68 protein-coding genes are annotated in these 109,962 nt (G+C 51.3%); 42 read left to right on the top strand and 26 right to left on the bottom strand.

The window, feature by feature from the left end; genetic code table 11:
• Positions 1–173: 173 nt before the first annotated feature.
• Positions 174–980 (top strand): M48 family metalloprotease, encoded by an 807-nt coding sequence (locus tag HY774_05275; GenBank protein MBI4747876.1) that lies wholly within the window; start codon positions 174–176, stop codon positions 978–980.
• A 215-nt stretch (positions 981–1,195) separates the two neighbouring features.
• On the opposite strand, the gene HY774_05270 is transcribed toward HY774_05275, so the two are convergent.
• Both HY774_05270 and HY774_05265 read right to left on the bottom strand, forming a co-directional pair.
• Entirely contained in the window at positions 1,196–2,155 is a 960-nt protein-coding gene (locus HY774_05270; GenBank protein MBI4747875.1) for a hexose kinase, read from the bottom strand.
• A 120-nt stretch (positions 2,156–2,275) separates the two neighbouring features.
• Positions 2,276–2,431, bottom strand: a complete 156-nt coding sequence (locus HY774_05265; protein ID MBI4747874.1) for a hypothetical protein — start codon at positions 2,429–2,431, stop codon at positions 2,276–2,278.
• Between the two features lie 92 nt (positions 2,432–2,523).
• Between HY774_05265 and HY774_05260 the strand changes: the two genes are divergently transcribed.
• The 3 genes from HY774_05260 to efp all read left to right on the top strand — a co-directional run bounded on the left by HY774_05260 (position 2,524) and on the right by efp (position 5,356).
• Positions 2,524–3,024: an STAS domain-containing protein gene (locus tag HY774_05260; protein MBI4747873.1), complete on the top strand. Its 501-nt coding sequence runs from the start codon at positions 2,524–2,526 to the stop codon at positions 3,022–3,024.
• A 157-nt stretch (positions 3,025–3,181) separates the two neighbouring features.
• Positions 3,182–4,501, top strand: a complete 1,320-nt coding sequence (locus HY774_05255; GenBank protein ID MBI4747872.1) for an HD domain-containing protein — start codon at positions 3,182–3,184, stop codon at positions 4,499–4,501.
• Between the two features lie 282 nt (positions 4,502–4,783).
• On the top strand, positions 4,784–5,356 hold the full coding sequence (efp, locus tag HY774_05250; GenBank protein MBI4747871.1) for an elongation factor P: 573 nt from the start codon (positions 4,784–4,786) through the stop codon (positions 5,354–5,356).
• A gap of 79 nt (positions 5,357–5,435) precedes the next feature.
• Here efp and HY774_05245 read toward each other — a convergent pair whose 3' ends face one another.
• From HY774_05245 to HY774_05225, 5 genes are all read right to left on the bottom strand, one after another.
• Positions 5,436–5,900, bottom strand: a complete 465-nt coding sequence (locus HY774_05245) for a transcriptional repressor (GenBank protein ID MBI4747870.1) — start codon at positions 5,898–5,900, stop codon at positions 5,436–5,438.
• A 49-nt stretch (positions 5,901–5,949) separates the two neighbouring features.
• Positions 5,950–6,315 (bottom strand): hypothetical protein, encoded by a 366-nt coding sequence (locus HY774_05240; GenBank protein ID MBI4747869.1) that lies wholly within the window; start codon positions 6,313–6,315, stop codon positions 5,950–5,952.
• A gap of 172 nt (positions 6,316–6,487) precedes the next feature.
• Entirely contained in the window at positions 6,488–8,392 is a 1,905-nt protein-coding gene (locus HY774_05235) for a response regulator (protein MBI4747868.1), read from the bottom strand.
• A gap of 443 nt (positions 8,393–8,835) precedes the next feature.
• Complete coding sequence (locus tag HY774_05230; protein ID MBI4747867.1) at positions 8,836–11,223, bottom strand: response regulator; 2,388 nt, start codon at positions 11,221–11,223, stop codon at positions 8,836–8,838.
• Positions 11,224–11,759: 536 nt separating this feature from the next.
• Positions 11,760–12,446, bottom strand: coding sequence for a HEAT repeat domain-containing protein (locus HY774_05225; protein MBI4747866.1), 687 nt, complete (start codon positions 12,444–12,446; stop codon positions 11,760–11,762).
• A 440-nt stretch (positions 12,447–12,886) separates the two neighbouring features.
• On the opposite strand from HY774_05225, the gene HY774_05220 reads away from it, so the two are divergent.
• The 5 genes from HY774_05220 (at position 12,887) to HY774_05200 (ending at position 21,411) form a co-directional block, all read left to right on the top strand.
• Positions 12,887–16,219: a PEGA domain-containing protein gene (locus tag HY774_05220; GenBank protein ID MBI4747865.1), complete on the top strand. Its 3,333-nt coding sequence runs from the start codon at positions 12,887–12,889 to the stop codon at positions 16,217–16,219.
• A 139-nt stretch (positions 16,220–16,358) separates the two neighbouring features.
• On the top strand, positions 16,359–17,363 hold the full coding sequence (locus HY774_05215) for a phosphotransferase (protein ID MBI4747864.1): 1,005 nt from the start codon (positions 16,359–16,361) through the stop codon (positions 17,361–17,363).
• A 319-nt stretch (positions 17,364–17,682) separates the two neighbouring features.
• The gene (locus tag HY774_05210) at positions 17,683–18,816 is read left to right on the top strand and encodes a hypothetical protein (GenBank protein ID MBI4747863.1); all 1,134 of its coding nucleotides are present in this window, start codon (positions 17,683–17,685) and stop codon (positions 18,814–18,816) included.
• An 84-nt stretch (positions 18,817–18,900) separates the two neighbouring features.
• Positions 18,901–19,380, top strand: a complete 480-nt coding sequence (locus HY774_05205; protein MBI4747862.1) for a MaoC family dehydratase — start codon at positions 18,901–18,903, stop codon at positions 19,378–19,380.
• Positions 19,381–19,641: 261 nt separating this feature from the next.
• Positions 19,642–21,411, top strand: a complete 1,770-nt coding sequence (locus HY774_05200; GenBank protein MBI4747861.1) for an SUMF1/EgtB/PvdO family nonheme iron enzyme — start codon at positions 19,642–19,644, stop codon at positions 21,409–21,411.
• Positions 21,412–21,450: 39 nt separating this feature from the next.
• Here the strand turns inward: HY774_05200 and HY774_05195 are convergent, their stop codons facing one another.
• On the bottom strand, positions 21,451–22,317 hold the full coding sequence (locus HY774_05195; protein MBI4747860.1) for an MBL fold metallo-hydrolase: 867 nt from the start codon (positions 22,315–22,317) through the stop codon (positions 21,451–21,453).
• A 174-nt stretch (positions 22,318–22,491) separates the two neighbouring features.
• On the opposite strand from HY774_05195, the gene HY774_05190 reads away from it, so the two are divergent.
• Positions 22,492–23,376: a mechanosensitive ion channel gene (locus tag HY774_05190; GenBank protein MBI4747859.1), complete on the top strand. Its 885-nt coding sequence runs from the start codon at positions 22,492–22,494 to the stop codon at positions 23,374–23,376.
• A 319-nt stretch (positions 23,377–23,695) separates the two neighbouring features.
• Here the strand turns inward: HY774_05190 and HY774_05185 are convergent, their stop codons facing one another.
• The 3 genes from HY774_05185 to HY774_05175 form a co-directional block, all read right to left on the bottom strand.
• Positions 23,696–25,471: an SLC13 family permease gene (locus tag HY774_05185; protein MBI4747858.1), complete on the bottom strand. Its 1,776-nt coding sequence runs from the start codon at positions 25,469–25,471 to the stop codon at positions 23,696–23,698.
• Positions 25,472–25,831: 360 nt separating this feature from the next.
• Entirely contained in the window at positions 25,832–26,524 is a 693-nt protein-coding gene (locus HY774_05180; protein ID MBI4747857.1) for a DUF92 domain-containing protein, read from the bottom strand.
• 172 nt (positions 26,525–26,696) lie between these two features.
• Positions 26,697–29,243, bottom strand: a complete 2,547-nt coding sequence (locus HY774_05175; GenBank protein ID MBI4747856.1) for a PBP1A family penicillin-binding protein — start codon at positions 29,241–29,243, stop codon at positions 26,697–26,699.
• A 198-nt stretch (positions 29,244–29,441) separates the two neighbouring features.
• Here HY774_05175 and HY774_05170 point away from each other — a divergent pair, with 198 nt between their 5' ends.
• Together HY774_05170 and HY774_05165 are read left to right on the top strand one after the other, a co-directional pair.
• Positions 29,442–30,422 carry a zinc-dependent alcohol dehydrogenase family protein gene (locus tag HY774_05170; GenBank protein ID MBI4747855.1) on the top strand — a complete coding sequence of 327 codons (981 nt, stop codon included), beginning with the start codon at positions 29,442–29,444 and terminating at the stop codon, positions 30,420–30,422.
• 546 nt (positions 30,423–30,968) lie between these two features.
• A complete protein-coding gene (locus HY774_05165; protein MBI4747854.1) occupies positions 30,969–36,395 on the top strand; it encodes a filamentous hemagglutinin N-terminal domain-containing protein in 5,427 nt (1,808 codons plus the stop codon).
• A 189-nt stretch (positions 36,396–36,584) separates the two neighbouring features.
• Here HY774_05165 and HY774_05160 read toward each other — a convergent pair whose 3' ends face one another.
• From HY774_05160 to HY774_05135, 6 genes are all read right to left on the bottom strand, one after another.
• Positions 36,585–37,457: an SIMPL domain-containing protein gene (locus HY774_05160; protein MBI4747853.1), complete on the bottom strand. Its 873-nt coding sequence runs from the start codon at positions 37,455–37,457 to the stop codon at positions 36,585–36,587.
• Positions 37,458–37,653: 196 nt separating this feature from the next.
• Positions 37,654–38,466: a hypothetical protein gene (locus HY774_05155; protein ID MBI4747852.1), complete on the bottom strand. Its 813-nt coding sequence runs from the start codon at positions 38,464–38,466 to the stop codon at positions 37,654–37,656.
• 221 nt (positions 38,467–38,687) lie between these two features.
• On the bottom strand, positions 38,688–39,398 hold the full coding sequence (locus HY774_05150; protein MBI4747851.1) for a zf-HC2 domain-containing protein: 711 nt from the start codon (positions 39,396–39,398) through the stop codon (positions 38,688–38,690).
• Positions 39,395–40,030, bottom strand: coding sequence for a sigma-70 family RNA polymerase sigma factor (locus tag HY774_05145; protein ID MBI4747850.1), 636 nt, complete (start codon positions 40,028–40,030; stop codon positions 39,395–39,397). Before HY774_05145 ends, HY774_05150 begins: the two co-directional genes overlap by 4 nt.
• 357 nt (positions 40,031–40,387) lie before the next feature.
• Positions 40,388–41,746, bottom strand: coding sequence for a hypothetical protein (locus HY774_05140; protein MBI4747849.1), 1,359 nt, complete (start codon positions 41,744–41,746; stop codon positions 40,388–40,390).
• Between the two features lie 165 nt (positions 41,747–41,911).
• A complete protein-coding gene (locus HY774_05135; GenBank protein MBI4747848.1) occupies positions 41,912–42,643 on the bottom strand; it encodes an NAD-dependent deacylase in 732 nt (243 codons plus the stop codon).
• A gap of 285 nt (positions 42,644–42,928) precedes the next feature.
• Here HY774_05135 and HY774_05130 point away from each other — a divergent pair, with 285 nt between their 5' ends.
• A complete protein-coding gene (locus HY774_05130; protein MBI4747847.1) occupies positions 42,929–43,972 on the top strand; it encodes an aminotransferase class I/II-fold pyridoxal phosphate-dependent enzyme in 1,044 nt (347 codons plus the stop codon).
• 182 nt (positions 43,973–44,154) lie between these two features.
• On the opposite strand, the gene mazG is transcribed toward HY774_05130, so the two are convergent.
• Positions 44,155–44,976 carry a nucleoside triphosphate pyrophosphohydrolase gene (mazG, locus tag HY774_05125; protein MBI4747846.1) on the bottom strand — a complete coding sequence of 274 codons (822 nt, stop codon included), beginning with the start codon at positions 44,974–44,976 and terminating at the stop codon, positions 44,155–44,157.
• Positions 44,977–45,709: 733 nt separating this feature from the next.
• Here mazG and HY774_05120 point away from each other — a divergent pair.
• From HY774_05120 to HY774_05025, 20 genes are all read left to right on the top strand, one after another.
• Entirely contained in the window at positions 45,710–47,491 is a 1,782-nt protein-coding gene (locus tag HY774_05120) for a protein kinase (protein MBI4747845.1), read from the top strand.
• 6 nt (positions 47,492–47,497) lie between these two features.
• Positions 47,498–48,706 (top strand): serine/threonine protein kinase, encoded by a 1,209-nt coding sequence (locus tag HY774_05115; protein MBI4747844.1) that lies wholly within the window; start codon positions 47,498–47,500, stop codon positions 48,704–48,706.
• A 149-nt stretch (positions 48,707–48,855) separates the two neighbouring features.
• Positions 48,856–50,478: a tetratricopeptide repeat protein gene (locus HY774_05110; GenBank protein MBI4747843.1), complete on the top strand. Its 1,623-nt coding sequence runs from the start codon at positions 48,856–48,858 to the stop codon at positions 50,476–50,478.
• Between the two features lie 471 nt (positions 50,479–50,949).
• Positions 50,950–57,834 carry an SDR family NAD(P)-dependent oxidoreductase gene (locus HY774_05105; GenBank protein MBI4747842.1) on the top strand — a complete coding sequence of 2,295 codons (6,885 nt, stop codon included), beginning with the start codon at positions 50,950–50,952 and terminating at the stop codon, positions 57,832–57,834.
• Positions 57,824–67,150: an amino acid adenylation domain-containing protein gene (locus tag HY774_05100; GenBank protein MBI4747841.1), complete on the top strand. Its 9,327-nt coding sequence runs from the start codon at positions 57,824–57,826 to the stop codon at positions 67,148–67,150. The genes HY774_05105 and HY774_05100 overlap by 11 nt, the downstream gene beginning before the upstream one ends.
• Positions 67,151–67,206: 56 nt before the next feature.
• Complete coding sequence (locus tag HY774_05095) at positions 67,207–70,239, top strand: TonB-dependent receptor (GenBank protein MBI4747840.1); 3,033 nt, start codon at positions 67,207–67,209, stop codon at positions 70,237–70,239.
• Positions 70,240–70,484: 245 nt separating this feature from the next.
• Positions 70,485–71,990, top strand: coding sequence for an MFS transporter (locus tag HY774_05090; GenBank protein ID MBI4747839.1), 1,506 nt, complete (start codon positions 70,485–70,487; stop codon positions 71,988–71,990).
• Between the two features lie 170 nt (positions 71,991–72,160).
• Entirely contained in the window at positions 72,161–72,715 is a 555-nt protein-coding gene (locus HY774_05085) for a Uma2 family endonuclease (GenBank protein MBI4747838.1), read from the top strand.
• 238 nt (positions 72,716–72,953) lie between these two features.
• Positions 72,954–73,277, top strand: a complete 324-nt coding sequence (locus HY774_05080) for a nucleotidyltransferase domain-containing protein (GenBank protein ID MBI4747837.1) — start codon at positions 72,954–72,956, stop codon at positions 73,275–73,277.
• A gap of 223 nt (positions 73,278–73,500) precedes the next feature.
• The gene (locus HY774_05075; GenBank protein ID MBI4747836.1) at positions 73,501–75,195 is read left to right on the top strand and encodes an AarF/ABC1/UbiB kinase family protein; all 1,695 of its coding nucleotides are present in this window, start codon (positions 73,501–73,503) and stop codon (positions 75,193–75,195) included.
• 506 nt (positions 75,196–75,701) lie between these two features.
• Positions 75,702–76,625, top strand: a complete 924-nt coding sequence (locus HY774_05070; protein MBI4747835.1) for a serine acetyltransferase — start codon at positions 75,702–75,704, stop codon at positions 76,623–76,625.
• 137 nt (positions 76,626–76,762) lie between these two features.
• A complete protein-coding gene (locus HY774_05065) occupies positions 76,763–77,698 on the top strand; it encodes a M48 family metalloprotease (protein MBI4747834.1) in 936 nt (311 codons plus the stop codon).
• Between the two features lie 149 nt (positions 77,699–77,847).
• Positions 77,848–79,149: a phosphopyruvate hydratase gene (eno, locus tag HY774_05060; GenBank protein ID MBI4747833.1), complete on the top strand. Its 1,302-nt coding sequence runs from the start codon at positions 77,848–77,850 to the stop codon at positions 79,147–79,149.
• 258 nt (positions 79,150–79,407) lie between these two features.
• Positions 79,408–80,700, top strand: coding sequence for a signal recognition particle-docking protein FtsY (gene ftsY, locus HY774_05055; protein ID MBI4747832.1), 1,293 nt, complete (start codon positions 79,408–79,410; stop codon positions 80,698–80,700).
• Between the two features lie 403 nt (positions 80,701–81,103).
• Positions 81,104–81,589, top strand: coding sequence for a hypothetical protein (locus HY774_05050; GenBank protein ID MBI4747831.1), 486 nt, complete (start codon positions 81,104–81,106; stop codon positions 81,587–81,589).
• 114 nt (positions 81,590–81,703) lie between these two features.
• On the top strand, positions 81,704–83,644 hold the full coding sequence (locus HY774_05045) for a hypothetical protein (GenBank protein MBI4747830.1): 1,941 nt from the start codon (positions 81,704–81,706) through the stop codon (positions 83,642–83,644).
• 175 nt (positions 83,645–83,819) lie between these two features.
• Entirely contained in the window at positions 83,820–84,131 is a 312-nt protein-coding gene (locus tag HY774_05040; GenBank protein ID MBI4747829.1) for a hypothetical protein, read from the top strand.
• A 28-nt stretch (positions 84,132–84,159) separates the two neighbouring features.
• The gene (locus HY774_05035; GenBank protein ID MBI4747828.1) at positions 84,160–84,660 is read left to right on the top strand and encodes a hypothetical protein; all 501 of its coding nucleotides are present in this window, start codon (positions 84,160–84,162) and stop codon (positions 84,658–84,660) included.
• Between the two features lie 31 nt (positions 84,661–84,691).
• Positions 84,692–85,090: a hypothetical protein gene (locus HY774_05030; protein ID MBI4747827.1), complete on the top strand. Its 399-nt coding sequence runs from the start codon at positions 84,692–84,694 to the stop codon at positions 85,088–85,090.
• Between the two features lie 301 nt (positions 85,091–85,391).
• On the top strand, positions 85,392–86,336 hold the full coding sequence (locus HY774_05025) for an OmpA family protein (protein ID MBI4747826.1): 945 nt from the start codon (positions 85,392–85,394) through the stop codon (positions 86,334–86,336).
• 262 nt (positions 86,337–86,598) lie between these two features.
• On the opposite strand, the gene HY774_05020 is transcribed toward HY774_05025, so the two are convergent.
• Positions 86,599–87,135 carry a hypothetical protein gene (locus tag HY774_05020; GenBank protein ID MBI4747825.1) on the bottom strand — a complete coding sequence of 179 codons (537 nt, stop codon included), beginning with the start codon at positions 87,133–87,135 and terminating at the stop codon, positions 86,599–86,601.
• Positions 87,136–87,261: 126 nt separating this feature from the next.
• On the opposite strand from HY774_05020, the gene HY774_05015 reads away from it, so the two are divergent.
• The 4 genes from HY774_05015 to HY774_05000 all read left to right on the top strand — a co-directional run bounded on the left by HY774_05015 (position 87,262) and on the right by HY774_05000 (position 94,739).
• Positions 87,262–88,368 (top strand): VWA domain-containing protein, encoded by a 1,107-nt coding sequence (locus HY774_05015; GenBank protein MBI4747824.1) that lies wholly within the window; start codon positions 87,262–87,264, stop codon positions 88,366–88,368.
• Positions 88,369–88,724: 356 nt separating this feature from the next.
• A complete protein-coding gene (locus HY774_05010; protein ID MBI4747823.1) occupies positions 88,725–91,469 on the top strand; it encodes a VCBS repeat-containing protein in 2,745 nt (914 codons plus the stop codon).
• A complete protein-coding gene (locus tag HY774_05005; GenBank protein ID MBI4747822.1) occupies positions 91,358–93,985 on the top strand; it encodes a serine/threonine protein kinase in 2,628 nt (875 codons plus the stop codon). The genes HY774_05010 and HY774_05005 overlap by 112 nt, the downstream gene beginning before the upstream one ends.
• 151 nt (positions 93,986–94,136) lie before the next feature.
• Positions 94,137–94,739 carry a DUF479 domain-containing protein gene (locus HY774_05000; GenBank protein ID MBI4747821.1) on the top strand — a complete coding sequence of 201 codons (603 nt, stop codon included), beginning with the start codon at positions 94,137–94,139 and terminating at the stop codon, positions 94,737–94,739.
• 147 nt (positions 94,740–94,886) lie between these two features.
• On the opposite strand, the gene HY774_04995 is transcribed toward HY774_05000, so the two are convergent.
• Positions 94,887–95,828: a hypothetical protein gene (locus HY774_04995; protein MBI4747820.1), complete on the bottom strand. Its 942-nt coding sequence runs from the start codon at positions 95,826–95,828 to the stop codon at positions 94,887–94,889.
• A gap of 187 nt (positions 95,829–96,015) precedes the next feature.
• On the opposite strand from HY774_04995, the gene HY774_04990 reads away from it, so the two are divergent.
• Positions 96,016–97,683, top strand: coding sequence for a tetratricopeptide repeat protein (locus tag HY774_04990; protein ID MBI4747819.1), 1,668 nt, complete (start codon positions 96,016–96,018; stop codon positions 97,681–97,683).
• Positions 97,684–97,837: 154 nt separating this feature from the next.
• Complete coding sequence (locus HY774_04985) at positions 97,838–98,353, top strand: hypothetical protein (GenBank protein ID MBI4747818.1); 516 nt, start codon at positions 97,838–97,840, stop codon at positions 98,351–98,353.
• A gap of 108 nt (positions 98,354–98,461) precedes the next feature.
• Here the strand turns inward: HY774_04985 and HY774_04980 are convergent, their stop codons facing one another.
• The 5 genes from HY774_04980 to HY774_04960 form a co-directional block, all read right to left on the bottom strand.
• Complete coding sequence (locus HY774_04980) at positions 98,462–98,758, bottom strand: hypothetical protein (GenBank protein ID MBI4747817.1); 297 nt, start codon at positions 98,756–98,758, stop codon at positions 98,462–98,464.
• A gap of 112 nt (positions 98,759–98,870) precedes the next feature.
• Entirely contained in the window at positions 98,871–99,146 is a 276-nt protein-coding gene (locus tag HY774_04975; GenBank protein ID MBI4747816.1) for a twin-arginine translocation signal domain-containing protein, read from the bottom strand.
• A gap of 106 nt (positions 99,147–99,252) precedes the next feature.
• Positions 99,253–100,533, bottom strand: coding sequence for a DUF1501 domain-containing protein (locus tag HY774_04970; protein MBI4747815.1), 1,281 nt, complete (start codon positions 100,531–100,533; stop codon positions 99,253–99,255).
• A 77-nt stretch (positions 100,534–100,610) separates the two neighbouring features.
• A complete protein-coding gene (locus HY774_04965; protein ID MBI4747814.1) occupies positions 100,611–102,602 on the bottom strand; it encodes a DUF1800 domain-containing protein in 1,992 nt (663 codons plus the stop codon).
• Positions 102,603–102,930: 328 nt separating this feature from the next.
• Entirely contained in the window at positions 102,931–103,698 is a 768-nt protein-coding gene (locus HY774_04960) for an enoyl-CoA hydratase (GenBank protein ID MBI4747813.1), read from the bottom strand.
• 490 nt (positions 103,699–104,188) lie between these two features.
• On the opposite strand from HY774_04960, the gene HY774_04955 reads away from it, so the two are divergent.
• On the top strand, positions 104,189–106,837 hold the full coding sequence (locus HY774_04955; GenBank protein MBI4747812.1) for a protein kinase: 2,649 nt from the start codon (positions 104,189–104,191) through the stop codon (positions 106,835–106,837).
• 47 nt (positions 106,838–106,884) lie between these two features.
• A complete protein-coding gene (locus HY774_04950; protein ID MBI4747811.1) occupies positions 106,885–107,319 on the top strand; it encodes a hypothetical protein in 435 nt (144 codons plus the stop codon).
• A gap of 168 nt (positions 107,320–107,487) precedes the next feature.
• Here the strand turns inward: HY774_04950 and HY774_04945 are convergent, their stop codons facing one another.
• A complete protein-coding gene (locus HY774_04945; GenBank protein ID MBI4747810.1) occupies positions 107,488–108,276 on the bottom strand; it encodes an enoyl-CoA hydratase/isomerase family protein in 789 nt (262 codons plus the stop codon).
• A 481-nt stretch (positions 108,277–108,757) separates the two neighbouring features.
• On the opposite strand from HY774_04945, the gene HY774_04940 reads away from it, so the two are divergent.
• Positions 108,758–109,810, top strand: coding sequence for a rod shape-determining protein (locus tag HY774_04940; GenBank protein ID MBI4747809.1), 1,053 nt, complete (start codon positions 108,758–108,760; stop codon positions 109,808–109,810).
• Positions 109,811–109,962 lie beyond the last annotated feature (152 nt).

Below are 109,962 nucleotides of genomic sequence, written 5' to 3'. Positions count from 1 at the left end.
GTCCGAACTTTGAGGTTCTGGGCCGAGAGTTGCATTTGGCGGTGATGAGACTCCGGAGTAAGCCACAGTTGATCAAATCTTTTTTTCAAGGAGCTGGTTTAGACATCTAAAAAGTTAAGTAAATTATGCAACGGTCAATAAAACTTGTCACCACATGTTTTTGGAGCAAATTTATGGAAAACAGCCGGGGAAATTTGAAAGTTCGACTGGTCATTGCCGTGGTGGTGGCCCTCGGAGCGATCTTTGGGTACTTTCGGTCAACCCAAAAAAACCAGATTACAGGTGAAGTTCAACAAGTCGCACTGACTGAAGACCAGGAAGTCGCGCTTGGGCAGCAAGCGGCGCCGCAAATGCTCCAGCAATATGGTGGGGAGTCCTCTGATCCGAAGGAAAATGCCCGAGTTGACCAGATTGGAAACCGGCTGGTGCAGCAATCCACCGCCCGCAACAGCAAGTACCAGTTTGAGTTCCATGTTTTGAATGATTCAAAAACCATCAATGCCTTTGCCCTTCCTGGCGGGCAGGTCTTCATTACCCGGGCGCTCCTGACACAGTTGAAAACTGACGGCCAGTTGGCAGGCGTGCTCGGTCACGAAATCGGACACGTCATTGGTCGTCACGGCGCGGAACACATGGCGAAACAAAACCTCACTCAGGGCCTGGTTTCCGCCGTCGGAGTTGGGGCTGATAGTCAACAGGCCGCCCAGCTTGCCGCCGCCATCGGCAATCTGGTCAATATGAAGTATGGCCGCGAAGATGAACTCGAATCCGACACGCTTGGCGTTCGCTTTATGTCCGAAGCTGGCTATAACCCCCAGGGCATGATCGGAGTGATGGAAATCCTCGCTCAGGCGTCTAAAGGCAACCGAAATCCAGAGTTTTTCAGTACTCATCCCAACCCTGAAAACCGGATTGATAAAATTAAAGCGGCCATCCAGGAAAAATTTCCACAGGGTGTACCAGCAAATTTGGAAAAATAAATACGGGGCTGAAAAAAACAGGGCTTGGGTCAACTTCCCGTTTTCTTTTGGGAATCAGGCATTTGGATTGAGCATCCCGGAGGGCTGCCGTTCGGATAGCCGGTGGTTGCGAGGTTTTGGGAGCTACCACCGGGAACAGGTTCGTTCTCTCCAGTGCTCCCCCGCTTCGCGGTGCAAGACCAAAACCTGGACGTGGCAGAACGCGCCCCAGGAACTTATTTTTTAACGCTCCCTAAGCCCGTTTTCTTCAGCCCAATTTCATTCACCATTCGCTCAACCTCCGCCGGGTCAAGCGTTCGCCCATATCGGGTAAAAGTCGTTCCCGAGGCCAGACCAAACTGCACGGCTTCCAGAAGGGGCAACTGTTTTTGCTGGAGTCCACAGGCAATCCCAGCCAGCGTGGCGTCTCCGGCACCGGTGTGAAACAGCCGACCGAAGGTTGAGAGATCGGGTACGGTCAAGTGCCAGATTTCGCCAGCATTCGTCAACAGCACGGCGCCTTGTGCCCCAAGCGTGATCAAGGCATTTTGCGCTCCACGCAAACACAATTCACGACCGGCCTGGATGGCATCCAGTACCGTCGCTACCGACTGACCGAGTGCGTTCCCGGCTTCGTGGTGATTTGGTTTGACCAGCCAGGGGTTTGCCGGGAGCACTTTCAAGAGATCGGCTGGTGAAATATCAACCAGTACCCGACAGTCAGCCGTCTGGGCCTGACGGGTCAACGCCTGAAAAATGGACTCGGGGGACTGTGGCGGAGCACTTCCGGAAAGCAGAACCAGCGACCCAGGTTTGATCCGCTCGCCAAACCGTTGACGATAGGTGAGCCACTGGTCAGCGGTGGGTGATTCACCGGGCTCGTTCCAGACGGTATCTTCGCCCGTGGATTCATCATATCCAATTGAACAGCACCGGGTTTCGACGGTGGTTTCGATCACACAGGGGACGATTCCCTCTTGTGTGAGCAACCGCTGCAGCAGTCGCCCGGTGTCACCGCCGAGAAACAAACAGACCTCAGCCGGAGTCTGAAGACGGCTGAGAACTCGGGCAACATTGATCCCTTTTCCACCCGCCACAAGCTGGACAGACCGAGACCGATGAACCATTCCAGGCTGGATTTTCGAGAAGGTAAGCAGACGATCAACAGCAGGATTCAGGTTGACGATAACAATCATTGTGGTAGGCTTTGGCAGCAATTACAGTACAGTTCATTCCAGTTCGAAACAGATTCTGTGATCTCGACCACCTCGACCACCACAACTTCTGTTTCTCGCATGAAGCATTCACATTTGTTCTCAGCATAAAGTGTCATCAATTTTTATCTTGTCCAACCAGGCGGGAAACTTTTCAAGTTTGCCCAGTTGGTCGTGAAAACCATTGATTTCACTTCCTTTAGCAAATTCTGAGAGCTCATTCCATTTTATTTTATTCAGGCTTTCGACATCTGACATCCTGATATACCGCCCTGCAACCTCATCCCTTGCAGCCAGTGCGGACGAGATCAATCACCAGGGGGTTGATGAACGGACCAAAAGGATAATGTATGGCTGATCACGAGTACGACAATCCAAATCGCGGCGCAAAAAACGTGGGCGTTATGCCGCGCCGCCCAACACGCTATCGCCTGATCAAAAAAGCAGGAACGGTGAATATCCTCGAAGTCACGGGCCGCATGGCACCCAGTGAAGCCAATGACGATTTGTGCAAACGCATTGACTCGATGATTGCGGCTGGCGAAGTCAACTTCCTGCTTGACCTGAGTGGTGTCAGCTATATCAGCAGTACCGGTGTCGGCAGTCTTTTGCAATGTTACCAGCATATTGAACAGGCCAACGGTCAGTTAAAACTCCTGAAACCATCCCAGAGCGTGAGTCATATCATCAAGATTTCACGACTTGAAAGCGTCTTTCGAATGTATGATGACGAAGAGAAAGCGCTCAAGAGTTTTGAAGAGCAGCCAGCGGCGGCGGTTGTCGAAGATACCAGCGGAACGGATTCAAAAGAAAAGAAAACGCGTGTGCGCCGGGTAAAACCTGAAGCCTGACCCAGAGTCCAGCGTCTCTGATCTGGGCAGGGTGTTTGAGCCAAAACTGTACCTCTTTCAACCTGTGTTCTTGTCAAGCGACTCCTTTCAGCTCGGAATTTCCCTCCAGCCTGTTACTCAAGGCATCAACAACCTGATTTCGGCCAGATGGTGAGCTATGCACGAACTGACTCACAATGTTGATGCCCCTGCCAGCAGCGGTTATCGCAATTTTCGAGACCCAGTCCACAATATCATTTCCCTGGATACCGACACGGTTGAAGGTGCCCTGCTCAATCGCCTGATTGACAGCTCAGAAGTTCAGCGATTGCGTCGGATTCGCCAGGTTGGGTTGGCTTACTTTGCCTATCAGGGGGCCGAACACAGTCGCTTTGCCCATAGCATTGGGACAATGCACCTTTCCCAACGCATGCTGGCCCGAATTGAGCGGCGAGTTTCCTTGAGCCGATTTGAGAAAATGGCCACGATGGCGGCTGCCCTGCTCCACGATGTTGGGCACGGGCCGTTTTCGCACACAATTGAACCGATTGCCAAATTCCGGCATGAAACCTGGACGATTTCCCTTCTCACCGATCCAACCAGCTCGCTCAACCAAATCCTGATAAGTGTTGACGCGGACCTGCCGGCGGCGATTGTTCAGATCTTGCAGGGCACCTTTTCCAAACGGTTTCTGTGTCAGGTGGTCTCGTCGCAGTTTGATTGTGATCGGCTGGATTATTTGCTGCGGGATTCGCTGATGACCGGCGTCAGTTATGGCCACTATGACCTGGAATGGCTGTTGTCCTCATTGGAAGTTGATCCGGCGGCCAATACGCTCTTTATCCGGGCCAAGGGCTTGCACGCCATCGAAGAATTCATCCAGTCTCGCAACCGGATGTTTCGCCAACTGTACTTTCATCATTTAATTAAAGCTGCCGAAGCGGTCTTTTCAGGTGCGATTGAACGGGCGGTTGAACTCTTTCAAGCGCAAAAGCTGGTGACTGACGACACGACCAGCGGGTTGATGAATTTCCTGACCGGAAAACCCCTGACGGTTCAGCAATACCTGTCACTGGATGATGTTGATATTTTATGGCATCTCAAACGGTGGGCCTTGAGCGCCGACCCGGAACTGGTTGATCTGGCAAACCGATTTTCTGACCGGCGGATGTTTAAAACGCTGGACGTGCCGCCAGATATGACGGATGAAACCGTCGAACAAATCCTGCATCAAGGCCAGGCACTGGTAACCGGCAGCCCAATTTCGCCGCATCGGGCCGTCACTGTCCAACTGAGCCGGGACATTCCCTATTTTCGCCCTGGCAGCGGAAAACACCCGATTCTGGTCGAACGCGGCAGCGGAAAATCAGGACTGGCCGATCTGATTGACGTTTCGGAAATTGTCGCCAGCATCCAGCCAGTTCGCCTGCGCCGATTGTGCTGTGTCGGAGAATTGCGACCAGCGATTTCGGCATTGCTCAAAGAGCATCAACCTTAGTTCAGGGTTCAGGGTTCAGGGTTCAGGGTTCGGGGTTCAGGGTTCAGGGTTTTCGAAATTGATGTTGTTATGGTTTTCGCCGCGTAGCGATGGCTGAATTGAGGCAGGTTGTTCACGACCTGCTGGGGTTCCGGGTTCAGTAATTGAAAAACCAAAAGGATAAACAAAAACGAAAACCCTGAACCCCGAACCCCGAACCCGGAACCCGGAACCCGGAACCCCGAACCCCGAACCCCGAACCCTGATTTCTTATTCAACTGCATTCAAAGGAGTATTTCGTGCATGATCACAACCGCAGAATTTAAGCGCGGTGCGCAGATTTTAATTGACAACGAACCGTTCAGTATTGTGGATTACTCGGTCCAGAGCCCATCGGCTCGGGGCGCTTCGACCCTCTACAAGACGAAAGTCCGTCACCTCATTACCGGCAATATGTTTGACAAGACCTTCAAGGCCGGAGACCGCTTTGACGAACCAGATGTGGAGGAACGCGAAGCCCAGTATCTGTATGAAAGTGGCGGCGAGTATTTCTTCCTGGATCAAGAATCGTTTGAACAATTCGGTCTCCCAGCCGAGAAGATGGAAGATCTGATTCCGTTCCTGGCCGAAGAAGCCATTGTGAAATCAATTCTGTTCAATGGTGAAGTGGTGGGGGTGAAGCTGCCTCAGTTCCTGGAATTTGAAGTGACTGAAGCTGAACCCGGCGCTCGCGGAGACACCGCAACCGGGAAAGTGTTGAAAAATGCCAAAATTTCAACCGGCGCCAGTGTCAAAGTGCCGATTTATCTCGAAGTTGGCGAACGCATTCTGGTGGATACCACCACCGGCGAGTTTGTCAAACGCGCCAAATCCTAACCAAACTGTCAGTACCGCCTGCGTGAGCGGGTGGGTAGCAAATGGACAACCCCACCCGCTCCGCAGGTGGTACTGACCTTTATCTTTTCAGGCAATAGGGTGGAAGCTCGGCTTCCTGGTTGTGAAAAGCACGGCAGACGCCAAAAAGCCGGTGGCTGTGGCTTTGGATCAGAAAAGAGTGTTCTTTGGCAATTTCTTCCTGGAGACGTTCGATTTCCGGGCTGAAGAATTCGATTAAGGCACTGCACTCGGTACAAATCAGATGATCGTGATGGTCATGTTTATATTCGTGTTCATACCGTGTCCGACCATCGTTAAATTCCACGGCTCGCGCCAGTTTTGCTTCAACCAGAAGGTGCATGGTTCGATACACAGTGGTAAAGCCGACGGATGGATCCCGGTGCTTGACCAGATCATACAGTTCTTCGACGCTGAGGTGTTTTTCCGTCTCCAGAAATACTTCTAAAATCAAATCGCGCTGGGTGGTGCGTTTGAGCTTGGCTTTCTGGAGGTGACGATGAAACACTTCCATTTCTTCTTTCATGCACAAACCTCTATTCTGGGGGAGTCGCGGCGGCATCCAGTCAACCTCATCACGCACTCAACTCCAGCAATAATTCAGGAAGTCGGGCGGAAAATTCAGACCGGGGGATGACTTTTGAACAACCGGCTTGCATGGCTGCCTGGCGTAACTCCTTTTGAATGTGTGAAATAAAACCCAGGATTTGAATTGAATCGAGTTCAGCTTCGGCTCGTACTCCTGAAATTACGTCCAGAGCATTGACTCTTTGGCTATTGAGATCAATGAGCAACCAGGCGGGATGGAACGCTCTGACTTTGGTCAGAACATCTTCTGGACGACGGGCAAATTCGACCTTGATACCGGTTTGGGTACTGGCTTCGTTAATTTTGGACGAGAAAAATAGATCGGTTCCAACAGCAATGATTGGTTTTGACATAGACTCCAGACGCAGCATGAGGCTGGGATATAGCTTTTCAGATCAATATTGCCTGGGACGCCAGCATCCTGCCGGCAACTGATTGAAGATCAAGCGATTGATACCGGCAGAATGCCGGTGCTCCCAACCAGGTTTCTTTTTCTGGAAAGCTATAGCCACCAATCGGACTTCGTCAAATCACTTCACCGCACTTGAGACAAAAAACGTCACCATGATTGATTCCAGCGCCGCAATGACGACAGACCATCATTGAAACAGATTCCACTCTGATGGCTTCAAACGACCCGGTGGTGCCGGGTAAGGCCGTATTGCACACCCGGCAGAAAATGTCGCCTTCCGTGGCCGGAGACCCACATTCGATACACACCGCCAGATTGGATTCGATTGGGACTTCAAACAGAGAATTGGCAAACGGATCGGTATTGATGGTTTCCACCACTGGGGTTGGAACCATCACGTCCTCAAGTGCCAGCGGGGCGGCCTCACTGGCTACATCACCTGGGTTGTCTAAAAACTCGGTCAGGGTTGAAACTTCAACCACAGGCTCAGGAAAAGCTTTACCAGGATTCCCCGTCTCACTCATTTCCTCAACTGTGGGCGAGTCTTCGGCTTCAAATTCGGACATCAAGGCTTCAATGACTTCCTCGGGTGTGGAGGACACATCCACTTCATCAAAATCAAGTGACGACCCTGATTCAATACCTGAAGCTGGCAGCGTAGACGGGGCCAGAGTTGGGCGATTCAGTTCCCAGGCAGCCCGCCGATCATCAAAGTAGGTTGGAACCGATTCCATAAACTCCCCGGTCTGAGCATAGGGGATTTCAACCTCACTCACGGCCAGCGAACTCCCATCCTTTTGGACCAAACCATGAATTTGAACTGTTCCTTCGGCCTGATCAAACGAGATGGTGGCACCGCCGGTCGGGTCCATCGCAATCTCGGTGGTCTGATTGAGCGGAACGACAAAATTCTGGGTTGGAATTGAAACCGGAGGCAAGGGGGCAAATGGATTTGGGGTCGGATGCGGATCACTGATGCCTGAGACCCGCTGTCGCAGCCCTTCAACCGAAGTTCCCATCATGGCGGCAAACAGCGCGGCGTCTTCGTCTGAAAGCTCGGTCAATGCCTGTTCAATGAACGCTGGATCCGTCGGCAGCGACACGGCTTCGTTAGCGCCGGTGGTTCTCAAAAGATCCTTAAAAAAGGACTTGTACTCTCCGCGGGCAACCACCGTAAACGGATCTTCCAACTCAGCCGTCGGTGGACCAGGGCGGGTGGAGGGCGTTGGCACCACAGTCGAGGTCACGGTCATCACCGAGCTTGCAACCGCCGGAGTTTCTGAATATTGGGCCGGAGAAACAGCACTGGCCTCAGTCCAGGGAGAAACCGGAGCTGGTGACGTCCAGGCACTGGCCGCATAGTTCACATCAGCCGCTGGGGCAGTCTCCTCCCACGGTGCTTGCGGCGATGGGGGCGATACGGATGACGGCTGATCAGGGACAGTGGATTCCCAGCTTTCACGGGCCGGAACCGCAGTCGAGCTGACGCCTGAATCCATGACATCGGGTGACAAAAACCCATCCATGTCCTGATGAGTGGCCAGAAATTCAGATGGAAGCCCATCTTCCACTTCTGGAATGGCGGCGACATCCTCAGCGACATCCGACCAGGAGGCTTCCGGTGGCGGAGGTTCTTCTTCATCTGTAAAACCATAGGCAATCCAGGATTCCAGGATCGCTGACAAGAGCTGGTCCTGGTCAATTGGTTTCAATAAGACCTGATCCGCACCGGAACGAACCGATTCGCGGGTATCAAACGGCTCAAAATCACTGCGCAAGAGGATGACTGGAATGGGGAGGCCCAGGGTTTGCTTAATATGGCGACAGACTTCATAGCCGTTTTTCCCAGGCATTAAAATGTCAATCAACGCCAGTTCCGGCCTCATTTCCCCTGCCCGCCGGGTTGCCAGATCGCCATTCCCAACCGCCACGACTTCATGGCCCTGTTCTATTAAGAATGCCTGCAGACTTTTGCGAACCGTAATGCTGTCGTCTGCGACCAAAATTCTTCTTCCCATACCCACCTGTTCGGACTTCCCTAGAAAATATCCCTTCTTTCAACACTTCCAGACAAAGCCAGCCCCAAAGGTCAATCCAGGTTCGGCCAAAGCCCATGTTTCTCATCTGTTGGGAATCTTGAAAAAGAGATGCAGCCTTGTTTGTATCAAAAAAATGAGGGGAGATTCAATCTTTCAGAATTATGTGAAGGGTGAAATGACTCAATGACAATCTGACAAGGTGACAAGGTGACAAGGTGACAAGATGACAAGGTGAGGTATATCTCATTTGGCGATCTGTCACCTTGTCATTCAGTCACCTTGTTACCTGTCATTCGATCACCTTGTCATTCAGTCACCTTGTCACCTTGTCATTCAGTCACCTTGTCACCTGTCATTCGGTCATCTTGTCATTCAGTCACCTTGTCACCTTGTCATTCGGTCACCTTGTCACCTGTCAGGTATCAGGCGCCTTTCCCAATAAACTTGACCCGGCCTCCTTCGACCTGGACTGAAAATACCACTCGCGGGCAGTTTAACTGGCCTTTGATTTTGGAAGACTGCTCGACCAGGATGCGATGGAAACGCTGGAAGGTGAACTCATCCACGGCTTCCCCACACTGTCGCTTAGCGGTCACCACGGCTTCATACAATTTTTGAGCCAGTTGCACTTCGCTTTGCGGATCCTGAAAGACAATACTGACATCAACCGGACCGGTTGATTGCCCACCTGCCGGTTTTGACAGTGCCGCAACTGGGGGTTGTGGTGGCAATGAAGGCGTCAGTGGCATTTGTGGCGGTTGCCCAGGATAGCCCGGTTGTTGCGGCATATTGCCTGGCGGGTAGCCGCCACCTGGATACCCTGGCTGCTGGGGTGGTCCTGGATACCCGGCCCCAGGCGGGTAGGCCATCCCTGGGTACTGTGGCATCTGGCCTGGAGGATATTGCGGCGCTCCGTAGGGTGAACCATAGGGAGAGGGGTAGCCACCCGAATAGCCGGGATACGGCGACTGGGGGTAGCCAGGGGGATAGCCTGGATAGCCTTGTGGGGGATATGGCTGTTGATCTGGCGCCGCCGGATAGGTTCCAGATTGCCCCCAGTTTCCGGGTTGTTGCGGCGGCTGGGGAAACATCTCCGCCGAAGGAAACATTCCCGACTGGGCCCACCCGCCTTGCTGTGGCGGTCCAGGTTGCGGTGACATCGGCGGCCCAGGCATGGGAGGCATTCCTCCGTATCCAGGATTCATTGGAGGAACTTGTGGCGTCAACGGTTCAGTTCCTGGCTTGGGTCCCGACATCGGATACCCACCCGAAGGATTTGGCTGCAACGGCTGGGCAACCAGTGGCGGTGGTGGCGGTTGAGGCGCCACCTGTGCTTCGGGCGGCAACAGCGTTTTTCGAATTTCAGGCGACCAGAGCGCCGCCAGAATTCGCAACTGGTCCAAATCTCCATCACAGCGGGCCACACAGTCACCAATCGTCCGGGTACTATCAACCATACTCAGGACTTTGCGGACCAGATCCGGGTTGATATGCGCGTACCAGCCTGGGGAAAATCCAGGTGGGGGAGCGGCTTTGGTTTGTAAATCAGGCAGATGAGCCATCAACTCCTGCTCTTCATCAAACCGGCGGAGGGCTTCCAAAATCAGGTCAGACGCACGCATCTTGATGACGTCCTGATTTGCCACCGGCTGTGGCAGAAATCGAAACGAACCGTCGTTCCACCCAACCACCGTGAAGATCACCTGCAATCCGCGTTTGGTGCCGCACTCAGCATCCACGGCAGTGCCCTCGCGAAAGTAAATGGATGCTTTTTGCTGATTTGGATGCACCATTTGCAGGAGGCCGGTTTTACGTTCACGCTCAAACTGGTTGAGCAGGTCCACCACGCTGGTGGCCGCGAGCTGGCCAACTGCCGGTCGGATTGGCTTGGTTCGACGCAGCAGGCGTTTGACCCGAACCGGGATTTCCTTCACGCTAAAGGGCTTGCTCCAGTAATCCTCAACCCCCTTCTCAAACGCGGAGATCTTTTCGTCTTCCTGGTCGCGCGAGGTCAGGCACACAAACGGCACGGCACTCAACACATCGTCTCCCTGCAAGGTGGCAAAAAGTTGACTGCCATCCATCTTCGGCATCATGAGATCCGAAATGATAATTGATGGAGTTTGCTGGCGGGCTTTTTCGAGGGCTTCGACCCCATTGTTGGCCGTGATGATCTGGCATCCAAGGGGGCGAATGATTTTTTCAAGAATCATCAACACGTGCGGTTCATCATCAACAAGCAGAATCAATCGGTCAGAGAAATCCTCTTCTCCACCCGCACCGCCTCCGGCACCGGTGTCAACCCAGGTCGCTTTGGCCCCCTGCATCCACTTCTCATCGCGCTCCTGAATCATTTCCCGCAGTTCTTTGCGGTAATCAGCATCTTTTTCGCCGAATTCCGGCAACATTTTCATGAAACCAGTCGCGGCTTCGGGTTGTTGCGCGGCAATGTAGAGCGTGATGACATGACGGCAATGCTCATAGGCCCGGTCAAACTGCTTCAACTCAAAGTAGATGTTGATCATCTGCTTGAGGATTGTGGCCCGGTGGTCGCTATCAACCATCCGCTCTACTTTTCGGTAAAAGGCCAGCGCCAGTTCATGCTGTTTGGTTTGACGATACAGATCAGCCAGTTGGATAAAGTGGGAAATCGCCGCGTCTACGTTGTTGGCCGCTTGATAGGTCTCAGCGAGTCGGCGGAGGGCTTCTGCGTTCTGGGGATTTTCCTGAACGAGACGATTGAGTTGCTCAATCTCCCGGTTGAGTTTCAACTGATCTACCTGTTTGCGAACATTCTTGAGGATATCCATAGCAACGTGCGGCTACCTTCCATTGAAAGTCTCTAAGGCTTGCCAGGGGTGTATCAAGCCGAAAACGCTGAGCCAGATCTCAACTGCGGCTCAGCACCTAACAGAAACCGAAAGGAAACCTCCGGTTGCAACTGGCAAGAGGCAAGGCTGGTTGCATCCATCAGTTCGAATTTGACGTCCCTTGCACGACACAGTGTATTTCACCGTTTCCTGGCAAAATATAGCGTGCACCCTGTTCCTCACAACGCTGGCTGGGCACGTTTGAAGAAAGCTGATTGAAAGAAAACAAAGGGCTTTTGTTTTCAGGGAATGAGCGGCTCGTTTAGGGTTCCAATTTGTGAAGCGTAATGAGAGGGGCTTGCGGTGAAGCAGGCCAGGTGGTTGGAATTATAGATTGAAGAGAGCCAAATGCAAGGTGGACAAGACTTAAAAGGAGGTCGGGTTGGGTTGTCAAGCCAGATCACAGCGGATCAAGGCCGACACGATACTCAGGAGGAAAGTCAATTACCATCAAATTCAAGCAACGGAAAATCATTTTACCCCGTTCCCGTGGGGATAGACTCATCATCAGATCCTCCCCAAATTATCCGAAGCGACTCCAGACAATCAGCGCGTACCAGCTCATTCCGATCTTTGACCGCGCCGCGCCGGAGCGCCTTAATGGCCCGGCGGTCGCCAATTTTTCCCAGGGAACGTGCCGCACCGGCCCGGACTAAAAAATCCTCATCGTTGATCATCAACTCACACAGCGGATCAACCGACCTCTTTTCCATCATTTCACCAAGCGCAACGGCGGCGGCATACCTGACCCAATGGTGATCCGCCCGTAAAAACTCGATTAAGGTGCTGGCACATTCCAGCCACTGCAGTTTTCCCAGGGCAAGGGCCGATGAACTTCGCACCAGTGGATCTTTTGAAACCAGGTCGAGTACCAGCGATTTGGCCAGACTTTCATCTCCAAGCGTTCCCAGGGCTTCGGCGGCTGACACCCGGACCCACCAATCCGAGTCACGAAGCGCATTGACCAGCGCCTGAATTGCCCGTCGGTCGCCGATTTTGTGAAGTGCTTCAACCGATTGCAACCGCACCCGTGGGTCAGGGTCTTCCAGAACCTTGATCAGTGCTTCGACAGCCACAACATCTCCGATCAATCCAAGTTTTGCAGCAGCTTCTTCACGGATTTCTGGGTCATTGGAATTCAGGTTTTCAATCAGTGTTGACACAATGGACTCCGAATGGTCGGCGGAAGGGCTTACAGGTTGGCTCATTTTTTCAGCAGGAAGTAGATGGAAATTCGGAAAGTGGTCACATCATATGCAATCAGCATTTTGAATTCAACCATCTGTCTGATGCAGTGCAATCAAGGCCATCAGAATCCTGGGGAACACTTCGGCGAGGTCAACAACGTGCCCCACACATTGACGTACCGATAGCCGTGAAACTACACTCCGGAATAGTTTCGGAAAACAGCACAGCATTGCCGCCATCTCTTTGAATGATGAGTTATGAATGATGAATTATGGGAAAGACCTTCTCTTGAACAACGCGTCGCTCGTTTGGCATCATTCATCCAGCATCGCTCATAGTTTGTCCCCCAATGACAGATTTCTTCAATTTCTAACCAGCGCCACCCTGGTCGCGCACAAAACTCAGACTCACACCTATGCTGGTTTGTCCAAAGTGCAACGCGGTTTACAACGACAAACTCAAGTACTGCAGCGTGGATGGAAACCTGCTGGTCCCAGGATTTCCTGAAACCTACCTGGCGGTGGGGCAAGTGCTGAACGAAAGTTTACGGGTGGTGACGCGCTGGCGGGCTGATCGCCTGGGTGAAGTGTATCAGGCTGAAGAAACCTTTATGAGTGGGAGCTATGTTGCGCTCCGGTTGTTTCGTCCCGGCCTGATCACCAGCGAAATCCGAACGGCCCTCGAAGGTTTGGCTGATTCAATTCGGGGTATTTTGCCGGATCCGGATGTCATTACCGGATACTTCACCGTCGAATTTTCCGACAACCGATATGCCCTGGTTTCAGGGTACGTCCACGGACGATTGCTTGACGATATTGTGATTCAGGAAGCCCCCCTCCCCCCAACCCGGGTGGTTGCGCTCTTGCTGCGGTTGACTGAAATCTGCGCCAATCTGCACCAGGATGGATGGATTCACGGTGACTTGACCCCAGAAAGCATCATTATCACCGGGTTTGATGAAACTGAAGGCTATAGCCTGAAAATTCTTGACTATGGGCTGGCTCGGGTGATTGCCCAGTTTGGCAAACGTTCGCTGTGCGGTCCCACCGGGCATCTGGCCGTCCGCAACTATGAAACCTACCTGGCACCTGAAATTCTCGGGCCGGATCCATCGCTGATTACCCATCGAGCAGATATTTATTCGCTTGGGGCCATGTGCTATCACCTGTTAAGTGGTCATCTTCCTTTCTTTTTTGACCAGCTTGGTATCACGGGCCCCGTCTATATGACCGATGATCCACGCCCGTTGCCGGTGTTGCGACCAGAGCTGGAAGTTCCAACGCGGCTCGAACAGTTGATGCTCCGCATGTTGAACCGGGATCCAAATCTGCGCCCGGCATCAATGGAAGAAATCAATGCGACGCTCCAGGACCTGCAACTTGAAATGTCGCTTGAAATTTCAAAAGCCAAAACGGGCTATTCCGGAATGCGATCAACCGGGATGATTGCCTCCCCAGTACCGGTGGAAAAAGCCAACGCCCCAACCTTGCCGGAACTCACTCCGCCACCGCCAGGAGCACCAGTCGGGCTGAGTGGAACAGGTGCCGCACTTGCTTCAGCCAATCTGGCTTCTTCAGCACAACCGGCCCCCAGCGAAAGCAATTTCCCGATTCCAATTCCAGTTCCGGATCCATCAATTGCCCCCAGAAGCAAAAAATCCAATCCTCTGAACCTGCAAACTTCGCGCATAGATGCCCAGGAACTCAATCAGTTTCAAGCCTCTTTCAATGATCCGCCCACATCTGGAGGGCTGCCCCGCAAACAATCCGATCCTCTCAAAACAGTGGTCGTACCAGCACAATCACTGGCTTCTGAACCTCAAGTTCCGGTCGAAAACCCCAGCCAGCCGATTCCGCCGGCAGCGCCGCCAACCGTGGTAACCCCCATCCAGTCACCAGTTGCGATACCTGCGGCGCCAACGGTCGTGTCATCGCCAATTGCGTTCAAACCGTCGCCGGAAGTCAAAAAATCAATCAGCGGCGAAATGGACCGGTCATCTGATCCGGGGAGGGCAGGCCGATCTGGCAGCCCAGCCACCACCTCTGGCGAACATCGGCTGCCTCCACCTCCCGTGGTTCCAAATCGTTCATCGGCCAAAACCAAACCGGCGGGTCGAGCCCGCTGGATCAATCTGGCCATTGGCGCGGTTTTGCTCGTCGCCATCTCAATCGGAGTGGTTCTGACTTTCTTTAATCGCCCGCTACCAGTCGGAACGATTGTGATTGTCACAGATCCCAAGGGCACCCTGGTCTATCTGGACGACAAACTGCTCAATCCTTCGCCAACCACCCTGAAAAATGTGCCGGTGGGGCCGCATAAACTCAAGTTTGTCAAAGAGGGATTTCTTGAACTGGAAAAAGAAGTCGTGGTTGAAGCCGGTCAAACACTGGAGTTACCAGTTGTCCTCCAACCAATTCGCCCCATACCGCCCCCAGGAACGGGGACACCGGCTGAACGGGTTGATGAATTTTTACGGCTGGCGGAAGACGCTTTTAAACGGACTGATTTTGTCACTCCTGAAAGCGATAATGCGTTGTTTTATGCTGAGGCAGTTCTTGCCATCCAGCCCGACAACGCATCCGCCACCCAAATGCGGAAACGCATCAATGATGCCCTGGCCAAACAGGCTGAGACGGCATTGAATCGAAATGATTTTGCGACGTCCCAGATTGCCTATTCACAACTGGCTGAAAAATTCCCCGACGACCCGCGAGGGGCTGAAGGGGTCAAAAAAGTTTCGACCATGCTCGAACAACGGCGTGGGCAAATCAATGAGTTCCTTGCCAATGGTGAATCAGCCTTTACCAGCGGCAAGCTTTTGGAGCCAGCCGATTCGAGTGCCTATTTCTATTCAGCTCAGGTCATTGCCATTGATCGGCGGAACACACAGGCTATCGCCCTGCGCAACAAAGTGAAAGACACGGTCAAACAACAGGCCGAACAAGCGGCCCAGGGCAATAATTTCCAGCTTGCCCTGACCCAATACCAGAAATTGATCCGGTCCTTCCCGGAAGATAAAAAACTGGCGATTCGATTGCGTGAGATTGAAGGTGCGAAAACCAAAGCGGATGCGGCGCTGGCGGCTGCCAGTTCCCCGAAAAATCTTCAAGCTCAGGGCATGCAGAAATTCCGCGCCGGAAACTATGCCGAAGCGATTCCGGACCTTGAAGCCGCCGTCAATGGCGGTGTTTCCGACACGGAAACCTGTTATGCACTTGGGTATGCCTATCTCAAACGGGGCCAAAGCGGCACCGCCAAACGGTATTTTACCCAGGCATCGCAAACCAACCCGAACCACGGGCCAAGCCTGGCTCATCTGGCGGTATTGACCGAGCAATCCAAAGATATTGAACGCGCCATCACGCTCTATGATCGGGCGATCAAAGCCGGTGGCGGCGGGGATTATTCAGTTGGTGAATTACAACAACGGGTTGATTCGCTCCGAAGCGCTCTGTCCAAAGCCAAGGAACCAAGCCCCTATTCAACGGCAGTCACCAAAGAAGGCGGATTCTTTGGATCCGACACTCCCGGAACACTGTCCGTGAGCGTGTCAGGGGTGAGTTTCCGAGCTGATAAAGGCAAAGACAGCTTTTCTTCCCCATTGAAACAGGTCACCGAATTGCGCGCCGAAGGCGATAAGTTGACGATGAAAGTGGGCGGCAAAAAACACACATTTCGGTGTTCATCAGCCACGAACTTTATTCAAACCTTCAACGCCTGCATTAAATTTACGCAAACACCGAATTAGGGCTGAAGACAACGGGCTTGGGGCTTGGGGCTGAGGGCTGAAGACTTCGGGCTGAAAAATTGGTTTTATTTCATCCCTCATCCTTCATCCCGTATCCCTTCAATGGCTCCGAGCTTGCGAGTCTTCAGCCCCAAACTTTATGAATCCTCGTTTACAAACATTCCTTAACCATTTTTTTTCCGACAGATCACCACAGGTTGATTCCCTGCAGGGAGATGCCTCAACTCGCGCCTATTTCCGAGTCTCCCTTCCAGAGCAAAGCTATATTGCCGCCGTGTACCCGGACAGCTTTTCGCTCCAGGAGTTTCCCTATCTGGTTGTGACACAGTTATTTGAACAATTTGCCGTCCCGGTGCCGCGGATTCATTCCATGAGCGATGTGGAAGGCATTATTCTCCAGGAAGATTTAGGGGATCTGCGATTTCAGGATGTGCTGAATGAGTTAACCCCGGCCAGACTCAATGAACTGTACCGCGAGGCCATCACGCTTCTGGTTGAAATTCAGAAAACCACGGACCAGGCAGTCACTCAGAATTTACTTCCAGCCAGGCTCGCCTTTGATGAGGAAAAACTGTTTTGGGAACTCAATTTTTTCTTTGAGCACTATTTTGGAAGCTATCGCCGGCGCCGCCCACAAGCCGAGTATGAAGCGTTGATTTTAGGCGAACTTTTTGCCCTGGCCCGCCGACTCGCCAGTGTTCCGCGTGTCCTGTGCCATCGTGACTACCATTGCCGGAACCTGATGTACACCGCCAACCGGCTCGTGGTGATTGACCATCAGGATGCCCGAATGGGACCGGCCACCTATGATCTGGTTTCGCTGTTGGGCGATCCTTATGCTCGACTGGATCAAAATCTGCAAACTGAATTGAAGACTTTCTTCTGGGAACAACACACCGCCGCGTTTGGCAACCGAATCTACCCATCCCGCCAGGCATTCGAAGCTGAATACCGGCTGATGATGATTCAACGCATGCTCAAAGCTGTCGGCACCTTCAGTTTTCAGGCGGGTGTTCGGAAGAATCCAACCTACATTGAGTACATTGCACCGGCATTTCAGGCTTCATTCAGCGCACTGGAACTGGTGGCCGATCTGCCGTTTACCCAGGAAGCGGTTGAAACCGCGATCAAAAACGAAGAATGAGGAAAGTGGTGAGTGGTTAGTGGTTAGTACTACAGCGAGGTTTTAATAAAAAACCGAGTTTTGAGCCCAGGAACTGGGCGGCAGGCATGTAGCCCAAGGTGCAACCCTGGGCTACGAGCCAACACTCGCTTCGCAGGTTAAAACCGAAACCTCGCTGTAGTATTAGGAATCAATACTTTCGAAGAAAAGTCAGAAGCCAGGAGCGAATCATGAATCACTACAGCTCTTCAGACAAAGGGACAACACAGCGTCTTTAGACGAGAGAATTTCACGCGGCAACCCACCCGCTCACGCAGGTGGTACTGACCGGGGTTCAATTATGGTTGAGCAACATTCCCCCAATGATGACTCGATGAACCGGTTTTCAACCGTGATCTCCCCTCAGTCAGCCATTCCACCTGGCCCAACACCTCAGTCGCAACAACCTGAGCCAACCTCTGCCCCTGAAGGAATCTGCTTTCGCCATCCCCACCTGGAAGGACAATACTACTGCCCTTCTTGCCTGACCTGGCGGTGTAAGGAGTGTGTGGTCCGCTCACAAAATGTTGCCGTATGCCCTGATTGCGATGTATTTGCCGTCAAGGCCAGTGACTATTATGCGGCCTGGCAACAAGCGGCTGAACAACCCGTCGAACGGTCTTTTTCTGAAGAATTGATCCGGGCGTTTTCATACCCGCTTCGCCATCCGGTGGCAGCGAGCATCACCTGGATTGCCGTTCTGCTTGGAATGACCGCCGGGACATCAACCTATGATCCCGATAGCCCGGCGTTTCAGTACCTTTTGATCGGATCGCTTCAAAACTTTGGGATTCTTGGGTATTTGATCGGATTTTGTATCGCTGAATGTCTCAGCTATAACCTGATGTTGCACCGGTCAGACGGTCGTGAAACCAGGGATTACTCAAAAACAACTGATTCGAGTCAGTTTTTTCAAGGATTTACGCTCTGGCTCGTTGCTGCGGCACTTGGGGTGCTGCCACTCATCATTCACACGTCAATCCCACTTTTTCAGTCAATGGCGGCAGTGATTGTGGATGCAGATGCTCGAAAACTTCCGCCACCATCCATCTGGCATCACCTTGGAACCGGGTTCCTGGTGTTGTGGACCGCAACTATCTACCCACTACTCAAAGTCATTGGCGCCGCCAAACGTGATCCACTTGCAATGGTCAATCCCTTTGTCCTGATGGGCGCCTGGGCAAGTCTCAAGTCCTGGATTTTGCCTCCTTTTGGCCTGATGGTGCTTGAGTTTGTAGCCCTGGTTGTCATTGGCCTGATCATTCACAGCCTTCCGGGAGGTATCATTCTGATGTCGGCTTTACTGACCTATGCCTCACTGGTGGCGTCATGTGCCTTTGGAGTCGCCGTCCACAAAGGATGGGAAACGCTCGATCTTTACTACCAGGAGCCGGAACCAGACTTTTTTAAGCAGACCACCAATAAGAGCGAGTAGTGAGTCGCGAGTCGCGAGTCGTCAGAAAAACAGCCGCATTTCGAGCAAAATTTTACCCTGAAACAATCCCGCAACTTAATAACTATGGAAGAACCTCAATCAAATCAATTACTTGTCGTCGAAAACATCCACGAATTGAAAAAGTATATCGGCCAGGATATTGCCCTTGCCGACTCTTATCACATTGATCAAACCAGGGTTGACCAGTTTGCTACTATTACCGAAGATCGTCAGTGGATTCATACTGACGTGGAGCGTGCCCGCCGCGAATCACCCCACGGCGGAACCATTGCCCACGGTTTTTTGACCCTTTCGCTGCTCAACCATTTTCTTTTGCAGGCAGTAGAAGTCAAAAATGTTCGGCTTGGGCTCAATTATGGGCTCAATTCCGTCCGGTTTCCGGCCATTGTCCCAACCGGAAGCAACCTTCAGGCTCAGGTTCGGCTCCTGTCAGTCGAAGACGTCACGGGTGGCATTCAGGCGGTTTGGAAATTCACCATCACCTGTCAGGGAAATGAAAAACCGTCCTGCGTGGCCGAATGGGTGGTGAGGTACTATGAATGATAGGGTTCAGGGTTCGGGGTTCAGGGTTTTCGAAGCCGGTCACCAGATACGAAATACTACAAAGTGATAATTCCGGGTTGACAGAATTTATTTTTCAAGGTTGACTACAGGGTATGCTCCTTCAATAAATCCAGTGCTCAATCAGATGGATTGACGACTTGCTACTTCGCTACTTCACTATTTCGCTACTTCACTATTTCGCTACTTCACTATTTCGCTACCTCGCTATTTCGCTCAGTCAGCTACTTCGCTCAATACCTTATGCGGAAATGTCCTAAATGCCACCGTGAGTGGGGCGCTACGGAAGAAGTCATCTTCTGTCCCAGTGACGGTGCGCTGGTTACCAATCTCGTGCTCAATGGCAAATATCGCCTCGAAAACCTGCTCAACGAAGGCGGGATGGGGACGGTGTATCGGGCGACACACCTGGCACTGGACAAAACCGTTGCGATTAAGGTCCTTTCACCGCGCCTGCTGTTTAGCGATATTTCCCGAAAACGGTTTCTGCGCGAGGCACGCTACACGGCGGAACTCCAACACGACAACATCATTCAGGTCTTTGATTTAGACGAAGAAAACGGCATTACCTACTTTGTCATGGAACTGCTTGAAGGGCTCGACTTGCGACAAAAAATGCAGCAACAGGGCCGAATGACCTATAACGAGATCGCCCATATTCTGAATCAAACCTGTACCGCCGTTCATGCCGCCCACAGCCGGGGGATTTTGCATCGTGATTTGAAACCAGCCAATATTTTTCTAACGCCCACGGATGATGGACTGGAACGAATCAAAGTCCTTGATTTTGGAATTGCCAAACTGGTCGCTCACGAAACGCAATCATTGACGGCGGATGGCGCGGTGGTGGGGACTCCAGAGTATGTTTCACCCGAACAAGCCTGTGATGAAATCCTCGATGCCCGTTCGGATGTCTACAGTTTAGGGGTGATCTTGTATGAAATGCTGACCCGTCAGGTGCCATTTCGGGCTTCGATGCCGGCGCTCACCCTGCTCAAACACATCAATGAAAAGCCGACACCGTTGCGGAGCATCAATTCCGATATTCCTCAAGCCGTTGAAAATGTCGTGCTCCAGGCGCTCGAAAAAAAGCGCGAACACCGTCAGCAATCAGCCGCGCAACTGGCCCAGGAATTCTCTGAGGCCATCGAGAACTGCGGCACCGTGCTCTATGGTCAGGTGCTCAGCATCCACGAATTCGAAACCATGCTGATTGACCGTGGCCAGCCAACCAGTCAGCGGCGTGGGCGCGCACGGTACTTCACCGAGACCCTGCCGGGCGATATTGCCCTGGAAATGATCTATGTTCCGGGTGGAACGTTTCTGATGGGGTCTCCCAAAAATGAGCCTGGACGCAGTTCGGACGAAGGCCCGCAACATCAAGTTACCCTGTCACCTTTCTTTCTGGGCAAATTCCAGATTACCCAGGAACAATGGCGCGTGGTGGCCGGGCTTCCCAAACAGGTCCGGCATTTAAACCCAGACCCAGCCTACTTTAAAGACCCCAACCGCCCTGTCGAACAAGTTTCCTGGGATGACGCGGTTGAATTCTGTCAACGGCTATCGCACAGCACCGGTAAAGCCTACCGACTGCCAACCGAAGCCGAGTGGGAATATGCCTGCCGGGCTGGAACCACCACGCCGTTTAGCTGTGGCGAAAGCATCACCACCGAAGTCGCTAATTTCAACGGCAGTGGATCATCCGTTTTGATGAGTTCAAAAGGCAAAGCACGCGGAGAAACAGTTCCAGTCGGAAACCTGGGAATGGCCAACAACTTTGGACTCTATGACATGCACGGAAACGTCTGGGAATGGTGCTCTGACTGGTTTAGCCGGTACACGATTGACCCGGTGATTGATCCAAAAGGACCAGCCCGGGGATCAGGACGGGTCAATCGAGGTGGAAGCTGGTTTAGCCTGGCCGCCAATTGCCGGTCAGCCAATCGCGGCAGTCTTTCTCCTGGAAGCAAACTCGCGTATTTGGGTCTTCGCGTTGCCGCCTGCATCCAGTGACTGTCAGTACCACCTGCGTGAGCGGGTGGGCCCACCTACTTACGCAGGTGGTACTGACACTTCGGGATTGAGGGCTTTTGCACGGTATTTCCCTTTTTCCTCAACAATATACGCCATTGGCATATCCTGGTCGTGCTCAAACACATTGAGCCAGCCTTCACGAGCAGCCTGTGGAATGAGCCGCTTTTTGTGTTCGAGGAGTTCGACCGGGTACAGGTCATACCCCATTACCCAGGCAAAGGGAATGTGGGCCGTGGTTGGAATGGTATCGGCCCAGTAAAAAGCGATTTTTCCGGCGGATTCGATTCGCACACACTGAGTGAAATCATTATGGCCACGGATGGGGACCACCGTAATACCTGGGGAGATTTCTTGTTCGCCATCTGAAAATTCCAACTGTCCGGTTGCCACCAGCGGTTCCCAGTTTTCGGGCATATAGCTGGCCCGGTCGCGTTCGTGGGGAGAACAGGCGTGCAAATATTCCTGGCGTTGCACCACATAGCGCGCCTTTGGAAAGGTTGGTTTGAGCGTTCCATCCGCATCTACAAAGGTGTTGCCACCTGCGTGGTCAAAGTGAAGATGGGTATCAATCACCAGAGTGATGTCTTCGACTGAAAGTCCCAGGGTTGCCAGCGATTTCGGGACCGTGGTTTCATGGTGGATCCCATACATTTCCAGGTGTTTGGGCGACCATTTTTCACCAATTCCAGTGTCAATCAGGATCGTTTCATGGGGCGTTCGGACCAGCAAGGTATTTGTTCCCAGCCGAATGCGGTGTTTGTCATCAGGCGGCATCACCCGCTCCCAAACAACACGAGGCACGACGCCAAACATCGCACCACCGTCCAGATAGAAGGTTCCATCCGACACAATATCAAGTTGAAATTCACCAAGTTGAACAGTCATAAGAATAGGGTTTAGGGTTCAGGGTTCAGGGTTTGGCTGTAATCCAAAACGCTTAAATTTTCGTGGATTGGTTTTTCAATCATCTCATCCTGAAGGCTAACAGTCAAACTATTGTAGAATATGGATTTACTAACCACCGCAGGTGATTGACTCATCTCAACGAAAGGAGACACGATGGAAACGTTGATCAAACTGGCTGAGATAATCCGTGAAATATTAAATTTTCCGCTCATTCAGTTTGGAAAAACTCCGGTTACGCCGTGGACGCTCTTGTATTTGATCATGCTGGTTCTGGCGCTGGTTACCTTTTCAAACTGGCTAAAACGCTGGATTGTCAAACGTGCCCTGGCTCGACCATCCATTCACATCGGTGTCCGCGAAGCCTTCGGATCAATTATCCGCTATTTCACCCTCGTCATTGGCCTGATGATGATTATGCAAACCGCCGGAATTGACCTGACGTCAATTCTGACCCTTGCCGGCGCACTGGGAATCGGTATCGGTCTCGGGTTGCAAAACATCACCAATAACTTCGTCAGCGGCCTGATCATTTTGTTTGAACGGCCAATCAAGGTTGGAGACCGCATCGAAGTCGGCAATGTCACAGGCGACGTGGTGACCATTTCGCCCCGTGCCACGACGGTAATCACCAACGACAACATCGCCATGATCATTCCCAACTCGGAATTTATCTCCTCGCAGGTCATCAACTGGAGCTATCGGGATCAACGGGTCCGATTCAATTTTAAGCTGCCGGTGTCATATGAGGTAAAGCCTGAGGCGGTCCGCAAGGTGCTCCTGGAAGTGGCCGCCGAACATCCAGGCGTACTCAAAGATCGCCGGTCGGATGTGTTGATTCACGAATTTGGCGAGAATGGAATCATCTATATCCTTCGGGTCTGGTCGAGCGAATACATCGGCAATCCAGGTGTTCTGCGCAGTGAACTGTTTTATTCCGTGGTGCGAAAGTTTGAAGAGCAAGGCATCGTGATCCCCTTCCCTCAACGTGACATCCATATCCGAAGCGGCGCGGTCGAGTTGAAAGCCAGTGAAAAATGAAGAAAGTGGTTAGTGGTTAGTGGTTGGTTCTTAACCTACGAAGTAGGTGACGGCTCGTAGCCCAGGGCGAGTCTTCGAGCCCTGGGAACCCTGGTCATTCCCCACCTTTTCCCCGCCCGGCCAGCCAGCCGCCTACGGCGGCGGCTGGCCGGGCAGGGAAATTTGGATTGGAGATGACCCGCATCCGGTGGTGGCGCGTCCAAAGCGACGCTGACCACCGGCTCACCGTACTTCATCCCAACGGGGATGAAAACCAAAAAACACTTCAACCCTTCACTGGCATCACTAACCACTAACCACTATGTCTTTTCTTCATTCTTCAGTTGAGCGGCCAGAAAAAGGGCACCAGCCACATCACCACCACAAACATAATGACCGTCAACAATGATCCAATTTTGATGAAGTCAAAAAATCGGTATCGGCCAGGGGTATAAATCAGCACACAGGCTGGTTCAAGCGGGGTCAAAAATGAACACGAAGCTGCGTAAGTGATAGTAATCGCAAAGGTTCGTGGATCGAGCCCAAGGGTTTGAGCAGTTTTGATCGCGACGGGCAACACCACCAGGGCGGCGGCTTGATTCGACATCGGTTGCGTGAGAATCACGGTCAGCAGAAAAAAACCAGCCAGGACGGCTTTCCCGCCAAAGCCTCCGACGTGATGCACAATCCAATCGGCCAGATACTTATCAGTTCCGGTCTTTTCCATGGCTGTCCCAAAACTCATCATTCCAGCAATTAAGACCAGTAACCGCCATTCAATCATTTCATACATTTCCTGGGTCAGCACCGCTCGTGTGGCAACCAAAATCAACACACTCACTAAAACTGCCACTGAAAGCGGAACAATTTGGGTAACGGAACAAACCAGAAAAACGGCGAGTGCGGCAATGGCAAACCGACGTTTTCCGTGGCGGACGGAACGGTCAGTCACATCACTTAACAACAAGTTTCCCTCGGATACAAAGCGTTCAACATTGGCCCGGGTCCCCTGAACCAGCAGCACATCTCCAAACCGTAAGACCAGCCGGCTGATTTTGGACAAAACCATGGTGCTGTGACGGTTGATGGCCAGCACGGTCAACCCAAACCGGTCACGGAATTGCGAAGCTTTAAAGGTACTTCCCACCACGTCTGAGCTACCGAGCAACATCAGTTCAAACAACTCGATTTTTCCTGACTTCAGGTCCTTGTCGCTCAACTTGAAATCGGCTCTGATTTCAATCCCGACTTCATTTTTGATCCGCAGGATGTCCTCCACCCGCCCCTGAACCAGAAGCAAATCCCCACTGGCAATTCGAAAATCGGCTTCGGGAGAAATTTCCTTCGTGTGGTCGCGCACAACTCCAACCACATTGAGATCAAGCCGTTCCCGCAGGTTGGAATCCGCCAGGGTTTTTCCAACCAGACGCGAATTGGGCAACACAATCACTTCAGAAAGATATTCACGAATGTGATATTCCTCAGCTAAAGAAGCTGGTGATTTGTGGTCCGGTAGCAATTTGGAACCGAGTGAAACCATATACACCAGACCAGACCCCACCAGTGCAATTCCAACCGGTGTCAGTTCAAACATTGAAAACGGCTGCATCCCGTACCGCGGGAGTAACCCGCTGACAGCCAGGTTGGTTGAGGTTCCAATCAAAGTGCAAGTGCCGCCAAGAATCGCCCCGAAAGCAAGCGGCATCAACAGTTTAGATGCTTGAATCTGAGCTCGATCCGCCACACCAAGCACAACCGGCAACAGCATGGCCGTGGTGGTGGTGTTTTTTAGTACGGCGGCTGATGCTCCGGCCAGTACCATCACCCAGAGCGTTAATCGGTTGACATCATTTCCAGCCATCTGGTGCAGATGACGGCCCACAGCATCAACGACCCCGGTTTTGACCAGCCCGCCCGTGATAATAAAGAGCCCGGCAATGGTAATGACAATATTGTTCCCAAACCCGGCAAAGGCATCATCAACCGTCAGCGTTTTGGTCACAATCAACACCACCACGATGACAATCGCGACAATATCAATCGGAATCCGCTCGGTTGAAAATAAAACAACCGCCAGAACCAACAAAACCAGAACTATGGCAATCGCTGGAGTCATGGCGGGGCTCCTTCGTTCGTAAATTGGGTTAAGCGGCGAGAGGTGTGGACCTGATGAAATTAGATCTTTTCAATCAATAAGTCGTTCGCAAATGGGATTGAAAAATGACCGCTGCCGGGAGGTAATGCCTGCAGCGGCTCTTCAGAAAAGGAAACTGTCTTTTCACAACACTTATAAAATGCGAGATTATTCCAGTAAATTACAGAATAGCCCATGAAAGCGAAGTCGTGAAGGAGTGAAGGAGTGATTTCCAGTTTTGGCCTGTCAACTCCTAAAATCTTGTGGTTCTGGCTATTTCGCTATTCACGATTTCACTCGGCTTGCTATTTCGCTACTTCACTACTCACTATTTCACTCTGGTCAAATGAGCCAGTAACATTGAACCACAATCGCAGCCGAAGCGGTACAACAGAAATTGACACCTTCGTTATCGAGTAATCCCTGATGTTCAAGCGTTGCGCCGAGGAAACTATCAATCAGATTGCCTGCCATTCCGGCTGCGGCGACAAATCCCATCGCAACCAGTGACGGAAGCAGGCCCATTTTCCAGGCCAGGGCAGCCATTCCCACCGCACACACAACCCCAGTCAAAGTTCCAACCAGCGTAATGGCACCGTTTTCACCAGTCACGACGGGCTTCCAGGTGGTAATCAATCGTGGGTTGCGACCATACACCCGTCCGATTTCACCAGAAACCGTGTCAGAAGCGGCAGCGGCAAAGCTCGCCGCAATCCCCAATGCACACCCAAGATGGGCAGTTGTCAGGCATCCGACCAGCGCCAGAATGCCACCAACTCCAGCATTCGCGCCGGCGTTGCGCCAGGTTCGAGTTTGTTGGGCGACACCGATTTTGTGTTTTCGTTGATATCCAAGTCGTGAAGAGGCTGTCCCAACCGCGAAAAAAGCCATTAACTGAGCGACTCCGCCCCATCCGTAGGCAATAAACAAAGCCCAGGCGATGAGACCACCTGAGATGGCGCCTGACCAGTCCACTGTTCGGGTTGCACGAGCAGTCAGCGCCAGCGTCAATCCGATGAAGAATCCAATCAGCATGTGAATGAAGAGTGAAGAAAGTGGTTAGTGGTTAGTGGTTAGTGGTTAGTTCCTGATTCCTGGTGCTTGGTGACTGGTGTTTCTTCGAAAGTGTTGAGTCCTAAGGGCTAAGGACTAAGGGCCAGGCACCAGGGACTAACCACTAACCACTAACCACTTTCCTCATTCTTGATCAGCCCCTCCCCCGGCGCACGGCCTGACCAATCACTTCAGGAAGTTTGCGCCAGCCGGGGAATGGTTTTCGGTTCGTGGTTGGTTGGTTTGGTTCCTGGGGTCGAGGTGGCATGTTTTCTTCGTCGCCAGGGAAGATCCCTTCTGGGAGCAAAGACGGAAGACCATTGTGGTCGCAATATTCTTCCGGGATGGTGCCGGCAATAAAATAACCGTCAATCGCATTTGGACACTCTTCGGTGGCCAGTTTTCCTGAATCAAGGTCAATTTTGACCTTTTCAACTCCGCTGGGAGCGTCTGGAAACGCTTCGCCCCCCAGGTCGGGACGCAAGGCCAGGGCGCCTTTCATAAAATCAACCCAGATAGGGAGTGCCGCTTCACCACCGGTTATGCCTAATTGACTGTTATCGTCAAACCCGACATAGACCACACAGACCAGATTTGGAGTAAATCCGGCAAACCAGGCATCGCGGCTGGTTCCGGTTTTGCCGGCCAGTGCCTTGGCCCCGACCGCCTGGGCTTTCACGGCGGTCCCGCGGGCAATTGGACCTTCCAGCAAATGAGTCATTACCGATGCGACCGGTGCTGAAATTCCCCGTTCGCGTTTGGGTACGATTTTTTCCAACTGACCTTTGGTATCAATCAAGGCGGTGAAGGGCGCCGGCTCAACCCACATTCCCAAATTTGGAAAAGCAGTATAGGCCCGCGCCACTTCAAGCGGCGTCGCTTCAGTCACACCTAAGGCAACCGAAGGAAATGATTTCAGTTTGGTTGAGCCATCCGGTCGTTTCTCGCGCGGCATGGGTAGCCCGAGTTTTTCGGCGGTTCGGGCCACCTTGTCATAGCCAACGCACTCGGCAATGCGCACCGTGATGGTGTTTTTCGATTTGGTGAGGGCTTCGCGAACGGTAATTTCCTGATTGCTGTAACTGCCCCCAAAATTATCTGGTTCGTACACGCGATCTTCATAGAAAAACTGCTGTTTGGCATCCATAAACAGCGTTGATGGGGTAATCGCGTTTGCAATTTCAGAGCAGCAAGGCAAGCCTTCCCCAGTCATGATGGCCGTGGTGTAGACAATCGGCTTAAACACCGAACCTGGTTGACGATGGGCTTCCGTCGCGCGGTTTAACTGAGTCTTGCTGTAATCGCGCCCACCGACCATGGCCAGGACTTCCCCCGTTTTCGGGTTTAACGCCACCAGCGCCCCCTGGAGCAAATCAGCTTTCGGCCCAAACCCCTTGTTGGTTTTGAGCAACCGGTCAATGCCATCGCGAAATGCCTTGTCGGCCAGCCGCTGCAATTCCATGTCAATGCTGCTGTAAATCCGTAGGGATTGAGACTTTAAGACATCTGTTTTGCCATGTTCCGCTAATTTTTGTTGGAGAAACTCCAGGAAATACGGGGCGTCGGCGTTGCTGCTCACTGTGCGCGATTTGACCCCTAAATCAATATCTTTGACCGCATCAAACTGGGCCTGGGTAATATAGTTTTCTTCGAGCATATCGTTGAGCACCTTGAGTCGGCGGTCTTTGGCCCGGTCGCGGTGCTGAAACGGTGAGTAGTACCCCGGCCCGCGAATAATCCCAGCCATCAAGGCGCATTCCTGTAAGTTCAAGTCCGTCAAGTCTTTATTGAAATAAAATCGGGAGGCTTCCCCAACGCCGTTGATCGAATAGTTGCCGTCCTGCCCCAGATAAATCTGGTTGCAGTACATCTGCATGATTTGCTCTTTTGAGAGTTTGACTTCGAGCAGAATCGAAATAAACGCTTCTTCAATTTTGCGTTTGATGGTCCGCTCAGGTGTCAGGATATAGTTTTTGACCAGTTGTTGGGTGATGGTCGAAGCCCCCTGCACTGTCCCATCTTCGGTTGTGAAGTTGTGATAAATCGCCCGCGCCAGTCCGCGAAAATCAATCCCACGGTGCTTTTCAAAATTGCGATCTTCGACCGCGACAATGGCATTTTTCAGATTTTTGGGGATGTCTTTGTATTCAATGATGGTTCGCTTTTCCTTATTCTGGTTCAGCGATGTCAACAATTCCGGCTCCAGGAAACATTCGGTCAGGCTCTGTTTGGTGTCCAGGGCATAAATGTCTTTGATATTTTCACCAGCAAATCGGAGTCGAATTGGTGAAAAGGCCCAGGCGCCCTGTGCTGAATCCCTGCTCGGGGTTATTTCCAGGGTGTCTCCTTTGGCTATGTACTTGCCCCGATTGGCGTCACCTGTTTTTTCAGGGTTGAGGTACCCGGCCCGATCCAAATGAGCAATAATCTGTGATTTTTTGATATTCGAATCAGTCGAAACACGAAACGGTGCGGCATAAATACCGCTGGCCCGGACAAAGACTTTTCCTTTGAGCGTATCGTCAATGATCTTGGAATAAATCTGGTAGTAGTATCCAAACGCTCCCAATCCAACCAACACCAGCAAACTCAGCAAAAACACACGGCGCGGCGTAAACATCCGCCGCCAGAAACTTTTGCGTCGAAACCGTGCTTGTGATGGTGGCACGCCAGGTGCACCGGCCTGATAACTGCTGTTCATACTTCAAAAACACCTTGGAGAGTTATACAAATTATGAATTATGAATTATGAAAAAAAGGAATCATTTTGTCATTCACTGGGACCACCAGTTCATAATTCATAATTGCGCTGATTGGTTTTGCATTCTGTACCGCGCGCACGCGATACGAATGTTTCACTCTACAACCGACAACTCCCAACTGACAACCATCAAAAACTATGAAAGCAGCTTGTTTTTCTCAATTTGGTCTTCCGCAGGAAGTCCTCAAAATCGAAGAACTTCCAATTCCTCAGCCAGGGCCGGGTGAAGTCTTGATTCGTCTCCAGTCGCGCCCAATTAACCCAGCCGATCTCTTTCAGATAATGGGGATCTATGGCATTAAACCGCAGTTGCCAGCCGTCGGCGGAATGGAAGGTGCTGGCGTCATTGAACAGGTTGGGGATGGCGTTGAGCTAAAACCTGGCCAGAAAGTCGTGCCCTTGAAAACCGGTAGCGGCACCTGGCAGGAATATGTCGTCGCCAAAGCCGTTCAGGTGATTCCAGTTCCAGATGAACTGCCGGTTGAGACGGCTTCGACCGTGGTGGTCAATCCGTTATCGGCCTATCTGATGACTCGTGAAATAATGAAGGTGCCCGCAGGTGAGTGGCTGGTTCAAACCGCGGCTGGTTCGGCACTTGGGCAAATGGTCATCCAACTTTCAAAAGTGTACGGCTTTAAAACTATCAATCTGGTTCGCCGCCGCGAGCAGTTTGACGAACTGACCGCGCTTGGTGCAGATGCCTGTATCTGTACTGCTGATGAAATCATCTCGCCACGAATTCAGGAAATCACTGACGGTAAGGGCGTTCAATTCGCCATTGATGCCGTCGCCGGCAAAATTGGCAGCCAGGTGGCCAATGCCCTGACCGTTGGTGGCACGATGCTGGTGTATGGCGCCCTTGATCAGGAAGGTCTCTTGCTCAACCCCGGTTCAATGATCTTTAAACAGTTGACCATCAAAGGGTTCTGGCTCAGTCGCTGGATTGCCGAAGCCACCCCGGAACAACGGCTGGGGTTAATCCAATCAGTGCTTCCACTGGTGATGAGTGGGAAGATTCAGTCTCCGATTGCCGCCCGCTACAACCTGGATGACATAACCCAGGCCGTCACGCATGCTCAACACGCTGCCCGTGGCGGGAAAATCCTAATTATTGGGTAAAGACTTGCCGGTAAAAGACTTCATCAATTTCTCACCACGGCGGGATGCAAAGGAGCACAGAGTTTTAAGAAATGATTTTCCTCTGTGCTCCTCTGTGTCCTCTGTGGTGAAAGCCTATTTTTTTAGACGGTCCATTTTTTTAATCCCCACTTTCGTCACAGGAAGCTAGATTTTTCAAGCACTCAACTGATGAAGTTCTTGACGAATCCAGATTCCTTTGACTATGGTTAAAGCCCTCTACTTCACCTTATTTTCACCTCAAAGTTCAAATCTCTCGCTGGAATCTGCAGACATCTGTCAACCGTCCTCAGTTCTGACCGGTAAGATGTCGCACTGAGTCCCTGCCAGCCCAGATTGGAGAGTGGAACCAACCTCAGTTCCACGGCTGTCCGCATCGTTTTTTTGACTCGATGTTATTTCCCGCACCCGGACAGGTAGTCTCCTATGATCTCGTTGTTGCCTTCCCTTCGATCATTTACACCATCCATTTTTCAATTCCAGTTCACCCGGTTCCCATTATTACAAGTGTTTTTCAGTTTTCTTTTGATGACTCTGGCGGCTCTCGGCGCCTGGCAAAACCGCCCGGTCAAAGCCAATGAACATCACGCCGGACCTACGGCTCAACCCTTTATCTCCAAATCCCACGCCGTTCAACCAACCTCCCGACTCACAACACCTGGCATCCTGGCAGGAGAAAACCTGTTCTTTTGTGTGGATCAATTTGAAGTCAATCCCAATGGACGGGCACTCGAATTTGACCAGAAGCAGCCGGATGGTCACCCGATTCGTCGAGTGTGGATTGTGGTCACTGGAACACTGCCCAGTCAGATCAGTGGACGACTTGTCACCCGAGAGGCTTTCCCAAAGGCCGATATTTGGATTATCAACCCCAACGGAGTCACATTCGGCAAGGACTCCGGCGTTGAGATCGGTGGGTCTCTCTTCGTTTCAACTGCTGATGTGGTGGAATTTGCAAATGGGACACGGTTAAATCTTTCTCAACCTGTCCCAATATCAGATGAACCAGTGGCACTTCGGCTCAAGGCTGGAAACAACACCAAAATTCAAGTTCATGGGAACTTGAGCGTGTCGGCTCATCAAAGCCTAACGCTGATCGCCAACCAAATCGAACACTCTGGCACTATCGAAGCCCCGGCAGGAACGGTCAATCTAATTGCCCAGAGCCAGGGGTCAGGGGTCAGGGTTCAGGGGTCAGGGATTCAAATCGAAAACCAGCGAGCTCCACAGGTGAATAGTGAGTTGGGTGGAGCGCTGGAACTTCGTGGAACGGTTGATGTTTCAGCTACGGATGGCATTGGCGCTGGTGGCGAAGTCAATCTGATTTCACCAATAACCGATATGTTGGGAACGATTCAGGCCAATGGTTTTTCTGAAGGCGGGAAAGTCACACTGACTGGCTGCAAAATGCTTTGGGCCGGGCAAATCCACGCGGATGCCACTGAGGGCGATGGCGGCACGATTTCGATTCAACTCACTGAACGCGGCATCCAAACCGACCTGGCCAGAGGAACAACCCTTGGCGGCCAGCACGGCAACGGCGGCACCATCTTGATCCAAACCGGCTTTTCCCTGTCCCCTGTCCCTTGTCCCCTGTCCCCTGGTCTCTTTCTCTCCGGCTCACTCGTCGTTTCCGCCAGTCACCTTGGGCAAAAAGGCGGGCATATTTCCCTGCTCGGAAACCGGCTGGATCTGGTTGATGCCCATTTAGAAGCCAATGGCCCCGCTGGCGGCGGAATCATCGAACTCGGAAAACAGAATGAAGAATTGAGAATGAAGAATGAAGAATTCCAAGCCACTTCCAGTCTTCGAATTGAAATAAACCCATCGAGCCGATTACTGGCCGATGCCGTGACTAACGGAGATGGTGGAAACGTGCGGGTGTGGTCTGAAAAAGAAACCATCTGCACGGCACTGATCAGTGCCCGAGGTGGAAGCCACGGCGGAAATGGCGGCTCGGTTGAAGTTTCAAGCCGAAATGGAGTCTCCCTCAACGGCGAAGTCAACGTCAAAGCCCAGTCAGGCACAAATGGAAAGTTCCTGCTGGATCCAAAAAATATCGTGGTGGATAACGCAAGCGGGGTCTTTCCACAATTTACACTGGTTGATCCAAATCCGGGTGGCACAAGCGCAAGTCTTTTTGTTCAAGCCTTGAGCAATGGAAATCTTGTGGTCAGTAAACCAGATGATAATTTTGCGGCCAGCGGTTCAGGTGCAGTGTATCTCTACAATGGATTGACTGGCGCCTTGATCAGTGCGCTTCGAGGCAGTAGCGCCAATGATCAGGTTGGAAACGGGGTGGCTGAACTCCTCAGCAATGGAAACTTTGTCATTCGAAGTCCTTTCTGGGCCAATGGATCCGCCACTCAGGCTGGTGCTGCCACCTGGGGAAGCGCCAGCACGGGTGTCAGCGGTGCTGTTTCCGCCACCAACAGTCTCATCGGAAGTACCACTGGGGATCGGGTCGGCAATCTCACCACCAATCTGACGAATGAAAATTATGTGGTCGGCTCTCCATTGTGGGACAACGGCTCGGTGGTGGATGCCGGCGCCGCCACCTGGGGGAATGGCACCACCGGCACGACTGGCGTGGTCAGTGCGACCAACAGCCTGGTTGGGAGTTCCACCAGTGATCAGGTCAGTAGCCGGAGTATTTTTGCCCTCACCAATGGCAATTATGTGGTGGATAGCCACCTTTGGAACAATAGCCGGGGCGCCGCTACCTGGGGGAATGGCACGACTGGAATTACAGGAGTAGTCAGTGCTGCCAATAGTCTGGTTGGAAGCACTGCAAATGATCAGGTCGGCTCTTCGTTTGTTTTTGCGTTGTCGAATGGGAACTATGTCGTCGCCAGTCCAAATTGGGCGAATGGTGCGGCGACCCAGGCTGGTGCGGCGACCTGGGGCAATGGCACCACGGGTATCACCGGACTGGTTTCGGCTGCCAACAGCCTGGTTGGTGGTCAGACCGGCGACCAGGTTGGGCTCCTGACCCGAAGTTTAATGAATGGAAATTACACCGTGTCGAGTTCCCGCTGGGATAATGGATCAACCGTGGATGCCGGTGCGGTCACACTTGGCAATGGAACAACCGGCACCACGGGCCTCGTCACATCGTCAAACAGCCTGGTGGGCAGTTCGCCGGGTGACCTGGTTGGGTCAAGTTTTATCCTCGAATTAACCAACGGCAATTTTGTCACGAGAGCGCCCTTCTGGAGGAACGGCTCAGTCACCAATGCCGGGGCGGTTACGCTGGTCAATGGCGTGACTGGACTCACCGGCCCAGTGACGCCTGCGAATAGCCTCGTTGGGACAACGATGAATGACGCAGTTGGATTTTCTCCGGCGGTTGCCCTGACAAATGGAAATTATGTTGTCGCCAGCGTCTTGTGGAGCAATGGGTCAGCGGCTGATGCCGGGGCGATCACCTGGGGAAATGGTGTGACCGGCGTGACCGGGCCGGTGACGGCGACAAACAGTCTGGTCGGAATCACAACCAATGATCGAGTTGGCCTGGATGGGGTCTTTGCCCTGAGCAATGGCAATTATGTCGTGTGCAGTTCTAGTTGGGACAATGGCGGCACCGTTGATGCCGGTGCGGCCACCTGGGGAAATGGCACGACTGGAATTACTGGGCCCGTTTCTCCATCCAACAGCCTGGTTGGAACATCACCTGGCGACCAGGTGGCGAAGGGGGCACCGTTGCTCTTAACCAATGGCAATTATGTCGTACGCAGCAATTTATGGGACAACGCCTCGATTGTGGATGCGGGTGCCGCCACCTGGGTCAATGGACTGACTGGACTTTCCGGACCAGTCACAACATCAAATAGCCTCTTTGGAACCACAGCCAATGATCAGGTTGGCAGCAATTTTGTCCAGGCCCTGAGCAATGGAAATTTTACCGTGGTCAGTACGCTGTGGGACAACGGATCCGCGGTTGATGCGGGTGCCGTGACCTGGGGCAACGGCACAACTGGAATCACCGGCCCGGTCAGCCCAGCCAATAGTGTGGTTGGGTCAACCACGGATGACCAGATTGGGTTTGGTTCAATTATTGCTTTGAGCAATGGAAATTATGTCATTCAAGGGCCGAAATGGGATAACGGTTCAACCGTGGATGCCGGCGCCGCGATCTGGGTCAATGGATCAACCGGGCAAACCATCAACGGGATCAATACCATCAGCGCCCAAAACAGCATTATCGGCGCCGTTCCAGGTGCCGCCGGACTGGTCTTTGGGTTCTTTGAAGATGCGGTCAACGATAGCTTTTTAGTTTCCCTGAGCAATGATCCACCCAGCGGACGAATCACCGTCGGAGTACCCAATCCGAATCAATTGACCTATAACCGTGGACAGGCAGCCACCCTGACGATCACGGCGGATTTTCTCAAGCGAACTCTCGATGCTGGAACCGATGTTGCCCTGCAGGCCAACAATGACATCACCATCAACAGCCCGCTTTCCATCGCTGCCGCCGGTGGAGACCTGACCCTTCAGGCAGGTCGGAGTATCACGGTCAATTCCACACTTTCTGCGGTCAACAGCGACATCAACCTGCTGGCCAACCAGCCGGCCTCAACCGGAGTCGTGAATGCCCAACGTGACACGGGTGCGGCTATCATCACGGCTTCAGCACCGATCAATCTTGGAACCGGACGGTTTACCGCTCGCATTGACAATGGTTCTGGGCTCACGAATCAAACCAATGGCGCCATCACCCTGAGTACCGTTACCGCCAATCGAATCACGATCACCAACAATGGACCAACCGCTGGAGCCGGGCGTGTCAGGATTACAGGCACGATCACCGGAGGTGCCTGCAATGGTGCCAGCCTCTGCACCGCCGGTGGCGGAGGAGGTCAGGTCACGATCAATCATCCAAATAGCGGTGTGGACTTTCTCATCGGAGATTCAACCACCAATGGCACGGCAGGTACGATTGTGACGGGAACGGTCACCGTGGCGGCTCCATTTACCGTGATGAATGTTCCAGGAACATTTTCACAAGGAAATGTCAGTATCAGTCCTGGTCAAACGTTGATTCCACCGGGGTTGCAAGCCCTTTTAATGGTTGCAGATACCATCAATAACCGGGTGCAGCAGTTTGACGGCACGAACTGGTCAGTCATCGGAGTTGGAACGGTTGGCTCAGGTAACGGTCAGTTCCGTCAGCCTGAAGCGGTCACCTTTGATAGTGCTGGTCGGATTTTTGTGGCTGACACCGGCAATGATCGAATTCAGTTCTCAACCGATAGCGGTGTGACCTGGGCCAATTTCGCCACGGTTGGTTCGGGATTGAATCAGGTTCGTGCGCCGCAAGGACTGGCACTTGATTCAGATGGCAACCTGTATGTTTCCGATACTGGAAATGGACGGGTGATGCGCTTTAACGGAGGCATTCCCGGCAGCAGCATCGTGATTGCCACTAATGGCGCCGGAGGCGGACAGGTCAGCAGCCCGCGTGGCTTGATCGTTGACAACACCTTCCGGCTCTTCATCGCGGATGAATCCAACAGCCGGATCTTGCGCATTCTCAATGCCAGCACCACAACCAGCGGAACGAGCGGGGCAATCATTGCCTCGCAAGGCACAGCCTTAAACAAAGTTAAGAATCCACAAGGAGTTACAGTTGATCTGACAACGGGAACGCTCTTTATCGCAGACACTGGAAACTCGCGAATCTTGAGTTTTCCCAATGGAAACGCCAACAACGCGTCTGCCATTGCCCTGACAGGTTCGCAGTTGGGACAGGTCAATAAAGCTGAAGGAGTTACCGTCAGTTTCTTTACGGCTGGACCATTTGCCGGAAACGTCCTGCTCGTGGTGGGCGATACCTTCAACAATCGCATCCAGGGGAGATTCCTCCCCAACGGCGCCTGGTCGCTGGTTGGTACTCCAAACAACATCGGAAGTGGCATTGGCCAGTTCCGCAATCCGAGTAAGATTCGGTAAGTTTTTTTAGGGCTCAGGATTCAGGGTTGAAAAGACATAAAGGACATAAAGGACATAAATTCGAAAACCCTGAACCCTGAACCCTGAACCCTGAACCCTGAACCCTGAACCCTGAACCCTGAACCCTGAACCCTGAACCCTGAACCCTGAACCCTGAACCCTGAACCCTGAACCCTGAACCCTAGAAAATCAGTCCACCCGATATATCACTCTCAAAAACACGGTGAATTGAATCACCGGCTCTAACACCACCGGGTTGATCACCGTGTCAAAGCCATCAGCATTCAAAGGGTTAAAAAACACGGTCTGGCTTTTGCGCGCTTCCTGAGTGTCAGCCGAATAACTGACGGCACCTGATTCATAGGCTGTATAGGTGCTGTACAGTTCTGCCGGGTAATAGACACTGTATTTTTCCATATCAACCTGCATTCGCGAGCCAACTTTAATGCCAAACAACGTGCCATACCGGGCTTCTTTGTCCTTGATGACTTTTTGAGCGGCTTCGAGCAACGCGTTTTTAATTTTGCTGACATCCTTGACGATGTAATCCACCTTCACCAGATCGAAAACTCCTGCGGCACTCGCATTGGCCACAATCTGGTCAAACAGGTCGCTTTTGGTGTAGTGAACCGAAACCGTGCGTTTGGCTTCGAACCCGGCGGCTTTTTCTTTAGCGATACCTTTGGAAAGGTTGAAATCATAGATTCGGTTTTGTGTGGTGTAATCCACAAAAATATCAGCCTGATTGATTCCTAAACTCTTCATCCGGCTGGAGAAATCGGCAATTTTCGCATCCAGTTTCTGACTGCATTCGGCTGGAGTTGCCGCTTCTTGAGTCACACCAAACATCGCGACAAATTCTTCGGCTTTGACATTTATCAGGATATTGGCATCAACGAAGAGATGATCGCGGTCTACGGTTGGGCGTCCGTCTGACACCATCGGCTGAACATTGCGTTTCGATCCTTGATTTTGAGGTGAATAGGTTTGATTGCCCGAAACCTGGGCGGCAACAGGCAACATTCCGAACAAAATACACAGTGTGACAAATAGAATTTTCATAAGAGCCTCTTTGGAATGTGAGATTTGGCGCTGGAGACATCGGGTTGAAGGCATCGGGCTGAAGAAATTGGGCTGAAGAAATTGGTTTTATTTCATCCCTCATCCTTCATCCCTCATCCCTCATCCCTTCCTTTGCTCCGAGCTTGCGAATCTTTCTGCCCCAAGCCCTGAGCCCGATGTCTTCAAGCCCTGGTTTTCATTGAATTTGCTTGACGCTCACCACCACCACGATTGCCCCATCAAGTGAATTTGATGTACCAACGACGACCTTCTCGCCTTCATGCACTGTCAGCGCGGTATTGATACCTGCATCGGTATACTCCAAGCTATCAAATCGTGACATGTAGGGAACCCGTATCCCGAAGTTAAAGCGATCAATCTGAATCGTTTGCCGGTCTGAAGTACCTTTTACCAATCTGATATCCCTTAATTTGTATTGATAATAAGTCGGTCCTTTGGATTTTGGAGCGACTGGGAACAATGGGTCTCCTGATGCACTCGCTTCAATTTCCCCTCCGGCTCGAACCCGGTTCACAAACGAAGTGGCGTACCGATATCCGGGAAATTTGAGTGCCCCTTGTAATTGTTTCAACACCGGCTCCAATTCTGCCGGAAAAGTACTGGTATCAGTTGCTGAAGTTGAAGAAACCAGCACATGAATATGCACTTCCAGGCTGGCAGGCTGATCTTCCAGCACATCGAGTCGTTTGAGAGCCGCTTCCATTGTGGCGATATTTTCCGGGAAATCGCGCACGGTAATGGTTTTAAATTCAGAATTTTGTTGAACCTGGCTGTATGGCGCCCCGCTCGACAACCCGCGCAAAACATCGGCCAACATTCGGGGGTCTCTGAACTTCACATCCAGAATTTTGGTCTTCAAATCCTTCGGATAGGCTGGCGACGGAGGTTCGGGATTGCCGCCTCCCGCCGACTGGGCCGAGACTTGAAACGACATTCCGAACAACGCCGCCAGCAGACACACGACGAGCGTTAGATTTTTGATCTTCATAAACTTTTCTCCTGTAATGAAATGATGACAATTTCGTCAGTAGTCAGTAGTGGATAAGTCAGTAGTCAGTAGTCAGTAGATAAAACCCGGATATTTTCGTCTGTAGAGTTTTTGGAAGAATTGTCGCTAACTGACTTAACTAGAACCAAATACACTTGACATGGAATTCAAAATCCCAACACTCAACTACTGACTACTGACTACTGACTACTGACTACTGACTACTGACTACTACTTTCCTTATCCACAAACCAGATAATGCGGACGTTTGGGTCTTCGGTCTGGATTTCAACCCGCATTTTGTCTTCATCTGACGGACGGATTGAATCTTCGGTAAAACCGCTGTTGGCCGGAAGTGATCGAACTGGTCCGGCATTGGCAGCAACATTTATATCTTCTTGAGAAACAGCAGGTTGTGGTTGTGGGCGATGAACTCGCCGGATGGTCTTTGGCGCCGTGGTTTTGGCAACTGGTGTTGGGACGGAACTTGAATCGTCGGCCACCTGAGTTGATGCAGCGGTTGATGCTGTCTCCGGAGAGTGTCCAATCGGGCTATTCACTCTGACGGTCGTTGCAGGTTTGGGCTGAAACACCACCACTGCCAGCGGCAACATCACCAGCGCCACCAGCACCGACGCCAGTGCGAAGCGCCATCGCCAGCTCATCGCCAGCCGTTCCCAAAAGCCTGGTTTCACCGGCTCAAGCAAGCGAATCTGGGTCATCACTCGATGCCGAACCTGATCCAGCACGGCATCTTCAACGTCTCCACCAGCAAACGTTTTGAGCGCGAGTTGGCTTGTTTGCAGGTCACGGGCAAACGCCCGGCACGATTCACAAACTGCCAGATGTGATTCAATCTGCTGGGCTTGTGAAGCGGTGAGGTCACCTTCAACATAAAGTGCAATGTGGAATTCAAATTCCTGGCAATTCATCGTGACCTCCCTTCCGCTTGACCGAAGCCGGTCTTCCCGAGCCATTTCTCACGGAATTTCTTGATCTTGACCCGCGCCATACTGATCTGGCTGCGAATCGTTGTTTCGGTTGACCCAAGCAACCGGGCGACTTCGCTGGTGTCGAGTCCTTCTAAATCGCGCAACACCAGCGCGGCACGTTCCTTTTCCGGTAGCGAAGCAATCGCGTCAGCAATCATCCGGCGTTCCTGGGCGGCGCCAAATTCCTGTTCCTGGTTGTGCGCACTGGCCAGATGGTCGAGCGCGCCGCGTTCCTGTTCCTGGTCTAGCGACAGCATCTGGCTTCCAGGTCGTTTGGCAGCGATTTCCCGGCAAACATTCACTGTCACTTGATAGAGCCAGGGCGAAAATTCGCGTTCTTCGTCAAACCGATGAAGGTATTTGTGCAACCGGAGGAAGACTTCCTGGACGGCATCGCCAGCGTCTTCAACATTTCCGAGCAACCGACTGGCCGTACGCATCACCTGCCGCTGATAGCGAATAAATAACTCTTCAAACGCCTGGGTATCGCCTGACTTGACCCGTGCCACCAGTGATTGCGCCACGGGCTGGGCGTTTTTTTGCGCCTCATCTCGCGACCGCAGGGCAATCATGGCAAAAGAAGTAAGTTCCGAAAGCATGGCGTCACTCGTTTCCAAACTGTTTTGGGATTTTTTTGGTGTTCATTGAGGTATATCGAACAAAGCGCCAAAACGTTGAAAATTATTTTTCAGAAAAATGTCAGTAGTCAGTAGTTGATGAGTCAGTAGTCAGTAGTCAGTAGTTGATAAGTCAGTAGATAAAACCCGGATCGTTAAATCTGCGGAATTCTTGAAAAGAATTGTTCCTAAATGACTCAAATAGAACCGAGTACACTTGACAGAATTTCTCAATTCCCAACACTCGGCTACTGACTACTGACTACTGACTACTGACTACTGACTACTGACTACTGACTACTGACTTATCAACTACTGACTCCTATCTCTTCCCCATTCCCGCCAACCAATCACCATCAATGGCACATACTGAATGACGTAGGCCAGCCATGATTCGTGCCAGAGACCAGTTTCAAGTCGTGTCACCAGAACCAGATAGCTCACCGGACACGACACCAGCCACCACCAGCCCGATGTTGACCAGCACCAGCTCAACGTGATTGCCAGCCAGAGCAAATACCAGGGATAAACTGTCGGCGTGAGCAGGAAAAAACCAAACCACAAACCAGACATCGCAGCCTGGAAGTGCTCAACTCGGGTTGAAACCTTCCAAATCCAGTAGAGTAACCCAAGGGCGCACAATGTTCGTGAAATTGGCCCGCCAATCAATAATTTTCCCAATTCGTACAGTGGGCCGTTAAACGACCACGTTCCAAGATACACCAGAAGTGATTGAATGACTGCGACTTCGCGTGAAAATTCAATAAACGGCGCGTATCCGGCGACTATCAGCGTTCCAAAAATCAGCCCAAACCGCCAGCGGTCAGCTTTGGGCACGTGGAACCACACCCACGGAAGCAAAATCACCGGCACCAGTTTGATCAGCACGGCACCAGCCAGTGCCACTGCCGCCAGCGAACTTCGTTTGTGCTGGATTGAAAGATAAAAAAGCACCAGAAACAGGATTCCCAGTCCATCCACATGGGCAGCCATCCCACATTCCAAAATCGGCAAGGGACACCACGCATAGACCACAATCCAGAGCGGATTGGCTAAACCTGAATTCGCAGCAAGCAATTTGAAAAGCAACCAGAGCGTGACGCATTCAGCCAGAAACAAGAGACCTTTGATCCCCCAGAGGGCATTTCCGGCCAATCGGTAAGCAGCGGCAAAGCACACCTGAGCCAGTGGTGGGTAGATTGTGCGCAATTCCGGATGGTTGATTTTTGGGTAAACAACTGTGTCGCGAAGGGGTTCCAGTTCTCTGGCCTGCGGTGGGTAGCGATAAGGATTGATACCGGCGGCTGAAACTCGTCCATCCCACAGATAGCGATAGACGTCGTCAGATGTCACTGGCGGCAAGGCAATCACTGACAGCCGAAACACAATTCCACCAGCCACAATCAACCAGAGCACGGCGCGTGGAACCACGTGAGATGAGGTCGAGGATGAGAGGGTGAAAACGGTAAAAACGGCCATGCCATAGAGCATTCCAGCCAGAAAAGTAACGAGAATAAAGTTTATCAGACCGCCAGTTGTCGTAAAATCCAGCCACCATAGAACCAGAAGGAAGACTTCGATGGTAACGGCACACCCGACGAGTATTTTTCCTGAATGCTCACCTGCCAGGCTTTGAAGGTGCTGGTGAAAATCCCGCCAGTGATTGGTCATATTTTCTTTCAGGCTGAAGATTTCGCATGGCGAAGGATTTTAGCCCGGCAGGGACGTCGTGGAATATCCGTGGTGCGAAGCCCACGGACCTGGCCAGGTTGGGATTCAACCCAATCTCAAAACCCCGCCTAAAGGCGTAACCCTGAACTTCATCCTGTTTTCTGCTTATATATCCAGGAGTTGCGGCAAGATTTCGCCGGCTTTTCCCTGCAGGCTCAGGCTCACAGATGAGGAAAGTTCGGTTTCCTCCGGGTTGACTTCGATGACCTTGGCGCCGTAACTCAAGGCAATCATTGGTAGCTGCGCTGCCGGATACACGACGGCTGAGGTACCAACCACCAGAAACACATCACAGTTTGCGGCGGCTTGTTCGGCCTTTTCAAACGCACCTGGCGGAAGATATTCACCAAAGAGCACGACATCTGGTCGTAGCACCTGCCCTTGTGGTCCACGCGGGGGCAATTCCGGCAACGGCGTTTCAGGTAATTCAAACACGTCGCCGGTTTGGGCACATCGTCCGCGCCAGATATTGCCGTGCAGTTCGACCAGTTTGGTGCTGCCGGCTTTCTGGTGGAGACCGTCTACGTTTTGAGTAATCAGCAGAAATTCTGGAAAGTGCTTTTCCCAGGCCGCCAGTGCGTAATGCGCCGGGTTGGGCTGGAGCGGAGCAATCAATCCGCGTCGGTATTCAAACCATTCCCACACCAGCTTTGGGTTGTCTTCCAAAAGGTCTGAAGATGAAAGCGTCATTGCCGGCAGTCCCCGCCAGACAGCGGTGTTTCCTCCACCACGAAACGTCGGCACCCCGCTTTCGGCTGAAATTCCAGCTCCGGTAAGAATGGCAACTCGTTTGGCTGGTTGAAGATACGTGCGTGCTCTTGAAATATTGTCGGTCATTGTAACCTCGTGGGAAATCGGGGTTCGGGGTTCGGGGTTCGGGGTTCGGGGTTCGGGGTTCGGGGTTCGGGTTTCGGGGTTCGGGGTTCAGGATTCAGGGTTTTCGAATTTATTTTTTGCTTGTCTTTTAGTGGGTCGCTCTGGATTGCACAACTGGAGTCCACAAGATATTGTAGCCCCCCATTTGCGAATTTCGACACCAGAAATTTCAACGATACTTTCTAACCCCGAACCCCGAACCCCGAACCCTGAACCCCGAACCCCGAACCCCGAACCCTAATTCCTATGCCTTCCACCATTGACCTCCGCAGCGATACTGTCACCAAACCCTCACCTGCCATGCGCCAGGCCATGGCCGAAGCCGTTGTTGGTGACGACGTCTACTTTGAAGACCCAACCGTCAACCGGCTCCAGGAACAGGTAGCCGAACTCTTTGGCTTTGAAGCCTCATTGTTTGTTCCGTCGGGAACAATGGGCAATCAAATCGGCCTCAAGCTCCACAGTCAACCCGGACAGGAAATCATCGTCGAAGCCAGATCCCACATTTACAACTGGGAAGTCGGCATGGGTGCGGCCTTTGCCGGAGTCGTTCCCCGTCTGTTCAACGCCGAACAGGGTCAGCCAACCTGGGACGATATTGAACCGCTCATTCAGCCCAAAGTCTATTATCGTGCCCAAACGGCCATGGTTTGCCTGGAAAACACCCACAATATGGCGGGTGGCACGGTCATGCCAGTTGAAACCTTTCGCCACATTTGCGAGCAGACGCACGCAGCGGGACTCAAGGTGCATCTGGATGGGGCTCGAATCTTCAATGCCGCCACAGCGCTTGGTGTTTCAGTCGCTGAACTGACCCGTGGTGCTGATTCAGTCATGTTTTGCTTTTCAAAGGGACTTGGCACCCCGATTGGCTCAATGGTGGTGGGAAGCCGTGAAGTCATTGATCGGGCGATTGTGTACCGAAAGATGCTTGGCGGGAGTCTCCGGCAGGTCGGCGTTCTGGCAGCCGCCTGTCTGGTGGCACTTGAAGAAAGCCCGCAAAACCTGATTCACGACCATGAAAACGCCCGGTTTCTGGCCGAGGAAATCGCTGATTTGCCAGGAATTTCAGTTGATCCCACGCAGGTGGTCACCAATATCGTGATTGTTGATGTGGCTGGCACGGGCCTCACGTCAGCTTCGGTGTGTGAACGGCTCGCCTACCGTGGAGTCTTGACCGGCCCGGTCAGTCCAACCCAAATTCGCTTTGTGACCCATCGTGATGTTGACCGGTTAAGCTGCAAAACCGCCGCCCAGGCGTTGCGGCGGCTGGTGACGGAAATTGACTGAAATGACAAAATGACAAGGTGACAGGGTGACAAGGTGACAAGGTGACAGGGTGACAAGGTGACAGGGTGACAGACTCTCAATTCTTTTCATTTGGTTATTTGGTCACCTTGTCAAAAGGTCACCTTGTCACCTTGTCACCCTGTCACCTTGTCACTTGGTCACCCTGTCACCTTGTCACCTTGTCACTTCTCCCCTTGCTTGGCTTCCTGCCAGTAGCGTTCCATTTCTTCCAAATTACTGTCTTGAATAGTTTTCCCTTCGCGGGCCAGAGCCTGTTCGATATAGCCAAAGCGGCGGCGGAACTTGCGGTTGGCATTTTTGAGCGCGCTGTCCGGGTCAACTTTGAGCAGTCGGGCAATGTTGACGGCGACAAAGAGCAGGTCGCCAACTTCATCGGCAATCGCCAGATGGTTGAGGGTTGGTGCGGTCAGTTCGGCTTTGAGTTCGTCAACTTCTTCGTGGAGTTTGTCGAGACAATCTTCAGGGCGTTCCCAATCGAATTTCACATAGGCCGCGCGCTCCGTCAACTGGCGGGCTTCGATGAGCGGTGGCATTTTGGGCGAGACATTGTCCAAAAATGAAGCTGGTTGGGATTTTTTAACTGCGGTGCCGGTGGCCTCGGCTTTGGCGGCTTTCTCCTGGGCTTTGATGGATTCCCAGTTTTGAAGCACTTCGTGTGTTCCGGAAACCTCAGTCTCTCCAAAAACATGTGGATGGCGGCGAATGAGCTTGGCACATAACACTCCAATGACATCATCCACGGAAAATCGTCCGGTTTCAGTCGCAATCTGCGAATGAAACACAACCTGAAGCAGCACATCTCCAAGTTCGGCTTTCAATTCCTCGTCATCGTCATCATCAATGGCCTGAAGCACCTCATAGGCTTCTTCGATCAAGTAGGGTTTCAAAGTGGCGTGTGTTTGCTCGCGATCCCACGGGCATCCATTTGGTGCGCGGAGGCGAGCCATGACCTCAACCAGGCGTTCGAACGGTGAGTTCCCCATTGGTGTATGTGTTTGCATCCTTTCAGGTAAGTTGTAACTGACTTTAGGATAGACACCTCAAAAGGGTTTTGATATGTTCAGGCGTCTACCTTTTGAATCTACACCAACTTTTCACTTATTCATTCAAAAGTGTCAAACTTGATTGACGACCGATTGAGATTCACTCCCGAAAACGGATGGATCTGTTGGCTTCAAACCTGAGTAAGCATAAACTCTTTGAGACAACTCAAGTTACTCCTTTCAAAGCGAACCCCTTTGAGGGGAACGTTGTCAACAACGTTGAAAGATATGGTTTGGTGCGCTACAGTCTGGGTTCATTCCTTACAGCGTGTCGCAAGCTTCCCAACGACTCATTCACCACATCGTGGATTGTTTTCCAACGTCAGAGGCGACGGCTGGTACACGCAAAAACTGTAAGCTCCAAAGACCCATTTCTCATGCCTTGAAAGTATTCTATTTTTTGAGTTTAGGTCTTTGTTTTTCTGCTTGATGGCAGGTGATCCCCACCTGTCACCCAGGCCAAACCAACAGGCTTTTGGAAAACTGACTCCTGTTTTCTGAGTCGAATGCGATTTGGAAGGCCGAAATCAGGTGCTTTTTCTAAAAATCGAGACCGTAGCTTCTTTCTCATGAGAACGTGGTCAGGGCATCTGGCTGGTTTTCCAAAAAACGAAGCAAAACCGCGCTTGAGACGCGGAGCAGACTTATATTCTTTTTGAGTTGTGGTGATTTCATGAGCGAGGCGCCAGTCGGGGATTACATCGGATCAATTGTTGACAGCAAATATCGAATTGACTCTCTGCTTGGCAAAGGCGGAATGGGAAAGGTGTACCGTGTAACCCACCTCAACCTGAACAAAGTCTTTGCCCTCAAGCTGATGCACTTCGATAAAGTGGAGTCCGGGTCAGGTTCAGACGCCAATCAGGTCCTGAGGTTCAAACGCGAAACCGAAGTTTTGGTGAGGGTCAACCACCCAAACGTGGTGATGGTGACGGATTTCGGCGTGCTGCCAAAAGATGTGCCCTACATCGTGATGGAATACATCGAGGGGACCACGCTTCGGCAGCTCATGCGCGAAAAAGGAAAACTCACCGAAAAAGAAACCATCCACATTGCCAAACAAATGTGTGCCGGGTTGCACGCGGCCCACCTGCAAAACATCGTTCACCGGGATTTGAAACCTGAAAACGTGATGATTCAGCAGCTTTCAGACGGTGAAATCATGGCGCGGGTGCTGGATTTCGGCATTGCCAAACTGCTCCAGCGGCCAGGTGAAATCGAAGCCGAATCACTGACCGGGGCGGCTCTCCCAGGAACCCCCAAGTACATGGCCCCCGAGCAGATGTTTGGTGGCACCGTTGATGCCCGGGTGGATGTGTTCGCCATCGGATTGATCATTTATGAAATGTTGACCCAGACGCTGCCGCTGGTGTTGATGTCAAACGTCAAACCGCTCACCGAACTCCGACCTGATATTACACCCCGGTTAAATGACATTGTCCTCAAAGCGATTTCCAAAGAAGTAGACGACCGGTTTGAATCAGCCCACGCTTTTAAACAGGCACTCGAAGAACTCGAACAACACACCATCATCGAAGCCGAACTGGTGAAACGGACGAGAACCCTTGGTGAAATGGCCGGTTCCTTTCCTTCCTCCACCCAACGAGTGACCGTTGCCAATCGGGTCGTTTCTCAAACCGATCCGAACGTTGGCTCCACCATGCGGATTGAGGTGCCGCCACCACAAAAAGGAAAAGCCTGGGTCGCGATTCCAGTGATCCTGGTGGTGTTGGGCGGTGGATTTGGCGGCCTGTGGGCGTTTTCACCCGATTTCCGCAAACTGTTCAAATCAGAAACAGCGACGGCTGAGCCAGGCGGCAAACTTGCCGAGCAATTCATTCCACAACTGGTCACCGCCCGAAGCGGCGTGACCAAAATTGGCTCAATGACCGCCAACAAAGCCAGCGGGTACGGTATTTTGTCTCAACCGGAGCATTCCACGACGATTGACGAATTCCAGGTTTCCAAACAACTGGTCACCAGTGCGCAATATGCCGAATTCGTCCGGTTGGCCAAACATCGCCCGCCATCAAACTGGAACGGCCCCACCCCGCCCAGCGACCTCCTCAACAAACCCGTTACGATGGTGAGTTGGGAAGATTGTCAGGATTACTGCTCCTGGCTCACCGTCCAAACCAACCGGCTCCATCGGCTACCAACTGAATTTGAATGGGAGTACATTGCCCGCGATGGAGGTCATTTTGGCGCCTCGGATGTGCTCACCGGATATCGGGAATGGACGGGGTCAACAATTGCTCCCTACCCAGGCGCAAAGTGGGACACCAGTATTTTGGGAGACTCGGCAAATGCCCGTGTGATTCGAGGCGAAACGGTTGATCCAGATGGGAAACAGGTTGACCAGTTAACCTACCGATCACTTCAGTTCCCAGCCTATGCCGAAAGCGATAAACTTGGATTTCGTGTTGTTTGTGAGACCGCCAACGGAGGAAAGTGACACTGCATGAGCGAGTATTTCAATAACCTGATTGGGAAAGAAATCAACCGCACCTATCGCATCGAAAAGCTCCTTGGAAGTGGCGGGATGGGGTCGGTCTTTAAAGCCAAACATATCCATCTGGGCAACGATGTGGCGATTAAAGTGCTGTCGCCACATTTTGCCAATGACACACAATTGATCAAACGCTTTCAGCGTGAGGCCAAGGTTGGGTGGGCGTTGACGCACCCCAACATCATCAAGGTCAGCGATTTCGGCAAAACCGACGATGGCATCCTGTTTATGGTCATGGAGTATGTCGAAGGCGAGACCATGGATGTCTACCTGGCCCGCTCCGGGCCATTGCCGATTGGACGCGTGCTGCAGATTTTGGAACCGCTCTGTGATGCATTGTCCGTGGCGCATGACCAGAACATCCTCCATCGCGACCTCAAACCGGCCAATATCATGATCAGCACCAAAAAAGACCAGGAAGTGGTCAAGTTGCTCGATTTTGGGATTGTGAAATTGCTCCAGCCGGATGAACAGGTTTCAGCCTTGACCGCCGTCGGTGAAGTGTTTGGGACGCCGATTTATATGGCACCAGAGCATTTAATGGGCCTGCAAGTCGGCCCCACCGCAGACGTGTACAGCCTGGGCGTCATTACCCATTTGATGCTCACCGGCCAACTGCCACACGACAGCGAAGACCTGCGGCGCCTGTTTGAAATGAAAATGAAAGAGTTGCCGGCACCATCACAGAAATTTTCATTCCTCCCTACCGGAATTGACCCGGTCTTGCAGAAAGTGCTGGCCTCGCACATTGATAAGCGGTACCAGAGCGTCAACGAATTTTTCAAAGCGCTGAAAAATGTGGCCGATACCGCACCAACGTCCCATCTGAATAAAGCAGCCTCAGCTTCAGCCCAGTCTGACTTGCTGGCGGCCATGCCCACCATTCAAACACCAAGCGCATCCTCGCCGATACCACAACCCACCGTTCAAAGTGCCCAGACCATTTCGTATGCCACCCAGCAACGAGAAGCGGCGGTCAGATCAGGGGGCGGAGGCAACGCGACGCCAGCCGCCGCGTCGAAGGAAAACAACGCTCCCGCGCCATCATCACCACCGGCTGACCCAGTCGCCAAACAATCCAATTCAACCATGATGATCATCGGCGCCATTGTTGTTCTCGTGATAATTGCCGTGGTGATTTTTTTGGCCACCCAAAAATAGACTCAAGCGTGGAAACGCGCGGCATCGGATTTCAGGAAAAGTTCAGAGTTCTGGCTTCAGACAGCTTCTTCACCGAAGGCAATTATCTTCCATAATTTCTATAACTCCCCGCCACAAGGCGGAACTCTCGACCATATCCGAAAAGTTCTATGTCGAATACTGACAAGGTTTGCATTTGCGTTCCGGTCCGCTTTGCCCAGACGGCCACTCGACACCTGACACTACTGGCGGCCATGGGCCTGCTTCTGCCCTGGGGTGAAGTCGTGCTCAGTGCCATTCCAGGATCAGGCATCCAGCCCGCCAGCATTCTGGCTGCCCAGCAAGGTTCGACGTCACTGCGCATTGACCTCACGTCCTCCAAACCGAAAACGACCTCCACCTCACTGCGGCTCAATTTCAACAACAACCCGGCCCGGTCAAGTTCGTCAACCTCCCTGCGGCTCAACATCAATGAAATCAGCCAGCGGCTTGGGGTACAACAGGTCGGTGAAGCCAGCGCCGTGCGTGAGCGCCGCGTTCCGGTCAAACCGGTTCTGACCGGCCCACAAGCTGACATTGCCAAAGCTGATTCCCTGCTGGATCAGGACAAAGTTGAAGAAGCCGTCGCGCTGTATAAAAAAGTCATCACGAAAAGCCCAAAACTGGTCGAAGCCCATATGGGTCTCGGCGATGCCCTGATGAAACAGGGAGACTTTGAAGAAGCGGCCAAAAAATACCAGGAAGCCACCGAAATCGCTCCGGCCAATCCGGACGTGGCACTTGGGTTTGGCGTCGCCCTCTATCGAAGCGGACGCATTGACGAAGCCATCAGCCAGTACAAGCTGGTCCTGGAAAAAGAAAAGAATTATGCTCCGGTGTATTACAATCTGGGGATTGCCTATGCCCACCGGGGCGAATTTGACGAAGCGATCAAGGAGTATCAAACCGCGATTACGCTTCGCAAAAAGAACTATCCCGATGCCGCCAACAACCTGGGCCTGATTTATGAAGCGATTGGGAATGTCGAGGGCGCCACCGAACAGTTTAAGGCGGCGATTGCCCAGCGACCAAACTACCCGCTGGCTCACTACAATCTGGCCCGATGCTATATGGGGCAGGCCAAGTTTGACGAAGCGCTCACTGAAACCAAAACCGCCGTTCAGCAGCAGACCAATTTTTCTGAAGCCTACCTGACGCTGGGCAACCTGTACCTGATTCGCTCGCTGCTGCGTGACACCAACGAACAAGAACTGGCCATTACGGCCTTTAAACAGGCGATTCAGCTCCGGGAAAATTTCTACCCGATTGCCCATGAAAACCTGGCGATTGCCTACACGCTCAAAGGCGATGACAAGAGCGCCTATGCCGAATATCGGCTGGCGATGGATCAGGAAGACGGCAAGTCACCGCAAACAATGCGGAATCTGCTCTCCACCATGCTCGGCAATCGCGATAAGTTCATCATTGACAATGAACAAAGCCGTTCTGCCAATCCGGGCAACTTGAAAAATAAAGCCCGCAAAGTCAGCCAGAAAGACAGCAAAGACACCCGTCAAACCGACGATGATGCTGTGCGCCAGGAGTTACTCAACGTCCTGATTGACTATGACGATATTGCGGCTGAAGCCAAGGAAAATGCCGACCTCCGGTATTGCGCCGGTCGGGCCTATATGGCCGTTGGTGGCATCGGCGGCGCGATTGGCGAAATGGCTGAAGCGTATCGGCTCTCCGGTGAAAAGGACCTTGATGCCGGCAAAGCCGTAACTTATCTGGTTTACTGGCTGCATCAATAGTGAAGTAGTGAAATAAGGCGAAATAAGGGGCTGATGTGGAATAGCCGTGATGCGAAGCCCACGGTCACCGGCCCATTCTCCATTCTCCATTCTCCATTCTCCATTCTCCATTCTCCATTCTTCCGTGGGTGGCGCTGACGCTGACCCACGGCTGATATAAGTATCCCCTTCGGGGATTCATCAACCTCATTTTTCAATCACCATTCAAATTTTGAGCGCGCGGCAAGCTTCCCCTTGTCCTCTTGTCATTCTTCATTCTCCATTCTCCATTCTGTCACCCTTCGGCTGAACCGGAGGCAGAGAACCTCAAAATGTAGCGTCTTTCGGGGTTTTTTTTATCCACTTCTTTGACTAGAATAGCCCGCGTCAACTTCTACTCCTTAGAAAACCAGATCCCCCTTCACAACTTCAAGGTCAATTCTTCTGCGGCACATACCACTTTTCTGTGCGCATCACTGCAGGTAAACCACGATGACCAATCTTGTTACTGAGCCTCCAGTTGAGCCTTCTACCGTGGTTGAATTGCTCACCCGGCGGGCGACTGAGTTCGCTGATAAACGAGTCTATCTTTACCTGGCGGATGGCGAAGTCGAAGCCGCCCAGTTGACCTTTACCGAAGTTGACCGACGAGCGCGGGCGATTGCCGCTACCTTGCAACAAAAACAGGCCGCAGGCGAATCAGCGCTCCTGCTCTATCCAGCCAGCCTCGACTTTGCCACCGCGTTTTTTGGATGTCTGTATGGTGGAGTGATTGGGGTGCCGGCCTATCCACCACATCCGCAACGAGTCAATCGAACCCTTCCCCGTCTACAGGCCATTGCGGCTGATGCCAAAGCTAAATTTGTGATGACCACCCGTCAGGTGTATTCCATGGCGGAGATGCTCTTTGATCAGGCCCCTGACCTGGCCCGCATGGAGTGGATCGTCACCGATGAGATTCCAGATGCCGCCGCCGAAACCTGGCAGCCCCCAGATATTACCCCTGATTCACTCGCCTTTCTGCAATACACCTCCGGTTCAACCTCGATTCCCAAAGGGGTGATGGTCACGCATCGAAATATGCTCTGCAATGCGGCCTATTACCGTGACGGATGGGAACATACCCCAGACACGGTCACCGTCACCTGGATGCCCAATTTTCATGATTTGGGATTGATGGACGGCATTATCCAGCCAATTTACACCGGATATCAGTCAGTGCTGATGTCGCCAGTGGCGTTTTTGCAACGCCCCTTGCGCTGGCTGCAGGCTATTTCAAAATATCGTGCTTCGTACAGCGCCGGCCCGAACTTTGCCTTTGACCTCTGTGTTCGCAAAATTTCCCCCGAACAGCGCGCCGCACTTGATCTGAGTTGCTGGAAAGCCGCACTCAATGCCGCCGAACCCGTTCGCCGCGAGACGATGGAACGCTTTACCAAAGCGTTTGAAGGCTGCGGCTTTCGCTGGAAAACGTTCTCCCCAGGGTTTGGCCTGGCCGAAGCCACGCTGAAAGTATCAGCCACCCGGCGCGAAGACGAGCCGGTCTTTTGCACGGTGGATGCCCAAGCACTTGAACAACACAAAGTTATCGAAGTCCCTCCCTCCCGTCAGGACAACGTTCGGGTACTGGCAGGTTGTGGACGACCGACCGTTGAGCCATCCGGTGTTCGGGTGGTGATTGTGAATCCCGATTCGCTGACCGCCTGCGCAACCGATGAAGTTGGGGAAATTTGGGTCTCCGGCCCCGGCGTGGCGGTTGGATACTGGCGACGTGAAGAAGAAACCGAACACACCTTCGGCGCCTATCTGGCCGATACCGGCGAAGGACCTTTCCTGCGAACTGGTGACCTTGGGTTTATGCGTGACGGGGTGCTCTTCATCGCCGGACGCCTCAAGGACATGATCATCATTGATGGTCGAAATCTGTACCCACATGACATTGAATTGACCGTCGAACAGAGCCATCCGGCAATTCGTCCCGGCTGTACGGCTGCGTTTTCGGTTGACTCCGCCGATGGCGAACATCTGGTGGTGGTGGCTGAAATTGAACGCCGCGAACGTGCTCGCGGCGGCGAACGCAAACCCTCAGCCGAACTTAAAGACCCGAGTGCCGCCGATGTGCGCACCATCCAGGCGGCGATTCGGCAAGCGGTGGCCGAATTTCACGATGTTCACGTCTACACGATTGATTTGATCAAACCGGGCACGATTCTTAAAACATCAAGCGGGAAAATCCAGCGGCAAGCCTGTCGGCAGGCTTTTCAAAACCGGATGCTTGAGTTTCTGCCAACTGAAACGCCATCGCTTGGGCTGAACGAAGATTCGTCCAGCCCGGTGTTGACGCCACTCAAAAAAACTCCGAACGCGGAGGAAATTCAGGTCTGGTTGATTGATCAACTGGCGCGCTATGCCCGGATCCCCGCCACCCGAATCAACGTCCACGATGAGTTTTCGCGGTTTGGTCTTGCATCGAGGGATGTCGTCAGCCTGACCGGAGACTTTGAGCAATGGCTGGGACGCAAACTCTCGCCGACGCTGTTTTATACCTATCCTTCAATTTATGCCCTCTCGCGGCATCTCGCCGGAGGACAGGATTCAATCGAATTGATTTCGCACTTCTTTGCCGGGCAGAACAAAGCCGAAGAACCAATTGCCATCATCGGCATCGGCTGTCGTTTTCCAGGTGCGAACAGCCCCGAAGCGTTCTGGCAACTGCTGTGCGACGGCGTAGATATGATCCGCGAAGTCCCAGCGGAACGCCGAGGAAAGAGCGGTTTTTACCCGACCGATCCGAGCAAGACCTACTGGGGCAGCTTTCTGGATGACATTGACCTGTTTGACTACGGGTTTTTTGGGATTTCCCGCCGCGAAGCCGAGCATATGGATCCGCAACAACGGCTGCTGCTCGAAGTCACCTGGGAAGCGCTCGACGATGCCGGACTTGCGCCCCAACGTTTAAGTGGGAGCAAAGTCGGAGTATTTGTTGGATTGGGAGTCGGAGATTATGGGCGTATTCAAGTTAGTTCGCCTCATTGCCGAACACCGTATACGGCAGTAGGGAGTTCTCTATCAATTGTCTCCAATCGGATTTCCTACGTTTTCAATTTTCTCGGTCCAAGCATCTCAATCGATACAGCATGCTCCTCATCATTAGTTGCAATCCACCAGGCTTGTCAAAGCCTCCGCCAGGGTGAATCTGTCCTGGCGCTCGCTGGGGGTGTCAACTTATTACTCTCTCATGAAGTCACGGAAAATCTGATCGCCTCCAGTTTCCTTTCGCCTGACGGTCACTGTTGGACCTTTGACGCTCGTGCAAATGGGTATGTACGCGGTGAAGGAGCTGGGCTTGTAGTCTTGAAACCTCTTTCTAAAGCCTTAACCGATAATGACTCCATTTATGCAGTTATTCGAGGGAGCGCAGTTAACCAGGATGGGCGAAGTAACGGACTGACAGCACCCAGCCAGCATGCCCAGGAAGCTGTATTACAAGAAGCTTACGCTCGTGCCATGATTTCCCCAAGTCAGGTGCAGTATATTGAAGCCCATGGTACTGGAACATCGCTTGGAGATCCAATTGAGGTTAAAGCGCTGGGCAAAGTACTTTCACAAGATCGGGGACCTGGCAGCAAATGCGCCATTGGCTCGGTAAAAACCAATATTGGTCATCTTGAGCCAGCAGCGGGGATTGCTGGATTGATCAAAGTAGCACTGGCATTAAAAAATCGAACCATCCCACCCAGCCTACATTTTGACAACCCGAATCCTTACATTCCTTTTTCTCGCCTGCCACTTTATGTTCAAACACAATTATCACCCTGGCCACGAACTGACGGGCCAATGCTAGCTGGGGTTAATTCATTTGGCTTTGGTGGTACCAACGCCCATGCTGTCCTCGAAGGAATTCCGCCGATTTCAAACTTCCAAAACCAGGCAGAATCTCGCCCCCAAACAGCGTACCTGCTTCCAATTTCAGCCCGTACACCAGAAGCACTGACTCTCCTGGCCGAACGATTCCAGGCGCATCTGGTTGCTCAGCCCAATCTCAATCTCTATGACTTTTGCCGGACAGCCAGTTTCCGGCGTGATCATTATGAATATCGGCTGGCCGTGGTTGGTTCATCGCGTGACCAGCTGATTGAAAAACTGGGGGTGTTTCTGGCGGGTGAAACCACGTATGGGCTGGCCGTTGGGCGTAAAATTCCAGGCCAAACGCCAAAGGTAGCCTTTGTTTTTTCCGGTCAGGGAAATCAATGGGCCGGAATGGGCGTGGATTTGATTGATGCCAGCACCCCATTCCGTAAGGTGCTCAAACAATGTGACGAATACCTGCAAGGGTATGGTGGCTGGTCGGTGTTTGAGGAGTTGCAGGCCCATGCGGCCCATTCGAGACTCAGTCGAACTGATATTGCCCAGCCGACGATCTTTAGCCTTCAAGTTGCGCTGGCCGCATTTTGGAAACAGGTTGGGATTGTCCCGGATGCGGTTGTCGGACATAGCATGGGCGAAGTTGCGGCGGCCCACGTGGCCGGAGTCCTGACACTCCAGGATGCGCTCCATGTGATTTTCCATCGTGGTCGGATTATGGAAAAGGCGGCTGGAAAAGGAAAAACCGCAGCGGCGGCCATTTCAGAAACCGAATTTCAGGAACTGCTCAAGCTGTTCCCAACCCTGTCAGTAGCCGCTGAAAACAGTCCAACATCACTTACTGTTTCTGGCGATCCCAAATCGGTTGAAGCCCTTGTCGAACACCTGCAGTCGCGCGGCATCTTTGCCCGGGTAATTACCCAAAACTATGCGTTCCACAGCCCACAACTTGACTTTCTGCAACACGAACTGGCTGGAACGCTTTATGGCCTGACCCCACACAATGCAGCGATACCAATTTTTTCAACGGTAACTGGCAAACCTCCTACCTTCGGCGACTTTTCACCAGCCTATTGGGGACGGAATTTGCGCGAACCAGTGTGCTTTACCCAGGCCATCGAAACCATGGCACCGGAAAAATATGAGGTTTTTCTGGAACTGGGGCCGCATGCAGTGTTAAGCCCAGCCATTCGCGAATGCTTCCAATCTCAAAAACTTGATACTGTGATTCTTTCTTCCTTAAGACGAGGTGAAAATGGGTTTTTGAGTTTGTGCTCTAGCCTAGCAACTCTTTATGCAAAAGGATGCAATGTTAACTGGTCAGGACTCTATGGAACATCTGGTCACCGAATAAAACTGCCCAGCTATCCGTGGCAACGTGAACGGTGCTGGATTGATGTCCAATGGAATCAAGAGTTGAATTCAAAGCCATTGATTCCTTCTATCAAAGAAACACCTTCAGACTCACTGGACGGCTGGCTTCACCAACTTATTTGGAAACAAATTGAGGTATCAAGCACAACTGCGGAATCAACTGGGAACTGGCTTATTTTTAGTGATCTCTCTGGAATCGGCGACAGCTTGGCACAATCATTAACTGCCAGTGGAGCCACATGCTTTGTGGTGCATCCAGGATCTGATTTTGAGATCAGTGATTCCAACCAGGTTCGACTTAACCCAGCCAGTCGAGATCAATTTCGGCAATTGTTCGATTGGCTTCATCAAACCGGAGCTATTCCCAGCCGTGTGTTGTACTTATGGCCACTTAATGCACCTACCATTGAACAATTCGCCGATTCAACTTTTGAAACAACTGTCGATGTCACCTGCACAGGCATCCTCTTCACGTTACAGGAAGTATTTGCCCAGCAATTTATAACCCCACCTCTTTTTTGGATTGGGACTCAGGGGGTCCAAAATGTATCCAATGATCCAACTTTAGATGGATTACTCCAGTCACCAGTTTGGGGATTTGGGCGCACCTTGTCTCGTGAAATGCCTCAGTACTGGGGAGGGATGTTTGATCTAGACACCCACTTCACGACTGAGGAGTCCGTTCACTCTACACGAACAGCCATCCTCAACTTGATGGGTGAGGATCAGCTTGCTTTTCGAAAAGATGGCATCTATGGGCTTCGGCTCGTTAAGGTCACACAGAACCTCACCCTTCACCCGTCGCTGGTCTGGCGAACCAATGCAAGCTATCTCATCACAGGGGGACTTGGCGGACTTGGATTGATTGTGGCTCAGTGGATGGCGCAACAGGGTGCCCGGCGCCTGATTTTGACCAGTCGGACGCCTCTTCCAGCCCGAAATGAATGGAAAGCGTACCCAGAGGATTCTCTCCAAAAACAACAAATTGCAGCCATCCGTGATCTTGAAGCTTTAGGAGTCAATGTTCAAACAATCGCGCTTGATGTTTCAAGTGCTGAACAACTCGGACAGTTTCTTCAAACCTATGCCGATGAAGGCTGGCCGCCAATTCGAGGCGTGATTCATGCTGCTGGTGTGCTTGAAGATCAATCACTCTACAATTTGAACCGGGAAGCATTGTTGTCTGTCACAAGGGTTAAGATCCTTGGCACATGGCATCTGGCCAATGCATTTTCCCCAGAGGAACTGGACTTCTTTGTTAACTTTAGTTCGCTGGCATCAGTCCTGGGCTCACCCGGGCAAGCCAATTATGCTGCTGGCAATACCTTTCAAGATGCGATTGTTCACTGGTTACGTCAAAATGGATACAAGGCCAGTACCATCAATTGGGGGCCGTGGGCAGAGGTTGGAATGGCAGCCCGGAACACAGCAGCCGGCAAAAACCCAGCCTCAGGAATTAACCTTCTGTCACCTGCTACGGGATTGCAAATCCTCCACTATAACCTGGATTCCCAGGTTCCGACTTTGATTGGAGCTCGATTTGATTGGGGGCAACTGAAACAGCTTTTCCCGTCCCTGATGACCTCTCCACTGCTTAATTACATTACTGAACCAACCAACCAACCGGCCCCACCTCCCAGCCAGACAACAGTCCGCCTGGGTTTGAAACGGGAAACTTATTTTACAATGCCCCTTGATGATCGAAGGCAACTGCTGGAAGAATATCTCCAAACCGCAGTCGCACAGACTCTAGGAATTAAACCCTCACGGGTTGAGCAGTTTACTTCGCTGATGTCGCTTGGATTTGACTCCTTGATGGCAGTTACACTTCGCAGCCAGATTGAAAGTGATTTGGGCGCCGTGCTCCCAGTAGCTTCATTTCTTCAAGAGGCATCACTGAACACACTGACCACAACGCTACATCAATCATTGTCAGCAACTCCGGCTCCAGCAACCGTGAAGATAACGGCAATATCCTTAGAACCACCTGTTTCGCCGCCAGTACCGTTAAATCACAGCCAATCTCCACGTGGAACCACGGATGATTTGTTAGATAAAGTAGATCAACTTTCTGACGAACAAGTTAAAGCCCTTTTACAACAAATGCTTACCAGCGGAGGATCATCGCATGGGCAGTGATCTCCCAGATATTTCCAATCTGACCACAGAGCAAAGACGTGCACTTTTAAAAAAACTTCTTGAGATCAAAAATCAGCCTCGCCCGGAAAGCCACTCCCTCTCACACGGTCAACGTGCTTTGTGGTTTCTGCACCAACTAACCCCAGAAAGCAGTGCCTATCACGTCATTTCATCGCTACGTATTACCTCTCCAGTTAACTCTACAGCTCTCCGTCAATCATTTCAAAAATTGATTGATCGCCACCCAGTGTTGCGATCAACGTTTGGTGTTCAAAATGGAATACCAATTCAGATCGTCCACCCACATTTGAATGTCTCTTTTGTAGAAATCGACGCCACCAACTGGGCCAAAGAAATTATTGATTCAGACCTGAAGTCAGAAGCTTATCGCCCGTTTGACCTCTCTCAAGGCCCAATCCTCAGAGTGAGTTTGTGGCGTTGTTCAAAGTTGGACTACGTGCTGTTGACTGTTCTGCACCACATTGTAATTGATTTCTGGTCGTTGACTATTCTACTTGATGAGCTACGCCAACTATACAAAGCGGAGATGACTAACATTCAAGTACAATTACCAGAAATTCAATCTACTTATGCCGGTTTTGTGCAATGGCAGGAACAGTGGTTACACTCCGAATCTGGCAAAAATGATTGGCATTACTGGAAAACACAACTTGCCGGAGATGCACCATTACTTAATCTGTTAACTGATAAACCTCGTCCTCAGATACAAACCTACCAGGGTACAAAGATTGAAACTGTCGTCAACAAAGGCTTATCTGAACGGCTTAAACACTTTACTCTTGAAGCGAAAACCACGCCTTTTGTAGTGCTTCTTACTACCTTCTACATTTTACTCCATCGGTACACCCAAGAAGATGATATTTGGGTTGGGAGTCCATTTGCCGGTCGGACTTCAACTCAGTTCAATCGCTGTGTTGGCTATTTTGTCAACCCAGTGGTATTGAGGGCCAATTGTGGCGGGAATCCTGATTTTCTGACATTTTTGCGACAGGTTCAGCAAACAGTGTTTGAGGCATTGGACCATCAAAATTATCCATTCCCGCTCCTCGTTGAACAATTAAACCCGGTCCGTGACCCAAGCCGATCACCACTTTTTCAATGTTCTTTTGTCTTTGATCGCTTGCCAGAACAGGGCTTACATCATCTTTCAGCCCTGATCTCGGGGAAAGACCAGCCACCAGTTGATTTTGGTGGATTACAAATTGCCCCGTATCCGGTTGAGGAACGAATCGCGCAGTTTGACCTGTCACTGGCCGTCGTTGAAACTCAAGAAAGATTCATCCTTTCTTTGGAATTTAATACCGATTTGTTTGAAAAAACGACAATTGAACGGATGGCCCTCAATTATCAGACATTGCTTGATTCTTCACTCAAGGCACCAACCTGCTTAATTGATCAGTTGCAACTTGTGTCACAAAATGAACTTGACCTATTGGAAAAATGGAATGCCACTCAGGCTGATTACCCGCGTGACGTGTGCCTGCACCAGTTGATTGAAGCCCAAATTGAACGAACCCCAGATGCAATTGCGGTTGTCTTTGAAGACCAGTCCCTGACCTACGGTGAACTCAATTTCCAGGCCACCCAACTTGCCCATTCCCTGCAGCACCAGGGCGTTGGTCCAGATGTCCTGGTTGGGATCTGTGTCGAACGCTCCTTGGAAATGGTCATCGGATTACTGGCAATCCTCAAAGCTGGTGGCGCCTATGTTCCACTTGACCCAACCTATCCGCAAGAACGCCTGATCTTTATGATTCAGGATGCCCAGTTTCCGGTGATTGTGACCGACAATAAATCCGAAGCTTTTTTACCTGCCCACCAGTCAGAGATTGTGAACATCAACACATTTGAATCTTCAACCTTCAAGCACCCGGAACCCGGAACCCAGAACCCGGAACCCGAGAATCTGGCCTATGTCATCTACACTTCAGGCTCAACCGGACTGCCCAAAGGGGTGTTGATCACTCATCAAAACATCGTCAATTTGTGTTCCGCAGTTCAGCACCTGCTGAAACTGAGTGCCAGCGACCGTTTCTTGCAATTTGCTTCACTCAATTTCGACACGGCTGCCGAAGAGATATTTTCAGCCTTGACTTGTGGCGCCACAGTAGTGCTTAGAACCCACAAAGTTGTTCCATCTTACGCTGAATTTATTGAATTTATTGACCGCCATCGAGTAACGGTAATTGACCCACCGACGGCCTACTTTAGCGAACTGGCACGTGAACTGGTCACCTCAAACACACCACTTCCCGTCAGTCTGCGAATTGCTTTTGTTGGCGGGGAAAAAGCCTCGCCGGTCACATCGGCCCAATGGCAAAAACTTGGCCAAGGCCGTGCACCCTGGATCAACGGCTACGGTCCGACCGAAGCAACCGTGACGTGCATTGCCTATGCGCCACCGGCCTGGTCGCCTGAAATGGAAACCTGGACAGAACTTCCAATTGGCCGCCCTATGGCCAATGTTCAGGCGTATATTCTAGACCGTAATTTGCAGCTTGTTCCAATCGGCGTCCCTGGTGAACTCTGCATTGGCGGTGACGGTCTCGCTCGTGGCTATTTGAATCGACCTGAACTCACTGCTGAAAAGTTCATTCCAAACCCTTTTTCATCCGATCCTACAGCCCGCCTCTATCGCACTGGCGATCTTACCCGGTATCTTCCTGACGGAAATATTGAATTCCTCGGACGCATTGATTTTCAGGTTAAGTTGCGTGGTTTTCGCATCGAATTGGGTGAAATTGAAGTGGCTTTGGGAAATCATCCATTTATCAAACAGGCATTGGTTGTGGTTCGCGAAGATCGCCCAGGCGACAAACGCCTTGTCGCCTATTTACTTGCACCCGAAGCACAAATTCCGATCAATAACCTGCGTCAGTACTTGAGCCAGCGGCTCCCTGCCTATATGCTCCCTGCCGCTTTTGTGATCCTCGATTCATTTCCTTTGACACCTAATGGGAAAATTGATCAGCGTGCTTTGCCTCCACCAGAAGGATACCAACTAGACCAATCACTCCCAACCAGCCGCATGTTGAACCCATTCGAAGAGATTCTGGCTGGAATCTGGCGGGAGGTCCTGGGGGATAGCCCCCTTTATCTACACAGCCATTTCTTTGAACTGGGAGGACATTCACTTCTGGCCACTCAAGTTATTTCCCGGTTGCGCACGGTGCTTCAGATTGAACTCCCGGTGCGTTCCCTGTTTGAAGCGCCAACTCTGGAAGCTTTCTCTCAGCTTGTGGCTCATCCTCAGGCAGATTTTCAGGCTTCACCTCCGATCAGTCGGGTTTTACGCGATCAGCACCTGCCGCTGTCGTTTGCCCAGCAACGCCTCTGGTTTTTGGATCAACTTGAACCAGATAGCCCGATGTACAATATGCCGGGCGTGCTCCGACTCAGCGGACCGCTTGATGTTGAGGCCCTGGCCCAGAGTCTGAATGAAATCATTTCCCGCCACGAAGCCCTGCGCACCACTTTTGCTCAGGTTGACGGTCAGCCAGTGCAAGTGATTGCACCGGTTGGTGATCAACAGCTCTCAATCACTGATCTTTCCTCCCTGTCGGTACCTGACCAGGAATCCGAGGTCCAGACCCTTGCCAGTCAGGAAGCCCATCAGCCGTTCTCCCTCACGGCAGGCCCGTTGATCCGCTTTTCCGTGCTGCGCCTGGCGCCAGACCAGCACATTCTCCTGGTGACCATTCATCACATCGCAGCCGACGGCTGGTCGTTGAGTGTTTTCCTCACTGAACTCCACACCCTGTATCAAGCCTTTCTCCATCACCAGCCATCCCCCTTGCCGTCACTCACGATTCAATATTCCGACTTTGCCGTCTGGCAACGCGGTTGGCTGACGGATGAGCGGTTGCGACCTCAGCTTGACTACTGGAAACAACAACTGGCGGGCCTGGAATCACTCAACCTCCCCACCGACCGACCCCGACCAGCAATCCAGAGTTTTCGGGGGGCACGAGTGAAGACCCTCTATTCCAGGGAACTGGTTGACCAGCTTACTCAGCTTAGCCGTCAGCACCACGCCACACTGTTTATGGTCTTGCTGGCCGGATTCCAGACCCTGCTCCATCGGCTGAGTGGGCAGAGTGACATTGCCGTTGGCACCCCCATCGCCGGGCGCAACCAGCTTGAAACCGAAAACCTGATTGGTCTGTTTGTCAACACCCTGGTTCTGCGCGCTGACCTTTCCCACAATCCCACGTTTCTTGACTTGCTCGCCCAGGTTCGCCAAACCACGGTGGATGCCTTTACCCATCAGGATGTTCCCTTTGAGAAGCTGGTTGAAGAACTCCATCCCGAACGGGATTTGAGTCGTTCGCCTTTGTTTCAGGTGATGTTCGTGATGCAGAACACACCCCACCTCACGTTTGATTTTGGCGACCTGCAGCTTGAACTGGTGGAAAGTGAAACCCGGATTGCCAAATTTGATCTGACCTGTGACGTCGAGGAATCTCCCCAGGGACTGGCTATCACCTTTGAATTCAATTCCGATCTCTTTGACCAATCAACCATTGACCGGTTCTTCAGCTACTATGAAACCCTCCTGACTGGGGCCGTTTCAAATCCAACTCTCCCAGTTGGACACCTCCCAATCCTGACTGAAGCTGAACGCCACCAACTGCTGGTCGAATGGAATGCCACCCAGGCTGATTACCCGCGTGATGTCTGCCTGCACCAGTTGATTGAAGCCCAGGTTGAACGCACCCCAGATGCCATCGCAATTGTCTTTGAAGACCAGTCTTTGACCTACCACGAACTCAACTCCCAGGCCAATCAACTCGCCCATTCCCTGCAGCACCAGGGCGTTGGTCCGGATGTCCTGGTTGGGATCTGTGTTGAACGCTCCCTGGAAATGGTCGTTGGCTTGCTCGCCATCCTCAAAGCCGGTGGTGCCTATGTCCCGCTTGACCCCGAATATCCCCAGGATCGCCTCGCCTATGTGATTGAAGATGCCCAGGCGCCAGTCGTTCTGACCCATTCGACCTTGCTTGATCGGTTACAGTCGGTTTCCGCTCAGGTATTCTGTTTTGATCGTGACTGGTCCACACTTTCCAACTTTCCAGTTCACAATCTTGCCAGTCCCGTAACTGAAACCCATCTTGCCTATGTCATTTACACCTCTGGGTCCACGGGGAAACCCAAAGGTGCAATGAATGAGCATCGGGGAATCGTCAACCGCCTCTGCTGGATGCAGGATGCCTATCACCTCACCCCAGCAGATCGCGTCCTTCAAAAAACACCCTTCAGTTTTGACGTCTCGGTCTGGGAATTCTTCTGGCCACTTCTGACTGGTGCCCAACTGGTTGTCGCCCAACCTGGGATGCACAAAGATCCAGCCTATCTGGTTGAGGTAATCCGCCAGCATCACATCACTACCCTGCATTTTGTTCCGTCAATGCTGGTGGCCTTTCTCCAGGCAGAACAGGTTGAAACCTGCACCTCGATCAAACGGGTCATCTGTAGCGGTGAAGCCCTTTCGCTCGACCTTCAGCAACGGTTCTTTGACCGGCTCTTGTGCGAACTCCACAACCTCTATGGCCCGACTGAAGCAGCAGTGGACGTCACCTTTTGGGAATGCACACCCAATTCTCCACTTCCCTTTGTCCCGATTGGTCGTCCGATTGCCAATCTTCAGATTTTCATTCTCGACTCCTTCGGCCAGCCAACCCCGATTGGAGTTCCCGGTGAATTGCATATAGGCGGAATCGGGGTTGGTCGCGGCTACTGGAATCGTCCGGAACTGACGGCTGAGAAATTCATCTCAGGGGTCAGGGTTCAGGGTTCAGGGTTCAGAGATTCTGAAGCAACAGAGCATGATTCAATTGATGGCCAGGCTAAGGAAAGTTTGGAGCAAGGCTTCAGGGAAACATCGGAACTTTCCCAGGCTCAAGGCCAAACCCTGAACCCTGAACCCCGAACCCTGTATAGAACCGGTGACCTTGCCCGGTTTCTCCCTGACGGCAATATTGAATACCTTGGCCGCCTTGACCATCAGGTCAAGATTCGTGGCTTTCGGATTGAACTCGGTGAAATTGAAGCCGCACTGGAAGACCATCCTGGCATTCGACAGGCCGTGGTGATGGCTCGTGAAGACCGTCCCGGTGACAAACGCCTTGTCACCTACGTGCTCCCGGCTGGAACAACTCCTTCCCCGGCTGACCTGCGTCAACACCTTGGCCAGCGATTGCCGGACTATATGATTCCAGCGACCTTTGTCACCCTGGAGACCTTCCCCCTCACCACCAGCGGCAAGGTAGATCGCAAACTCCTTCCGGCTCCTGAATATGGAGTAACCAGCAAAGTCGAATTTACGGCTCCTCAAACATTAACAGAGACTACACTTGCTCGAATTTGGTGTGAGGTACTTGGACTGACACAGGTTGGAGTTTATGACAACTTCTTTGCTTTGGGCGGTGATTCGCTTTTGAGTATTCAGGTAATTTCAAAAGCCAATCAGGCTGGGGTTCAAATCTCTCCAAAACAACTCTTTCAATTCCCAACGATTGCTCAGCTTGCTCAAAGGAGTGTAACTCCTCAAATAGCAACCAGCGAACAGGGTCTCGTTTTAGGTTCTGGCTTGCTAACACCAATCCAATGCTGGTTTTTTGAGCAAAATCTGGAAGATTCACATCATTGGAATCAGGCAATTCTGCTCAGCACGAAGGATAAATTAAAAGACGAAATCCTCCAAAAAGCGCTTTTCAGGTTGCTTGTACAGCATGATGCCCTGCGCACCCGGTTTTTCTTTGAGGAAGGCCAATGGGTTCAGTCATACCAGCAACCAGATGACAATCTTCCTTATATACATATCGCTTTTTCTGACGCCCCAAATGAATTAAGAAAGAAAAAATGTGATCAAGCTCTCAGAGAAGCTCAAGCCAGCTTGAACCTTTCCGAAGGCCCTCTCATCCGGATGATTCAGCTTTCATTTGGGGAAACTGAAACCGACCAATTATTTATTGCCATCCATCATTTGGTTGTGGATGCAATTTCCTGGCGGATTCTTTTGGAAGACCTGGAGACTGCCTATTTGCAAATCCTTCAAGAACTACCTGTCCAGTTGCCGATGAAAACAACACCAGTTCAACACTGGGCTAAACAACTTCGAAGCTATGCAGACTCAGAAACACTCAAACAGGAGCAAGCATACTGGCTTGGTCTGAATTGGGGATCAGTTGGCATTTTGCCAGTTAATAGTCAGGGAATTAATACCGAAGGTTCCGTTGCGCACATTAGTGTTTCATTGAACGAGTCCGAAACGGAGTGTCTTCTGCGGCAACTCCAGCCTACTTTCCAGGTATCTGTCAATGAGGTACTTCTTTCCTGTCTTATTCTGACAATTTCTGAATGGACACAAAGTCAAACAGTCTTCATTGACTTGGAAAGCTATGGCCGTGAAGACCTTTTCCAAAATGTTGACCTGTCTCGAACAGTTGGATGGTTTACTTCGATTTATCCACTTGTTATTGAGGTCGCACCGCAAACCACAATGAATGCCGCCATTCAGCATGTGAAAACCACCCTGAGCAAAGTTCCAAACCGGGGAATTGGATTTGGGGTTCTCCGATATTTGAGTGATCCAGAGGTTCAAGTCCAATTTTCACAACTCCCCCAGGCACAAATCAGTTACAATTACTTGAGTCAGATTGATCAGACAATCGGAAACTCTCAATTGTTTAACCAATTAGAGTCAATTGATGGAGGATTTCATAGTCCCCGTGCCCAGAGAAAATACTTATTTGATTTCTCTGCAGCAATTCAAAATAAGCAACTTAAAATTGATTGGGCGTATGGCACCAATGTTCATCATCTGGGAACCGTTGATCATCTTACCCAATTACTCATGATTAAACTCCGGTCAATCATTGATCAACTTCGATCTGGATCAGGTCAGGGATCTCCACACTTTGAAAACAGTTTTGTCCAACTCAGTTTTGAACAGCAATCCTGGTTGCTCCAACGCTATCACTCAGCCAAAGCGGTGTTCCCACTAACTGCTGGTCAGCAAGCCATGCTGGAACACCTCAAAAAGACTCCCAACCTAAGTGTATACCGGTTGCAAAATGCAATAGAAGTGAAAGGCCACTTTGATACGGGGAAACTGAAAACGGCGTGGCAATACGTGTTGCAACGCCACCCGATTTTTTCAAGTGTCTTTGTCAACCAGGATGAAATTGGTACTCTTCAACTTATTCTGGGTAAACAGCAGGATTATTGGGTTGAACTCGATTGGACAAACCTTCCCTTTGAGGAACAAAGAGCCCAATTTCGATCCTGGTTGATACAAGATCGAGAGCGAAGGATTGATTTGGACGAAGCCCCCCTCTTGAGGCTTAGTTTTATTCAAACTTCCTCAACCACAGCCTGGCTGGTTTGGACACTACCTCACTTACTGGTTGATGGATGGAGTGTGTCTCTCGTTTTGAATGAAGTTCAAATTGTCTATCGAGCCCTATCTCAAGGAAAAAATCCTCAACTCCCAACCTCCCCAAGTTACAATACTTTTTGGAAGTGGTATCAAAATCAGGATTTACAGCCAATTCAACATTTCTGGAGACAGGTTCTTTCTCAAGTATCGCAGCCTACGATCCTTCCTTATACACGAAAAACCCTTTCAAAAAGTGAAATGGGTCAACAATATAGTGGTTATCACTTCACCATTTCAGAAACTCAAACTCAAAGGCTCTCACAGGTTGCCAGGGCGGCCCAGATAACGTTGAGCACTCTTTTCCAGGCAGCCTGGGCTTTGCTTTTGGCTCGCCATAATGATCAGCCTTTCATAACTTTTGGAGTCACTGTTTCAGGACGAGCAATTGATCTACCAAAGGCTGAATTTATTGTTGGGCTACTGATGAATACAGTACCTTTATGTACGCACCTTTCAAAACAGCAACTTGTGATTGAATGGATTCAGGCGCTTCATACCCAATTGCTAGAGATACAGCAAGTTCCACATTTTCCCTGGGGGGCAGACTGCCCATCAGAATATCCTTCAATCCAGGCACTCAAGGGTTTAAGTGTAATCCGTTTTCAAAACTACTACCGGGGCGAAGCCAAAAATCCATCAACCACTGATTTGGAATGGGCAGAAGAAGAATGCTATGATGTCTGGCATTATCCGCTCAGCCTCAGTATCACACCAAGTCAATCTGTTTCGATATGGGCGACCTACGACATTGCCTATTTCGAGCCAGAAGCAATTATCCAGGTTTTCAGAGAATACATGCAAATCCTTGAAAAAATGCAAGAGGGTATCAACAGTCAACTCTCAACCTTCCTGTAAGTTTTCTATAACCCTTAACTTCTTAAACTTCCCTGCACCCTCTGATGAAAAAACCTATGTCGACCAACAATCTATTACGGAATACTGTTTTTTTGGGCTTGTTGAGCCTCTTGAGTGTAGTTGCCATCAGCTTGAATACTCCGATTTCAACAGTGAAAGCCCAAAGCGGCTCAACCACTGGCATGATTGTTGGGCGGGTGAAAGACATTGGCGGTGCGGTGATTGCCGGTGCCCCAGTCAAAGCCAGACAAATTGAAACCAATCTGGAACGGACTGCTGACGCCGATGAAGACGGCAACTATCAATTTTTGCAATTGCCGCCTGGAAATTATGAAGTTCTGGTGGAACTCGAAGGCTTTGCACCGAAAAAAGAACGGGTACTGATCAATATCGGTACTTCAGCGCTGGTTCAAATGACACTGGTGCCTGAAGGCGCCGTCGAAACCGTCAACGTTGAGGCCGCAGTTTCCTTTGAACAAGGCAAGACCGAAAGCAGCGCCATCAATGGGTCGGACCGGATTGACAATCTGCCTATCAACCGCCGGAACTTCCTGGATTTTGCCGTTACGGCCCCACGGGTGACGGTTGACCGGCTACCGGTTCAAGGGGTGGCCGCAACTTCCGGATTATCGTTTAATGGCCAGTCAAGCCGCCAAAACAACGTCACCATTGATGGATTGGACAACAACGACAGTAACGTTGGCACCGTCCGGTCAACATTTAGTCAGGAAGCCGTGCGCGAATTTCAGGTGGTCTCAGATAGCTATTCGGCTGAATTTGGCCGCGCCCTGGGCGGGGTGGTCAACATCGTGACCAAAGGTGGGACAAACGATCACCACGGAACGACCTTTTTCTTTGTCCGCAACGATGCCGTCAGTGCCCGCAATGCCTTTGCCGAGGAAAATCCGCCGTATAAACAATACCAGTTTGGCGCGACAGTCGGCGGTCCGATCAAAAAAGATAAACTCTTTTATTTCGCTTCATTTGAGCGTCTTTCAGTGAAACAAAACAACATTATCACCATTCCTGAAAATATTGTTCAATCAGCCCGCCGAATCGGGTTTTCCTATGTTGATAATGGGGCCCAACCGTTTGCACTCGGAAACACCTCTGTCCTGGCAAGAACCGACATGCAGGTCAATGCCAACAACCTGCTTACCCTGCGCTACAATTATGGTGGAACTTTCGACGGTAACTTTGAGCCGGTTGGGGCGTTAACCGACCGATCCAACTCGGGGACACAGCGGCTCAATGATAATCAGTTTGCCGCCAGCAATACCTATATCAACGCCAATCTGAACATGGTGAATGAAACCAGGTTCCTGTATAGCCATCGGTCTCAGGATGTGCTGACTGATACGGTGAGTCCCCGGGTGTCAATCAATAGCGGCGATGTAGGTCGCATCGTCTTCGGACCACCGATCTTTCTCAACCAGCCACGACGGGTCAACATTTTCCAGATTGTGGATAACGTCTCGCTTTCACGAGGCAACCACCAGCTTAAATTCGGGGTTGATTTCCTGCGGATTATGGCGAAAAACCGCCTTCCCAGCCGTGAACAGGGTTCAATTACGTTTAATGACCTGGATTTGCGATTTATTGGCTTGCCAGGAGATGGTTTTTTTAGTGCGCTTGAGGCGTTTGATCCCAGCTTGCGGTCAGCGGATCAAAAGACATTTTTGAGCGCCCTGGCACCACTGGTACCCTTGTTTGCCAATTCTCCAAATTTCCCAGACAACCTGGACCTGGCCAACCTGCCGCTTCCGACCTTTTATGCCCAGGGATTCATTTCCCAAAAACCACTAGAGGTGACTCAAAACTTCTTTTCCACCTTTATTCAAGATGACATCAAATTGCGTGATAACCTGATGCTCAAGCTGGGCCTGCGCTATGACCGGTTCACCACGCAGTTTTTGGATGGCAATAAAGGCGACCTCAGTCCACGCGTGGCACTGTCATATAACCCAAGTAAATTTCCTAAACTTTCGCTGTACGCCACGTATGGGTTGTTTTTCGCAACCCCAAATATCGGACCGATCTTTGCCGCCTTTCCCAAAGGTCGCACCACCTCATTCCAACTGCTGCCCGAAACGATCCTGACCTTCCAGCGCCCAACGCGTAACTTCCCAGCTTCAGACCAGATTCCTGAAAACGTAGGGTTTACCCGCCAATTTGGGTTGGAGGACGAAGTTCAACAAAATCTACAAACCAGCTACACTCAACAAACAAGTTTGGGTTTTAACTATTTCCTGACTCCAAAGACAATTCTGAATATATCGTACAACTACACACGCGGCATTCGGCTCTTTGGCACGCGTGATGTAAATCCAGTGGTTCGACCGGAACCAATTTTGGCCCAGAGTTATCTCAATGGCCGGGTTGATACCGCCCGTGGGGCAGTTCTGTATTACGAATCAGCCTTTGATAGCTATTTCCATGGCCTGTCAAGTTCGATCAATCGCCGGTTTGCCAATAATTTTGGCTTTCAGGCCAGCTACACGTTTTCGAAAACGATTGATAACTCGTCAGACTATGTGGGTGGCGTTCAGGAAATCGAGAATGTCTTTAACCTGCGCAGCGAACGCGGATTATCACTTCAGGATGTCCGCCACCGGTTTTTGTTCTCAGGGTCGTGGGATTTAAACTATACCCAGAACAAATTCTTGAAAAACTTTTCGCTCTCAACCATTATCGCACTCAATTCCGGTCGTCCATTTAACCTCCAGGCTGGTGCCGATCTGGATTCAAACGACGTGCTCTATGATCGCCCGCAAGTGGTTGGCCCAGATGGTGTTTCCCGCCCAATTGGGCGAAATGTCGGTGTTTCGCCCAATTTTTCTAATGTTGATGTCCGGTTGACCCGGAACTTCTCGATCAAAGAACGCTATTCGGTTTCAGTCATTGCTGAGGTGTTTAATCTTTTCAACCGGGTCAATATTGATCAATTCAATCGCATTTTCCAACGGGACGCCGACGGGAATTTTAATCTTCCACCACAAGAAAACGGTCGCTATACCGTCACCCGGAATCGATATTTGAGTTCGTTTGCACCACGGCTCTTCCAATTTGGTGTTCGGCTTACCTTTTAATGTTGGACCGGCGAGGAACCAAGTGCTTGAATATCTCTCAAAATTCACAGGTTGTACGTTCTCTCGATTCAATTGAATTGAGGGGAAAACCACAAACAACTCTCTACTCACACAACGGGCACCCTTGCGGTGCCCACTGTTTTTCTGGAATTCAGAGTTTTGCTTTCCTGGGGATCGCACCTCCACCCGAAATACTCCACTGAAAGCCAGATTTTGAACCAGGAAACTCATCTGTTGAAACTGAAATGACCCGCGAACTCCCTTTTGCCCACACGAGCACCACCTTTGAAGCCCTCCCTGACCCAACCCGATGGAAAAGCCTGGCAGTTTTGTCAGCCATTATGTTTTCCCTCTCACTCGATGGCTTTCTGACCTATGTTGCCATTCCTTCAATGCAAGAGGAACTGATGGCGAAATCAGCCCAAATGCAATTGATTGTGGCTTCGTACCAGATTGCCACCGCCAGTTTTTTGATCACTGGCGGACGGATTGGGGACCTCTTCGGACGCAAACGCATGTTTATCGTTGGAACACTCGGGTATGCCGTTTGTTGGGGAATGTGTTGCCTGCTGCACAATATTTATTTGATCATTGGCTTATTTGTAATACAAGGTTTGGCTGGGGCACTCATTTCACCCCAAGTTCTGTCAATCCTTTCAGTGAGTTTTAACCTCAAAGAACGCAATAAAGCATTTGGATTTTACAATGCAGCGCTTGGCTCAGGAGCACTCCTGGGGCTTTTCATCGGCGGTGCGATTGTCCAATGGTTTGGATGGCGAGCTATTTTTCTCGTGAGCGTGCCTATTTACATCCTGGCAGCCAGCTTTGCTCCAAAATTTTTGCGTGAGTCACGTTCTTACTTTGGCACGTCCCTTGACTTGCTTGGAGTAGGAATTCTGGCGCTGGGGCTTGCCTTTATGGTTGGCTCACTTGTGGTTGGACGCGAAGCTGGCTGGCCACCAATCGCCATCCTCTGCCTGGTTGGATCAATCCTCATCATTGGGCTTTTTTTGCGCTATGAACATCTCAAAGCCAGTGCTCAAGATAGCTCTCCACTGATTCCAGAAGGGCTTCTCACAAATCGAACCTATGTCATCGGATTGATCGTGGCACTCCTTTACGCAACAACCCAAAGCTCGTTTTACTTCACGTTTGTGATTTTCATTCAGGTTGGACTTAAATTTAAACCCCTCTGGGTAGCATTAACCCTCACTCCAATGGCATTAGGATTTATTTCAGGGTCGATTTTTGCCTCTCAACTCACCAAACGATTTGGCCAGAAAACCCTGACCATTGGAATCATTCTTATGGGGTTGGGTCCACTAATTGCCTATCTAACGCTCTTGACCAACAGTGAAAATATCAATTTTTTTGCCCTTTCCATTGCCCTGATGATCCAGGGAGCCGGGATGGGACTCATTACCACACCACTCTATAATATGATTCTCGCCAAAGTTAGACGGGCAATTGCTGGAGCGGCAACAGGGATATTGACTACGGTGCAACAAATTGGCGGAGCACTTGGAATTGCCATTGTCGGGGTGATTTTTTTCGGCATCCTGGGTCAGCGTCAGGCCATGCCCAATGTCAGCCAATCCCAGGCGTATACGGCAGCCTTTATGGGTTCACTCTGGTATTACCTGGGTGTGTGCATCGTGATCTTTGTTCTGCTCCAGTTTCTCCCTCGCCAAAGTACCGGGAACACCGGCCCCTTGAAGTCTCCAATCGGGAAACTCCCCGGCCTCGATTAGAATTTATATTAATTTGTAGTCAACAGTCCGTAGTCAGTAGTTCGTTAAGTCTATTTGATTAAATAACTTAGCCTTCTACAAATCGAACCATGTGATTCCAAATTGGTATTCCTTCCTCCCGCTGGTACAATCGGGTTCCCTCAACTTCAACTTATCTGGAGGAAACCCGGATGCTCACACTTCCTCACAAAGCCACAATTGATGATTTGATACAGGTTCCCAATCACGCCAAAGCGGAACTCGTCAACGGAGAAATTGTGTCTATGCCTCCCACAGGTGGAGATCCAGGTCGAACTGCCGGCGATATTTATTCCAGTTTGCGTCAGTATGAACGCCAATCAGGCACCGGCTTTGCCTACCCGGACAACGTCGGATTTCGGGTCAACCTCCCAAACCGCGCTTCCTTTAGCCCGGACGCCGCCTTTCACACCGGCCCGCGGACTGGAATGAAATTCCTTGAAGGCGCTCCCGTGTTTGCGGTTGAGGTGCGAAGTGAAAATGACTACGGCCCGGAAGCTGAACTCCAAATGGCGGAAAAACGGCGCGACTACTTTGCGGCGGGAACAGTGGTCGTTTGGGATGTTGATCTGTTAAGTGAATCAATCGTCAAGGTTTATCGGTCAACTGATCCTGATGCTCCAACCATTTACCGCCGGGGCGAAATCGCCGAAGCTGAACCCGCTGTTCCTGGTTGGACCATACCGGTGGATGATTTGTTTACGTGATACCCATCAGGGAAAGCGGCGATACCAACGGAACCTGAGTACATCCGTACTGCCCCCATCCTGGGTGCAAACCGGTGACAGGATGCGGTTCCAGCGGGTAGCGCTCAAAGCAGCGCAACCAACCGGCTATCCGAACGGCAGCCTTTCAGGAGGCTCAACCCAAGACATCAAAACGGATTGCCGTCAACAACCCTTTCCAGAAGAATTTGACCTTTTCGAAACGGAGAAGGAATCAGCCATGGAACAAATTGAGCGCCAAATCCATTTACTTTGTCACCAAATCGCTGAAAAATTTCATCCAGAACAAATCATTCTCTTTGGATCACACGCTTATGGGCATCCAACCCCTGAATCGGATATTGACTTGCTCGTAGTGATGCCGTTTGAGGGAAGGCATACTCAGCAGGCAATTCAAATTTTGAATTATCTCAATATTCTGCTTCCCATGGATGTTATCGTCCGAACACCACAACAAGTTCAAGAACGACTGGCCATTGGTGATCCATTTATGCAGGAAATTGTTCAACGTGGACAAATAATGTATGAAACCAATCACGCTTGAAGCACCTGGCATTGGTAAGTACCTTACCGAAAATTCCAAGACATTTTGAACCACGAAACACACGAAATAGACGAAAAAAATCAAACACTTACCAAATCCAATATCTCAGAAAATTTATGACAAGGTACTTAAGAAGCAAAATAATCGAAAAATTTGCCTTTCTTCGAAACCCCGAACCCCGAACCCCGAACCCTGAACCCTGAACCCTGAACCCTATTGTTTTATGGAAGCTTCGAAACCTGACGCCATCCAACCTGCCATTGTGGACGCTCCGAAACCGGAGACGCTGGTGCCGTCGGCCCTGGTGATTGAACACATCGAATTTCAGGAACAGCTTGCCGTTCAATCCGTGCCCGAAAAGCTCCAGTTCCAGCCCACCCCGCCTGATGCGGCGCCATACTGGGCTGCCGTTCGCGAAATTGGCTGGCCGGCCTACAAACGGCTCTGGCAGCTTTTCCGGGTGATGTTCGGTTTTGCCTTTCCGCTCTGGGTTGAATGGTTCTCCGTTCAGGATCGCACCGCACTTCCTCGCTGGTGGCAGCGCCTCGCTCATCGGTGGACAGTCTGGTATGCCACTCGTCGTCTCTCCATCAAAGATCCGGCCCAACGTGAGGCCCAACGAGCCCAAACCCTGCGTGAAGACCTGACGGCACTTGGGCCCACTTTCATCAAAATCGGCCAGACGCTTGCAACCCGCCCCGATTTGTTGCCGCTCGCTTACATCAAAGAACTCTCGCTGCTCCAGGATGAAGTTCCCTGCTTCCCCAATGAACTGGCCTGGGCACGCATCCGCGAAGACCTTGGTCGCGCACCTCACGAACTGTTTCTCAGCATTGATAGCGAACCACTCGCAGCGGCCAGCCTCGGACAGGTCTACCGCGCCCGGCTCAAATCAGGCGAAGAAGTCGTGATTAAAATCCAGCGTCCCAATCTCGAAGAAATCTTGCACCTGGATTTAACGGTACTTCGCTACGTGGCGGCAGGCCTCGAATGCTATCCAGAATGGATTCAAGGAATTGACTGGCTGGGCGTCGTGGATGAATTTGACCGGATGATCCACGAAGAAACCGATTATGAGAAAGAAATCGAAAATGCCGAGCGGTTTCGCCAGAACTTTGCCGACTGGAAAGACACGGTGTATGTCCCGCGAATCTACCCGGAGCTTTCTTCCCGCCGCATTATCACCATGGAGTACATCGGCGGTCTCAAACTCACTGACCTCGAAGGTCTCAAGGCTGCCGGACATCAACCAATTGAAATCATTCGACTTCTGACCCGGACCTACCTCAAGCAACTCCTCGAAGACGGCTTTTTCCACGCGGATCCGCATCCGGGAAACCTGCGCATGATGCCCAATGGCAGGCTGGCCTTCTTTGATTTCGGGATGGTTGGGCAAATTACCGACGAGATGCGCAGCGGCATGATTGATGCCTTTTTCCATATTGTCGAACGCGACATCGTCGGCATTGTCGGAGACGCCATCGCGCTCGGCTTCTTGCGACCTGGATTTGATCCAGAGGAATTTCGCCCGGTGGTTGAATCCATTTTTTCCCGCTATGTCGGCGTCAAAATCGGCATGATTCGGTTTCAGGACCTGATGGCTGCCGTGGCCGACACAATTTACAGCTTTCCGTTCTACATTCCCGCCAATTTCACGTTCATCATTCGCGCCCTGACCACGATTGAAGGCATCGGATTGCTCGTTGAACCAAAGTTCAGCTTCTTTGACGCTGCCCGCCCCCACGCCAAGGAATTTATGCTCAAGCGTGAGTCAGCCCACCTGCGCAACCAGATTCTTGGAAAATTGATTCGCGGCGAAGAAGGCAACATCGCCTGGAATAAGGTCTGGAACCTGGTCAAACTCGCCTATCGTCACTACTTTAAAAAAGCTCCGAGCAATCCGGATGGGGTGTCGTGACCTTTTACTTGCAGGTCTTTGGCTTGCACCTCGAAGAGTTGCCGTTCGGATAGCCGGTTGGTTGGCCGCTTTGGGCCTACCACCGGATCTGGCAGTCTATTATTTCCTCCCGTGCCAGCCGCGCCCCAACGGGGCGCAGGCCGTGCAGGAGAAAATATTGAGGATGACCAAATCCGGTGGTGGCGCGTTCAAAGCAACGCTGACCACCGGCTAAACTTGCGCTATCCCTTCGGGATGAAATCAAAAAACCTACAGGTGAAAGCTGAAGGAGTCGGGTAATTCAGCCCCGAGCTTGCGAGTCTTCAGCCCCAAACCCTCAGCCCTGGTTTTTTCAGCCCTGGCTTTTCGGGGTTCACTTCTCAGGCAGACTGGATTAGAGTATCCATACCTGTATTTTCTTTTCCGAACCAATGCCTGAAGGAGTTACCCGCAGCCGAACCGTCCAACAATGGAAGTTCACCTCTCGAACAACTCCTGGTTGAACCAACCGGTTGCCGGCCAGTCACATGGACCCGAAACTTGCTGCTATTTCCCAATCTGTCATCGCGTCATACACCAGTTGCAAACCCATCATTCACCATATCGAACGCGGAACGCTTCCCTCACGGAGCGTCATCATCAACATCCTGGGTGCCTTTCGGGAAGTCATTTTCCCAGGTTACTTTGGGATGGCCGGGCTGGATGCCGGTGGGGTCGAAGCCCGTGTTCGCGATCTGGTCGCCGAAATTCACGATGATCTGACCAAACAGGTGCTGCTCTGCCTGTGTCACGACCGGCAACTGGATCTTCCCAACTGTAAAGATTGCCCCGAATGTAAGAACCAGGCGCGGGCCATTGTGCTCGATGTACTCGAACATCTCCCGGCGCTCCGTGAAACCATGGCGGCGGATGTCGAGGCCGCCTACGTTGGTGACCCGGCAGCCCACAGCTACGATGAAATCATTTTGAGCTACCCGGGGCTGCAGGCCATTATGATCCATCGGATTGCTCACGCCTTGTTTCAACGCAAGGTGCCGCTCATTCCACGCATCATGTCGGAATATGCCCACGGTCGAACTGGAATTGATATTCATCCTGGCGCCCAAATTGGGAAACGGTTTTTTATTGATCATGGAACGGGCGTTGTCATCGGCGCGACATGTATTATCGGCGATAACGTCAAGATTTATCAGGGAGTTACCCTCGGAGCACTTTCGTTTCCAAAAACAGAGGATGGCGAACTGGTCCGCAATACCAAACGGCATCCAACGCTTGAAGATGACGTGGTGATTTATTCCGGGGCGACGATTCTTGGCGGAGACACCGTGATTGGTCGCGGGAGCGTGATTGGCGGCAACGTCTGGCTCACGCATTCGGTGGCACCGTACAGCAAGGTCGTCATTAAAGACCCTGAAATTCGCATCAGCAATCGTCCGGCGAAAATGGCGTGAGCAGAATGAAGAATGAAGAAAAGACAGCCACTCAAACCCTCGAAGAGGGTGACATAGTTAAAGCCTCGGGTGAAACAAGCGTTAGCGAGTGAAACCCTTGATCAACAGGCATTTACACTCATCCAGGAGGGAATCTTATGAAACTCCTTACTACATTTTTAGCCATTTCCCTCATCATCAGCACATTCAGCGCAGGCCAACCTGCCGTTTCAGCTCATTCCAACTCGCTCCACCGCCAAAAAGGTGGATCCATTGAAGATGCCATCATTGATGCGGTTGGCGTCGCCGTTCCGCTTGGCAAAGAGGCTGTCCGGTCACTGGTCAAACCGATTCTGGACACCGTCACCATCACACCCCAACAGGAAATGCAGATCGGCAACCAGTTTTTTCAAAACATTCAGAAAAAACTTGGCTCAAAGCTTGATCGGGATCAACGTGAAGTAGCCTATGTGACCTCGATTGGCAAGGTGCTGGCGACCAATGTCAAACGCAAAGGCATTAAGTACAAATTTCATGTGGTTGAAGACCGTCTGCCCAATGCCTTCGCCATCGCGGGGGGACACGTTTTTATCTATCGTGGATTGCTTGAAACGGTGATTGAAAACGAAGCTCAACTGGCGGCGGTGATTGGACACGAAATTTCACATGTGGATGCCGAACATACCGTGGATTTCTATAAACCAGTGGTGGCGGCGTCACAACTACCCTTTGCCGATGTCTCGGTTCTGATTGCGTCACTTGGGTCAAAACTGCTCACCTTTTCCTATAGCGAAGTTCAGGAAAGCGAAGCTGACAATCTTGGAACGGTTTTGGCGTTCAAAGCCGGGTACGAACCCGCTGAAGGCAAAACCATGCAGCAACGGCTGGGGTCACTCAAATCCACGGGGGCAACCGATCCCTTGACCGGGCTGGCCGATACCGTTTTTCGAACCCATCCTCCGTCACAAAAACGCGCGGCGGCCATTGATTCACTTTCAAAGAAGCTTCACGCCCAAAAGCCAAACCAGAAGACCTATGTCGGCGAAGCCAACTATCGCCAGCGCATCCCAATGACACAGAAGATTTTGGAGTGACCGGACCTGGTGTTTGATTCCTGGTAACTGGTTCCTGGTCCTTCCTCGAAAATGTTGATTTCTAACCACTAACCACTAACCACTAACCACTTTTTCTGAACGACAAATTGCCCTCTAAACTCAATACTTTCAAGGAGTCACATCCTCTTATGCTGACAATTGAACACATTCATGCGCGGGAAATTCTTGATTCCCGTGGAAATCCAACGGTTGAAGCCGAAGTCCAGCTTTCAGATGGAACCTGGGGAATGGCCGCCGTGCCGTCGGGGGCTTCGACAGGTGAAAACGAAGCGCTTGAACTCCGGGACGGCGACAAAGGCCGCTACCTTGGAAAAGGGGTCCTCAAAGCCGTTGCCAATGTGAATGAACAAATTGCCAAAGCGCTGTATGGTTTCAACGCTCTGGACCAAATCGGCGTGGATCGAACCATGCTCCAGCTTGACGGAACCAAAAACAAAGCGGTGCTTGGTGCCAACGCCATGCTGGCGGTTTCGCTGGCAACCGCCCGGGCGGCAGCCAATGCACTGGAAGTTCCGCTGTACCGTTATCTCGGCGGCGCCCACGCCCGAACGCTGCCAGTGCCCATGATGAACATTCTCAACGGCGGTGCCCACGCCGATAACAATGTTGATTTCCAAGAATTTATGATTGTCCCAATGGGAGCGTCTTCCTTTGCTGAAGCGCTTCGCTGGGGTGCCGAAGTCTTTCATACCCTGAAAGGCGTGCTCAAAAAACGTGGCTATTCAACGGCGGTTGGCGATGAAGGCGGATTTGCTCCCAGCGTCAAATCAAACGTTGAAGCGATTGAAGTTGTCCTTGAAGCCATCACTCAGGCTGGATATAAACCCGGCGACCAGATTTTCATTGCACTCGATCCAGCAGCCAGCGAGTTTTACATTGATGGCTCATATGTGTTTAAGAAATCAGATGGTTCCAAGAAAACATCTGAGGAAATGGTTGACTACTGGGTCAACTGGGTTGACCAGTATCCGATTATTTCCATCGAAGACGGCATGGGTGAAAATGACTGGGACGGCTGGTCACTGATGAGCCAGAAATTGCGCGACCGTATCCAGCTCGTCGGTGATGACCTGTTTGTCACCAACGTTGAATACCTGCGCAAAGGAATTGACCTCAATGTGGCAAATGCCATTCTGGTCAAAGTCAATCAAATCGGAACGTTGAGCGAAACGATGGACACGGTCGAACTCGCCCGGACCCGCCGCTATGGCGCGATTATTTCACATCGTTCCGGCGAGACCGAAGATACCTTTATTGCCGATCTGGCCGTCGCGCTCAATGCCGGTCAAATCAAAACGGGTTCTGCCAGCCGGACTGACCGGGTGGCCAAATACAATCAATTGCTCAGAATTGAAGAAGAACTCGGTGCCTCAGCCCTCTATGCTGGCTGCGGCGGGTTCTATCAATTGCAGACCAAAAAGAGTGAGTAGTGAGTAACGAGTAGCGAGTAGGGATTCGGAACTTCTATTCACAGATTCCCTGCTCGCTTCTGGCTACCAGTTTCAATCTTTTCAAAACACAAATCTCCTGACCGTCACACACACACTATGGGTTTATTTTGGAATCGTAAGAAAAAGGATGCCTCTGAAGGCGAGGCGCCAAAGCAAAGTTTGTTGAATCGCCTGATGGGCCGCGAAACGGATGCACCCAAACCATCTGAGGAGCCGTCTGCAGTTCAAAGCACGGAAATGTTGACCTCAGCGGGTGTGGCGCCGGCCATTGAAACTCCGGCATCACCAGAAATCATCTCTTCTCCAGTTCAAGTTCAGCCAGCCGCGCCGCCACCGGTGACCGAGCCCATCACCCCACCTGCGGTTCCAGTCCCTTTGGCAACATCACCACAACCAGAAACGCCCGGTGTGATTTCACCCATCCCAGTCCTGGCCGAACCCGGTGAACAGAGTGGAAAATCAGGGTTTCTCAGCCGGTTTTTTGGTCGTGGACAGTCAGAGTCACCCACGGCCCCGCTCCCTCCGCCTCCCGCACCGGTTGAAGTCATCACCCCCACACTCAGCCCTGAAGAAGAAGCCAAACAGAAATTTTTTTATCGCTTCAAAACGGCAGTCCAAAAAACCCGTGAAAATATTGTTGGACGACTCGACACGCTGTTGCGTGGGCAGAAGGTGATCAACGCCCAGGTCATGGATGATCTTGAAGAGATTCTGCTGGGATCTGACATTGGCGTTCAAACCACGCTTGATCTGGTTGAAAAAATTCGCAAACAGGTTGATCGAAACCAGATCAATAATGTGGATGAATTAAAGCGGCTGTTAAAATCCGAACTCCTGGCCATTCTCACGTCAGCCCCGCCAAAGCGCAATTTTGGAGGCAAAACAGTTGCCTCAGAACTCGAACTCGCTGACGATATTCGGCCTTATGTCATGATGATGGTCGGCGTCAATGGCGTCGGAAAAACCACCACCATTGCCAAACTGGCCAACCTCATCAAAAAAGAAGGCAATAAAGTACTGATTTGTGCGGCTGACACGTTCCGGGCAGCGGCGTCGGACCAGCTTGCCGTCTGGGCCCAGCGCACCCAGGTAGATCTGGTCCAGCAAAAACCTGGAACGGACCCGGCAGCCGTGGTTTTCGACTCGCTCCAGGCAGCCAAAGCCCGCGATGCCGATGTGGTCATCATTGATACCGCCGGGCGACTTCATACCAAAACCAACCTGATGCAGGAACTTGAAAAAATGACCCGCATCGCCAAACGCGAAGTTCCCCAGGCGCCGCACGAAGTGCTGCTGGTCATTGACGCCGTGACTGGCCAAAACGGACTGGAGCAGGCTCGTCAATTTACCCGGAGTGTGGCAGTCACTGGAATTGTGCTGACCAAACTGGATGGAACGGCCAAAGGTGGAATTGTGGTCGCCATTTCCAAAGAACTGGGAATTCCAATTCGCTACGTTGGCATTGGCGAGCAGATGGACGACCTGGTGGTGTTCTCGCCTGAAGATTATGTGAATGGGTTGTTTGAGTAGGGGTGGACCGAGGTGTCCGCCCCCTTTTGTGTTATATCCCGTGCAATTGAGAGACGGAGGTTGACATGCGATTTTGCTTGACAGTGCCAAAAAAAGGTCTAGCATAGTCATCAGTTTTTGAGGTTGTTTGTCAGAACTTTGCAGCCGAGTCTACTTTGCAACGAAAGAAGTAGAGCGGGGGAACCAACTGGAAGCCAGTCGTCAGCTTGTGTGATGCCGGCTTTCTGGGGTGAATCTGGATTGATCTTCAGCAATGAGTGATCTCCAGTAGGGCACTTCCAAGCCCGAATCCGTCAGCTAACCTCGTAGGCACGTTTGGAAGGGCGAACCGATCTGCGTGTCAAAGAGATGAAGACCACAGACCGTTTGGGCCTGTGGTCTTTTGCTTTTTGGCGAAACACATATGAATCAACCAGCTACGATTTGCGTCACTGTGCTTGCTACTCCCCAATTCACAGGGGCGGACCACGCACAGGGGCTGTGTCGGCTGCAGGTTGAATCAACCCACCCACTTCCACGCGCGCCATACGCAGGCACTGTCAGAGTCTACGGGCTTGAAACGACTCGAACTGGAAAACACCAGTGCCGGATGCTCAAGCATTTCACGATTGAAGTGGCCGAAGAATTGCCGGCGGGCCTGATTTATCAGGTGCTGGTCAATCTCGCGGATGAACTTCCCTCCCCGATTCCCCCACCTCTATTTCCTTCAGTTCACAGTACCTCATACCCATCGGTTCACCAGCCGACGGTGTCTGCGCTGGCAGCGTTACCGCCAGACCTGGGCCGCCGGATTGTGAACGAACCGCTGGAAACCATCTGCAAACGGATTGCTGGCATTTTCGGTCGCTATTGCGAAGAGTTTCGTGCTCCGAGCATTCACGTTCGATAGACCTCGTCAGTGAGGAATGAGGGCCGAAAGGCGCATTTAGGCAAGGACTCAGGACAAACCTTTTGCCCCTCATTCCTTTTCTTTTCACCCTGGTTTGCTATTGGGAGACTGCGTATGGAAGGGCCACTTTTGTTCTTGCTGGTGTTTTCAGTTATTGCCATTGTGATATTGCTTGCCACGATCAATCCGTTTTATCTCATTCGTGAAAGCGAAGTTGGACTGGTCGAGAAAAAAATTATTGGAAAATCACTTGTTCCAGGGCGGGTGATCGCCACTGGCGAACAGGGCCTGCAAGCCCGCGTGTTGCCTCCAGGGTTGCACTTCCTGCCCAAACCGTTTTTTAAAGTCACGCGCATTCCGATTACTGAAGTTCCCCAGGGCCAGATGGCGCTGGTCACGGCAATTGATGGCGCTCAGCTTAAAACCGGCCAGCTTTTTGCCGAAAGCGCCGAGGGTCATGGCAATTTTCAGGATGGTGAAGCCTTCCTGCGCCGGGGCGGACAAAAAGGGCCACAGTTGGAAGTACTGACCCCAGGCCGCTACCGAATCAACACCTATCTGTTCAATGTTCAGCCAGCCGCCATGATTGAAATTCCACAAGGAAAAGTTGGCATTGTCACGGCAACTGACGGCGCGACGCTCCAGACGGGGCAGCTTTTGGGTCAGCGGGTTTCCGGCCACCAGAATTTCCAAAATAGCCAGGTCTTTTTGCGGGCCGGAGGTCAAAAAGGCCCCCAGGTTGACATCCTGACGCCGGGCCAGTATCGCATCAACACCCAACTGTTCCGCATTCAACTGGCCGATGCCGTGCGGGTCAAAACGGGTGAAATCGGGCTGGTTTCGGCACTTGATGGAACGCCGCTACGCGAAGAACAAATCCTGGGCGATACCGTCACCGGCCACAACGATTTCCAGGATTGTCAGGCGTTTTTGGATCACGGTGGTCAGCGCGGACCACAACTCGACATTCTCAAGCCGGGGATGTATTACATCAATCCTCTGCTCTTTCAGGTCACGGTTCAGGAAGCCACCGTCATCAACATTGGCGAAGTTGGCGTGGTTCGTTCCAACGTCGGGATCTTGCCGCCAGTCGGTGAAGATGGCCGAACCCCAGACCTGGTGGATGAAGGCTTCCGTGGGGTGTTAAAGAGTGTCCTTGAACCAAATACCTATTACCTGAATCCGATTGCCTATGTGGTATTCTCGATTTCGACGCTCAACATTACGATTGACTGGAATACCACCAACCGGGCGACGCCGCTGGATTCGATCACAGTCAAAAGCCGGGATGGTTTCTCATTCCCGGTGGATGTCAAAGTGGTGATTCGAGTTCCAAAGGAAAAAGCGCCAATGGTGGTTTCGAAAATCGGCTCGATTCAGAATGCGATTGACCGCGTGATCCACCCGGCAATTGGCGCCACCTTCCGCAACAATGCCGAACGCTGCGACGCGCTCGACTTCTTGAACAACCGGTCGCAACAGCAGGCCAATGCCCGCGAAGTGACCACGCTCATGCTGCGTGAATATGGCATTGAGACGGTGGATGTGTTGATTGGTGACGTTGGGATTCCAGAAACACTGCTCAAGACCCAGACGGACCGCTTCCTGGCTCGCGAACGTGAAAAAACCTATCGCGAACAGAAAATGGCTGAAGAAACCCGGAGTGCTCTGGAAAATGCCACAGCCTCGGCTGATCAGCAAAAGTATATTGTGGCGGCTCAGGCAGCCGTTGAAATTGCTAAATCGCAAGCGATGGCGGCAATTGCAAGCGCCGAAGGCGAAGCCAAACAAATTACACTGCGCGCTGAAGCCAATCAGCATGCCTACAAGCTGCTCATTTCGGAAATTGGTCGCGAAGGTGTCTTGACGATTGAAATGCTCAAGCTGATCAAAGAAGGCAAGATTAAAATCACTCCGGATGTGTTTGTGAGTGGTGGTGGCGAAGGCAAAAATACTGCCTTGTCTGCTCTGGCCGCCACCATGCTGAGCGGTCAGGTAACATCAATGACCAACAACAATCAACCGATGGCGATTGTGGAAAAATCAGTGGCGTGATCGAGCAGGGCTGAAGACTTCGGGCTGAGAAAACCAGGGCTGAGGGCTTGGGGCTCAGAGCTGAAGAAGGTGGGTTGAAGAATATTGGGTAAACCCAACTTCAGGCCCGTTTTCTTCAGCCTAAATCTGTTGCGGAAAGGTCGGTTTTCGCCCGCAGGGCGCCGGAAAATAGCCGGTGTGGAAGCCGGCTTTGCGGCGCACCCACCGGAATGCGGGCCGTGAAGCGTTCGCGCCCAGATGGGCGCTGGACCAAAGTCTCAAAAGTTACGGAAAATTGAGGATTCCTGACCGACAAGATATTCCAGCGCCCATCCGGGCGCGAAGCGATGTGGACCGGGAACCGGTGGTGTGCCCAAAGCGGCAAACCACCGGCTATTTTCCGGCGCCCATTCGGGCGGGGGTTGGCAAACCCAGGCAATCTTTCCGCAACGGAGTTCAGCCCAATTTCTTTGTCGCGCCAACTGAGTTCCCTTGCTACAATTCCTGAGAAAGTTCTTCACCCAACTCAACGGGTTATGCCTGACAAAGCCTTGAAAATCCTCAAAGAATCCCTCCCAAGCCGGTGCGATGTCTGCCATCAAGCTGATCAATTTGATCCAGTCACCGGAGTTTGCCAGCGTTGCCAGTTTGTATTTGGAGGAAACCCCGAAAGTGATTCTTTAGCAAAAACCTCATATTTGGCCTGCCCAAAATGCGGGAGTTTGGGAAAATTCTTCGCTTCGGTTGGTTTTTGTTATCAGTGCTATGAACAAACAGCAGTCCCAGTTGGCAATCCCGTCCGATATGGTCCAGTTGTTTCAAGAAGCGGCGTATGGTCAACACCTAAGCGCAAAGCAAAAGCATCGATTGAGAGCATTCGTGACAGAACAATCACCCTCAAGCCACTTTATAAAAAACTGGCGATTGGAGTGCTTGGCCTTATTGTCTATGGTGGCTTGACTGGATTGATAAACCCGGTGTTGGTTTGGATTGGTTTTTGGGTTGTACTTTGGATTCTGTGCTCCTGGGATAGATAGATCCAAAATAGGTGAAGGGAGCCAAGGGGTTATGCCTGACAAAGCTTTAAAAATCCTCAAAGAATCGCTTCCGACCCGATGTGAAGTTTGCCATCAGGCTGATCAATTTGATCCAGTCACCAGTTTGTGCGGAAGGTGTCAGGCAATTGTGCAACTGGATGCGCGGGGGACAGAGTCGTTTAGGCTGGCTTGCCCACGATGTGGAGCGACGACGGAGTTTTGGGAAACGATTGAATATTGTTATCGCTGCTTGAGCTTTACTGGACGGGGAGTTGTTCCAACCTCGGTACAACCAACAAAGGTTCCTCGAATGGGTGCGGAGGAGGAGGTTGAGCAATGGATTAGGCAGCGGTTGGGGTATCTGGTACTGCTGATCATTTTATTGTACCTGGTTGGCGTATGGGCTTTGGTGCTGTTTTTGGTCAGGTAATGTCTCCAAATTCTTCTTTTTAGAAAAACCCTGGTTGCCCCAAGCCTTACCAAATTTCGGCTCTGTTCGAAACATCCATCCTGGATTCACACCGGGTCAACTGACGGGAAAACTGGATTTCCCTGAACCCTGAACCCTGAACCCCGAACCCCGCCGCATATAAATCCACACTCCCTCTTCACATTGCTCTCTCAAACAGGTACTTTAGCAGGGTTCAAACGCCCACCTTGTTTGAGCTGCCCTTTTGATTTCATTGAGCTTTTCACAACTTCTTTTCGATCTGATTCAAGGAGACGCTTTTATGAGCCGATTGCGTTTGCATTGGATTTTTGTTTTGGTGCTGATGACAGGCATCGTTGGAGATGGATTTATCGCTCAGGCAGCCGTAACCCCTTCACCCGCGGGAACGGCTGTCTCACAAAAGGTTAAACTCAAAGGCCGGATTGCCAAACGCCAGGGAGACGTTCTCACGGTGAAGACCAATGACAACCGTGAGGTCACGGTTCTGGTCACCCGCACCACCAGTATCAAATCAAAAGGTGGGTTTCTGACCTCAGGCAAAGATTTTAACCTCGAAGCCCTGCTGGTCGGGTTGCGGGTTGAAATCGAAGGCACCAATGATACGCAAGGTCAACTGGTGGCCCAAAAATTGCGCTTTAAGGATTCGGATCTGGAAATTTCGCGTTCAGTTGAAACCCGCGTCACTCCGGTTGAAGAGCGCGTCAGTCGGGTGGAATCCGCCAACGAAGAACTTGCCAGTCAGGTGGATGAACTCAACAACATCTCCAAAACGCTGCGGACTGACATTGATACCACCCGCACCGAAATGGTTGATTTGAACAAAAAGGTCAACGAACGCATCTCGGCGCTCGATGAATATGACGTCAAGGAAGAATCCACCGTCTATTTCAAAGTCAATAAATATGACCTGTCGCCTGAGGCCAAGCAGGTACTTGACGATATTGCCCAAAAATCCGGGACTATTCGGGGGTATCTGATTGAAATTGCCGGCTATACCGACACCACTGGATCAATTCAGAAAAATCGGGACTTGAGTCAAAAACGGGCTGATGAAGTCGTGCGCTATATGGCTGAAAACCACAACATTCCGCTCCGTCGCATGATCACGCCGTTTGGATATGGTTCAGCACGGGCCGTTGGCGACAATACCACTCGCGAAGGCCGCGACCTCAACCGGCGCGTCGAAGTTCGAATCCTCGTCAACCGCGCCACCGCAACGGAATGAAGAAAGTGGTTAGTGGTTAGTGGTTAGTAGTTAGTGGTTAGTGGTTAGAAATCAATATGCTCGAAGAAGAACCAGGAACCAACAACTAACCACTAATCAATATGCGAATTAAGAGTTGAAATCGAGCCTTCAAAATTAGCAACTTCCAGACAGCAGGTTAACCGACTGAAATTTGAAATCCCAATAAATCCTTTATTTCTAACAAATAGATTTCCAACCCTTAACTTGCATCACTAACCACTAACCACTAACCACTATCGGCTCAGTCCTGCAACCCGGCCAGCGTTTCGGCCAGTTGATTTGACAATTTGAGAAGCGACTGGCCAGCTTCTTTTAACTGACCATCATTGACCTGGGCTTCAGCCTGCGTCGCCAGGTCAGAGACACCGACCAGATAGTGAAAGTAAGGCCGCAAATTGGATTTCTGGCTGAAGTCGTTTTCGAGTTGCTCCAAATTGCCACGCAGATTACGAATGCTTTCCGCCAGAACACTCCGGGTTTTCTCAGTTTTGCGAATTGCGCTGGCTGGTACGCCTTCGCCTTCAGTTGCCTCTTCGACGTGTTCAAAGCTCCGGGTCACACCACCAAAAACATACAGAAATTGAGTCAATCCCTTGAGCTGTACTGATAACTGTTGGGCTGCAACTCGTTTTTCGGCGGCAGCATCCGGTTTCGGTGGTTGGGAAGTTTTGGCGGGAGCCGCTTTGGACGATTTCTTTTTCTGCGCAAATCCTGTCACAGGACAGGTCAGGATCACGCATCCAACAATGATTCCGGTAAGCAAAAGCCTCAAGTTCATGGTATCAGGATTCCTCCTCGGTTGGTCGAATGGACACAGATGAAACCGCTTCAGAAAAACTGGTCGGGAAAAGTGAGTACTGTGGGACATTAATGAATGTGGTTTTGAGCGAGATAACACACCCTTATGAGAAACGCCACCAAAATCTTCTATCGCCAGTTCGATGGCTCACACCAATCCCGCACGATATGGCTGGGGTGGGTCATCTTCCTGTTGGGTTGCTTCCTGGCGGGAACGTCACCAGCTATCGCTCAGGACAAACAAACCGAACCTGAGGGCGACTCAATCACGATTGAAGCCACCCTGGTTACGATTCCCGTGATTGTGACTGACGCCCAGGGAAAGTACATCCAGCAACTCAAAGTTGAAGATTTTAAAATCTTTGACAACAACACCGCCCAACAAATCAATTTTTTTGACGCCGCCGACGCCCCGCTCCATATGGCCCTGCTGATTGATACCAGTTACAGCACCAGCGGTGTCCTGAAAGAAATCAAAGAAGCCGGCATCACATTTTTGCGCCAGCTTCGCCCAAAGGACAAAGCCATGGTCATCAGTTTTGACAGTGAAGTTCGGGTCTTAACCGAATTAACCGATGATCCAATTCTGATGGAACGCGCGGTGGCCAAAGCTGAAATCGGGAAAAAGTACGGAACTCGCCTGCACGATGCCCTGGCTGAAGCAATCCAAAACCAGTTCAAATCCATTGTTGGCCGCAAAGCCATTGTGCTGTTGACGGATGGAAAAGACCTCAAAAGTAAATTGAATGAAAAAGCCGTGTTTGGCATTGCCTCCGAAACCAGCAGCATGATCTATACCATCTTCTTTATGACCGAGAGCGTGGTTGTTCCACCAGATGCCTCAAAAACCGAACCTGACGCCAAAGCCGCACCATCCCGGCCTCGCAAAGTCGGGGAAAAACAGTCAAAAGAAGAGCAAGTCCGAACCCTGCTGACCGACATCAAAGCCCGTCGCGAATGGATGGAACAAAAAAATGCCTCGGCCCGCAAATTCCTCGACGAACTGGCAACCACCACCGGCGGACGTTCATTTACCAGCGAAGTGGCTGATTTAAAACAGGTTTTTCGATTGATCGCTGATGAATTGCGGACCCAATACACACTTGGGTTTTACCCCTCGGAAGATACCCCAACCTCAGACCGACACGTCCTCAAAGTCGAAGTTGCCCGCCCTGAGGTCGTAATCAGAGCCCGGCGCAATTATCGGCCATGAAAGCAGCGAAATGAAAAGTGAGTAGCGAGTAGCGAGTAGCGAGTAGTGTCAATCAAAGTCTGGTACTGGCTATTTGAGTTGGATTGACTATTGGTTACTCACTCTTCCTGGGTTGATTACTCGCCACTCGCTACTCACTCTTCCTGGGTTGATTACTCGCCACTCGCTACTCACTCTTCCTGGGTTGACTCCTCGCTACTCGCTACTCGCTACTCGCTACTCGCTACTCACTTCTATTTTGCTATTTCCCTATTTCGCTCTTTCTACTATTTCACTATAATGCGCGGTGTTCAGTCACTTCCCTATATCATTCCAAGACAACACATCCCGTTCACGTTCTTATCACAGGAAAAACTATGCGTCTCAAAGGGTTACAAGGGTTCGCCTGCCTGTCTGCATGTCTTCTGCTCACATTTTTGAGCGTTCTCAATCCCACCACGGTCCAGGCCCAAAATCAGTACAGCCAAAACAAAGAAGTTATTTCAGATGCGTCAAGCAGTTTCGTGGGTATCGCCGATGGCGATATTGACCTGGATGGGCTGCCCGATGTCGCCATTTGTGATCGCGGACTGGCTCAAGTCGTGTTGTTGCTCAATACCTCTTCCGGCTTGAAAAGTCGGGTGGACATTTCACTCAAAGAGTTTATGTCCCAGCTTGACGATCAGAGTGGCGGACCAACATCAATTGACCTCGGTGATATTGACCAGGATGGCGATCTGGATATCGTGGTGTCCATTGATGGAGACCTTGATCAGATTCTGGTACTCACCAACCTCGGAGGCGGCTTTGGGCCAGAATCATTTGTCATTCGGGCTTATCCGGTCGGTGGAGATCCGACCTGTATCAAACTGGCTGATTTGACCGGCCCGCGAGACCTGACTTCGGGTGAAACCTTACCCCGTGACGGCGCCCCTGAAATTGTGATGCTCAATCGCCGAACCGGTACCGTGGCAACACTGATCAACAGTGGCTATGGAACCTTTGGGCAAGGTCGGGTTTCGGAAAGTGGCGGAATCAACCCGGTTTCCCAGGCGCTGGGCGATTTTAATGATGATGGAGAAATTGACACGGCTGTGTTGAACCGTGGGTTGGATACCACGCAACGTGAAGATTCGCGGGTTTGTATCCTGCTTGGCAACGGAGATGGCTCATTCCAGCCGACCAACCCGTTGCTGCTCGCCCCAGCGCGTGCGGTTTCAATTGCGGCTGCCGGGTATGGCATTGTTCATCGGGGTATTGAAGTTGATACACCTGATATTAATCGAGATGGAATTCCCGATATTGCGGTGGTGGCCGAACAGGGTGGCGGCGCCTCGGATATCATTGCACCGGATGGAAGCAATGAACTCGCCTCACTGACCGTTTTTTTTGGCAGTGGGCTCCAAAATGGACAGTTTACGCTTCGAGGTCAGGCCCAGCCGCTCGTCAATACCCTGGCAGGCGGGGGACGAATTGCGGTCTACCCTGGTGCGGACGATAAATTGACGGGCCTTCGGATTGGCTATGGGGCGCTGACCCTCTTTAGCGATTTCAACCAGAATGGTTTGATTGACGCCTACGTCGCCGGATTGGAACGCAACAATGGCCGGCTGGTCAATTCCGTGGTGGGTCAGGTGGCCAACGATTTTGCCGCCGGGTTGATGACCGCTGACCAGCTTGCAATCCAAAATCCAATCCTGAAATATTTCAATGTGTTTCCATCAACTGGAGATAGTTTTTCTTCGATTGCGGCCCAGTCTCCTGACAACGTGGATTCAATCACCGGAGTCGTGGCGGCCACCAGTTTTGTGGTGTCTCGCACGGGTGAAATTGTTACCCAGGCCCAAAATGACTTTTCCGCCACGGCTGGAAATAATGCTCCAGACCTGATCCAGGTCACGACCAACGGTGCGGTTTACCAAAGTATTAATGTCGCTCCGGTGGTCAACCACGCACCATTGATGACCACGACCAACGGTCTGGCTGACTTTAATGGTCGAGGCCGCAAGGTGATTGTGGCCGAAGGCGACGAGTACACGATTCCCCTCAAACTGGTTGATATTGACAACCCAAGCGCCAATGCGTTGCGCTACACCCTGCTTGGCGCCCCCCGGTTTGTCACATTGACTGACAACTTTGACGGCACGGCCTCGATTCTGATCAAGCCAGGACTGCTGGATGGTTCAGACACGGCCAACAACGGACTGGGCCAGGAATACAAAATTGTCGCCCAGGTGATTGACAACAACTTCCCTGACAATGACAACAATTCCAAGAGCCCTCTGACGTCTCAAGTCATTTTCCGGGTGTTTGTTCCAGACAGCATGGATGGACTGGCCATCACGGCAATTCCAGATCAAACGGCCTACGCGACCCAAAAACTGACCGTGCCGATTCTGGCCCGTGATCCCGAAAACCGCCGCATGACGTTGAGTACTTCGTCCACCCTGCCCTTTGTCCGCATCATTGATCAGGGCGGCGGAACCGGTCTCTTTGTGATCGAGCCAACTGAAAATGATGGTGGGGTCTATGATATTGATGTCATTGTCCGCAATGATTTGGGACTGGCAACCACCACCAGTTTTGCCCTCAACGTAGTCGTCAACACGGCGCCTGAACTCGAACAGGTTGACAACATTGACTTGCTCGTAGCTGAAACTCGCGACTTCGAGGTCACCGCCACTGACCCGGATGAAGGCCAGAGCCTTCGGTTTGTTCTGACCAATGCCCCATCGTTTATGACCTTCTCAGACAATGGAGATGGAACTGGTCGCGTCGTTGTCAAACCAACCGAGCGCGATGCTGGCAGTTATCGAGTGTTACTGGTTGCAATTGACTCCGGTATCCCGTCGAAACGCTCAAATACCATCGCCTTTACCATCAATGTCGGCGCCAAAGTGTCCCTTTCGAGTGTGAATTACACGAAAAATTCCCAAATATGGCTGAGAAGTCGGATTCACCCACCATTCCCTCCCCCCAGCCCCATATCACTTCCGGGCAAAAACACCTTTTGCCGGCTGTGGATCCGACGCTTGAACCTCCAACCCTGCTCATTGCCTCACCAACTGTCGTTATCCCGCCAACTTCCCCGTCCCTCCCGTTACCATCAGCCGATGCACTGATTGGAAAAATTCTAAACGGCAAATACCAGATTCACCGTGAAATCGGAAGCGGTGGCATGGGACGCGTCTATGAAGCCTGTCATCTCGGGCTTGAAAAAACAGTCGCCATTAAAGTCATTCGAACCAATTTTTTAGGAGATGCTGAAACGGTTGAGCGATTTCGCCGGGAAGCCCGAACCTGTGCTTCGATTGAACATCCCAATTCAGTTCAGGTCTTTGATTATGGAGTTGATGGGAGCCAGTACTATCTGGTGATGGAATATTTGCGCGGTGAATCGCTCCGCGAACGGCTCCGGCGGCAAAGTCGGCTGAGCCTGACCGAAGTCGTTTCCCTGGCTGAACAACTCTGTCTGGTGCTCGATGCCATGCACCGACGTGGCATCATCCATCGGGACTTAAAGCCGGATAACATCTTTTTCAATCAGATTGAAGATCGCGAAATCGTCAAAGTCCTGGACTTCGGCATTGCCAAATTGATTGACGAAGCCCAATCCGGACAAGAGGTTACGGCCACCAATGCCATTTTAGGAACGCCTCGATACATGTCGCCCGAACAATGTCAGGGACATCCGGTAGATCGTTTTTCAGACATTTATTCACTCGGCATCATTTTTTATGAAGTTCTGACGGGGAAACCACCTTTTGAATCTGACAGTTTGTATAGTCTGGCACTCAAACACCTGACCGTCAAGCCAACCCCTCCGCACGAACTGTCTCCGAATTTGCCACTCCCGGTTTCACACATCGTGGTGAAAATGCTGGCCAAAGACAAAGACCAGCGACCAACTTCGGCTCGTGAGGTCTACCATGCGTTGTATGCCGCCACTCAAACCGGGAATCTCCCATCGCCACCCCTCCAGCCAGAACCACTGAAAGCTGTCTCCCACACCCAAAAGACCAAAGCGGCGCCAACTCAAATTGCGGGTGTGGAGCAGCAACTTGAGCATTTGGAATCGCTGGCGGGTGATCTTTCCCAAATGGCAAATGAACCGGCCTGCCATCCGGATCAGGTTTTGATTCGACTGGCGGAGTTCATCACGGGGGGAACCCGGGTGCTCACCTATTTAGAAACCCCAGTTACCGAAATGCACTCAGCCGAATCCAGTCAGGCCACGCTGTTGACGCTTCAATTTTTAGCTCAGGAACTCGAACAGCATCTGGAAGGACTCAAATCCAAAGGTGGATTGGCCACCTCACTTGAAGGATACCGGATGCGGCTCCACACCAGTATCGTCATTCCAGCCAGTCAATACCTGCTCAAATTGCGGCCAGCAACCACCCAACTCACTGAAGAAGAAGCCTTTGTCACCTTTGAAGATATCGAGCCGGAGGGTGTGGTTGATAGCTCAGAACTGTTGATTGAGGAACTGAAATCTGACAATGATCTGCGCCGGCATGAAGCGGTCATGTCAATTGTGGGCTCAGGGATGGAGTTGTTCTTTATGGCGCTCCAGGCCCATACCGAAGCTGAGCGGGACATTCTGCTTGAACTCTTATGGCAAAAGGCCGACGTCATTTTGCTTGAAGGCCGGGGCCGGGCCCGCCTGGTCTTCACCATGGCCATGATGTTTGTGTCCTGTCCTCAACAGGCGGAAAAGTGGAAAACCCTGCTTGATCTATTCAGCCAGAACATCACCCACCAGGTAACACTGGAAGCCCTTCGCGCTCTGGTGGAACCATATTCACCATCTGACCGGCGGATTTTTGCCCGCTCCCTGCTGTTTCATCCATCCCTGGCTTTGCGCCGATTGGTGATGTCGTGGCTGGCACCCACCGATTTTTGGGGCGTGATTACGTTTTCAAACACGCCGGTTTCGTGGTTGCTTGAACTCTGGATGTACTTGAAACCACAGGTGTCTCCCGACTACCTCAAAGTGTTTTTCCTCTGTGTTCGCGACACGTTGCTCCATCAGGGAACGAGTGACCGTGCACTGAGTGTGATGGAACTGGTCAAAGAATTTTTCAAGTGCGATTTCTTTCACGAAGACACCTTCTTTAACCTGCTGGTTGAACTTGATCAGCATATCCGTTCCGAGGCTGCTCGACATCAGTTACTGGTTGATATTGATACCGAGTATCTCACACTGTTGAAACGATTTGTCAGCGGAAATGCCTATGCTGACCAGCCGCCGATGGAAATGGCTTCGATTCCACTTCCGGTTCAGCGGAAGCTGGCCCGCAACGGATATTTTCTGAAGTTTTTTGTTTGCCACCCGATTGACCGGATTGCGCTCGAATGTTTTCCACACCTGGCAAAGCTTGAAAATGTTGCTCCTTACATTGGGACGTTTGCCATCAACACCCAACTTTTGCTGACGCTGGCCAAGGAAAAACACCTCTTTCAGCGCGAAGACTGCCGGTATGCCCTGGTTGCCAACCCCAAAACACCAGCGCATATTGTGTTTAACCACCTGCGAATGTTGCGCAAAGACAATCTAAGAAAGCTGGCTGAATGCCGCGAATGCAACCAGGTGTCACGTAATCACGCGGCGAAAATGTTGAATTTAAAAGTATAAACCGAATGAAGAAACTATTTAGTGGCTAGTGGTTAGTGATTAGTGGTTAGTTCTTGATTCCTGGCTCTTGGTTCCTGGTTCTTCTTCGAAAGTATTGATTTCTAACCACTAACCACTAACCACTAACCACTTTTTTCATTCTTCATTCTCTATGAACTACCTCGGTCATCTCTACCTTTCACCTGATACGCCGGACTTTCTGGTTGGCAGCCTGCTCGGAGATTTTGTCAAAGGCGCAGCAGTCAATGACTACACGGGAGACCTCCGGCGCGGCATCGAACTCCATCGCAAAGTTGATCAGTTCACTGACCATCACGACATTTTCCGCCAGAGCGTAGCCCGCATCAGCCAGAGTCGTCGTCGGTATGGCGGGATTATGGTTGATGTGTTTTATGACCATTTTCTGGCCAAACACTGGCTGGAATTTCATCCGGAACCGCTTCCCGACTTTGCCCGACGAGTGTATACAATTCTGCTTGAGCGAGAATTGGAACTCCCTGAAACAATGAGACTTGTGCTTCCTCGGCTAACGTCTGAAGACTGGTTTTCTTCCTACCGGGAAACTTCAGGGATTGATAGCGTGATGAAACGGATGTCACGTCGGATCAAACGCGACAACCCGCTTCACGCCGCCATTGAAGAGTTAGAGCAGGAGTATGAAGGATTTGAAGCAGACTTCAGGCAGTTTTTGCCCGAAGTGAAAGGCTTTGTGGACCAGGTAGCAGATCAACTTGCGAGTAAGGTACAAGGGTGAGTACCGAGTAGCAAATAGTCAATCCCTTGCTCTGTGAATTCACTGTTTCACCCTGTGAATATTCTTCACTCACCAAGGTAAAACCTCGAATTATCTTAACTGAAAAGGGGGGTTTCTGACTACTTGCTACTCACTACTCGCTACTCGCTATAGGGGTCGTTTGTCCCGGTACCACATCCACTTTCCACGCAAAATATTGGCAAAACTCCGGCTGGGGTTGAGAAAGCTGCGTGCCATCAACCGGATAATCCGGTTGTTTGTTTTATCTTCAATCTTTCGAATCAGATACCGATCAACGACATCTTCCGTGATGAGAAAGGCCGTTCCAAGCGCCGGGGTCAGGACAATATCAACATAGGCCATCGGAGATTTTCCCGATTTGGTTGGGTGGATACCGACATTTCCGAGTGCGGCTTCACTGAGCGGACCAATTTCAAATTGCGTGCTAAAGGCTGCCGACCACCCCAAAGCCTTTAAGCGACTCTTCCAGTAAGATTTATTCCATCCAATTTCCTGATTGATTCCATTTGGATCATTGTGGATTTGAATAAATCCGCTCACCGTGCCCATCATGGTGTGTCCGACATAATTCACAATAAATGGGTCGCCGTCATCCCAGCCTTTGAGACTGCGCACGGCGCGGAAATAATCTCCAAAAAATGGTCCGCCAATTTCAGACCGGGTGCCAGCTTCGGTGGCAAACCGGAAACTATGCTGAATAGCCAGGAAAAAGAAGGACTGTTTGACTGCCTCTCCCCATTGAAACCCTTTGGGAAGCACCAAATCAGCTTTTGGTAAAGCAATGGGAATAATCAGCGGATCTTCCGGTGACGAGACTGGTTCTGAGAGGTTTGGACGAGACGATTTCCCTTTTTCTGAAGCTGGTCGAACCTCAACCCAGGTCGGGTTGGGATGCTGAAGTGATTGAGTTTCTAATTCTGGCGGGAGTAACGATGGTGCTGGCGTTGATGCAACGCCTTCCCCGACCGGAGCAACTGGGATGTGTTGGGCCGAAAGCGGTAATGACGTCATCAACCCAATCAGCATTCCAAAAAATCCAAAGCAAAGCCTCCACAATATGTGTTTCATTTTGTCCCTCTTCTTTTTCTGATCTGGAGGTTGTGTCAGTCTTTGAGCGCGCGAAAAATTGGGAGCGCTGCCCGATTCAGGGTGCCTGGAGTTCAAAAATGCTGCAACCTGAGGTCACAACCAACGTGTAGAGATCTTTTCTCGTGTCTGGTGTAGGATTGGAACGAACCAAAGGAACTGTAAAATTATGTCTCAACCGATGTACTTTCGATGGAAAACGTGGCTTTGCACCCTCGGGTTGCTGCTGGTTTTCAGCGTACCGGGCTATGCAACCGATATTGTTTTGACACTGCCGTTTGAAAACACAAGCAATCGTCAGGAATTTAACTGGATTCGCGAAAGCTTCACCGTCTCGATGGCTGATCTGCTGGATTCGCCAGGACTTATTCCAGTTGAACTCGACGAACGCAACCTGGCATTTGAAAAGCTCCGCATTCCTAATACCGCCATTTTGACTCGCGCCACCGAAATCAAACTTGGTGAAGCAGTAAGTGCCGATCTCCTCATCCGTGGCAGTTACAACATTACCGGGGCTGACAAAGATCTCACTGTAACGGTCACCGCCCAGATTTTATCGCTCCGGGAAGGCCGTTTTTTAGGCCGTGATCACACACTGAGTGGCCCGCTTTCAGATTTACAGGCCATTCAAGGACGCCTTGCCTGGGAGTTAATGTACCAGCGCAACAATGCACTTCCCTTTTCACGCGACCAGCTTATCGGGCGTTCCAAAAGTGTTCCGTATACAGCCTATGAGTTTTATGTCAAAGCGTTGTTGACCTCCAGCAAGGAAGACCGGCTGAAGTTACTCCAGCGTGCCATCCAGGAAAGCGCTCAGCAGGGTCAACCACGATTTCCCCAGGCCGTCTATGAAATGGGCATTGCCTATTATCGCGACAAACAGTATTCCGATGCGCTCAAATGGTTTGAACAAGTTGGGGTGAACGATAGCCGGGGTCTCGAAGCCCGGTTTTATCTTGGTGTGTGTCAATTTCAATCGGGCGGAATTGATGCAGCCGACAAAAGTTTCAGTGAACTGCTCACTCCGATGCCACTCTATGAAACCTATAACAACGCGGCGGTCATCCAGCTTAAAAAAGGGAATCTGCCGGAAGGGCTGCGGCTGATTAAACTTGCGGCTGAAGCATCACCCCAGGATTCGGAAGTTCAGTTCAACTATGGCTATGCGCTCTGGCTCAATGGAAAATTCCCGGAGGCCGCTTCCCGATTTGAATCGGTCACTCAACGCGCCCCCACTCTCGGCCCCGCCTTTTACCTGATGGCGAAAAGTTTTGAAAAGAGCGGAAATTCTGAAAAAGCCGCCACCGCGCTCAACGAAGCCAAAAAGACGCTGCCTGAATTTGCCAAATGGGAAACAACCGGCAAACTGCCGCAACTTGCCAACCTCAAGCATTCATTTAACCGCGAAGCATTTTTCCGCTATTTGCGCAGCAAAGAACAAAACCGCCAATCGGCTTTTGTCGGCGGCACTCAGTCGCGACAGGTTGAAGCCTGGATGACTAAAGCCCAAAGTGCCTTCCTTGGAAACAATGACGAAGAAGCCCTGACAGTTCTGGCTCAGGTGCTGCAGGTCGCTCCGGACAACAGCGATGCGCACCTGCTGATGGGCCGGGTCAACGAACGTCGGAGCGACTTCCCCGCCGCCATCAACGCCTTGCGGGCCGCCGTGTTTTGGAATCCGAAACTGGTGGCTGCCCACGTGCTTTTGGGTCGGATTTATCTTGGCCAGGGTGACCGAAAACGGGCCGAATCCCACCTCAAACTGGCGCTCGACGCCAACGCCCAGGACCGTGAAGCCCTGGCCCTTCAACGACTGCTGCAGGAAACAGCTAAATAAGGATAGGAAGTTCAGAGTTCAAGCTTTAGCCTGTCTTCCGACTAACGCTTTGAGCAACCCATCTCTTATCAAGAATTTACCTGATGTGCCACTACGATTTTTGCAAGCTAAAGCTTGAACTCTGAACAGAAATCAGATTCTGAAAGACTCTTATATGGCACTCCAGTCCCAGAGTCATAAAACTGAATTTAAACAATATGTCTTTTCCAAACCAATTCGGAAGTTGCTGAATTGGGGCATTGCTACCTGCCTGGCATTTGTTTTTCTCTTTGGGGTATTGACACACACTCACTTATCATCTAATAGCGCTGAAGTTATTGTTTTTATTGGGTTTATCATTGGATTTTTATTGATTGGATATTTTTTGTTTTGGTTAAATCAACTGGTTTATTGTTCATATCAAATTGATCAAGAAAAAATTACTGCTGTTGTTTCTGATCGAATCCAGTACTCAATTACCTGGGACAACCTTGATGAGGTGTCATTTTGGGTGCCACCCCAAATACTGATTCTGGTTTCCAAAACAACCCGGCAAACAATTCTTATAGATAGCCAAATTGATTATTTTGAAGAATTAAAACAAATTATCCTGGATCGGACGGGCCACACCCTATCCACCATTGACTCCCAAAAAGGAAAAAGCGGTCTGGAAGATAACCTCATCCCCTGAAACCGCTTTCACTTCCAAATTCGAAAACCCGTCTAAAGACGGAACTCTGAACTTTTTCCCACGCCTTTATAACGGACCTTCGCAGAAGAAACCAGTCAAGTCATTCAATCAAATAAACTTAGCACAAGTCCTCATAAATGGGGGATGGAATTTCGGCGATTCCGAATTGGCTTTCGCCCGGATGGGCGCCGGACAATAGCCGGTGGTTTGCCGCTTTGGGCACACCACCGGAGCGTCGGTCCGCAGTGGTTCGCGCCCGGATGGGCGCTGGAACAGGAGTCGTGAGCGAGCAGCCGAAACTTCCACGAAAACCGGGACCCGCATCAGCTTCCAGCGCCCATCCGGGCGCGACCCCGTGATGGTGACTCTGTCCGGTGGCCGCGTGTCCAAAGCGACACTTGCCACCGGCTATTTTCCACCGCCCATCCGGGCGAAAACCAATGCTTCTTCAGCGGGTGGTTGAATTTCATCCTTCTTTTATGGGGACTTGTACTTAGGGATCTACTGACTACTGATACTAATTCCGTCGGTCATAGCGAATCCCTTTTTGGACTTCGGCAATTGCTTTGTCAACCAGGTTTTGGGCGCGGTTTCGATGGCCACCTTTGTCTGCACTGGCTTTATCGAGTTCGCGTTTGGCGGTTTGGAGCGCATCAAGCGCGGCATCCATATGTGGTTGATCAACAGCGGCGGCATTGGCAGGTCCGTCAAACAAACTCAACACGGCTCCGCCAAGTGGAAGTGCAGCCAGGGTTTTTAAAACTGAACGACGAGTTGTTTTTGCATTTTGCATAAAAGGAAGCTCCTTTAGGCTCAGATGTTCCTGGTTCTTGGTGCCTGGTTCCTGGCTCCTCGAAGGATTGATTTCCAGGCACCAGTCACCAAATTTCATCTTTCTTTCACAAAAGCCCTTTGAAATTCTTTTCATTCACCGTGTATCCCGGCAGCACTGAGCGAAGATTGCGTGCGCCCATGTGACGGGTGAGAACTTCGGCAACGACATCGCGGAAATCAGTCGTGACGGCTAGATCGCGGCCTTCATACAAATCATTGGCGCCCAATCCAGGCCACTGCCCATAGACTTTGCCACCCTTCACTGGTCCGCCCAAGGCAAACATACACGACGCATGTCCGTGATCGGTCCCGCCAGTGCCATTTTGGCGTGCGGTTCGGCCAAATTCGGTCATGGTCAAAACCACCACGTCTTGCATTCGCGGGCCAAGGTCCTGGGCAAATGCGGCGAGTGAGCCGCCAAATTCACGCAGGAGCCGTGATAACCGGCCTGCGCCCTGCCCATTAGCGGGATCTCCCTGGTTGTTATGGGTATCCCAGCCGCCCATTTCAGCAAATGCGACTTCAAGACCAACTCCGGCTTTGATGAGTTGGGCAATTTGTCGCAGACTGTTACCTAACTCGCCGCGTGGATAATCAGCCCCATTTTCGACTTTGAATTGTTCGGGATTGGCTTTGCGCAAGAAATTCACCGCATCAAATGTGTCGTGCCCGGTTCCTCGCAAGGCGTCAGTTGCCGACTGGGCATACATCTCTTCGAAGCTCGACTTGACGGACGAATTGCTCCCGGCGCGCAGGTTAAAGCTTCCAATGTTGGCCATTGCCACAACATCAGCCGTTCCTTGCATTGAACGCGGCGTCAATTGTGTCAAGGCAACGCCTCGAAAGGGTGTGTCTCCTGGTTCAACTGATGTCGCCAGATAGCGGTTTAACCAGCCATCGGTGGTGCTTTTTCGCCCCGGAGTTCCTGATTCCATATAGTCCTGGGCGTCAAAATGAGAGCGGGTCGCGTCTGGTGAACCAGCCGCATGGATCACGGCCAACTGTCCTTTGTCAAAATAGGGCTTCAGTGGTGCCAATGCCGGGTGAAAACCAAATTTGCCATCCAAATTGAGTGCGGCTTTGGCATTGCCGCTCTGTGGCTCAGCAATCGCAAGTGTTGGCCGCAGGTCATAGTAGTTTCTCTCAGTAAACGGCACCACAATATTTAATCCATCTGCCGCTCCACGCTGGAAGAGGTACACCAGCACTTTCGATGATTTTTTGGTTTTCGCATCGGCTGAAACTGAGCTGGAAAATCCAGTCAAGATGTTGGGCAAAAACGGTGAGGTTCCAATTGCAGCCACTCCAAGTCCAGCCGTTTGAATAAAGTTTCGACGTGTCATCATGGCAATTTCTCCTTCCGGGTTCCGGGTTTTCGATAAGTTCTGCTCGCTATTTCGCTATTTCGCTACTTCGCTACGGCTCACTTGCGTTGAAATTCTGGCGAACCAAGAATCAACCCGGTCAATTGGGCAGTTTCGGAAAGTGGCCCACCATTTTTCAGCAGCGCAGCCAGTTCCAGTTGTCCCTTGCCTCGGCCTTTTCCAAAGGGCTTCTCACCTTTGTTTTTGCCACGCATCATTTGTGGTTCATCCAGGTCGGATGGTTCAGAAACATCAGAGGACGAAGTATTGACCTGATTGAGACCTTCAAGGATCGAATTGCGGGTCTGGGAGGAAATATCGTTGGAGAGAAAATGTTGAATCAGCTTGTTGAGTTCAGCTTCCGGGGTGCGGGCGCCGCTCGTGAGCTCATCCAGGTTCACTTTAACCCCTGGGATGCGATTTCCGGCCAGTGCCAGACTGAAATTGAGTCGGTTTAACAAGGCACCGGTGTTGACCCAGTGGTCAGCCGTATCTGGATACCCGGTTGGCGGCTGCCAGCCATAGAGCGGCATTCCTAACTGTCGCAAAACCATGATCATCGGGGTTGTCCGTTGAATGTCGGCATCTGTCGCTCGCAATGAACTGGCCACGAGTTCCAATGGCGTTTTCACTTTGGCGCGATAGGCTTCCGTCGAGAAAAATTCTGGAGAGGAAATAATCGTTTTCACAACTTCGCGCAAATCACCGCTCGTGCGCTTGAAGGTAGCGGCGGCGGCATCAATCACCCGTTGCGGAGGCTGGTCAGCAATCAATCGGCGAGCCAGCTTGGTTGAGATAAATTTCGCGGTTGACGGATGCGTGGCCAGCATATGGAGCACCGTTTCACCGTCGCTTTTACCGCCGCCAGCAGTAATTTTGGTGCCAAGCACCGACTTTTCACCTTTATCGTGAGTCAGGTCACGGTAAATAAAGGTTCCAGGCTCTCCGCCACCAAGTCCCATCTTTTTCATGCGGTCGCCATTAAATGGGCGATTGATGCTCCAACCAGTAAAACATCGGGCGACTTCGGTAACATCTTTTTGGGTATATCCACCGTCAACCCCAAGGGTGTGGAGTTCCAGCAATTCACGGGCATAGTTTTCATTGAGCCCGAACTTGCGGTTTTTCAACTGGTTCTGGAGAGCCTGGAGTTTTTCAGGATCCGGCATTTCAGTCTGACGATTGCCACCATTTTGGAACAAGCGGCGGTTTCTCCCCTTTCCCAAAACGCCGTTGTTTTGACGTTTTCCGAGTTTGCTCAGATCGGGAAGCTTCATGTTTGGATCAACCGATTGCCAGTTGTCGAGATAAAACATCATAGCCGGGCTTTCAGCCGTGGCCGTCAGCAGGTCTTCAAATTTTCCGAAAATATGAGGCCGGATGGTATCGCGTTCATAACTGGTCAGAAAGACTCGATCCAACCCTTTGCCAATAAAGATATTAAAGTGATTCATCCAGAAATCGGTCAGGACTTCCTGCAACTGGCGCTCGCTATAAACCGCTCGTAATAGCTTGGCTTCCTGAAGTTCGCGCGGGATTTCACGGGCGCTCATTTCGCCTGATTCCTTGCGGTTCATCAGCATTTCCCGAGCTTCCGGCGAAATGGATTCGGGGTCAACCTTGCCATTTTCATCGCGCTTGATGCCCTGTTTGGCAATTGTTTTGCGGAACTCACGGCTTTCTTTCTCAATTTCCATCAGTTCGGTTTGGGTCAGCGTGAGGGTTTTAAACTCCGCCAGCCGACGTTCCATAACCGTGTCGGAAATGCGTTCGGGATGGAGTTGTGAATCAATGTAAGCATTGATGCCCATTTGTTGAACGCGCTCGACATCTCCAGGTCGAGGGCCATAGCCCAGGCGATTGAGCAGATGCACGATTCGTTGCTCATCAGAGATCGCGCGAGCTGATGATTTCCTGGAAGTATTTGATTTTTCAGCATTTGCCAGCACGCCAATCGGGATCCCCGAAGTTGCTGCGAGCAAGCAGATCAGAGTGCAGGCCGTCATGAAGACAACACGACCCCCACGGGCAAAGGTGTTTTCGGTAGTCATAAATCCACTCCTTACCTATTTTTGCAGATTATGCAATTGTTTGTTCAGTTCGCGTTGTTTGATGTCGGCGGGTTGAAAAAAGTCTGGACAAAATTTGGAAGTAGCCAGGTAGCGCACGAGAGCGAGTAGCGAGTAGCGAGTAGTCAATCCAAAACAGTGAGTAGCGAGTAGTCAATCCATTGCTCTGTGAATTCACTGTTTCACCCCGTGAATATTCTTCAGCCACCAAGGTAAAATCTCGAATCATCTTAACTGAAAAGGATTTTTTCTGACTACTCGCTACTCGCTCTTGTGCGCGACTCACTATTCACTCTCGTGCACTATTTCGCTACTTCACTTTTCTTTGCTCGACAAAATCACTAATTCGGCTGCGTGAACTCTCCGATGCCCAAAGTTTGAGTTGAACGTCACGTTCGCGACGGACAGCTTCCGCCAATGAAGTGACTGAATAGAGTGATTCCTTGATTTCAGCCAGCGATTCAGCCGAAAACGTGGTTAATCGGCGGGCAAATTCGGTGACGTGAGGTAGCAAATTATCGGGTGAAACCACCCGGTTGACCAGTCCGAGTGTCTGGGCAGTGTGGGCATCCACCAAATCTCCGGTAAACATCAGTTCAGCCGCACGGGCTGTTCCGATGAGTTGCGGCAGGAAAAAGCTCCCGCCCCAATCAGGATGCAACCCAAGTCGGACAAATGCCTGACTCAAACTGGCTTTTTCCGAAGCAAACCGTAAATCACAGGCCAGCGCTAAATTGCAGCCAGCTCCAGCCGCCACACCGTTGATGGCCGCAATCACTGGTTTTGGAAGGTTACGCAGCGATTGCACAATTTCCCCGCCCAGTTCCAGCCAGTTTGAAAGGCGGTCTACTTCATTCCGCTGCTGGGTTTGGTACATGGCCTGGACATCACCGCCAGCGCAAAAGGCTTTCCCGGCGCCAGTAATGATCAGAACTCGTGTCGCCTCATCATCTCGGACGGTTTGGATTGCCTTGAGTAACTGCTCGCGCATGTCGCCAGCCAGGGCATTGAATTTCTCCGGGCGGTTCAAAGTGATCGTCGCGATTGTGGATTCGATGGTGAGAAGAATTTCAGTCATAGGTTTTGTGATTGGAAAAATTGATTCGTTTTCGGTGTGACAGGTCGGGTTGTCACAAAAAGGTGGCAGGTTCTCGCTTATCCGGCACAATTTGAGTCAATACGAATCGAAAAAGCAGTCACTGGATTTTTCGACCAGAGGTAAGTAACTTTTAAATCAACACATTACAAGTAATTCATCTTACCTTCAAAACCCTTCGGCACACCAAATGCAGTGGTGTTCCTCTCGGAAGGAAAGTGAGAACGATTGAGTTTCGGTGATTGGGTTCAAACATCCAAATTTTGTTTTGATTCGGAAGAGTCAACTCAATCCCAAATCGCTTGACGTGCAGGTAACTTTAGAAGACTGCCCTATGAATACAACTGATCCATCGTTGTCTACAATTGAGGACGTGCCACTTTTCAATGGAATAGATTGCCAAACCGAACTGGAATCACGGAAAATGGATCCTGGGGTTAACTCCCTTTTAACCATTCGGCATTTGGGTGATATGTCCACAGAAGAAAACCGTCAGGAAAGTACACCTCGATCCAATACCCTTGTCCCTGCCAGTACCAGGCAACCAGCTCCCTTACCAGATCAATACCTTGGTGAATTAGTCAATGACCGGTATCTGGTTGAAAAGGAGCTTGGGCGTGGCGGGTTAGGTGTGGTGTACCTGGCACGGGATAAACATTTGCTGTCAAAACCAGTGGTATTGAAAGTCCTGCTCGAAGAGTCTGTCAAAAATGAATGGGCCCTCACCAAGTTCAGTCAGGAAATTGAGGCGTTGGCCCGCGTTGACCATCCAGGCATTGTGGGTGTGCTCGATGCCGGTGAAATGCCGGATGGGAAACCATATTTGGCAATGCAATTTGTTGAAGGGAAATCACTTCGATCAATTATTAAAGAAGGTGGGATTGGACCCGAGCGAGTCAAAAACCTGGTTCAACAAATGGCCAGAGCCCTGACAGCGGTTCACGAAAAAGGAATCTATCATCGGGATCTGAAACCCGAAAACATTATGCTCCAGACGATGGATGACGGCGAGGAGCAAATCAAAATCATTGACTTTGGAATCGCGCGGGTTGAGAACTCAGAGCTTTCGGTTGATACCTCGGCCAGTTCGATGCTGGTTGGGACCATTGCCTATATGTCGCCTGAGCAACTCAAGGGTGAACCGGTTTCAGCGGTGAGTGATAATTACACCCTTGGCGTGATTACCTATGAACTCCTGACGGGGAAGCGCCCGTTTGCGGCTCAATCAGCGGTTCAACTCTATAAATTACAACGGGATAGCATTCTCACCCAACCGTCACAAATTGTTTCTGATCTTCCAAATGCGATTGATCTGGTGATTCTAAAGGCCCTGGCCTATGACCCCAAACGACGATATCAGCGGGCTCGTGATTTCAGCGATGACCTTGTTCAGGCCCTCGAACTCAAAACCGTCGAGGTGAAAGATCCGCTCGATACCATTGTGCTATTTGGCGAACACGACACGACCCTGGTTCCCGAGGCAGCACCGCCGACGCAAAAACAGGTATTGCCAGAGATTACGGATCCAGGCGGCGGTCACCTGACCCGAACCGGGCAATTGGAGGATCAAAATCAGCGCCAGCGAATGATTGTCGGAATACTTTCGATGCTGCTTCTGGCAACTCTCATTTGGAGCTTTCTACCAACCCAAGTCAATCCGGTTTCGACCAATCAGCCACCGAAAGTTGCGGCTCCAACCCGGAGTCTGGCCATTTTGCCGTTCCGGAATCTCAAACCAGACCCGGCAACCGATTTTCTTGGATTCTCGCTGGCCGATGCGGTCATTACCAAACTGGGCTATGTGCAAAACCTGGTTGTTCGGCCATCTTCCTACGTCGAAAAGTACCGCAACCAGGTCATTGACCCACACCAAATTGCCCGTGAACTCAACGTAGATACGCTCTTAACCGGCAGCTTTCTGTGTGATGGAAAGGATTTGCGGATTACGGTGCAACTGGTTGATGTGACAAGCAATACCAACCTGTGGCAGGACACGATTGACGTCAAATATGAGCGATTGCTCACGGTCCAGGACCTGGTGGCCCAGCAGCTTATTTCAGAACTGAGACTCCAATTGACACCTGGCGAATCAGAACGACTGGCCAGTGAAATTCCACGGGATCCAAAGGCGTATGAATACTTTCTCAAAGGCGTCAACCTGTACGTCACCAATGATTATTCAACGGCTGCCAGGATGTTTGAGAAATCCATTGAAATTGATCCGAACTACGCGCTCGCCTGGGCACATCTTGGGCGCGCGTTAAACGGGAGTGCCTCGAAGCTGTTTGGTGGCCGCGAAGATTACGCCAAAGCCATCAGAGCTTATGAAAAGGCGCTGTCCATCAACCCACACCAAATCGAAGCCCGGATCTTTATGGCGAATTCATTTACCGACACCAATCAAGTTGAAAAAGCGGTGCCGCTCTTACAGGAAGTGATGGCCACCAACTCAAATCTGGCCGAAGCGCACTGGGAACTTGGCTATGCGTACCGGTTTGCAGGTGTCTTGCCAGAATCCATCACCGAATGCCAGAAAGCACGCAAACTTGACCCAAATGTAAAGTTGACCAACTCGGCATTCAATAGCTATCTGTATGCTGGTCAATATGATGCGTTTATAAACAGTCTGCCTCAGCGAGAAGATTCAGCCTTTATTCTATTTTACTTTGGGTTAGGAAATTACTATCAACAACGATGGGGCGAGGCGGCTCGATACTTTGATCAGGCATATGAAAAAGACCCGAATATGCTGCAAACCCAGGTTGGGAAAGCCTTGAGTTACGCGATTGCCAATCAACCACAACCAGGGTTGGAGTTAATTCGCAAGACAGCCCGCAAAGTGCAGGAACGCGATGTCAGTGACGCTGAGGCCGTGTACAAAGTCGCCCAGGCGTTTGCGGTCCTCGGTGATAACCCCACTGCCCTGCGTCTGTTGCGCCGAACAGTTGAGGGAGGTTTTTTCTGTTACCCCTACTTCACCAATGATCCGTTGCTTGAAAACATCCGCCGGGAACCTGAATTTCAAGAAATTATGGCCATAGCACAAGAACGACATACCGCGTTTAAAAACCGATTCCTGGTGGCAGGGTCAGCTCTTCAAAAACCCACATCAACTGATTAAAAACGTTGCCCGAATGAGTTTGGGGGAACCTGGAGGAAAACAACAGGGTGGAAAAAATATTTGAAAACGGATTTCTCAAAGAGCTTTTTGAAGTTGCGACAGCACAAGATTTGAAGACATCCGCCAATCAACGCAATGAAAAACTCATGCGTGCATTCCTCGAATTTGGATCTGAAACAGAATGTAACCTGAACTGTGCTGCCCAAATTGAATATGGCCTGGTTACAGATCAACCCTATGGCCCAAGCCAGTTATATGGATTAAAACTGAAGCAAAAAAACATTCTGATTAGTGACATCGCAAATATGATTGAGGGTTTGGATATTCCCCCGGAAGTTCAAGAAAAGTTCCCAGAGTTGACCACTCAAGAATGGAATGCAATCACACGAATGTTGACCATGCTGGCTAGCGCGTTGGAGCGTTCGGCAACTGAAGAGAGAAAACCTCAGGTCCTCACACCCAAAACTGAGAATCCCCAATAAAAAACCCCGCTGAGAAAATATCTCAACGGGGTTTTTCAGTTTAAACACGACCAGCAACAAAGCCACAGCCCATCAGTTTGAAATCATATTCTGTCTGCCAACAGTAAACCATTTAAAAATCTGGACTTAGCAAACTATTGACTACTGACTACTGACTACTGACTGATCTTATTTGCCACTGAATTTCGGGGTGCGCTTGTTCACATAAGCGTTGAGCCCTTCTTTGGCGTCTTCGCTTTGGAAAAGCTGCTGCTGCAGTTCGCGTTCCAGGGTCAGCCCGGACTCAAATGGAACTTCGGCTCCGGATTGAACTGAACGTTTAATGCGTCCGACGGCTTTGCTGGCTTTGTTGGGTGGCACAAACTGACCGGCATATTCGAGGACCTTCTCAAAGAAGTTTTCAGCATCGAAAATCTCATTGACCAGACCGATTTCCTTCGCTTCTTCAAAGTCGAGCAGACGACCGGTAATCATCAACTCAATTGACCGTGACTTGCCAATCAAACGTGCCAGCCGCTGGGTGCCGCCAGTTCCGGGCAATACCCCAAGCGTGACTTCGGGAAGACCAACTTTGCCGCCGCCACGTTTGGCAATGCGCAAATCAGCCGCCATGGCAATTTCCAACCCACCACCAACGGTGTGACCGTTGAGTGCCGCAATCACCAGCTTGGGAGTCTGCTCCAGCCGGTTGAGTGTTTCGTTGGCATGCAGACAAAAGTAGTATTTAAACTGTGGTGTCACTTCAGACAGCATTTTGATGTTGGCACCGGCTGAGAAAAATTTCTCGCCAGCTCCGCGCAGCACAATGACGTGAACGTCATCATCAAACCGGGCCCTGAGAATGGCTTCGTCAAGTTCGCGGTTCATTTCATAAGTGTAGGTATTGGCCGGCGGATCATTCATTTCCAGAATTGCGACGCCGTTCTGAGTGCGGTATGAAACAAGTTCTCCAGACATAAGGACTCCTTGAAAACAAGTGCAAAGATTTTGAGGATGATGTGTATTAGAAAATTACACTGGAAAAGCGGGCACATCCTACTCCAAGGACCCGAAAAAAGAGAAGGCCAACCGGCATCTTTGCCTCGCAAAATCACAGTTTTGTAACACTATGCGTCAAAAGTATGGCTTTTTTGACCTGCTTCGGCAGCTTTGCCCATCTATTTTTTACTTTTAATCCCTGAGCCCATGCAATTGAAAAATAAAGAGATCCTGGGTCAACGAATACGCTTCAGCCGCCCGCTCCAACTTCTTGGACCCGGAAAGAGACTTCCAGCAATGAAATTTTTCTGCTACATTCGCCCTTCATCTTATACCAAGCTCACACGCTTAGTGCTTCAGATACAAGGTAACGCAACCGCTTGACGTCTTGAGTACCTGTTGGATTTGACTGAAGCAGCGTGGGGCGCATTTCTCGATTTCTTCGTCCTTATATTCTGCTATGTTTCAAAAGTTTCTCCCGTGGTTTGGTCTGGATCTCGCCATTGATTTGGGAACCACCAATACTCTGATTTTTGCACGTGGTCAGGGATTAGTACTCAACGAGCCTTCCGTTATCACCCTTCACGAAGTCACCGGCAAAGTTGAAGCCACCGGCAAATCGGCCCGGGCCATGTTGGCTCGGACACCGCATTTGCTGCGCACAATTCAACCGCTCAAAGACGGTGTGGTGGCTAATTTAACGGCAACCGAGTTGATGCTGACTGATTTCCTGCGCAAAGTCCGAAAAAACAATACTGGCATCAGCGGTGTTCGCGCCCTGATTGGGGTCACCAGTGACGCCACTCCGGTTGAAAGCCGAGCCATTGTTCACGCCGCGATGCGAGCTGGATGTTCCAGCGTGCAACTGGTCTCAGAACCACTGGCGGCGGCCATCGGAGCTGGACTGGCCGTGGCGGAGCCAATGGGCCGAATGGTGGTTGACACTGGCGGCGGGGTCACTGACATTGCCGTAATCAGCCTCTCGGATATTGTCCTGGCACAGACCTTGCGGATGGGCGGGGCTCAGATTGACACGGCCATTATGCAGCACGTTCGTCACCAGCATCTGTTGTTGATTGGTGAGCCGACTGCTGAACAGGTCAAAATCAAAATTGGTTCGGCCATGCCGTTGTCAGCACCACGCACAATCGAAGTCTGTGGGCGAAGCATCACTGACGGCCTGCCCCGAACAGTGAAATTGACCGATAGTGAAATTCGTGGCGCGATTACCCCGGTGGTCAACCAGATTGTCAGTGCCGTTCGCAAAGCACTTGATAAGGTGCCGCCCGAGGTTGCAGCCGATTTGACCGAACAAGGCATTGTGCTCACCGGCGGAGGTGCCAAGTTAAGTGGGCTTTCTGACCTGATTGCACGTGAAACCAGGTTGCCGGTTCAACTGGCCCCAGACCCCATGCTCTCGGTGGTATATGGTGTCAGTCAAATGCTTGAAGTTGCGGCTCAGGTCAATGGAGGCCCGTCACTCCCCTGGACACTCCGACCAAGTGAAAGCTAATCCACACTCCAACCAGCCTCGCTCATCCAGTTTTTTGAACCTTTCCACCAGATGTGAGCGTAGTGGACCGCGCTCACATCATCTTGGTGAGAACCTGGTTGAGCAGTTTCTTTCTGCTTCATCGCCCAAGACAATTTCATCTGGTGCAATTT

The sequence above is a fragment of the Acidobacteriota bacterium genome, assembly GCA_016208495.1.
Classification (GTDB): domain Bacteria; phylum Acidobacteriota; class Blastocatellia; order Chloracidobacteriales; family Chloracidobacteriaceae; genus JACQXX01.
The sequence above is the reverse complement of the archived record's forward strand: the minus strand, read 5'-3'. Positions and strand labels throughout refer to the sequence as shown.

Bases quoted from the DNA above. Each gene is read 5' to 3' on its own strand.
- HY774_05275 (MBI4747876.1), top strand. From the start codon at position 174: ATGGAAAACAGCCGGGGAAATTTGAAAGTTCGACTGGTCATTGCCGTG.
- HY774_05270 (MBI4747875.1), bottom strand. From the start codon at position 2,155: ATGATTGTTATCGTCAACCTGAATCCTGCTGTTGATCGTCTGCTTACC.
- HY774_05265 (MBI4747874.1), bottom strand. From the start codon at position 2,431: ATGTCAGATGTCGAAAGCCTGAATAAAATAAAATGGAATGAGCTCTCA.
- HY774_05260 (MBI4747873.1), top strand. From the start codon at position 2,524: ATGGCTGATCACGAGTACGACAATCCAAATCGCGGCGCAAAAAACGTG.
- HY774_05255 (MBI4747872.1), top strand. From the start codon at position 3,182: ATGCACGAACTGACTCACAATGTTGATGCCCCTGCCAGCAGCGGTTAT.
- efp (MBI4747871.1), top strand. From the start codon at position 4,784: ATGATCACAACCGCAGAATTTAAGCGCGGTGCGCAGATTTTAATTGAC.
- HY774_05245 (MBI4747870.1), bottom strand. From the start codon at position 5,900: ATGAAAGAAGAAATGGAAGTGTTTCATCGTCACCTCCAGAAAGCCAAG.
- HY774_05240 (MBI4747869.1), bottom strand. From the start codon at position 6,315: ATGTCAAAACCAATCATTGCTGTTGGAACCGATCTATTTTTCTCGTCC.
- HY774_05235 (MBI4747868.1), bottom strand. From the start codon at position 8,392: ATGGGAAGAAGAATTTTGGTCGCAGACGACAGCATTACGGTTCGCAAA.
- HY774_05230 (MBI4747867.1), bottom strand. From the start codon at position 11,223: ATGGATATCCTCAAGAATGTTCGCAAACAGGTAGATCAGTTGAAACTC.
- HY774_05220 (MBI4747865.1), top strand. From the start codon at position 12,887: ATGCTGGTTTGTCCAAAGTGCAACGCGGTTTACAACGACAAACTCAAG.
- HY774_05215 (MBI4747864.1), top strand. From the start codon at position 16,359: ATGAATCCTCGTTTACAAACATTCCTTAACCATTTTTTTTCCGACAGA.
- HY774_05210 (MBI4747863.1), top strand. From the start codon at position 17,683: ATGGTTGAGCAACATTCCCCCAATGATGACTCGATGAACCGGTTTTCA.
- HY774_05205 (MBI4747862.1), top strand. From the start codon at position 18,901: ATGGAAGAACCTCAATCAAATCAATTACTTGTCGTCGAAAACATCCAC.
- HY774_05200 (MBI4747861.1), top strand. From the start codon at position 19,642: ATGCGGAAATGTCCTAAATGCCACCGTGAGTGGGGCGCTACGGAAGAA.
- HY774_05195 (MBI4747860.1), bottom strand. From the start codon at position 22,317: ATGACTGTTCAACTTGGTGAATTTCAACTTGATATTGTGTCGGATGGA.
- HY774_05190 (MBI4747859.1), top strand. From the start codon at position 22,492: ATGGAAACGTTGATCAAACTGGCTGAGATAATCCGTGAAATATTAAAT.
- HY774_05185 (MBI4747858.1), bottom strand. From the start codon at position 25,471: ATGACTCCAGCGATTGCCATAGTTCTGGTTTTGTTGGTTCTGGCGGTT.
- HY774_05180 (MBI4747857.1), bottom strand. From the start codon at position 26,524: ATGCTGATTGGATTCTTCATCGGATTGACGCTGGCGCTGACTGCTCGT.
- HY774_05175 (MBI4747856.1), bottom strand. From the start codon at position 29,243: ATGAACAGCAGTTATCAGGCCGGTGCACCTGGCGTGCCACCATCACAA.
- HY774_05170 (MBI4747855.1), top strand. From the start codon at position 29,442: ATGAAAGCAGCTTGTTTTTCTCAATTTGGTCTTCCGCAGGAAGTCCTC.
- HY774_05165 (MBI4747854.1), top strand. From the start codon at position 30,969: ATGACTCTGGCGGCTCTCGGCGCCTGGCAAAACCGCCCGGTCAAAGCC.
- HY774_05160 (MBI4747853.1), bottom strand. From the start codon at position 37,457: ATGAAAATTCTATTTGTCACACTGTGTATTTTGTTCGGAATGTTGCCT.
- HY774_05155 (MBI4747852.1), bottom strand. From the start codon at position 38,466: ATGAAGATCAAAAATCTAACGCTCGTCGTGTGTCTGCTGGCGGCGTTG.
- HY774_05150 (MBI4747851.1), bottom strand. From the start codon at position 39,398: ATGAATTGCCAGGAATTTGAATTCCACATTGCACTTTATGTTGAAGGT.
- HY774_05145 (MBI4747850.1), bottom strand. From the start codon at position 40,030: ATGATTGCCCTGCGGTCGCGAGATGAGGCGCAAAAAAACGCCCAGCCC.
- HY774_05140 (MBI4747849.1), bottom strand. From the start codon at position 41,746: ATGACCAATCACTGGCGGGATTTTCACCAGCACCTTCAAAGCCTGGCA.
- HY774_05135 (MBI4747848.1), bottom strand. From the start codon at position 42,643: ATGACCGACAATATTTCAAGAGCACGCACGTATCTTCAACCAGCCAAA.
- HY774_05130 (MBI4747847.1), top strand. From the start codon at position 42,929: ATGCCTTCCACCATTGACCTCCGCAGCGATACTGTCACCAAACCCTCA.
- mazG (MBI4747846.1), bottom strand. From the start codon at position 44,976: ATGGGGAACTCACCGTTCGAACGCCTGGTTGAGGTCATGGCTCGCCTC.
- HY774_05120 (MBI4747845.1), top strand. From the start codon at position 45,710: ATGAGCGAGGCGCCAGTCGGGGATTACATCGGATCAATTGTTGACAGC.
- HY774_05115 (MBI4747844.1), top strand. From the start codon at position 47,498: ATGAGCGAGTATTTCAATAACCTGATTGGGAAAGAAATCAACCGCACC.
- HY774_05110 (MBI4747843.1), top strand. From the start codon at position 48,856: ATGTCGAATACTGACAAGGTTTGCATTTGCGTTCCGGTCCGCTTTGCC.
- HY774_05105 (MBI4747842.1), top strand. From the start codon at position 50,950: ATGACCAATCTTGTTACTGAGCCTCCAGTTGAGCCTTCTACCGTGGTT.
- HY774_05100 (MBI4747841.1), top strand. From the start codon at position 57,824: ATGGGCAGTGATCTCCCAGATATTTCCAATCTGACCACAGAGCAAAGA.
- HY774_05095 (MBI4747840.1), top strand. From the start codon at position 67,207: ATGTCGACCAACAATCTATTACGGAATACTGTTTTTTTGGGCTTGTTG.
- HY774_05090 (MBI4747839.1), top strand. From the start codon at position 70,485: ATGACCCGCGAACTCCCTTTTGCCCACACGAGCACCACCTTTGAAGCC.
- HY774_05085 (MBI4747838.1), top strand. From the start codon at position 72,161: ATGCTCACACTTCCTCACAAAGCCACAATTGATGATTTGATACAGGTT.
- HY774_05080 (MBI4747837.1), top strand. From the start codon at position 72,954: ATGGAACAAATTGAGCGCCAAATCCATTTACTTTGTCACCAAATCGCT.
- HY774_05075 (MBI4747836.1), top strand. From the start codon at position 73,501: ATGGAAGCTTCGAAACCTGACGCCATCCAACCTGCCATTGTGGACGCT.
- HY774_05070 (MBI4747835.1), top strand. From the start codon at position 75,702: ATGGACCCGAAACTTGCTGCTATTTCCCAATCTGTCATCGCGTCATAC.
- HY774_05065 (MBI4747834.1), top strand. From the start codon at position 76,763: ATGAAACTCCTTACTACATTTTTAGCCATTTCCCTCATCATCAGCACA.
- eno (MBI4747833.1), top strand. From the start codon at position 77,848: ATGCTGACAATTGAACACATTCATGCGCGGGAAATTCTTGATTCCCGT.
- ftsY (MBI4747832.1), top strand. From the start codon at position 79,408: ATGTTGACCTCAGCGGGTGTGGCGCCGGCCATTGAAACTCCGGCATCA.
- HY774_05050 (MBI4747831.1), top strand. From the start codon at position 81,104: ATGAATCAACCAGCTACGATTTGCGTCACTGTGCTTGCTACTCCCCAA.
- HY774_05045 (MBI4747830.1), top strand. From the start codon at position 81,704: ATGGAAGGGCCACTTTTGTTCTTGCTGGTGTTTTCAGTTATTGCCATT.
- HY774_05035 (MBI4747828.1), top strand. From the start codon at position 84,160: ATGCCTGACAAAGCCTTGAAAATCCTCAAAGAATCCCTCCCAAGCCGG.
- HY774_05030 (MBI4747827.1), top strand. From the start codon at position 84,692: ATGCCTGACAAAGCTTTAAAAATCCTCAAAGAATCGCTTCCGACCCGA.
- HY774_05025 (MBI4747826.1), top strand. From the start codon at position 85,392: ATGAGCCGATTGCGTTTGCATTGGATTTTTGTTTTGGTGCTGATGACA.
- HY774_05020 (MBI4747825.1), bottom strand. From the start codon at position 87,135: ATGAACTTGAGGCTTTTGCTTACCGGAATCATTGTTGGATGCGTGATC.
- HY774_05015 (MBI4747824.1), top strand. From the start codon at position 87,262: ATGAGAAACGCCACCAAAATCTTCTATCGCCAGTTCGATGGCTCACAC.
- HY774_05010 (MBI4747823.1), top strand. From the start codon at position 88,725: ATGCGTCTCAAAGGGTTACAAGGGTTCGCCTGCCTGTCTGCATGTCTT.
- HY774_05000 (MBI4747821.1), top strand. From the start codon at position 94,137: ATGAACTACCTCGGTCATCTCTACCTTTCACCTGATACGCCGGACTTT.
- HY774_04995 (MBI4747820.1), bottom strand. From the start codon at position 95,828: ATGAAACACATATTGTGGAGGCTTTGCTTTGGATTTTTTGGAATGCTG.
- HY774_04990 (MBI4747819.1), top strand. From the start codon at position 96,016: ATGTCTCAACCGATGTACTTTCGATGGAAAACGTGGCTTTGCACCCTC.
- HY774_04985 (MBI4747818.1), top strand. From the start codon at position 97,838: ATGGCACTCCAGTCCCAGAGTCATAAAACTGAATTTAAACAATATGTC.
- HY774_04975 (MBI4747816.1), bottom strand. From the start codon at position 99,146: ATGCAAAATGCAAAAACAACTCGTCGTTCAGTTTTAAAAACCCTGGCT.
- HY774_04970 (MBI4747815.1), bottom strand. From the start codon at position 100,533: ATGATGACACGTCGAAACTTTATTCAAACGGCTGGACTTGGAGTGGCT.
- HY774_04965 (MBI4747814.1), bottom strand. From the start codon at position 102,602: ATGACTACCGAAAACACCTTTGCCCGTGGGGGTCGTGTTGTCTTCATG.
- HY774_04960 (MBI4747813.1), bottom strand. From the start codon at position 103,698: ATGACTGAAATTCTTCTCACCATCGAATCCACAATCGCGACGATCACT.
- HY774_04955 (MBI4747812.1), top strand. From the start codon at position 104,189: ATGTCCACAGAAGAAAACCGTCAGGAAAGTACACCTCGATCCAATACC.
- HY774_04945 (MBI4747810.1), bottom strand. From the start codon at position 108,276: ATGTCTGGAGAACTTGTTTCATACCGCACTCAGAACGGCGTCGCAATT.
- HY774_04940 (MBI4747809.1), top strand. From the start codon at position 108,758: ATGTTTCAAAAGTTTCTCCCGTGGTTTGGTCTGGATCTCGCCATTGAT.